The following is a 112,993-nucleotide window of genomic DNA, read 5'->3' on the forward strand; positions in this document are numbered from 1 at the left end:
ACGTCAACGGCAGGGCGCTGACCGAGCAGTGGGCGGCGCAGTTGCGCGAGGAACTGCCGGACCCGGTCTCGGACGTGACCAAGCTCCAGGCCCGCCGTGCGAAGCGGCAGGACGCGCCGCCGGCGGACCGCTCCTTCGAGCTGGGGGCTTGTACCGATCCGAACCGCCACGGAGTGCACTGCCCCCCGGCCCGCGCGGGGCCGGGGCGGTCAGCCCTGCGGCGCGAACCGCTCGAGGAGACGTTCTCTTTGCCGGATGCCCAGGCCGCGCACCCGGCGGCTGCCGGAGATCCCCATCTCGTCGAGGAGCTTCTGGGCCCGCACCTTGCCGATGTCGGGGAGCGATTCGAGCAGGGCGCGGACCGGCATCTTGCGGATGGCCTCGGAGTCACTGGCCAGCACCTCGCGCAGCGACAGCCTGCCGTGCTTGAGGGCCTCCTTGACCTCGGCTCGCTCCTTGCGCGCGGCGGCGGCCTTGTCGAGCGCGGCTCGGCGCTGCTCGGGGTTGAGTGGGGGCAGAGCCATGAGGGGTGGTCCTCTCGTCGTACGAAACGGAACGGGTCCATCATGACCCTGGCGGTGGGCCGGTGACCAGCAGGTTTGATGGGTCAGGCTGCCTGTAAGCGGCGCTGCATGGGGAGTTGGACGAGTTGGACGTCGCGGGGGTCGATGTCCGTGTCGGTGGTGGTTGCCAGGTTCGCGGTGGCGGTCAGCTCCGTCCCGGGCAGTTCGTCGCGGCCCGGGCCGGTGGCGGATATCAGCTCGTCGGTGGGTATGGGCACGGAGATGTGCCCGTGCACGGTTTCGAAGCACGGTGTCCTGGCAGCCCTGGACCAGCGGATCGCGATCAGCTACCAGATGCCGACCATGACGAAGGAGGAGACCGTCAGCTACATCAAGCACCATTTGACGATCGCCGGACGATCCGATCCCCTGTTCTCCGACGACGCCGTCGACCTGATCCACCTCACCAGCCGCGGCCTGCCCCGCTTGGTCAACAACATCGCCCTGCAGTCCCTGATCGCCGCGTTCGCCGATGAGAAGAGCATCGTGGACGAGTCCTCCACCCGCCGCGCCATCACCGAGACGCACGCGACAGAGTGACGACGAAAACGACACCACGTCCACGACGATCCCGGCGGCCTGACGGCCGCCGGGGTCGTTTCACCTTGTCCCGTCGACATCCAGCTCGTCGCCTTCATGCACATCTTCAGTGTCGCTCAACACCCTTCGGGCTGCTGTAGGCGATGCACGTATTGACGCTGCATGGTCGGTGCCTGCACCGGCCCCGTCGACGTGCCGCGCTGCCCGGCCCGCCGGCGAGGTGGCCGAGCTGGATGCCGCGCGCGCCCGGCGCCGTGAGCAGCGAGAGCGCCTGGAGCGGGGGCTGCAGCAGCGGGAAGGCGAGCTGGCCGTCCCGGGCAGGGACAGAGCCGGGGGGAGGAGGGCCAGGAGCAGGCCGAGCAGTGCGTGAGCGGGCTGTCCCGGCAGTTGCGGGACGCCGAGCGCGAGCAGTAGCGTGCGGTGCGTCAGCGACGCCGGGCGATGGTCACCCCGTCGCGCACCGGCAGCATCACCGAGTTCACCCGCCGTGATGCAGGTCGTTCAGCCGCCGCCAGAGCCCGGGCCATAGAGCGCAGCGATGTCTTTGGATGTCGCCCACCGGCTGTAGGTGGGCGACTGAGGCCAGCCCTCGGGCGAGTCCTGCCATTCCTCCTGCCGCGCGCCACCACGTCGGCCGTGCCGAAGGAGGCGGTCACCGTCTCGACGTCCACGTCGTCGATCCCGCCGAACACGAGAGAGTCCCAGAATGATGCGTCGGCCTGCATGACCAGCACCGTCACCGGCCGCCGCGGACCACGGCGGAGACCGTCACATACCTGACGGAGCGTCACCCTCGCCTGTTGGGTGGCAGGGCGTGCGCCGTCTCACGCGAACCCTCGCAATCGAACACGGTGGTGACCCTCCGCGACCACTCCCCAAGATCTGTGCCAGAACCTCTTAGAGTGCGGGATGTGACCTTCCGTCCGGCTTGTCATCGCTCGATGGTGTGACGTTGGGGCATCGCTGCCGGTCGGACGTTCGAGGTTCGCTTGGGTTGCGGCATGGACATGCGCAAGCCGTACCCGAGCGATCTCACCGATGAGCAGTGGGCGTTAGGGCGTGTATCGAGTTGTGATCATTGGCCGGTCCGGGTGAGGTCTTTGATCCAGATCATCGAGGCGCGCAGGTGGAGGCCGGCGAGGTAGCTGTCTGGGGTCTTGTCGTATCGGGTGGCGATGCCTCGCCAGGCCTTGAGCTTGTTGATCAGGCGCTCGACGGTGTTCCTCTCCTTGTAGAGGTCGGCGTCGTGGCTGACGGGACGGCCGCCCCTGGAGCCCTTCTTCTTCCGGTTGGCGGCCTGGTCCTTCTTCTCCGGGATGACTGCCTTGATGTGGCGCTTGCGCAGGTGGGCGCGGTTGCGGCGGGATGAGTAGGCCTTGTCCCCGGCGACGGCGTCCGGCCGGGTGCGGGGGCGGCCGACAGGCCCGCGGACCCGTATCTTCCCCAGCACGGGGATGAACTGCGGGCTGTCCGCGGCCTGGCCCGCAGTCAGAACGAACGCCAGCGGGCGACACTTCCGGTCGGCGGCGAGGTGGACCTTGCTGGTCTGCCCGCCCCTCGAGCGTCCCAGGAGGGCAGCCTTCAGACGGAGTTTCCGCCGGCGTCGGACGCGTCGTCGTTCTTCCTGCCCGGGATCGTCTCCGGTTCCCTGCCCGTTTTGTTCTTCGGAGCTGCCCCCTTTGACCTGGCCTTCTCCTCCTCGGCGGCGGCCTTCTCCAGGGCGGTGAACACGTCCTCGCTCAGGTGCATCCCGGCAGCGTCGTGGTGTGCCCGCGCGGTGGTGGAGTCGATGCTGACCAGGGACAGGTCCACCTCACCCCGCTTCGCGGCTTCCGCGATCATGCCCTCCAGCAGGGCCTCGAACACGCCGGCGTCACGCCACTGCCGGAAGCGGTTGGAGACGGTCGACCAGGCACCGAACTCCTGCGGCATCTCCCGCCACTGCCCGCCCGTCTTGAACCGCCAGATCACGCCCTCGAACTGCTGCCGCAGGCGCTCGGGGTACGGGCCGTACTCGCCGATCGGCAGATACGGCCCGATGAACTCCCACTCTTCGTCTGTCAGTTGCACTCGCGTCACACAAGACGATCTACCGGATCAGGCCTCGGAGCGAGGGCAAACCCCAAGATTGATCACGACTCGATACGCGCCCTAGCCGAGCCGGTGATCACGGCGTGGAAGGCCCGGCACCCCTCGGTCAGCGGTCACCAGGGCAAATACGCGATGCGGGAGATCGTGAACGCGATCCTGTACCAGAACCGCACCGGCTGCCAGTGGGAGTTCCTGCCCCACGACATGCCTCCGCCCGGCGCGGTGAAGTACTACTTCTACCTCTGGCGCGACGACGGCACCGACCAGACCGTGCACGACCTGCTGCGGTGGCAGCTGCGGGAGAAGAAGAAGCGATTAGCCGACCCGAGCCTTGTCATCCTGGACACGCAGAGTGTCCACGCTGCCGTCGGCGTGCCAGCCACCACGACCGGCAAGGACGCCTCGAAAAGGGTGCCGGGCCGGAAGAGATGCCTGGCCGTGGACACATTGGGTCTGGTCATCGAGGCCGTCGTCCTGCCGGCGTCCGCGCACGACAACGCCGCGGGCACCGCCCTGCTGGACGGCGTGGCCGCACAGACCGACACGGTCGAGAAGGCCCTGGTCGACCAGGGGTTCAAGAAGACCGTGGTCGCTCACGGCAAGCAGTACGGCATCGACGTGGAGATAGTCGAGCGCAACCCGGCCGACACCGGCTTCGTCCCGCAGGCCAAGCGGTCCTACCTTGTTCGTGGGTTGGACGGGCCGTCGTAAGGTCCAGAGACCCAGAGACACCGGGTATGGCTTCCAAGCGGTTGCCCTCGATGGTTCCATCCACCTGGCCGCCCGGTGTCTCACGACGACTCGGCCGCTGATTAGGAGCTGCGAACGCCTCCGAGCGGATCGCTGAGTAGGACCACGCCGGCGAGGTCGTCCGGGAGAACAGAGCGTCATCGAACGACCGGAGGAACAGGTGGCCCAGATCTGGGCGGGTACGGACATCGGCAAGACCCATCACCACTGCGTGGTCCTCAACGCGGAGGGAGCACGGTTGCTGTCGCGACGGGTCTTGAACGACGAGCCGGAGCTGCTGGCCCTGCTCGCCGATGTGCTGGCCCTCGACGAGGACGTGGTCTGGGCGGTCGACGTCGCCGACGGCATGGCCGCACTGTGGATCAGCCTCTTGCTCAACCACGGCCAGCACCTCGTCTACATACCCGGCCTGGCGGTTAACCGGGCTTCGGCCGGCTACCGGGGCATGGGCAAGACCGACGCGAAGGACGCCACCGTCATCGCCGACCAGGCCCGGATGCGCCGGGACCTGACCGTCCTGAAGCCGGACGACGAGCACGCCATCGAACTGCGGATCCTCACCAGTCGTCGGGCCGACCTGAACGCCGACCGCACCCGTCGGATCAACCGCCTGCGCGGCCAACTCACCAGCATCTTCCCGGCCTTGGAGCGAGTCCTCGACCTGGGCAACGTCGGGCCGCTGATTCTGCTGACCGGCTATCAGACGCCGGCCGCTCTGCGCCGAACCGGCCGCAGGCGCCTGGAGACCTGGCTGCGGAACCGCAACGCCCGCAGTCCCGAAGTCCTGGCCGAGGTCGCCCTGGAAGCGGCTGAGCGCCAGCACACCGCCGTCCCCGGGGAGAAGATCACGGCGCAGGTGATCCACACCCTAGCCAAGGAGGCGATGAGCCTCAACGAGCAGATCACCGAGATCGACAAGCTCATTGCGGCCCGGTTTCGCGACCACGAACTCGCCGAAGTGATCTCCAGCATGCCCGGCATCGGCCCGCTGTTGGGCGCCGAGTTCCTCGCCGCCACCGCCGGCGACATGAGCCGCTACGGCACCGCTGACCGCTTGGCCAGCCTTGCCGGAGTCGCTCCGGTCCCCCGGGACTCGGGCAACATCAGCGGCAACCTGCACCGGCCCAAGCGCTATCACCGTGGGCTGCAACGCGTCTTCTACACCTCCGCGCTGATCAGTATCCGCAGCTGCGACCAGTCGCGTCGTTTCTACGAACGCAAGCGCGCCGAAGGCAAGCGGCACACCCAGGCCGTCCTCGCCCTGGCCCGGCGACGCGTGAACGTCCTGTGGGCTCTCATCCGTGACGGACAGTGCTACCAAAGCAACCTCCCTGTCACTGCTGCGGCTTGACAACATCATTAGGAGGTGGAGGCGGCGACCTTCCATCCCAGGTGGAGCAGTTCGCCATGGATCCGGCGATACCCCCACCCGTCGTTCTCGCGGGCCAGGCGCAGCACCAGAGCGCGCAGCGCCTGGGGTTTGGTCGGGCGGCCCGGACGGCGGGGTGGATAGGTCCATGTCCGCTTCACCAGTCTGGCGTGCCAGCGCAGGACCGTGCGCGGGGTGACCAAGAGTTTCAGGCTGAGGCGCTGACGCTTGTTCAATAGACGAACAAGAGCGGCGATTACCGCCCGGTCGCCGAGAGTGAAAGCGGGCTTTGGCCTGCCGCGTTCCAGGACGCTCAGCTGATGGCGCAGTACCAGGATCTCGACGTCTTTCGCCGCGGAGGAGCGGGCCAGCAGCCGCAGCCAACCCAGGAGCAGGCAGCAGAACCGGTAGAGCAGACGTATCGCCACGAGACCCGAGCGTGCACCGAGGCGATCCCGGAGGCCCGCGATGTGATCACATCGTGACTCCAGAACTGCAGCTCAGCTAGAGCAGACGTATCGCCACGAGACCCGAGCGTGCACCGAGGCGATCCCGGAGGCCCGCGATGTGATCACATCGTGACTCCAGAACTGCAGCTCAGCATGGGTGACATGGGTTGTCGGCACGCACAGGCCGGGCCGACGCCCGCGTCCGGCAGACATCTCGGGGGAACGGCAGTCCCTGGTGGGACGCCAGTTATTTTGCGAGTCATGCCGGATCACGAGCGCCGAGCCTGGCAGCAACCCATCCCGGGCTGCAGAAGAACTCTCACAGTTATGTTCTTCGCGGTCCTGCAAGAGGGCCGTCGGCCTCCGGGCCTGGCATGACTGTTCCCCCCTGTCGATCGGATGACCTGGGGGGTGCCTCTATGTCCTTCGTCAAGGCCAGGCACGCAACCGGGCGCTCAGGGGTTCGCGCCCGCACCCAGATCCGCTCGCCTCCGTCGATCACATCCTCGACGGCCAGCGGGGACAGGCCCGAGAACACCGTAGCCACAAGCGCATTGACATCTCGCACGACTTGTCAACGAACACGTTTACTCTCCGCGACCACCGGATTTGAGCCAAATCCGTCAAGTTGACACACCCCTCACATGGTACGTCGCTGCGTTCTCGTACTTGGCAGCGCGGGTGCGAGGGCAGCCAGCAGTCTGCCCTCCGGCGTCGTGATGACGATGACGAAGTGGTTCGTGGGCGTCAGCACGACCGGTCCATGTACCTCGAGGGGGCCAAGCCAACAGCACGATGCTTAATGAAAGATGAAAGAAAAGCCATGCCCGAAACCTTGACCGCGCCTGGTATGGCGGGCAAGGTTCCGGAGAGCGCTCTCCCATCTATCCCGCATCAAGGAGTCTCTTCATGCCCACTGTCGGCATACCCCCGGCGGCGCCGGTGTCGCGCAGACCCGGCCGCCGCGGGCTCGTCGGCGTCCTGGTCACCGCACTGGCCGCCGCCCTTCTCGCCGTCGTCCCCGCCGCGCAGGCTCAGGCCGCTCCCGTGCTGCTGTCCCAGGGCAAGCCGGTCACCGCCTCCAGTCAGGAGCACTACGGCACCCCGGCGACCGCGGCCGTCGACGGCGACAACGGCACCCGCTGGTCCAGCGCCGCCGCCGACCCGCAGTGGATCCGCGTCGACCTCGGCGCCCTCGCTTCCCTCAGCCAGGTCGAGTTGCGCTGGGAGGCCGCCTACGCCAAGTCCTACCGCATCGAGACGTCCCAGAACGGCACGGACTGGTCGACGGCCTACTCCACCACCACAGGCACCGGGGGCACGGAGACTGTGAACGTCTCCGGCACCGCCCGGTATGTCCGCATGCTTGGTACCGCCCGCGCTACCGGATACGGCTACTCTCTGTGGGAGTTCAAGGTGTACGGCACCACCGGCGACGACCCCGGTCCAGTCATCCCGGGCGGCGGCGACCTCGGCCCGAACGTGCACGTCTTCGACCCGTCCACGCCCGGCATCCAGGCCAAGCTGGACCAGGTCTTCCAGCAGCAGGAGTCGGCGCAGTTCGGCTCCGGTCGGCACGCCTTCCTCTTCAAGCCGGGCACCTACGACAACCTCAACGCCCAGATCGGCTTCTACACCCAGATCGCCGGCCTCGGCCTGCGCCCCGACGACACGCTGATCAACGGTGACATCACCGTCGACGCCGGCTGGTTCAATGGCAATGCCACCCAGAACTTCTGGCGCGGCGCGGAGAACCTCGCGGTCAACCCGGTCAGCGGCACCAACCGGTGGGCAGTCTCGCAGGCCGCCTCGTTCCGCCGGATGCACGTCAAGGGCGGCCTCAACCTCGCGCCCAACGGCTACGGCTGGGCCAGCGGCGGCTACATCGCCGACAGCAAGGTCGACGGCCAGATCGGCAACTACTCGCAGCAGCAGTGGTACACGCGGGACAGCTCCATCGGCGGCTGGTCCAACAGCGTGTGGAACCAGGTCTTCTCCGGTGTCGAGGGCGCTCCCGCGACCAGCTTCCCCGAGCCCCGGTACACCACACTCGGCACAACGCCGATCTCCCGCGAAAAGCCCTTCCTCTACCTGGACGGCAACGAGTACAAGGTCTTCGCCCCCGCCAAGCGGACCAACGCCCGCGGCACCACCTGGGCAGGCGGCACCCCGCAGGGCGAGTCGATCCCGCTGAGCAAGTTCTACGTCGTCAAGCCCGGCGCCACCGCTGCCACCATCAACGCCGCCCTCGCCCAGGGCCTGCACCTGCTCTTCACCCCCGGCATCTACCACGTCGACCAGACGATCAACGTCAACCGGGCCAACACCATCGTGCTGGGCCTCGGCCTCGCCACGATCATCCCCGACAACGGGGTGACCGCCATGAAAGTCGCCGACGTCGACGGCGTGCGGCTCGCCGGCTTCCTCATCGACGCCGGACCGGTCAATTCCCCCACCCTGCTGGAGGTCGGCCCGCAGGGCGCATCCGCCGACCACGCGGCCAACCCCATCACCGTGCAGGACGTCTACATCCGTATCGGCGGCGCGGGCGCCGGCAAGGCGACCACCAGCATGGTGGTCAACAGCCACGACACGATCATCGACCACACCTGGGTGTGGCGGGCCGACCACGGCGAGGGCGTCGGCTGGGAGACCAATCGGGCCGACTACGGCGTCCGCGTCAACGGCGACGACGTCCTGGCCACCGGCCTGTTCGTGGAGCATTTCAACAAGTACGACGTCGAGTGGTACGGCGAACGCGGCCGGACGATCTTCTACCAGAACGAGAAAGCGTACGACGCCCCGAACCAGGCCGCCATCCAGAACGGTTCGACGAAGGGGTACGCCGCCTACCGGGTCGACGACTCGGTGGACACCCACGAGGCATGGGGCTTGGGCAGCTACTGCAACTACAACGTCGACCCGGGCATCCGCCAGGACCACGGCTTCAAGACCCCCATCAAACCGGGGATGAAGTTCCACAGCCTCCTCGTGGTCTCCCTCGGCGGCATGGGCCACTACAACCACGTCATCAACGACACCGGCGCCTCCACGGAGCCCGCCGGCACCTCGACCGTGCCGTCCACCGTCGTGTCCTACCCCTGATCGAACCGTCCGTGGGCCACAACTCCCCTCCGGGCCGGATGACATCCCCACGCCCAGGCCCGGAGGGGCCATCACGCGGTGCTCCTACAGCGCCCGCCACGTCGGCTCTCCCCAACCCACCAGGAGCAGATGTGTCCATAACCCCCTCGTATCAAAGACCAGCCGACCGCCGCGCCGTCCCCCTGCTCGCCCTCGGCGCACTGGTGGCGTCGTCGCTTGCCCTCACCGCTCCGCCCGCCCAGGCGGCGGAGACACTGCTCTCCCAGGGAAAGCCCGCCACCGCCTCATCCCAGGAAGGCGCCGGATATGCCCCCTCGGCGGCCGTCGACGGCAACCTCACCAGCACCCGCTGGGCCAGCCAGTGGAGCGACCCGCAGTGGATCCAGGTCGACCTCGGACAGCGGTCCGACCTCAGCCGCGTCGTGCTGACCTGGGAGGACGCGTACGGCAAGAGCTACCAGATCCAGGCCTCCGACAACGGCACGGACTGGCGGACCCTGAAGACCGTGACCGGCGGTGACGGCGGCACGGACGAGGTCGCCGTCTCCGGATCCGGCCGCTACGTCCGCATGCTGGGCACCGAGCGTTCCGGCGGCTACGGCTACTCCCTGTGGGAGTTCCAGGTGTACGGGACCACGGACGGCACACCTCCCGCCGACGGGGGAGCGGTCAAGGTCACCGGCTCGCAGGGGAACTGGCAACTGACCGTCGGTGGCCAGCCGTACACCGTCAAAGGCCTGACCTGGGGCCCCGCCATCACGGACGCCCCGAAGTACATGCCCGACGTCAAGTCCATGGGCGTCAACACGATCCGCACCTGGGGCACCGACGCCTCCACCAAGCCGCTGCTCGACACCGCCGCCGCGCACGGCATCCGCGTCGTCAACGGCTTCTGGCTGCAGCCCGGCGGCGGACCCGGCTCCGGCGGCTGCGTCAACTACGTCACCGACACCACGTACAAGAACAACATGCTCACCGAGTTCGCCAAGTGGGTGGAGGCCTACAAGAGCCACCCGGCGACCCTCATGTGGAACGTCGGCAACGAGTCGGTCCTCGGCCTGCAGAACTGCTACAGCGGGGCGGAGCTGGAGGCCCAGCGCAACGCCTACACCGGCTTCGTCAACGACGTCGCCAAGAAGATCCACAGCATCGACCCCGACCACCCCGTCACCTCGACCGACGCCTGGACGGGGGCCTGGCCGTACTACAAGCGCAACGCTCCCGACCTCGACCTGTACTCGATGAACTCCTACGGCGACATCTGCGGCGTCCAGGAGGACTGGGAGGAGGGCGGCTACACCAAGCCGTACATCATCACCGAGGGCGGACCGGCCGGCGAGTGGGAGGTGCCCGACGACGCCAACGGCGTCCCAGACGAGCCGACCGACGTGCAGAAGGCCGGGGGCTACACCAAGGCCTGGGACTGCGTCACTGGCCACCGGGGCGTCGCCCTCGGCGCCACCCTCTTCCACTACGGCCTCGAGCACGACTTCGGTGGCATCTGGTTCAACCTCGTGCCCGACGGGCTGAAGAGGCTGTCCTATTACGCTGTGAAGAAGGCGTACAGCGGATCGACCGGCGGCGACAATACCCCGCCCGTCATTACGAACATGGCCGTCGAGCCCGCCTCGTCCACCCCTGCGGGCGGCGAGTTCACCGTCCGCGCGGACGTGCGCGACCCCGACGGCGACCCGATCACGTACAAAGTCTTCCTCAGCGGCAACTACGCCAACGGCGACAAGCGCTTGATCGAGGCCAAGTGGCGGTCCACCGGCAACGGGACCTTCGCCGTGACGGCCCCCGAGAAGCTCGGCGTGTGGAAGGTGTACGTCCAGGCCGAGGACGGCCGCGGTAACGCCGGCATCGAGACGAAGTCGGTCAAGGTCGTCGCCCCGCCGGTGACCGGCACGAACGTAGCGCTGAACAAGCCCACCACCGCGTCCTCCTTCCAGCCCTCCTACGGCGACTGCCCGTGCGAGCCCGCCAAGGCGACGGACGGCAGGACCGACACGCGCTGGGCCAGCGACTGGAGCGACCCGCAGTGGATCCAGGTCGACCTCGGCGCTCCCACGCCCTTCCGCAAGCTCCAGCTAATGTGGGACCCCGCCTACGCCAAGTCCTACGAGGTCCAGGTCTCGGACAACGGCACCACCTGGCGCACGGTCCACACCATCACCGATGGCAACGGCGACATCGACACCATCGACGTCGCGGCGACCGCACGACACGTACGACTGCACCTGACGGCGCGTGGCACCGGCTGGGGCTGCTCGCTGCACGAGTTCGGCATCTACAGCTGACGACGAAGGGCGCCCGGCGACGCCCTTCGCACCACCCCCACTTGGAACCTCAGCGGGCAGGAGGCCCCATGAGACCGCGTTCGAAGCTCCCTGCGCTGCTGCTCGGCAGCGCACTGATCGCAAGCGTGCTCGGCGTCGGCACCGTCGCCACGGCGGCCGGCCCCGGCGACGCCCCGGCCGTCAGTCACACCGGGCACACGATGGCGGTGTCGACCCGGGCGTCCGCCGACGACCCCGACGGCGACGGATACATACCGGCCGTTCCCCTGGTCACCGGCGTGACCCCGTCCGAAGCCACCCCGCCGCCGCGCTACCACAAGGAGTTCCAGGCCAACTGCGCCGTCACGCACACCGCGCCGGACGACCCGATCGTGTACCCGGGGCAGCCGGGCAAGTCCCACGACCACACCTTCATGGGCAACACGACGACGAACGCCGGCAGCACGACGGCGAGCCTCTACGGCGGCAACACCACCTGTCTCGCACCGGCCGACGCCTCCGCGTACTGGATGCCGTCCCTGTACAAGGGGGACACGAAGATCCTCCCGGTCGGCCCGCAAGTCATCTACTACAAGTCCGGTGTCACCGACTACACCAGCGTGCGGCCCTTCCCCAGAAGACTGCGATACGTCGTCGGCGACCCGATGCAGAGCGCCCAGGAGTTCCGCGGCCACAAGGGCTTCGTCGAGGGCTGGGAATGCGGTGACAGCTTCTTCAACGTCGACTTCCCAGCGAGCTGTCCGAGCCGGCCCGACGTACAGCTCAACATCCGTATGCAGGCCCCCAGTTGCTGGGACGGCAAGCACCTCGACACCCCCGACCACAAGAGCCACATGGCCTACCCGGTCGTCAAACCCGGCACCAACGACAACATGTGCCCGGCCTCCCACCCGGTCGCCCTGCCGATGATCGAGTTCAAGATGGCCTTCCCGGTCAACGGCGACATGAGCGACGTCCGCCTGGCCAGCGGACGCGGGTACTCCTTCCACTACGACTTCTTCAACGCCTGGGAGGAGCGGACCCTCAAGGCGATGGTCGACCACTGCATCGTGGGCGGCCTCCAGTGCGACACGCGCGGCTACGACCAGAACCATCCGGAGCGCGGCGCGGTGCTGAACGCGGACCACCGGCTGCCCTGACCCGGCCCGTCCCCACGGGCCCGACGGCACCCGCTCGGCGCGGGTGCCGTCGGGCTCCTTCCGCTGCCCGCGCGCCTGCGCCCACCGCCGGCCGGAGGGGCTTGACGGGGAGGAGGACCTCGCCGAATGGTTGGGAGAGCGCTCTCCCAGCAGCGGAGGGGCAGAAAGTGGGGCGGGAATGGACGACGAGACACTCGACCGGCTCATCGGCAGGCTGAGCCTCGAACAGAAGGTGCGCCTGCTGACCGGCGCGACGACCTGGCGCACCGCCGGTGAGCCCGGGATCGGGCTGCGGGAGATGGTGACCTCGGACGGGCCCGCCGGGGTGCGCGGCGAGGCATGGGACGAGCGGCGCACCTCGATCCTGCTGCCCTCCGCCTCCGCCCTGGGCGCGATGTGGGACGAGGAATTGGTGGAGCGGCTCGGGGGCCTGCTCGCCACCGAAGCCGCCCGTAAGGGCATCGACGTGGTACTGGCGCCGATGCTCAACCTCCACCGGAGCCCGCTGGGCGGCCGGCACTTCGAGTGCTTCTCCGAGGACCCGGAACTGACCGGCCGTACCGGCGCCGCGCTGATCCGGGGCATCCAGGCCCTCGGGGTGGCGGCCACCGCCAAGCACTACGTCGCCAACGACTCCGAGACCGATCGGCTGACCGTCGACGTCCGGGTCTGCGAACGCACCCTGCGAGAGGTGTACCTCGCGCCCTTCCAGGCAGCCGTCGAGGCCGGGGTGTGGCTGGTCATGGCGGGCTACAACGCCGTCGGCGGCACGACCATGACGGCCAGCCCGCTCCTGGCGGAACCCCTCAAGGGAGAATGGGGGTTCGACGGGGTCGCCGTCTCCGACTGGGCGGCCGTGCGCACCACCGAGGAAACCGGTCGTGCCGCGCTCGACCTGGCGATGCCGGGCCCCGACAGTCCCTGGGGCGCGTCGCTGGTGCGGGCGGTGAAGGACGGCCTGGTCACCGAGGAGGCCATCGACGGGAAGGTGCGGCGGCTGCTCCGGCTCGCCGGCCGCGTGGGCGCACTGGACCCGCATCACCCGCGCCGGGCGTCGGCGACGGCGTCCCGCGACACCCGGGCTCTGCTGCGCCGCGCCGTCAGCGCCGGTTCGGTCCTGCTGCGCAACAGCGCCGTCCTGCCGCTCGACCCCACCGAGCTGTCCACCGTCGCCGTCGTCGGCGTGCACGCCGCCTCCCCGCGCGTCCAGGGCGGCGGCAGCGCGGGCGTCTTCTGCTCCGACGTGGTCACCCCGCTGGCCGGCGTCCGGGCCCGGCTGCGAGGGCAGGCCCGGGTGGTGTACGAGCCCGGGCCGGCGCCGGGGTCCCCGCCCGCCCCCCTCGACACCGACCGGTGCACCGACCCGCGCTCGGGTGCCCCCGGCGTGCTCCTCAGGGTGCTGGACGCGGCAGGGCGAGAACTGTACGCACAGCACCGGCTCTCGGGCCGCCAGCTGGAGCCGGACCTGCCGCCGGGCGCGCACACGGTGGAAATCAGCGCGGTGCTGCATCCCCGTCGGTCAGGAGAGTGGACGTTCGGCGTCGGGGGCTTCGGACGCATGACGCTCACCGTCGACGACCACATACTCATGGACGGGGAGTTTCCTGGTGGCACGGACGACCCGGCCGTCGTCCACGTCAACCCGCCCGTACACACGGCGCGGACGGCACTGACCGCCAACCGGCCCGTGCACGTGGTGGCACGGCGTGAACTGGTGCCCGGCTGCGGACGGGCCACCGTCGTCGCCACGGCGCCGCCGGAACCGGACCCGGCGACCGCGCTGGAGGACGCGGTGCGGGCAGCCCGGGACGCCGACGCCGCGATCGTGGTCGTCGGCACCACCGAGCACAGCGAGACCGAAGGATACGACCGCACCGGACTGGCGCTCGGGGAGCACCAGGACGAGCTGGTCCGCGCCGTGGCCGCCGCGAATCCGCGCACGGTCGTGGTCGTCAACAGCGGCGGCCCGGTCGAGCTGCCCTGGTACGAGAAAGCGGGCGCCGTACTGCTCACCTGGTTCCCGGGGCAGGAGGCCGGCGCCGGGCTGGCCGACGTCCTGTTCGGCCTCGCCGAACCCGGCGGCCGCCTCCCCACCACCTGGGCAGCGTCCCTGGCGGACGCACCCGTCACCCGCACCCGGCCGGTCAGCGGCCGGCTCGACTACGCCGAGGGCCTGCACATCGGCCACCGGGCGTGGCTGCGAGCCGGACGCGAGCCCGCCTACTGGTTCGGCCACGGACTCGGCTACACGACGTGGGAGTACGCGGCCGTGGAGGCTCCCGCGCATGTCGCGGCGGGCGAGCCGTTCACCGTCCGGGTGACGGTGCTCAACACCGGCACCCGCGCCGGGCGCGAGGTCGTACAGGTCTATCTGGCCCGCCCCGGTTCGGTGGTGGAGCGTCCGGTGCGCTGGTTCGCCGGGTACGCGGCTGTCCGGGCGGAAGCGGGCCGGACGGCGAGTGCCGAAGTGGTGGTGGGCCCGCGCGCCTTGCGGCACTGGTCGGAGGCGGACCACTGCTGGGCCACGGAGCCCGGCCCCTACCGGCTCATGGTGGGCAGATCGGCAGGCGACATGCGGTGGGAGGGGAAGGTCACGGTAAGCGGCCCCTGACGGGCGGGGCGGCCCAAGTGGCGCGTTCACAAGGACCGTAGAGGGGCGCCGCGCGGAACCCCGGGCGCCGCGTCTCCGGCTAAGCACGGGCATCACCTCTCGTGACCCAGGCCCGTGCCGGGCCCGTGACGCAGGGCTCCGAGTTCCTTTGCGTGCGCGGGATTCCTTCCATAGCGGCGGAGCTGTGGGCCGTGGCCGGTCCAACTGCCCCTCGAGCCCGCAGCCAGAGTCGGCGGGCGCCGCTCACTGCACCGAGCGCTCCTGCAGGGCCGTCCGCCACGCCGGGTCCGGTTCCACCGGTTCGGCTTCCTCCGGCCGTCCGCCACGCGCGAAGAAGTCGGCGAGTGGCAGGATCGCGGCGCCCACGGTGACGGCGTCCGGTCCCAGGGTGCCGAGGTCGATGCGGACGCGGGCGGCGGGGTAGGCCAGAGCGTACGAGGTGGCGTGGGCCGTCACCGAGTCCAGGAAGCGTCGGCCGAGCTGCAGTCCGGCCCAGCCACCGACCAGGATGCGTTCGGGCTGGAAGAGGTTGATCAGGTCGGAGAACCCCGCGCCGAGATACTCGGCGGTCTCCTCCAGGACGGCCAGGGCCGTGGCGTCGGGTTCCGGTCCGGCCCCTGTCGCGTCCGGATCCGGGTATGCGGCGGCGAGCATCGCGGTGAGCGCGGTCTCCTCGTCCGCGCCCGCGGGCGGCCGCCCGCCCGCCTCCGCCCAGCGCTGGAGCAGCGCCTCCGCGCCCGCGTACGCCTCCAGGCAGCCCTGGGCGCCGCAGCGGCACCGGCGGCCGCGCACCCGCACCGTCAGGTGTCCCCACTCCACGGCCCGGCCCGGTCCCATGTCGTCGCTGACCACGCAGGCGCCGACGCCGGACCCGAAGAGCACCACCGCCGCGCTCTGCGCGCCCCGGCCGGCACCGAACCACATCTCCGCCTGGCCCAGCGTCTTGGCACCGTTGTCGATGTAGTAGGGCACGGTCTCGGGCAGGATCCTTGACTGGCGCAGCAGCCGCTCCAGAGGGACGGCGTCCCATCCGATCGTCTGGCCGTGCACGACGGCGCCATCCGCGGGGGTCCTGGCGACGATGCCCGGCACTCCTATCCCGACGCCGAGCAGCCGCTCTCCCGCGATGCCGGCTTCCTGCAGCACCTCGCGGATGCCTTCACGTAGATGCGTCACGACGACGCCGACGTCGTAGCGGTCGAGACGGCTCGGGCCATCGGTTTCCAGCGGTTTCTCGGACCGGGCCAGCTCGGTGAGGGCGAGGTCGAAGAGTTCGATCCGCACCCGGGTTTCGCCGATGTCGACACCGATCATGTATCCGCTCGCTGCGCTGACGCGCAGCAGCGTGCGGGGCCGGCCGCCGGCCGAGTCGACGCTGCCGGCCTCCTCCACCAGTCCTTCGGCGACCAGCTCGGAGACCACGTTGCTCACCGAGCCCGAACTCAGCCCGGTGGCAGGCCCCAGAGAGAACCGGCTGAGCGGCCCGTCGAAATACAACCGTTGCAATACTGCGGTGCGGTTCTCCCGCCGCAGGTCACGCACTGTACGGCCACTGCGCACTTTCACCCTGTCCCCTCGTTCCGACGTCGTCACCGCAACTTACCTCGGGCCGAGCCCTTGACGCGCCCTTCACCTGAAGCTTAACTCACATTCTAAATTAAGCCGTGGCCGGGCCGGGGAGCGCGAGGCGCTGCTCCCGCCTGCCTCCACGAGCGATCTCGTCACTTCCCGGAAGGCCTCTGGAGTCATGCGCAGAATCAGAGTCGCAGCCGTCGGCGCCGTCACCCTCTCGTTCGCCCTCACCGTGGCGGCCTGCGGCGGGGGGTCCTCCGGCACGGAAGGTTCCAACGAGCAGCCGAAGACCCTCACCTACTGGGCCTCCAACCAGGGCGCGAACCTGGAGGTGGATAAGAAGGTCCTCCAGCCGGAACTCGACAAGTTCGAGAAGCAGACGGGCATCAAGGTGAAGCTGGAGGTGGTGCCCTGGGGGGACCTCCTCAACCGCATCCTCACCGCCACCACCTCCGGTCAGGGCCCGGACGTCCTCAACATCGGCAACACCTGGAGTGCTTCGCTCCAGGCCAGCGGTGCCCTGCTGCCCTGGGAAACGAAGAACTTCGAGGCGATCGGCGGCAAGGACCGCTTCGTGGAGTCCGCGCTCGGCTCCACCGGCGTCCAGGGCCAGGACCCGGCCGCCGTCCCCCTGTACTCCATGGCCTACGCGCTCTACTACAACAAGAAGATGTTCGCCGACGCTGGCATCGAGAAGCCGCCGATGACCTGGGAGGAGCTGGCCGAGACCGGCAAGAAGCTCTCCCAGAACGGCAAGTGGGGGCTCGGCGCCGAGGGCTCCAACCTCTCCAACAACATCCACCAGGTCTTCGTCCTCGGCAAGCAGCACGGCGCGGACTTCTTCAGCTCCGACGGCAAGGCCGACTTCACCTCCGACGGCGCCGTGGCGGCGGTCAAGCAGTACGTCGACCTGATGGCCAAAGACAAGATCATCGCGCCGGGCAACGCCGAGTACGCGCAGAACCAGTCCCTGAGCGACTTCGCCAAGGACAAGACGGCCATGGTGCTGTGGCAGACCGCGTCGGCCACCTTCAAGGCGCAGGGCATGAACGAGGACGAGTGGGGCGTCGCGCCCGCTCCCGTGCAGTCCGGCGAGCCCGGCCCGGGCAAGGCCACCAACTCGATGGTCGCCGGCATCAACATGGCCGTCTTCAAGAACACCAAGAACATCGACGGCGCCAAGAAGTTCGTGAAGTTCATGACCAGCGACGAGGAACAGGTCATCCTGAACAAGGCCTACGGCTCCATCCCGCCGGTCAAGGCCGCCCAGCAGGACCCGGCCTTCAACACCCCGGCACTCGCCGTCCTGCGCGAGACCCTGGCGACCAGCGCCACCGCCCTGCCGCAGGTCCCCGAGGAGTCGCAGTTCGAGACCGTCGTCGGCACCGCCGTCAAGGAACTCTTCGCCGACGCCGCCGCCGGCCGTGCGGTGACCACCGAGTCAGTGCGGGCCAAGCTCGAGAAGGCCCAGCAGCAGATGCCCAAGAAGTGAGCACGGACACCGCCATGACCACCACCGCTGCCCTGGGCACAGGCGAGCGGACGGCACGCAAGAACGTCCCCGGGGCGGCGCCGCGCAGGCGCCGCCCCGGGCGGCTGCGCCGCATCGGACTGCCGTACCTGCTGCTGTTCCCCGCTCTGCTCCTCGAACTACTGGTCCACCTGGTGCCGATGGTGATCGGCATCGTCGTCAGCTTCAAGGAGCTGACCCAGTTCTACATCCGCGACTGGGGCACCGCGCCCTGGGCCGGCCTCGGCAACTACTCCCTGGCAATCGACTTCGACGCCCCCGTCGGCGAGGCGCTACTGAAGTCCTTCCTCACCACCTGCTTGTTCACCGTCCTCTCGGTCGGCCTGTGCTGGCTGCTCGGAGTGGCCGCAGCGATCTTCATGCAGGAGACCTTCCGCGGCCGGGGCATCCTGCGCACGCTCTTCCTGGTGCCGTACGCTCTGCCCGTCTACGCCGCCGTCATCACCTGGGCGTTCATGTTCCAGCGGGACAACGGCCTGGTGAACCACGTGCTGCACGGCCAGCTCGGGCTCACCGACAGCCCTCCGTTCTGGCTGATCGGCGACAACAGCTTCATCGCCCTGCTCGTCGTCTCGGTGTGGAAGAGCTGGCCCTTCGCCTTCCTCATCATCATGGCCGGGCTCCAGAACATCCCGAAGGACATCTACGAGGCCGCCGCCCTCGACGGCGCAGGCATCTGGCAGCAGATCCGCCGCATCACCCTGCCCTCGCTGCGCCCCGTCAACCAGGTCCTCGTCCTGGTGCTGTTCCTGTGGACGTTCAACGACTTCAACACCCCCTTCGTCCTGTTCGGCGAGGCGGCGCCGGAAGCCGCAGACCTCATCTCCATCCACATCTACCAGTCCTCGTTCCAGACCTGGAACTTCGGGACGGGCTCCGCCATGTCGGTCCTACTCCTGCTGTTCCTGCTCGTGGTGACGGGCGTCTACCTCTGGCTCACCTCCCGAGGAAGGAAGACCACCGATGCCTAGGCGCGCCCACCGGCAGGCCCGTTCCCCGATGGCCGCCCCGCAGTCCTTCCTGTGGAGCCGGCGGATCTTCCTGACCCTCCTCACCGTCTTCGTGCTGCTGCCGGTGTACGTGATGATCTCCAGCTCACTGAAGCCGCTGGAGGACGTGTCGGGGAAGTTCGCGTGGATCCCCTCGGGCCTCACCGTCCGCCCGTACTTCGACATCTGGGACACGGTCCCGCTGGCCGACTACTTCATGAACTCGCTGATCGTGGCCGGCGCGGCGACCGTCTGCTCCGTCACCATCGCCGTGTTCGCGGCCTACGCGGTCAGTCGCTACTCCTTCCGCGGCAAGCGCGTCTTCACAGTGACGGTGCTGTCGACGCAGATGTTCCCGGGCATCCTGTTCCTGCTGCCGCTGTTCCTCATCTATGTCAACATCGGCAACGCCACCGGCATCGCCCTGTTCGGCTCCCGCGGCGGCCTGATCCTCACCTACCTCACCTTCTCGCTGCCCTTCTCCATCTGGATGCTGATCGGATACTTCGACTCGGTGCCCAGAGACCTCGACGAGGCGGCCAAGGTGGACGGCTGCGGACCGCTCGGCGCCCTCTTCCGGGTCATCGTGCCGGCAGCGATCCCCGGCATCGTCGCCGTCGCCGTCTACGCCTTCATGACCGCCTGGGGCGAGGTCCTCTTCGCCTCCGTCATGACCAACGACACCACCCGCACCCTCGCCGTCGGCCTGCAGGGCTACTCCACCCAGAACGACGTGTACTGGAACCAGATCATGGCCGCCTCACTCGTCGTCAGCCTGCCCGTCGTCGCCGGTTTCCTGCTCCTCCAGCGCTACCTCGTCACCGGCCTCACCGCCGGCGCCGTCAAGTAGCCGCCGGGGCACCACCACCGTCCCGCCCGACCATCCCTGAGAGGCTCTCTGTGTCCGATTCGCTTGACCTCGCCGCCTTCCCCGCCGGCTTCGCCTGGGGCACGGCCACCTCCGCCTACCAGATCGAGGGCGCCGTTGCCGAGGACGGTCGGGCACCGTCGATCTGGGACACCTTCTCCCACACCCCGGGCAAGATCGCGGGCGACGACCACGGCGACGTGGCCTGCGACCACTACCACCGATGGCCCGAGGACATCGCCCTGATGAAGCGGCTCGGCACCGACGCCTACCGCCTGTCCGTCGCCTGGCCCCGTGTGGTGCCCGCCGGTGACGGACTGGTCAACGCGGCCGGCCTTGACTTTTACGACCGTCTCGTCGACGCCCTCCTCGACGCCGGCATCACCCCCAACATCACCCTCTACCACTGGGACCTGCCCCAAGCCCTTCAGGACCGCGGCGGCTGGACCGTACGCGACACCGCCGAACACCTCGCCGCCTACGCCTCCGCCGTCGCCGCCCGGCTCGGCGACCGCGTCACACGGTGGGCCACCCTCAACGAACCCCTCTGCTCCGGCTGGATCGGCCACCTGGAGGGCCGCATGGCACCCGGCCTGACCGACCTGACCACCGCCGTGCACGCCTCGTACCACCTGCTGCTCGCCCACGGCCTCGCCACCCGGGCGATCCGCGCGGCGGCCCCCGGCGCACAGGTCGGCCTGGTCACCAACCACTCCACCGTCGAGGCCGCCTCGACCCGCCCGGAGGACATCGCGGCGGCCACCCGCATGGACGGCCACACCAACCGCTGGTGGCTCGACCCCGTCTACGGCCGCGGCTTCCCCACCGACATGCGCGAACTGTACGGCGTGGAACTGCCCGAGCGCCCCAGCGACCTGGACACGATCGCCGCGCCGCTCGACTGGCACGGCCTCAACTACTACTTCCCTACAACCGTCACCGACGACCCCCGGGGCCCCGTCCCGTACGCCCGTGAGGTCCGGCTGCCCGACGTACCGCGCACCGGCATGGACTGGCAGATCGACGCCGGGGGCCTGGAGGCCCTGCTGCTGCGCCTGACCGACGACTACGGGGTCCGCGAGCTGTACGTTACCGAGAACGGCTCAGCCTTCCCGGACACCGTCTCGCCCGACGGCGCCGTCCACGACCCCGACCGGGCCCGCTACCTGGAGCAGCACGTGAGCGCCTGCGCCCGGGCGGTCCGCAAGGGAGTGCCGCTGGCTGGCTACTACGCCTGGTCCCTCCTCGACAACTTCGAGTGGGCCTACGGCTACGACAAGCGCTTCGGCCTCGTCCATGTCGACTACGCGACACAAGCCCGGACCGTCAAAACGAGCGGCCTGCGGTACGCGGAGATCATCCGTGCCCACCGGGAGTTCCACGCCTGACCGCACTGATACCCGGTGCCCTGTCGTCGGCTGCCGCGAGAGCACGCGCGGCGGCAGGGCCGAGTGGTGTGCACCCGGCGAAGACACGCCGGATCAGGCGGACTCTCGTACGACCAGTTCCGGTTCGAAGACGAGGGTGCGAGGTTCGGTGCGGGTGCCCTGGACCTGCTCGTCCAGCATCCTGGCCATGGCCGCCGCCATCTCCTCCACCGGCTGGCGCACGGTGGTCAGCGGCGGCCGGCATGTCACGGCGATGCTCGAGTCGTCGAACCCGACGACAGCGACGTCCTCCGGTATGCGCCTGCCCAGTTCCCGCAGGACTTGGCAGGCGCCCTGGGCCATCAGGTCGTTGGCCGCGAACACTCCGTCCACCGCGGGGTGGTCCCGCAGCAGCGCGGCCATGGCCGTCGCCCCGCTGTCCAGAGTGAAGATGCCCTCGGCCGCGGGAGGGCTGCCGTGCCCGGCGCGGGCCAGGGCGTCGCGGAATCCGGCGAGGCGTTCCCGGCCGGCCCTGAGGTCCGGCGGAGCGCTGATCGCCGCGATACGGCGGCAGCCGCGGGCCAGGAGATGCTCTCCGGCCAGGCGTCCCCCCGCGTAGTGATCCAGGTCGACGCAACCGATCGGTGCCGTCCGGGCGGGACGTGCGAACAGCACCGTGGGGACGCGGGCGGAGAGGAGCATGTCCGGCAGAGGGTCGTCCGGTTGCACAGAGACCACCAGCGCGCCGTCCGCGCTGCCCTGCCGCACGTAGTCGACCACCTGCTTCCTGGCCGCCTCCGACTCGGCGAACAGCAGCACCGGTTGCATCATGCGTGCCCGGAGATACCCCACGACGCCGTTGACGACACGACCGAAGAACGGGTCGGCGAACACGCGGCCTGCGAAGGCGTCGCCCGCACCGGAGACGGTGAGGGCCACCGTTCCGGTGCGTCGGGTGACCAACGCCCTCGCCGCCCGGTTCGGCGTGTAGCCCGTCCGTTCGATCGCGCTGCGGACCAGGTCCTGGATGCTGGGATCGACGTTGCGCACGCCGTTCACGACCCGCGACACGGTGGCGCGGGACACCCCCGCCTCCCGCGCGACATCCTCCAGCGTCGGGGCCTGCCTGTTCATAGGGGGAACTCTAACGCCAGGCACTCCCACGCGCACAGGGCGGCAGACCGTCCTCCGGCGTGTGCGGCCGATGTCAGGCTACGTCCAGTGCGGCTCCGGCATGTAATCGAAGTTCATGCTGAAGGAGTGTGGGCATGCGCGGTCGCAGTGGTCGAAGCGTCCGCACTCCTGGAATTCGCCTCGAATTCGGCACGCACGGGGTGTGTCAATTTAACGGCTCTGTCACGGCAGCTGTAGTTCTGGTCATGGCTGGTCCTGGAGAGCGTGTCGGTGCTGGTGGCAGGCTTGTGCGATGGCTTGATGGTGGCGGCGCCAGGCCATCCAGTGCAGGATGTGTTCCGTGTCCCGGACGGGTGGTGTGAGGACGAACGCCCGAAGGAGTCGGACGAGTTCGGGGCAGGTCAACGGGACGAGACGGGCTGGTCCGGCGGGGCCGGCCGTAGTCGTGGCGGCCGCGGTCAGGGCGAGGACGGCGGATGCGACAAGGGAGAACAGCGACCAGCGCATCCAGGAGTTCCAGCAGGTCACCTGTCCTTCATCCAGGCCGGTGAAGGTCTTGCCGAGTTGGAAAGTCTCCTCGATCCGCCACCGTCGGCAGATCACTTCCACCAGCTGGGCGAGGGTGACATCTTCGGGCGACCAGCAGCGGAAGAAGGAGATCTCGCCGGTGTACCGGTGCCGGCGAGCGACCAGGACGCTGGTGCCGTCATCTTCGTGTCCGTTGGGGGTGTCGTCCGCACGGACATCGAGCCAGGCCCAGTCGTACTCGCGGGTGCCCTTCGTTCCGTGCCCGGTCTGCATGCGCATCCACTGGTGCGGCAGCACCTTGTTGATCACCTGGCGGGCCTTCCAGCTGCGGCCCGCTCCGTCCGTGACCGTGTATGTGTGGGACACGCCGACCGCGTAACCGAGCCCGAACCCCCGTATGATCTGGCGGAGTTCACGGCCCGAATACACATCGTCACCGGCGAACCAGCGTGCCCGGACACCCAGCTCGAGCGCGTTTTTGACCATGGCGGCGCTCTGCTGCAGCTTCGTCGCGAACATGATCTCCTCCGGGACGCCGGCTGCTTCGCGGCGCTCCTCGTCCCCAGCCCAGTCCCTCGGCAAGTACAGGGTCCGGTCGATCACCACCCGCACCGACTCGGTGACCGCGGCCAGGTGCACGGCGACCTGGCACAATCCGACGCCTTTGATCGCGCCGGAGTACTGGCGGCCGGCGCCGACGCAGTCGGTCGATGACTTCGCGTCCCCGGTCTCGTCCACAACCAGCACCACGTCCTGACCTGCGAGTTCCCGCACGACCAGGCGGGCGATCTCCTCCCGGGCCCGGTCATGGTCGAACCTCGCCCGTGACAGCAGATGCTGCAGCCGGTGCGGGCCTGGATGTCCCAGCGCCTGAGCCAGCGTCCAGCAGTTTCGCGTGTCCACTTCCGTGAGTAGCCCGGTGATCATCTCCGCGGCCGTCGCACGTGTCTCACGCCGCGCGAAGCAGCCCGCGATCGCATCCATCGCCGCCCCGAACAACCGGTCCCAGGCGGCCTGGGCTATCGTGACCTCCACGGCCACCGCTTCTTGAAACGTCGTCACAAACGTTCATGATCATGGTGGCCGTACCCATGTCCGGACCCAGCCCCCAAGCTGCTGAACAGCACAGATACCAGAACTACAGCTGCCGTGGCTGAGCGTCGGGGTGGTCGAGGTGAGCGAAGGCAGCGGTCTTCAGGCGCCGGATCTCGTGGCGGTGGTGGGCCCGGGCGCGGTCGTAGTGGTCGAGAACGATATCGCGCCAGGGCAGACGGCGGACCGTGTCGAACAGACCGGGGTGGTTGGCCTTGACCTGCGCGATGTAGTGGGCGCCGCGGCCTCGGAGGTAGGTGCCGTGGGCGTGCTGGGTGTGCAGGGCGTCGGCGGTGATGACAGTGCCGGTGAGGTCGATGCTGTCCAGCAGCGGGGCGAAGGCGGGGATCTCGTTGCTCTTGTCGGCGACCTGCCGTTGAGCGAGGACGCTTCCGGTGTGGTCCATCGCGGCGAGCAGGGCGACGGCCGGGATGGTGGCGGTGCGCGAGCCGCGCAACACTTTCCCGTCGACCGCGATGGCCCGCAGCCCGGAGCTGTCCGGCGCGGCGCGGGCGGTGAGGAAGGCGCCCATCGCTTGGTCCAGGGCATCACCGTCGAGTTGGACCAGCAGGCGGCGCAGGGTGTGGGGGTGCGGGACGGACACCGTGCCGGTCAGCGGGTCGACCGGGAAGCCGAGGGCTCGGCAGGCCCACGCGGGAGCGTCGGATATCCACTCGGTGATCGCGGTCAGCGACCGGGCACCGGCCAGCACACTCGCTGCGGCAGCGGCCACCAGCGCGGACAGCGGATAGCGACGGCCGCGGACACCTCGCGGATCAGGCACCAGGCCCAGAAATCCGGACAGACGGACCGCGTCCGCCAGCGGGGCCGGGGCGGAAGCCCGGGCCAGTTGGCCCAGGCCGGCGGGCATGAGGGAAGATGCAGGAGCAGGCACGGACTCGCCAAGTGTTCATGGGACTTCGACACTCACATGATCACCGAGACCGTGCCTGTACTGCGTTCACTCCCTGTCCGAACGGGGACACTCTGCCTGTTTCCATGCCACTCCGGCGAACCGGACGAAGCTCAATCTTGCAAGGGACCCTGGGACCTGCTCGGTGGTGCCGTCCGTCGATGCTCTCTTACGCCGGCATCAGGTCGGGTCCGACTCGTAGTCGGGCCGGATGGCGAGTTCTCCCGCTTCCCACATCTCGTGGACGCGCTTCTTGCATTCCTTGTCGGATTTCACTTCGTCCGCGAGGCGGAGGCCGATCTCGTTGTTCTTCTCGTCCGCTGCGTTGTCCGCGTCGGACCCGGGGCGGCCACGCTCGTGCGCCTCGCCCATCGCCCTGGCGAATTCCTCACCCAGCCTCTTCTTGAGCAGGCACTGCCAGAACACGTGGCGAATGGAGTTCTGCTCTTCCGGGTCCGTCATGTGCTCGACCAGCTGAAGCACCTCGACGTGCACCCCGGCCCACCTGATGATGTTCTGGGGGCGCTTGAGAAGCTCGTAGACCTCCGGGCCGGAAACGTTCTTGCCGATCAGCCAGACGTACTTGTCCAAGGCGGCAGGGCCTTCTTCCAGAAGGCTCTTCTCCAACTGCGACAGAACCCGCGAGTATGCCGCCATGTTCTCCGACGTGTCCGCCAGGTTGTCGGCGATCACCTTGGATGCGGTAAGCCCGATGCCGAAGATGAACATGCCCAAGGCGAGGAGCGGGAGCATCTCAGGAGCCAGGAACGCGATCGCGGCCACACCCGCGAGCGCCGTGGCACCGGTCTTGCCGAGATCCCGAGGGGCGAGGCCCTGCGCTGCGTCGAGTATCCGGCGGGTCTCAAGGAGGGTGTCGTAGACGTTCGCGCTCGGCACGGTGTTGCATTCGCACCGGAACTCGGCGTCCCTGGTCACGCTCATCGACATGGTCCAGTCGCCTGCCTGAGGATCCTTGACGATCAGGTACCGGACCGAGTCGCCGGACATCTTGACGAGTTTTCCGTCCTCCTCGACGTCTTCGTCATAGGTGTTCCCGCCGGGGTCCTTGATGGTCATGACGACGCCCTCGGGGAAATCGACCGAGCCGTCGCCCTTGGTGATGACCGAGTAGAGGAAGGGCGCGCTCTCACCGATGGTCATCGTGTTCGTCAGGTTGAACCGTTCCACGTTGCCCAGGCCGTCCAGGTCCTTGGCGGAAAGGGTGTCGACCTGGCAGTACATGCAGTCGTTCTCGCCCCTGGCCACCGTGGTGAACGCGGGGATGGGGCTCAGTTCGTTACTGACGTCGAAAATGCCCCAGAGTCCGCCGACTCCCTTGTCCTCGATCTCCGTCGGCTCGTCGAAGTACTGACCCGCGATGAGCGCCGGGGTCTGCTTCGCGGCCTCTTGCCAGTCGTCGCTGAGGGACAGGCCCCAGAGGCGCGAGGCGTACCGCGTGTACCCGTCGGGTGCCCCGCCCTTCTCCTCCACGTGCCCCCAGAACCAGTCCGGCACGTCGTCGTTGTCGAGGACGTCGAACTCACCCCAAAGTCCGAGGGCACCCTTGTCCACGATGCGGGTCGGCCGGTTGAAGTACTGCCTCTTGATCACCGCCGGGCAGTTCTGGGCGACGGACTTCCAGTCCGCGTCGTCGGGGATGTTCCACAGCCGCGCCGAGAACTGCCGCATGCCGTTGTCTTTGGTGCCGTCGTCCTGGAACTGAAGGAGATCGCTCGCGTGCCCCAGGAAGCCCGTGGAGTCCCACAGGTACGAATAGGCCACAGGGACCGGCGGATCCGTGATCGGCGAGGACTCAGGAACCGGGTTGCCGGAGGCGAGGTAAAGGGCCTTGATGATGCTCTTGCCGTCTTCCCAGACATCATTAGAGAGTTCCCAGATGATGACGCCCTTGGCGCCAACTCCCTTGAGGAACTTCAGCTTGGTGACGGCGGTGTCCGGGGTCTCGAAATAGATGTTGTGGGCGTACGGGTACTCACCCGGAGGCAGGGGCTCGGCGAGCTCGGGGCGGGGCGTGCTCCCGTCCACCTTGATGTTCGCGTCCTCGGCCTCAAGGGCGTCCGGGAACTCGTCCAGGATTTCCTTGTATCGAAGCACCTTGTACCCCGGGGGCACTTCACCGGTCAGGTCGTCCGGTTCCTTGGCCGCGGCGAAGTCGTAACCGTAGATGGGCACTCCGGCCGCGATCTTGCCGCGGTCCACACCTTGCCCCTTGCCCTGCCAGTTCATGAAGAGCGGATTCGTCCAGTACCAGAGGCAGTCCTCGACCGACAGGATCGGATTGTTCTCCACAGCGTCGCCACCCGGGGCGTCCGAACCAGCGCCCGCCCTGGCCCCCGGCCAGCCGCCCTGCTGTTCGCGGAGGTACGACTCCAGATAGACATCCGCCTCACGGATCTTCGCCGTGTCCTTCCCGCGGATCTTGTGCAGGGCGGAGTGCGGGCCGACCGGGGACTTGTCCCACGACCCGGTGAGGTCGTAGGTCATCACGCCGAGCCAGTCGAGGTGTTCGGCCATGTCCGGGTCGTAGTTGTTCCCGTACCACGAGGTACCGAAGACGGCCGCCGACACGATCTTGTCGGGCATGGCCTCCTTCAGTTTCCTGGCGAACAGGGTCAGACCCTGCCCCGCGGGGTGCGGCCCGTCACTCTTCATCCGGCCGCCCTGGTCCTGGTCGCCGGGCCGGCCCCACCAGCATTCCAGGTCGAGATCGACGCCGTCCAGGCCGTTGTGGGTGACGTAGTCCACGACGTTGCGGACCGTCTGGTCGAGCTTCGGGGAGGCCGGGTCGTTCCCGATCGCCGTCATCAGGTCCAGGAACGCGTAGTCGTTCGCGCCGCCCAGCGCGACCATGATCTTGGTCCTGTACGTGTTCGCGGCGATGAGCACGTCCGGGAGAATGGTGCTGATCTCCCTGACCGACGCGGGGTCGAACGCCCCGGAATCCTTGTCGCTGAACGTCAGGAACGCGATGATGCCGTGCGTGATGTACTGATACATCTCGCCCTTGCCGTAGTCGAATCCCTCCTTCTTCCGCCAGGTAGGGATGTAGGCGATGATGTTCGCCCGCTCGGTCGGCTTGTGCGGGGTCTGGTCGTACAGCTCGTCGAAGAATCGCCAGCCGTTCTTGTCGGGGTCTCCCACTCCCGGCTCCGAGGCCCAGAAAGCGGCACGGAAAATATTGCCCTTGTATTTGGCGACGGCTCCGGTCTTGTAACCGCTGGGATTTTCTTCCCACTTGGGGACGTCAGGATAATCCGACGAAAGGCTCATTGAAGGCCACTCCTAGTGTTGTGGATCACTGCGCCCCACTCAATCATGGGCGACCTTGTCGACCACAGATCGGAATGAGCCTTTCCGGTTGCGCCTGATCGCGCCAGAACGGGTCGATGGGAATGGCTTGGAATCGATGACCCGGAGAACATCTGGTCTACGTAGCCGGTGGTGAGGGGGTTTGTGTCGCCGTGGTGTCGGCGGTCATTAACCTCGGCATTTCATGACGCCTCGTCAGTGCAACTGGCGGGCCGTTTCGACGTGTTGGGCTGATGGTGGGCAGCGTGAGGGCCCGGCTGTCGCGTCGGGTGGACGCCGGGTTCCACGGCTCCGGCGGGGCAGGGTCATTGCATGATCGAAAAGTGTCCGGTTTTGTCAGGTGAGGCCGAGGGCTCGTAGCGGCCGCTGATGGTCGCGGCCAGTGCGGCGGAGGGCGGCGGCGATGTTGGTCTCGCCGTCCTGACGGAAGACGCTGATGGCGAGGTTGCGCAGGCTGGCCATGGTCCGGGGCAGGTGGCCGGTGCGGACCTTGGAGTCGTCCTCGCGGAAGGTCCGGTCACGGACGTGGTGCAGGAGGTTCTCGATACTCCAGTGGCCTCTGATCCAGGCGGCGAGCTCGGCCGGGGTGGCGTCGAAGACGTCCAGGCTGGTGATCAGGTAGACGCGCTCGATGGTGAGCTTTCCGGTCGCCAGGTCGCGCCGCCGGCGCACGACCTCGATGGCCTGCCGGGCGCCGGGGTAGTCGATGCTGGAGAACGCGGCGACCTTCAACCGCCGGATCTCGTCGCGGTGGTGGGCCTTGTCGCGGGTGCGGTGGTCGAGCGGGACGTCCCGCCAGGGCAGGTGCTTGACCTGGGCGTACAGGCCGGGGTGGTTCCGCTTGACGACGGCCAGGTAGTGGATGCCGCGGGTGTGCAGGTAGGCCCCGTGACTGTGCTGGGTGTGCAGCGCGTCGGTGGTGATCACGACGTGCTCCAGGTCGAGGCCGTCCAGCAGGGGCCGGAACGAGGGGATCTCGTTGCTCTTGGAGGAGACCTGCCGCTGGGCCAGGACGGTGCCGCCGTGCGTCATCGCGGCCAGGAGTTGGACAGCCGCGGTCTGGGCGGTGCGCGAGCCGCGGACCGTCTTGCCGTCCACCGCGACCGGCCGCAGCGGCGACCGCCTCGGGGCCGCCTCCCGCTGCGGGGCGGGCGGTTGACGGGCTTGCAGGTAGGCGCCGATCGCCACGTCCAGTGCGTCGCCGTCGACGCGTTCGAGCAGACGGCGGACGGTGGCGGGGTGCGGCACGGCCCGCTGCCCGGTGAGCGGGTCGGCCGCGAAGCCCAGGACGCCCACGACGGACTGCGGGACGTCCGCGATCCACTCGCCGACGGCGATGAGCGAGCGGGCGCCGGCCAGCACCGCCGCCGCTGCCGCGCACAGCAGGGCGAGCGCCGGGTAGCGCCGCCCCCGAACATCGCGCGGGTCGGGGACGGCGGCCAGGAATCGACGCAGGTCAGCGGCTGCCTCCAAGGTGAGCGGGGCGGTCTGGGCAGCCAACTGCTCCAACGCCGGGGGCATGGGGGATGATGTTCGGGCAGGCACGGTCTCGCTCGGTTCTCATGGGTCTCGACAACCACATGATCACCGACGCCGTGCCTGCACCGTTTTCCCGTCCGATCCGCCACAGAGCGGCTCATGACGTTCCATCACTCACGAGAACCGCGAACCGGACGTTTCTCGATCAAGCAATGACCCTGTCCGGCGGGGTGGTGTTGTTTGCAGGGAAGGGAACGTGCTGGTCAGCCGGGTTTCGGCAGGGCTTGGAGCCGGTCCAGGGCCTCGATGATCACATCGCTCCATGGCCAGTGGTGGGCGAGGCGGAGGATGCGGCGGCCGGTGGTGACCAGTTGGGCGGCGGTGGAGAACAGCCGCAGGCGGAGCCGGCGGGGTTCCCACAGACGGGGCTTGCCGGTCAGGGCGAGCATCGGCATCCAGGCGAGCAGGTCCAGGGCAATCTGGACGATCTCCAGCCAGATCTGGTTCTGCGCCATGTCATGGAGCGGAAGGTTGCGTAGGCCGGTGGCGCGGGCGGCGCGGATGCGGTCTTCGGCGCGGGCGCGCTGGCGGTGACCCAGTTCCAGCGCAGCGATCGGGGTGTTGATGGTGTTGGTGGCGAAGCAGGTCAAGCGCATGCCGTCGGCGTCGGTGAAGCGTAGCTGGGCGCCAGGGTGCGGGCGTTCCTTGCGGACGATCAGCCGCATTCCTTTGGGCCAGCCTTTCAGGCAGTCTCCGTTGAGTTCGGCCACCCAGGCGCCGTCGCGGATCTGGCCGCCGGGTTCGACGGCTACCGTCCAGGCCGAGGCGGGAACCTTCAAGACGGCCTGGTGGATGGCGTCGGTGATGGTCATGCCGACCGAGTAGGACAGCCGCCGGCCCCGCGTGGACAACCAGTTGACGAACTCGTGGGTGCCGCCGCCGGACTAGGGCGTGTATCGAGTTGTGATCATTGGCCGGTCCGGGTGAGGTCTTTGATCCAGATCATCGAGGCGCGCAGGTGGAGGCCGGCGAGGTAGCTGTCTGGGGTCTTGTCGTATCGGGTGGCGATGCCTCGCCAGGCCTTGAGCTTGTTGATCAGGCGCTCGACGGTGTTCCTCTCCTTGTAGAGGTCGGCGTCGTGGCTGACGGGACGGCCGCCCCTGGAGCCCTTCTTCTTCCGGTTGGCGGCCTGGTCCTTCTTCTCCGGGATGACTGCCTTGATGTGGCGCTTGCGCAGGTGGGCGCGGTTGCGGCGGGATGAGTAGGCCTTGTCCCCGGCGACGGCGTCCGGCCGGGTGCGGGGGCGGCCGACAGGCCCGCGGACCCGTATCTTCCCCAGCACGGGGATGAACTGCGGGCTGTCCGCGGCCTGGCCCGCAGTCAGAACGAACGCCAGCGGGCGACACTTCCGGTCGGCGGCGAGGTGGACCTTGCTGGTCTGCCCGCCCCTCGAGCGTCCCAGGAGGGCAGCCTTCAGACGGAGTTTCCGCCGGCGTCGGACGCGTCGTCGTTCTTCCTGCCCGGGATCGTCTCCGGTTCCCTGCCCGTTTTGTTCTTCGGAGCTGCCCCCTTTGACCTGGCCTTCTCCTCCTCGGCGGCGGCCTTCTCCAGGGCGGTGAACACGTCCTCGCTCAGGTGCATCCCGGCAGCGTCGTGGTGTGCCCGCGCGGTGGTGGAGTCGATGCTGACCAGGGACAGGTCCACCTCACCCCGCTTCGCGGCTTCCGCGATCATGCCCTCCAGCAGGGCCTCGAACACGCCGGCGTCACGCCACTGCCGGAAGCGGTTGGAGACGGTCGACCAGGCACCGAACTCCTGCGGCATCTCCCGCCACTGCCCGCCCGTCTTGAACCGCCAGATCACGCCCTCGAACTGCTGCCGCAGGCGCTCGGGGTACGGGCCGTACTCGCCGATCGGCAGATACGGCCCGATGAACTCCCACTCTTCGTCTGTCAGTTGCACTCGCGTCACACAAGACGATCTACCGGATCAGGCCTCGGAGCGAGGGCAAACCCCAAGATTGATCACGACTCGATACGCGCCCTAACAGAGTGCTCGGACGCGCCGGTACAGAATGAGGCAGACCGCCAACTGCAGGAAGGCGTCGTGGATGTCGTCCCGGCGCTCCCAACGGATCCTCAGGTGCCGGAAACCGTGCAGCCACGACAGGCCGCGTTCAACCACCCAGCGGTGGACGCCCAGGCCCGAGCCGTGGGGTTGCCCGCGGCGGGCGATAACCGGGGTGATGCCCAGGGTGCGGACCTTGCGGCGGTAGCGGTCGTGGTCGTAGCCGCGGTCCGCGTACAGCCGCCGCGGCCGGAACCGGGGGCGCCCGCGGCGCCCCCGCACCGCGGGGATCGCCTTGAGCAGCGGCATCAGCTGGGTGACGTCGTTGCGATTGCCGCCGATGAGCGAGACCGCGAGCGGAGTTCCGCGCGCATCGGTGATCAGGTGGTGTTTCGAGCCCGGCCGGGCGCGGTCGACCGGACTCGGCCCGGTTTTGGGCCACCCCGCAGGGCCCGCACGTGGGAGGCGTCGATGGCAGCGCGAGAGAAGTCCAGCTGGTCCGCGCCACGCAGCTTCGCCAGCAGGATCTCCTGCAGCCGGTGCCAGACACCGGCCTCGTTCCAGTCCCGCAGCCGACGCCAGCAGGTCATGCCCGAGCCGAAGCCCAGCTCCTGCGGCAGCCACTCCCACTGGATGTCGGTTGCCAGCACGAACAGGATGCCCTGCAGGGCCTTGCGGTCGTCCAGTCGCTTGCGGCCCGGATGGTCGGGGCGGCGCTCGACCACTGGCAGCAGCGGCTCGATCAGCGCCCACAGGTCGTCGTCGATTTCCCAGGGCTTGGGGCGGGACATCGTGCACCTCCCCGGCCAGGACGGATCCGGACCAGCACATCCAAGATAGCGCAAATACCCTATTTTGTTAGGACCTCTCAGGCGAGGTCGAACCGGTCGAGATTCATCACCTTGTTCCACGCTGCCACGAAGTCACGTACGAACTTCTCTCCCACATCCTGGGACGCGTAGACCTCCGAGACGGCTCGGAGCTGGGAGTGCGCACCGAAGATCAGGTCGACGGCGGTGGCGGTCCACTTGACCTCGCCGGTGGCGCGATCCCGGCCTTCGAACACGTTCTCCTCCGTAGCCGACGCCTTCCACTCCGTGCGCATGTCGAGCAGGTTGACGAAGAAGTCGTTGGTCAAGACTCCCGGCCGGTGGGTGAAGACCCCGTGGGGGGACCCCTTGAAACCGGTGTTCAGGGCCCGCATGCCGCCGATCAGCACCGCCATCTCGGGAGCGGTCAGGGTCAGCAGGTTGGCGCGGTCCAGCATGAGGGTCTCCGGCGACAGCTTCTCGCCAGCCGGAAGGTAGTTGCGGAAGGCATCCGCCTTGGGCTCCAGCACGGCGAACGACGCCGCGTCGGTCTGCTCCTGCGAGGCGTCCGTACGCCCCGGTGCGAACGGCACCGTGACGTCGTGCCCGGCGTTCCGCGCGGCCTGCTCGACGGCCGCGCACCCGCCGAGGACGATCAGGTCGGCGAGGGAGACCCGCGTTCCGCCGGTCTGAGAGACGTTGAAGTCCTGCTGGATCCGCTCGAGCGTGCGCACCACCTCGGTCACCTCGGGGAGGTCGTTGAGCTCCCAGTCCTTCTGCGGCGCCAGCCGGATCCGTGCCCCGTTCGCTCCGCCGCGCTTGTCGGTGCCGCGGAAGCTTGCCGCCGATGCCCAGGCGGTGGTGACCAGCTGGGCGATGGAGAGGCCCGAGGCAAGGATCCTGCTCTTGAGGGCAGCGATGTCCTCGTCCCCGACCAGTTCGTGATCGACGTCGGGAACGGGGTCCTGCCACAGCTGCGGCTCGGGAATCCACGGGCCTAGGTAACGCGAGAGGGGTCCCATGTCGCGGTGCAGCAGTTTGTACCACGCCTTGGCGAACGCCACCGCGAGCTCGTCCGGGTTTTCGTGGAACCTCTTCGTGATCGGGCCGTAGACCGGGTCCACCTTCAGCGCGAGGTCCGTCGTCAGCATCATGGGGGCGTGCCGCTTCGACGAATCATGGGCGTCGCGTACGGCGTTCCTGGCCGCGGGATCCGACGGAGTCCACTGGTGGGCGCCGGCAGGGCTGCTCGTCAGCTCCCACTCGTACCCGTAGAGATTGTCCAGGTACCCGTTGTCCCACTTGGCCGGCTCGGTGGTCCATGCGCCCTCCAGACCACTGGTGAGCGTGTGGGGGCCCGTGCCGCTGCCGTATGTGTTCCGCCAGCCGAGGCCCTGCTGCTCGATGGGGGCGGCCTCGGGTTCCGGGCCGATATAACTGGCTTCGACCGCACCATGACACTTGCCGAAGGTGTGGCCGCCGACGATGAGTGCGACTGTCTCCTCGTCATTCATCGCCATGCGCGCGAACGTCTCCCGAATGTCCCGGGCGGCGGCCATCGGGTCCGGGTTTCCATTGGGCCCCTCCGGATTGACGTAGATCAGTCCCATCTGCACGGCGGCGAAAGGACCGGTGAGTTCCCTGTCGCCGCTGTAGCGCTCATCTCCGAGCCATGTGTCCTCGGGACCCCAGAAGATCTCCTCGGGTTCCCAGATGTCCTCTCGCCCGAAACCGAACCCGAACGTCTTGAATCCCATGGATTCCATGGCACAGTTTCCGGCGAAGACCAGAAGATCGGCCCAGGAGATTTTCCGGCCGTACTTCTGTTTGACCGGCCAAAGCAGACGGCGCGCCTTGTCCAGGCTCGCGTTGTCCGGCCAGCTGTTGAGGGGGGCGAAGCGCTGTGCGCCGCTTCCGCCACCGCCGCGGCCGTCCGCGATGCGGTACGTTCCCGCGGCATGCCAGCTCATCCGGATGAAGAGCGGCCCGTAGTGACCGTAGTCCGCAGGCCACCAGTCCTGGGATGTCGTCATCACCTCGAAGACGTCACGCTTCAGTGCGTCGACGTCGAGGGTCGCGAATTCTTTCGCGTAGTCGAAGTCCTCGTCCATCGGGCTGGATCGTGGCGAGTGCTGGTGGAGAACCTGAAGGTCCAGCTGATTCGGCCACCAGTCCCGGTTCGTCCTGGGCCGCCGAGTCGGTGTGGGCGTCGGTGAAGGGATTGCCGGATTCTCGCTTTCACTGCCGGACATGTCCGTCCTTCTTCCTGCCTCGGTGTTCTGCCTGCCGGTTGCCGCTCTTGACGTCGTTGGCTTTGTTGGTGTCGAGCCCGTCGACCCACACAATCAGCGCGCCACGGCGCCCACCGGCTGGAAAATGTGCTGTGCCGCGTCCGTATGGTCGCGCACCGCAGACCACACCTCTATGAAACACGCAAAGCACCTCGCATGACAGACGTGAGAGCAGGGTCGTCCTTTCTGCTCCCGTGCCGATTTCCGACGCAAGCCGAATCGCGTACGACAGCTCCCGGACTTGCCGGAGGGGCCTGGCTGGTGGCGGCCGTAAGGCGTGGCACGCGGCGCCCGCCCTTGTAGAGTGACTGCACGCCTTTGACCTGCAGAGAGCAGGCAGGGAGCCACCTCTAGTGCTGCGTTCCTCAAAGCCGGTAGACGAACTTCCGGCGTAGTCGGCGGTGCGGTGGCGGGGAGCGTCCCCAAACCCATGGTTTGGCACGGGCGTTGAGCTGGGCGGTGGCCAGGGCCGTGGCCTGGTCGATCTCGTCGGGATCGGCGAAGGTCTGCCCGGCCAGCGCGGTCTTGCGGAAGATCCGCCACCACCCCTCGGCCAGGTTCAGCCAGCACGCGCCGACGGGGATGAAGACCTGATGGACCCTCGGATGCTTCCTCAGCCACCTGCGGACGGGGCCGCTGGTGTGGCTGGAGAGATTGTCGGCGACGACGTAGACCTGGCCCCGCGGGTTGGCCCGGGCGATCTCCTGCAGCAGGTGGAGCCAGCCGGCGGTGTTGCGCCGCGGCGCGCAGAAGGTCACCTCCTGGCCGTCGCGGATGCGCAGGCCCCCGTACACCCAGGTCTTCTCCCGGCCACGGGCGTACTCCAGCGGCGCCTTGATCCGGTGCCCGCCCACGGACCAGCCCGGCGCGGGGGCGAAGGTGCGCGGGATGACCGGACCGAGCTCGTCGGCGCAGATCACCGTGGAGCACGGCGGCGGGTCGGTGTAGAGCCCGACGACCGCCGTTCTTTTGGGGCGAAGTCGGGGTCCTTGCTGGTCGCCCAGGAGTGGGTACGGCGCCAGCGCACCTGCTCGGCCAGCAGGATCCTGCGCACCTGGCTGCGGTGCACGTCGATACCGCGCTCCCGGGCGGCCGCGGTGAGCGTATCCAGCGTCCAGGTCGGCGCCCCGGCCTCGTCGGCGGCCTGAAGGGCGCCGTCGGGGCCGGGCACCGGGCGCCCGGGCGGGTCGCCGCGGGCCAGGGCAATGATCGCCGAACGCTCGGCCTCGGTCAGCCGGCGCGGGCGCCCGCTGATCGGCCGGTCGCCGAGCCCGTCCAGGCCCTCGGCGTTGAACCGCGCCAGCCGTTCCCGCACCGTCTGCGGGTGGCAGCCCAGCTCGGCGGCGATCGCCGTGGTGTGCAGCCCCCGCCAGCTGGCCTCGATCATCCGGGCCCGCAGGATCCAGTCGCCCGGCGCATGCCGGGCCCCCGCCAGCTTGCGGACCTTCCGCTCCTCGACCGGATCGGCCGGCGGTCGCGCATACAGAAACTTCGGCATGGCGCCCTCCTGCCCACGCCCCCTACCGAACATACGCCCACCTTGAGGAACGCAGCACTAGCGCTGGTTGGTCAGGTTGGGGCGGCCAGCGGGCGAGAGTGGCCCACATGCTCAAGCAGCGCCGCCAGTTCCGGCGGGGGCGGAGCGGTGGACCAGCGGTGCCAGTACAGCTGCAGGCGGGCCCAGGGGCACAGCCAGCTGCGGACCTGCCGCAGTGTGTCCTGCCAGATGATCCGTCGCGGATTTTTCCCCCAGCGGCCCACTGTCCGTGCTGTCGGCGTTCCCTGTCGCACCGTCGGGAGAGGCCGCGGTCAGCAGGCTGAAGGTGAAGGCCAGCATCACCAGCTGCCAGTGCCGCACGATGGCCTCCTCGGAACGGACCTGGAAGTCCGCCCAGCCCAGCTCGTGTTTGACCGGCTTGTAGTAGTGCTCGATCCAGTCCCGCAGCCGGTAGATCCGGTAGACCTCGAGCGCATTGGCCTCGGTCACCGAGAGGTTGGTGGCCATGAACCAGGTCGAATCGGCCGTGAGAGCCGTCGGGTCGGCGCTCGCGGCGATCAGGCGCACCCCGCGGGTGGGGCCATAGGCGGTGCCCAGTTCCAGCTCGGCCACGTAGCGCACCAGCGGCCGGTGGTGGCTGTCGGTGAGCACCAGGCGCTGCCAGTCCTCCAGCGGCAGGCGGGCGGCGGCCTCGGCGGGGGTGAACGCCGGCGGATGAGCGGGGTCGTCCACGAACTGCCAGGTGCCGTGGCTGGGCCGCAGGGCCAGCACATAGCGGATCCTGGCGGCCCTCAAGTGCCCCTCGAGCTTCGGGTTTTCGCCGTAGACGCAGTCGGCGACCACCGCCCGGAAGGGCACGCCGGCCCCCCGGGCCTGCTCGATCAGCTGCCAGGCCAGCTCCGGCTTGGTGGCGAAGGCCGGATCGGCCTTGCCCTTCGGCAGCCGGGCGGCCGGCCGGTAGGGCCGCACCCCCAGCGGCACGTGGCGGGTGCCGTCGGCCCAGTGGCTGGTGACGGAGACGACGCCGTTGGCGGTGTGGCCGAGCTTGCCGAGGTACTGCTGGGCGGCCAGCACGATGCCTCGTCCCCGCTTGGGGTCCCCGGTCTCGTCGATGATGAGCACCCCGTTGGTGTGCGGCCCCAGGCCCGGGTGCTGCCGCCACAGCTCCAGTCGGCGCGCGCCCAGGGCGTCGGGATCCCAGGGGGCGTCGTGCAGGAAGTGGTGCAGCCGCTGGCGGTCGGCCCCGGGGACCAGCGCGGCCAGCTCGGTCAGGGTCTTGTTGCGCTCACGGGGCAGCAGCAGGCCGATGAGGTAGTGCCGCAGGGCGGTGCGCTCGGCCAAGCGGCAGAACAGGTCATCGAAGTGGCCGCAGAACCGGTCGATCGCCTCCGCCGTCGGCGCGGTCGGCTTGCGCGAGGTGGCCATCGGGCACCTCCACCGGAATGGCCCAGCCGGACACCTCAAGCGTACGTCTGCCTCCCTCGACCTGACCAACCAGCGACTAGGGTGCGTTTCAGAAGTGGATCTTGATGTGTCAAGATCCACTTCGTGGGGCGGCATGATCTGACGAATGCACAGTGGGCGAAGCTGGAGCCCTTGCTCCCGGTCGGCAAGAAGCCTGGACGGCCACCGGTGCACACCAAGCGGCAGTTGATAGACGGCATACGCTGGCGCACCCGTGCCGGCGCTCCCTGGCGGGACGTGCCCGAGCGGTACGGCCCGTGGGAGACGGTGTACGGCCTGTTCCGGCGCTGGCAGCGGGACGGCACCTGGCGCCGCATCTTCGAGCAACTGCAGGCCCAGGCCGATGCCGAGGGATTGATCACCTGGGACGTCTCGGTGGATTCGACCGTCGCCCGCGCCCACCAGCATGCCGCCGGGGCGCGTAAAAAGGGGCACTGCAGAAGGAGCCTCCCGGCGGCGTCGACACCGAACCCGACGACCACGGCCTCGGACGCTCGCGCGGCGGGCTGACCACCAAACTGCACCTGGCGGTCGAGCAGGGGCAAAAGCCGCTGTCGCTGCTTGTGACCGCCGGCCAGCGACACGACAGTCCGCAGTTCCAGCCGGTCCTGGAGGGCATCCGGGTGCCCCGCACCGGTCGGGGCCGGCCGCGAACCCGGCCGGACAAGGTCCGCGCCGACAAGGCGTACGGCCCCGAGGGAACCGCGCCTATCTGCGCAGACGCGGCATCGGCTGCACCATCCCGGAGAAGGCCGACCAGGTCCGCAACCGCAAGAAGCTCGGCTCCCGCGGCGGCCGTCCGCCGAAGTTCGACAAGGCCGATTACAAGGAGCGCCACGCCGTCGAGATGAGCAAGCCGCGGTGCTGTCATAGCTGCGGTTCGACGTCATCGCCTCGGGTTCCTTCCTCGTTCGGGATTATCGCCGCCTGCTGGTGGTCGAGCCAGGCCTGTCGTGGGCGGTGGCCGCGGGACTGCTGGTGGAGCCGGCGGAGCCATTCGACCTCTGCGGGGTCGGCGTGGACGACCCAGGACCGGCGGGCGTCGTGTTGCTGGTGGGCGGTGACCCAGCCGCGTGTGATCCACCCGAAGAGGGTCACGCGGGGCACGCCGATCTCGCGGGCGAGGTCGGTCAGCCACCACTGGTGCGGGCCGAGTGAGGGTGCTCCCCGGCGGAGGGTCTGTTCCTGCCGGCTGACGCAGCCCAGTTCCTGCAGCAGCCTGCGCACGCCCTGGGCGGCGAAGTGTTCGCGGCGTTTGGGCGGGCGGAAGCCCTCAGCGTTGAGGATCTTCGCGATGGCCCGGGCGGAGTGTCCGGCCGCGGCGAGTGCGCGGGCCCGGGCGGCCAGTTGGGGGCAGTAGCTGAGCTGGTCCAGGCGGGCGACCGGGCGGGCGAGTTCGCCCCTCGTGCGGTGCCCGCCAGCCCAGGTGACCTGGGCGGTGACGCGTTCACTGTCGCCGATGACGGTGAGGTGGACCTTCTCGACCAGGTGCCGGATCAGCTGTTTGCGGTCCGCGTCGGTGGTGGTGGGCGCCCGCCAGACGGCGGGGAGGTCGGCGGCCAGGGCCCGGATCCGCTCGCGCTCGGCGGCGGTGAGGAGGCGGGGCCGGGCCGCGGCGAAGCGGTCGTACTCCTCGGTGAGCCGCTGCCGCTCGGCCAGCGCACGCTCCCAGTCCTTCTCCAACTCCCGGACCACCAGGCGGTTCTCGGGCTCGGCCAGCTGATACTGGCGCCGGGCCCGGCCTGCGGCATAGTCCGCCCGCTCCAGGCGCTGGTGCCAGATCCGGTCCACCTCACCCCGGCGGGCCTGGGCCTGCTCGGCGGCCTGCAGCGAGACCTCCAGCGCGGCCGGTGCCATCGCCGCCAGCAGCAGGCCGGTGACATAGCGGTCGATGCAGGTCCCGGACAGCTGCTGGCACAGCTCGCCGCCGTAGTCGGTCTTGGCCCGGCTGCACTCGTAGGCCGGCCGCAGCCCTATGCCCTCACCGCGCTGGTAGCGCACGACCATGCGCTTGCCGCACCGGCCGCAGAAGACCAGCCCGACCAGCAGCGCCGGCCCGTCGCGCAGGGCTGCCCTTGCCGAAAACTCATCCGCCCTGGTGGGAGACGGTGTGCGGGGTGTCGACCGCGGCCGCTCGCGCCGGCACCCTCGCGCCACTGTCGATCACCCCCCGACCGCGTCGAGCTGCGGACGGGTACGGTGGGCGGGCCGGGCACGCCGCGGCGGCGCAGCTTCGCGCAGACCGCCGAGATCCTCGCCCTGTTCGTCGAACGCTGGCAACGCACGCCCGGCGCCCGGGAAGGGATCGAGGTCGACGGCGAACACGTCATGATCGGCCCCTGGCTCGCCAAGGCCCGCACGAAGAGGAACGCCGGTCAACTGCCGCAGCAGCAGGCGGCATTGCTGTCCCGGATCCTGCAGGAGGACTGGAGCACCCCCCAGACCGACTGGACCGGCACCCCCGCCCCGGCATCCGCGCAGCAGTAAACCCCCCATGGCCTGCGCGCGCGGCCAGGGTCCTTTTGCCCCCTGAGGGCGCGGGTGCCGCCAATCGGTGACAGCGCCTTGGTCGTCACGGTGATGCCGCGGTCCAACTCGGGGATCGGCCACGGCATCACCGTGCGGGGCACTCACCAGTGCACAGACTGGATGCCCTGTACCGATGCCGGATCACGAAGCCGAACGGGTGACGCCGCGACGGCCGGGCACAGCCGCTGTCAGCATCATCCCGTCGGTATCCCACCGCCTCGCTAGTGCTGTGACCGCATAGGTTCGCCGGGTTGGTGGTCGTGGCGGTTGGATGTGCGGTGACGTCCGTTCCGACCGCTGGAGGCGTGGTGGCCGAGCCTGTCCGTGTGCGCAGACTGACCGACCAGGAGGGACAGCGGCTGCAGCAAATCGTGCGCCGGGGCAGCACCAGCTCGGTGCGCTACCGGCGCGCGATGATGCTGCTGGCCTCGGCGGGCGGGAACCGGGTGCCGGTGATCGCGAAGCTGGTCCAGGCCGACGAGGACACCGTCCGTGATGTGATCCACCGGTTCAACGAGATCGGCCTGGCCTGTCTGGACCTTCAATGGGCGGGAGGCCGTCCCCGCCTGCTCACCCCTGACGACGAGGACTTCGTCATCCAGACGGCCACCACCCGCCCCACCAAGCTCGGCCAGCCCTTCACCCGCTGGTCACTGCGCAAGCTGGTCGCCTACCTGCGGAGAGTCCACGGCCGGATCATTCACATCGGCCGCGAGGCCTTACGCTGCCTGCTCGCCCGCCGCGGCATCACCTTCCAGCGCACCAAGACCTGGAAGGAGTCCCCCGACCCCAACCGCGAGGCGAAACTGGACCGGATCGAGGAGGTCCTGGACCGTTTCCCGGACCGGGTCTTCGCCTTCGACGAGTTCGGACCGCTGGGGATCCGGCCCACCGCAGGCTCCTGCTGGGCGAAGCAGGGCAAGCCCAACCGCCTGCCGGCGACCTACCGCCGCACCCACGGCGTCACCTACTTCCACGGCTGCTACTCCGTTGGCGACGACACCCTGTGGGGCGTCAACCGCCGCCGCAAGGGCACCGCCAACACCCTGGCCGCGCTGAAATCGATCCGCGCCGCCCGCCCCGACGGCGCCCCGATCTACATCATTTTGGACAATCTCTCCGCCCACACCGGAGCGGACATCCGCCGCTGGGCGCAGAAGAACAAGGTCGAGCTGTGCTTCACTCCGACCTACGCCTCCTGGGCCAACCCGATCGAGGCGCACTTCGGCCCGCTGCGGCAGTTCACCCTGGCCAACTCGAACCATCGCAGCCACCCCGCGCAGACCCGGGCCCTGCACCGCTACCTGCGTTGGCGCAATGCCAACGCCCGCCACCCAGACGTGCTCGCCGCCCAGCGCAAGGAACGCGCCCGCATCCGCCGCGAGAAAGGCATCCGCTGGGGCGGACGCCCCCTCAAAGCCGCAGCCTGACCACGTCGGCGAACCTGGCTGGGCACAGCACTAAATATGGACGAGCATCTGTCGTAGGGGATGTCCGAGCGCGTCCGTGAGGGAAGCCAGTTCCTCGTCGGTCAGCCATGCCCGGTTCGGGTACATGACCTCGATCCTGAATCGCGCGAACCCCATCGGCCAGTCGTACACCAGTTCGTTGAGTGACGTCTCGACGTCGCAACAGGGAACCGTCACCATGAGCGTCGAGAAGCCCTCGTGGTAGCGCTCCGAGACGGCCTCACCCCACCAGCCAGGTGCGAACTCCGCACCGCAGTGCGGGCAGGAGATTCTTTCCAGGTTGGAGCCGCAGATGACCACCTCGACGCTGTCGTGCCACTTGGCTTCCAGGCCACGGCGGGCGCCGTCGTCAGGAAGCATCCCGGACAGCATGGCCGCAGCACGATCCGCCGCATCCTTACTCGGCTGCCAGTACGGATCGGTCGGAATCACCGTCAGGTAGTTGTCACTCATCGCCCGCCTCCCCGCGCCCGCCGCGGTCCGCTCCTCGTCCACCGACTCGGCGAACCTATCCGGTCACAGCACTAGCCGTTGTCCCGCCCGCCTTCCTGCCGACGCCTACGAAGACAGGGGACGCTCGCAGCTCGCGGCGCGGGCCTGTACGGAGAGGGCGGGCTCGCCGCCTCGCAGGCGCTGCTTGACCCGCACGCCGTCCAGGACGACGTCCATCACCGACAGGGCGATGCCCGCCTGGCGGCAGTCCCGGGCGATGGCGGCACCGTCCACGCCGACGGCAGCGATCCATGCCTCCATCTCCTGCGGCCACAGTCCCGCCTGTGCCCAGGCCCGCGCCCGGGTGCGCAGCTCGGCCGGACGCAGGTGTACCGCCTGGCGGCTGAGCAGGGTGAACGCATGCGACTCAAGGGTCCGCCTGTCCTGGCGGCGGCGACCGGCACGTCCCGCGCGCCGCTGCGTGGCCGAGCCCCGGGCTGTTGGCCGCCGTACGGCGGCCAAGTCGTCCGCCAGGTCAAGGCCTTCGGCGGCGGCGACGGCCTCGGGGCTGGAGGACTGGGGCCCGCCGGCCGCCGGCGGGAGGAGGGAGGTGTAGATCGCCTGCAGTTCGGGGTCGGTGAAACGCGGCTCGGACATGACGGAGCTCCCTTGAACGGTGTGCGGGCATGACGAAGGCCCCGGCACCGGACAAGCGGCGACGGGGCCTTGCGGGGAGTGCACGGGTCAGCGGTCACCGGCAGCGCGTGGCCTCACCAGAAGGCGGGGCACTGCCGGGCCAGGCCGAACATGAAAAAGAGCGGGGCACACCCCGCACCTGAGCGGACAGCCTAGCGAAATATCGCGTCACAGCAGCCAGTTCACGCAAACATCCAGGTAAACGGCCTGACCCCGAACAACCGCCCTGCGCCTTCCCGCCACGTTGCGCCATGCCGTGCGGCGATGGCACGTTCGGCCGATCACCCGCATCTGCCACCACTCGTTGAGACAGGCGGCAACGGCCGTACCAGAACGCGGGTGAGGACGATGACACAGCCGGCACAGCCACAGGAGCCGTTGTGGCGGCGCTACCAGGAGCCGGACGACAGGGGCCTGATCGATGACGTGTGCGGGGGAGTGCGCCTGCTCACCGAACCCGGGCCCGACGATCCCGGGCAGACCATCGCTCTAGCGATCGCGGGGGCCGAGGCGACCGCTGGGCTCGCGGCCGCGCTGGAGGACGAATGGGCCCTGTACACACCGCAGCAGGTCGCGGTGACGGCCTCCGCCCTGTTCGCCCAGATCGCCGCGGCCGGCGCGGCGCTGGAGAAGCTCGATGGGTGCCTGGACGTCATGGCCGAGCGCGGGGAGATCACAGCCCCCGACTACGACGGAGTGGGGGAGGCCGAGCGCCTGTGCACCGCCCAGACTGCCCTCGGCGCGGCGGGGCAGAAAGCCTCCGGCGCCATCGATGCCCGGGCCTGTGACGCGGCGGTGGACATCCTGGCGTCGACGCCGTACGCAGGTGCCCTGCCCGCCAACGCCCACGACACGATCACCCAACTGGCCGGCCTGCTCGGCGACAGCGCCAAACTTCTGCCCGGCCACCTCCCGGACGGCACGGGCCGTGCCGAGCTGGACCACTACGGCTGTGGCTGCCGCATCGAACTGACCGACCGCGACGGCACCGTATGGGACTTCCACCGCGCGGACTCGGCCTGGGACCTCATCCCCCTGGCCGACACCAGCTCCGACGGCAGACGCCTTGAGGGCATGGAGCTCTCCATGACCGAGGCCTGCCCACACCCCCGGCATCTTGCTCTGCTGGTCCGGCAAGCACTGGAAGCCGCCCTCGGACAACGTGCCTGAGCATCCACGCCGCTGAGCGGCGTCCTGACTGGCTGGCCCCACCGGGGACCGAACTGTGCCCGCACGGCGGAGGTTGCCGCGCCCCGCAACGCACCGCCTTCCAGAACCGGTCCACGTCGGCTCTCCCGCCCGCCCCGGCCGCAGGACACGCTGGCGTACGGGAGCGCTCAGCTTCGGCTCCGGCAGTGCCCGCGTCAGCCGATGCCTTCGATCCGTTGCGTGACCCCGTCGCGTGGCCCGCGCGCAGACCGGTCGTCGCACCGGCCCGGGCGCTCGTCAGGCGTCGAGTCTTTGGCGCAGATCCACGTAGCAGCGCAGCCGTACGCCGGGCTGTCCCGGGTCCCGGGTGATGCGGTCCGCGGTTGCGGTCGCCCACCGGGCGGCGATCGTCCCCTGGAACGCCATGGCCGTCCGGTCGTCCGCGGCGGCGACATCCACGACGATCAGCCCCGGTTCCGACACGTGCGCTTCATTGATCGGCTCCACGTACGGCCAGACGGAGCGCCGACTGAGCCAGTTGCCCTGCCCGGCACCCGTCACCCGGACGAGCCCACACACAACGCCAGTTGTTGACGGTACAGCCCAAAAGCGAAGGGCGGCGGTCCCGTTGCCCAACCTTGTCTCAAAAACGCTGCGCCAATCCGTTTGCTGCTGGTGTACCAATGGGCATCGAAAGCGTTGTAGCCAACTACAGCACTACAGCAGGGAAGGAGAGCTCCTTGGTCAACGACATACGCCCGCTCGCCAACGGGCTGCGCACCGACCACCCGGTCCCCGGCCTGCCGTTCGTCGACGACTCGCACCTGCCGCTCGACGACGGACCCGACGCCATCGAGGCAGTCGGCCGCAACAAGGGCGAAGGCATGTGGGGCCGATGCGACACCTCCCGCGCAGGAGGCTGGCTGGCCTTCACCACCGACCCCATCGCCCACCACCTGGGATGGGCCGTTCGCTACCACCCCGAACACGGGCGCACCGTGCTCCTGCTGCACGACCAGGACACCGCCAGCCTGCACACCTACTGGTCGGGCGCCCCGCTGCTGTTCAGGGCCGGCGGCTACTGGTGGGACGGTAAGGCCTGGTACCGGCCCAACCGGATCTGGGACCCGGTCACCGAGGACTACGCGCACCGCACAGCACGCGCCACGGCCACCGTCCACGCCGACGACATGCTGGACGGCCGCGCCCACCCGGACCGCGCGCACGTGCACAAGGTGGCCACCTTCGACCCGGCCACCGCGGCGCCGGAGAACTGGCTCGATCACCTGACCCTGTGGGCGCAGCACCACCAGAAGCAGACAGACCCCCTCCCGCTCGCAAGGTGCGTCGTTGACCTGGCCAGTCCCGAACTCGCCGGGAACCAACTGCTCGGCGTGCCGGAGATGGCCGCGCTGGCCGGCATCACGGCCTCCACCCTGCGGGGCTACATCTCCCGAAGCGAGAACGACGTGCCGCCGCCTCAGGCGACCGTCGGCGGCCGCGCCCAGTGGTCGCGCCCGGTCGCCGAGGACTGGGTGGAAGCCCGGCGCCGCTCGTCCGAGGGCCTGCGGGAGGCCATGTCGGCCGGCGACCGGCACCGTCTCGCCCCGGGGGCAGCTCAGGTCCGCGACCGGTTCAGCGAGAACTTCTTCCGCTTCCTGTGGCAGCGGCCGGACATCCGCAAGCGGTGGGTCCTGCGGCACCGCAACGAGCCGACAGTCCGGGAGGTGGCCGACCAACTGGCCTTCGAGGTTGCCGACAGCCTCGACCGGATCATCCCCACCGACGCCCTCGGACCGACCATCCGCCATGCCGTCCTGGAGGACTTCGCCGCCTCGCTGCGCGTCAGCGAACGCCGGGGCGGCCAGCTCAAGGCCTTCGACCTGATCCTGTCGAGGCCGCTGGCGAAGATGCTCGACTGGTTCATCCGGCACTTCCCGACCTCGGCCCAGTGGTACATCGGCGAGATCATGGGCGAGGCGCAACAGCATCTCGACATCCCCGCCCACGTGACGGGCGAAGCACTGGAGCGGTCCGTGTCCCTGAACGGCGAACTCGACGCGCAGGCCCTGGAGGAGTTCTTCTCCCGCGTCGTGCTGCGGGAGCCGCAGGACTGAAACCCATCACCGACCGCGAGGGGGCGGAAGCCAACGGCAGTGGCTTCCGCCCCCTCGCGCAACAGGGAGCCGGTCGACCGCGCGACTCTTGCCCTGCGATTCGCCGGCCATCGGGGAGGCTGGTGGCCCGTCCGGGCAGCGTGCGAAGGGCCTCGGACGGGCTCCGCTTCGTATGGTGCCTGTCCGCGGACGTCCTCAGGCGACGACAAGCCGGGCGTGTGTCGCCCTGCCGCCGGAAGAAGGCGAAGGCTGAACGCGGTGGTGTGTCTTCACCCCTGCCGCGCCCGCCGCCGTCCTTGCACCGCGCCGTTCGTCGCGCTTACCGGCCGCCTTTGACGGTGTCGCGGCGCGGCCGGTTCGGCTCCCTGCCGATCTGCGCGGTGACCTGCCTGATCTCCTTTTCGCTGTAGGCGGTGCGCACCCCGGAGAAGCTGAATCCGGCAGCGCGGGCGAGTTCCTCCAGCCCATAGGGGCGGCTGCCGTGGAACTCGCGGCCGTAGGCCAGTAGCTGGCGGATCTGGGCGTCGACGGCCTCCTTCTGCGCCTTCAGATCCTCGAGCGCCAGCAGCAGCGGGTCGACCTGCTGGTTGTCGCTCGCGGCCTCCAGGTGAAGGGTGTCCCTCTTGCGCTGCTCGAGGGCCTGTTCGCAGGCGTCGTCGTAGCAGTCCTCGGGGGTGACGGCGCCCGGCTCGGGCAACGGGTTGCGCAGGGCGGCCAGTTCTTCAATCGGATGCATGTCTGCAATAATCGCAAAAGATTGCGCTGAGCGCAATGCTCGGGTGGGGGGTTGCGGGTGAGGCTGACCCGCACGCCCCCCGAAGGCGGCAAGGACCGCGCTGGGCAGACCACAGCACGGCAAAGGTGCACGCAAGGCCGGCGCCAAAGAAACGATTCTTGACCGAGCGGTCCATAAGTGCTCTACTGAAGGTGCTCGCTGATGCCCGGCATGAGATCATTTGCGCTCTTCCCGGCTCTTCAGGGCTGCGTACGGAGATCCGTGCGGCACATCATCATTCCGGGATGACGATCGCAGTCTTCCCCTATGGAAGGTTTTGAATATGACAACACGTGAGGTCGTGGAACGCTTCTTCGGGCTGCTGGCCGCCGGAGACCCGGACGCGGTTGCCTCCGCGTTCGCGGAAGACATCGACTGGTACGTCCCTGGTGCGTCATCTCTTCCCTGGACCGGGCATCGCTCCAAGGGCGGGGAGGTAGCCGACTACCTCAGGACCCTTACGGACAACATCGTCCCGGAGAAAAACGTGGACCAGGTGGATGCGCTGCTGATCGACGGTGAGCACGCAGTCATGCTGGGACGATTCACGCGCGTGGCCAAGAGCACTGGCCGGGCTTACGAGATGCCTGTCGCCATGCATTTCCGGGTCGAGGGCGACAAGATCGTCCGACTCTACCTCTATGAGGACACGCTCAAGGTCTTTCAGGCCTACGCTGACTGACAAGGTTCCGCTGTTCGCTTCTGAGTTTGGCTTCTCGGGGTGACGAATAGTGTATATGGGTGTATTCCGGAGGTATGCGGTACCCCGATGGTGGCGGCCTGACCGCGAAGCAACGTGCCCAGCGGGAGCGGCTGCGGTTCGAGGCCGCCGAGATGTTCGCCCAGGGGGTCCCGCCGCCCGAGGTGGCCAAGCGGTTGAGGGTCTCCCGGAAGTCGGCCTACGCCTGGCACGCACGCTGGCGCGAGAAAGGACCGGACAGCCTTGCCTCCAAGGGGCCCAGCGGCTTCCCCAGCCGGATGCGACCGCAGTGGCGGGCCTGGCTGGAAGCGGAGCTGGACCGCGGTCCCGCCGCTCACGGCTGGACCGAGGACCAGCGCTGGACCCTGGCCCGCGTGGCGACCGTGATCGCCCGCCGGTTCCACGTCCGGTTCAGCCTCAAGCATGTCTCGCGCATCCTGCACCAGATGGGCTGGACCGTGCAGAGCCCCGTGCACCGGGCCGCCGAACGCGACGAGCAGGCCGTAGCGACCTGGGTCAAGGAGGCCTGGCCCCGCGTGGGAAAACCGTGAGGAACCGGGATGCCTGGCTGTGCTTCGAGGACGAAGCAGGGCAGAGCATCAGGCCGCCCAAGGCGCGTACCTGGTCCCGACGCGGCCATCCGCCGGTGGTCAGGGTCAGCGGCAAGGGCTCCGGGCGGATCTCCCTGGCCTCGATGCTGTGCACCAAGCCCGGCACCCGCACCCGGCTGATCTACCGGATGCTGGTTCAGCACGCCGGGCGGAAAAAGGAGAAGAAGGGCTTCAAGGAGCCGGACCTCGCGGCGCTTCTGGACGCGGCGCACGCCGAGCTCGGTGCGGAAATCGTGCTGGTATGGGACAACTCCACGCAGCACACCGACCGCGCGATGCGTGACCTGCTCGCCGCACGGTCCTGGCTGACGGTGTTCCACTTCCCGCCGTACAGCCCGGAGTTGAATCCGGATGAGGGCGTGTGGGCGAACCTGAAGGGGAGTCTGGGCAACCTGGCAGCGTGCACCACCGACCAGCTCGCGGCCTTCGCCCGGACCCGGTTGAAGAAGATGCAGTACCGGCCCGAGCTCCTCGACGGGTTCATCGCCGAGACCGGACTGGCCCTCGCGCCGCCGTAGAGATCGATGTCACCCCGAGAAGCCAACCTCAGTTGCGAGACGCGCCGCCGCGCCGCCGCAGGACAGGGGCCGGCCGACCCGGTACTCGGCTCACTGTCGAAGCACGGTGAGAACCTGGGGACCGATCGCTGACCGAAAGTGGCCCGCCTGCGCTCGCACTCTTTTGGACCGCAAGGTCAAGAAAGGGTACAGTGTCTGCCATGGGGCGCCCTCGGAACTTCGACGAAGACCAGATCTTGAAGTCCGCGCGCGAGCAGTTCTGGAACCGGGGCTATGCAGCCACATCGCTACAGGACCTGATGGGCGCCACGGGGCTGGGCAAGGGCAGTCTCTACGGGGCGTTCGGTGACAAGCGTGAACTCTTCCTGCGCGTACTGGACGGCTACCGCGACGAGCAGTTGAACGGTGTCCGGACGATCCTCACCGGGCGGGGTACGGCCATCGAACGTCTGACCCGCCTCCTCGACGACGCGGCCCAAGGATTCGAAGAAGACCCGCAGCGGCGCGGTTGCTTCATGGTCAACAGCACATCGGAGCTGCACAGTCAGGAACCCGATGTTGCCTCGCGGGCCAGGGCAACGTACCAAGTCGTCGAAAACCTTCTGATCGCTTGCGTGAAGGAAGCGCAGCGCGAGGGAACTGTGAACGCGAGCGCAGATCCCCAGGAGCTCGGACGGCTGCTGCTCGCGGTCATGCAGGGCATCGAGTTTCTCGCCAAGACCCACATGGATGGTTCAGCGCTGCTACAGATCGGCCGCGCCGCCCTTGCCCAGTTGCCCCGCCCTTGAGAGGTTCGGCCTAATTAGCTGAGAGCCGTACCCGCTTGCGGGTGAGGCGGCGAGTCATCAGCGTGATCGACGCCCAGGTGATGAGTGACTCGCTGACCTGCGGCAGCCTCTCGTGGTCTCGGCAGTGAGCTTCCTCCAACTTCGAACCCGCAGGTCATCGGGGCTGGTGTGAGTCAGCGATCTCGTACTCGTACTGGTCGCGGGCGGTTGCCTGCTCCCAAGATCGTCTGTCAGCGTGCGACCTCGGTGTTGGTCAGCACGAGCAGCGCCCGCAGCAGCGTGGTCGCGTAACGGGCCGACAGCCGGAGCTTGGTGAGGATGCGCCAGTTCTTCAAGTGGGCGAAGGCGTGCTCGCAGACCGCACGGACGGACGCGATCAGCTTGTTGACCTGCTTCTTCGCCTTCGTGAGTGGCTTGGTGCGGGCGGCCTTGTAGCCGGTGATGACCACGGGGTTGTCCACATCGTCGTCCAGGCCGGTGAAGCCGAGGTCGCCGATGGCGCCCAGCTCGTGGGCCCGCAGCTGCTCGACGAGCCTGTTGTAGCGGGCGGTGGTGATCTCCGAGGAGCGTCCCGGGCGGGCCGCGGAGATCCACAGCAGGCGGCCCTTGTCGTCGGTGAGTACCAGGAAGAGCAGGCCGTGGGTCTTGTGTTTCCCGCTGTAGTTGCGCCGGTTGTCTTTCCCGGTGCGGCGCCGGGTGCGGATCAGGGTGCCGTCGACCAGGACCACGTGGCCACCCTTTCGGGTGACCTTCTGCAGCGCGCGGTCCAGCCGCTCGGCCCGCGCGGCGAGCAGTTCGATCACCTCCATCACCCAGCGGCGCACCGTGGTCGCGGAGATGCGGTTGCCGCCGGCCATGTCGGCAAGCCGCTGGTCATGGCGGAGAACGGCCAGCACGATCGTGGCGATTCTTCCGGGCGGCAGCTTGCGCCACCGCGAGCCGATCTTCTTCAGGTGGCCGCGCAGCAGGTCGCCGAGGAGGGTCAGGGTGGCCGTGGACAGCGTGAGGCTGGACTGGTAGACAACCGTTTCGGTGCCCCCGGCGGGGCTGGTCTTGTTTCGCATACGACACCAACTGCCGTCGGGGGCCCTTGGGTTACGGTCCTGGGCGGACGCTCACAGCGTGGTGGTGAACTTCCCGTCGGCCGGCTTGCGCAGCCAGCCCCGCTCGGCCAGCCGGTTCAGCTTCGCGCGCATTGCCTCCGAGCGGGCCGGCTCGGAGGACATCCCCAGCCCGGCGCAGACCTGCTTGACCATGACCGGCCCTTCCGCCCGCCGCACCACGTCCATGATCCGCTGGTAGTCCGCGGGCAGCACCGCCTCGTCCATGCCCCGCTCGCGCGGCGGCACCAGCAGCACCGCACGGCCCGCGACCTGCCCGGCAGCCGGTGCCGGCACCGCTTCCCGCTCCACGCGCAGCTGCTCGGCCAGCCGACGCGCAACCCGCTCGGCCACGGCGAGCTCCTCCAGCTCCTCGCGTACTTCCTGAAGCTGCTGACTCAACTTCTCCGCCTGCAACTCCAGTTCCGCTCTGCGGGCCGTGATCAGCTCGCGAAGGTCCGGTTCCGCTTCCTGGGCCACCCGATGCACCTCCCGCCCGGATCGTACGGACAGGCGCCCCGCGCACGCCGGGAAACCCGTGGATCCGTGATCGCCGAAACGGCAGACGATCTTGAGCTCCGACAACCGCCCCCGACCAGCGCGAGAGCACGATCAACGACTCACACCAGCCCCGTGACCAGCAACTTCAAGATGGTGGATCTTCACTGGCCACCACCCAGCTCAACTCCCGTGCCAGACCCTGGATCTGGGGACGCCCCGCACCACCGACCCGCACACCGCGCCGCCGCTTTGTTTACCATCTTTGAGGAACGCAGCAGTAGCACGTCGCCCACGGCCTTCAACCGGAGCAGAAGCTGCGGCAAACATCCGATGCCGAACGCCCCATAGCGCCTGTAGCAGCATGGGTCCAGGCCTGACGGTCTCGGGCCGGGTGTGATCTGCGCCCATGAGTCGGCATCCGGGGTCGAGAGCGTCATCCGCCTCCTCCCTGGCACGTCCGACTATGCCCGGGGCGGCACCCGTACCTGCCGGGCTGCCCGGTTGAACCGGATGCCCCAGTTGTTGATCTGGTCGAGCAGTTCGGGCGGGTCGAGAACGCGGAAGTCAGCGCCGAGCACGCCGAGCGCCATGGTGGGCCAGTCCAGTGAGTCGGCGGTCATGTGCACCCGGCACTGGCCGGCATCAACTTCCTCGACCGTGCTCCACCGGCCGATCCGTTCACGAACGGTTGCGGCTGGGGCGTCCACCAGGACTTCGACTTGGTACGGGCGGGGCACGCTGTCGAGTCCGGCCCGGACGAATTCGGCGGCGTCGGCGGCGGGCAGGGCGCGAGGCCTGAACCGGACACCGCTGCCCTGTGGCGCGGTGAGCCGGTCGAGCCGAAAGCTGCGCCAATCGTGCCTGGTGAGGTCGTACGCGACCAGGTACCAGCGGCGCCCGAGACAGACCAGCCGATGCGGTTCGACGTGCCGTTCGGAGTGCCGGCCGTCGGCAGCGGTGTAGGAGAAGCGAAGCCCTTCGCTGTCGCGGCAAGCCAGCGCCACCACAGTGAGCTCGCCCGGGTTCACGCCCGCGCCGGCCAGGCCACGCCGATCGGCGGGCACGGTCATGGCGCGCAGCGCCTCGACCCGGCACCGCAGCCGGGCCGGCATCACCTGCACCACCTTGGCCAGCACCCGGACCGAGGCCTCGGCGATGCCCTCCATCGCGTCCTCCGCGGCAGCTTGCAAGCCCACGGTCAGAGCGACCGCCTCCTCGTCGTCGATCACTAGTGGCGGCAACGCCGCGCCGGCGGCGAGCTGATAGCCGCCATCGACGCCGCGCTGTGCCTGGACTGGATAGCCCAGCTCGCGCAGCCGGTCGATGTCCCGGCGCAGGGTGCGGATCGAGACTCCCAGCCGATCGGCCAGTTCGTTGCCAGGCCAGTACCGGTGGGTCTGGAGCAGGGAGAGCAACCGCAGCGTCCGGGTGCTGGTGTTCGCCATGTCCCCGATTCTTCCGGGATTCAGGTCAGAAAGTGACCTCTGTGGCCCATACCGTGGTCCTTGACCGACGAGCAAAAACAACGGAGGGCGAAGACCATGAGCGGGACCCTGACCGTCAACGAGCCGACCGCCACTGGCGAGCGCGCCGACCTGCTGGTGGCGCTGGCCAAGCAGCGGCACTTCCTGCGCTTGACCACCCGCGACCTCACCGACGAGCAGGCCGGGCAGCGGAGCACCGTCAGCGAGCTGTGCCTGGGCGGCTTGATCAAGCACGTTGCCGCGGTCGAGCGGATCTGGATGAACTTCATCCTGGACGGACCGTCCGCGATGCCCGACTTCACCGCCTGGACCGAGGCCGACTACGCCCGGCGGGCCGAGGAGTTCCGGCTGCTGCCCGGCGAGACGCTCGCCGGTGTGCTGGCCGACTACGACGAGGTGGCCCGCCGGACTGACGAGCTGGTCTCCGCCCTGCCCGACCTGGACGCCGCCCAGGCGCTGCCGAAGGCTCCTTGGTTCGAGGCCGATGCGGAATGGTCGGCCCGCCGGGTGCTGATGCACATCATCGCCGAGACAGCCCAGCACGCTGGCCACGCCGACATCATCCGCGAGTCCCTGGACGGCGCCAAAAGCATGGGGTAACCAGTCAAGGGTGGGGTGTTTGGCTTTGGGTGCAGATCCAATGAGGGTGCTGTCGATCAGGAGGTGGGTATGAGCTGGTCGCGGTAGCGCGTCTGGTGGTTGCGGGTGCATTCCTGCTGCTGGTGCCAGGCCCAGTAGGCGTCGAAGTCGCCGTTGGCGCGGACGGCACGCAGCTTGAGTACGGCTTCAGCTCCGGACAGGCCCCAGCGGGCGCCGGTGATGTCCAGGCGGTCTTTGACCAGGTGCCGGCAGGCTCCCTCGATGATCCCGGTGGCGATCGGCCAGCCGCGTTCCAGGGCGGTGTCGTAACGCAGGTACTCGGCCTTGCCGGTCAGGTGGTTCACGGCCTCGTCGATGCCCTTGCGCCGGGCGCCGCGCAATCCGGCGGCGCGGGCGGCTTCCTCGAGTGCGGTCGCGGTCTGCTGCACGCCGCCGCCGAGCAGGACGCGGGCATGGCGGGCGACCCAGTTTTCGGCACAGGCATCACCGCTGTCGTGCAGGCACCATGCCGCTCGCCACAGATATTCGAGCACGTGGATCAGGTCGACGATGATGTGGACCTTCACACCGCGTTGCCGTGCTTCGGCCTTGATGAGGTCGATCTGGTGGCGGGCCCCGTCGACCAGGACGACCCACGGGCGGTGGTGGCCGGGGTCGCGGTGCTCCGCCTGATCGAACACGGCACCGACCACCTGCGCGGCGGTGTCGTTCACCGAGCCGCACAGCCATTTTGAGCGGGCCTTCGGCCCAGGGCGGCGCTCGGGCGCCGCGCCGTGGACGGCGTCGTCCTGCCGGTCCGGGTCGGCGATGACGTCGTCGACCGTGCGCAGGGCGGGTTCGGCGTCGTAGACGGCTCCCAGGGTGGCCATCCGTTTCCGGCCGTGTTTCTCCCCGGCCGACAGCCTGGTCTTCATCGCGTTGCCGCCCTTGGCCGCCGCGGCCTTCGCGGTGTCCTCGCGCAGGGCTTCGGGTCTTATGACCACGCCCTTGCCGTCGACCGACAAGATGAGTGGCGTGGTGTCGGTGCAGGGAGCCGGCACGAGGGCGTCGTAGAACGCGTCGATGTCCGCCGCGGCGCCGATGGCGAGTTCCTGGACCTGCCGGTGCCCGATACCGGCGCCGGTGTGGGCGTTGATCCGCTCGCAGGCGTCGGCGAAGCTGCCGCGGGCGGACTCGATGGCGGCGAGCCTGGCCAGCCCGTGCGAGTGCATTCCGTCCGGCAGGTTCAGCACCGCATCGGCCGGGTGCAGGTCCGCCACGCCGGTGCCGCGGTAGGCGATCCGGACCACGGTGACCTTGCCGAACACCGTGGCCAATGTCCGGCGCCGGCCACGCTCGATGCGATGGTGTCCCGCCGAGTGGTGTAACAGCGATCTCTGCATAGCCCCTGGTCATGGGGCGGCCATCGCGCAACTCTCCGAGTAGAGAAGCTCGTTGAGAGAGGTGACACGATGGCCTTGTCCCAGCATGACTTACTCCGGCTGATGGAGTCACTGCGTACGGCGGACGGAATCGAGTTGATCAGGGTCCTGGCCCAGCGGATCCTGCAGGAACTCATCGAGGCCGAGGCCACCGCGCACATCGGCGCGGAGCGCGGCGAGCACACCGAGACCCGCACGACGATGCGCAACGGGCACCGGGGGAAGGTGCTCACCACGCAGGCCGGCGATTTGGACCTGGCGATCCCCAAGGTCCGCACCGGCAGCTTTTTCCCCAGCCTGCTGGAGCGCCGGCGCCGCATCGACCAGGCCCTCTACGCCGTCATCATGGAGGCATACGTCCAAGGCGTCTCGACCCGCAGCGTGGACGACCTGGTCAAGGCCCTGGGCAGCGACACCGGGATCTCCAAGTCCGAGGTCTCCCGGATCTGCGGCGCCCTGGACGCCGAGCTGAGCGTGTTCCGCACCCGGCCCCTGGACCACATCCGCTTCCCCTACATCTATCTCGACGCGACGTACTGCAAGGCGAGGGTGAACCACCAGATCGTCTCCCAGGCCGTGGTCATCGCCACTGGCATCACCGAGGACGGCGGTCGCGAGGTCCTCGGGCTGATGGTCGGCGACAGCGAGACCGAGGTGTTCTGGAGCGAGTTCCTGCGCTCGCTGCGCGAACGCGGCCTGACCGGCGTCCGCCTGGTCATCGCCGACCACCACTTGGGCCTGGTCAAGGCCGTCCGCAAGGTCATGCTCGGCGCCGCCTACCAGCGGTGTCGCGTTCATTTCCTGCGCAATGTCTTCGCGGTGATCCCGAAGGACTCCGGCGAGATGGTGGCTGCGACGATCCGCACGATCTTCGCCCAGCCCACCGCCGAAGCCGTCCGTTCCCAGCTCGACACCGTCGCCGACATGCTCGGACGACAGTTCCCCAAGGTCAAAGCCATGCTCCTGGAGGCCAAGACGGACCTGACCGCGTTCGCGGACTTCCCCGAGCGACATTGGAAGAAGATCCAGTCGACCAACCCCCTGGAGCGGGTCAACCGGGAGATCAAGCGCCGCGTCGACGTCGTCCAGATCTTCCCCAATCCCGACGCCCTCGAACGCCTCGCCACCGCCGTCCTCGTCGAGATGCACGACGAATGGATCGCCTTCCCCCGCCGCTACCTCCCCGAAGGAAGCATGGACAGGATCTACCTCAACGAAGATCAACCCGACGCCGTTACACCACTACAAGGTACATGACCCTCGATGCGGGTGCGCTCGACACCGGCGGCGTCCACGACCTCCTCGCGACGCGCCTCGTCCCTGGCCCGCAGGGTCAGGTGGTCCTGGAACAACTGCCGGGTGACCTCGCGCATCCGCGCCCCCAGCAGGGCCTCCAACTGCGCGTGCGTCATCACCGCGGCCTGAGGGGCCGCCAACTCCGCACATACCGCGGCGAACAGACCCGCCGAGGCGGCGAAGGCGTTCTCACACTCCGCGAGTACACCGTCAGCAGGCCCCGCCACGCTCACCACCCCTGCTTCCTGCCGTCGACCTTGAACAGCCCGGACGAAGGCTCGGCCAGGATCCCGCGCTCCACCAGCCGCTTCAGCTTTGAGCGCATCCCCTCGACGTGCCGCGACTCGATCCCCAGACCCAGTTGCTGGCAGACCTCTTTGCAGCGCATCGCCGCCCCCGAGGTTGCGAACAAGGCGATGATCTCCCGGTACTCCGGCGACATCACCGTCACGTCCAGCTCGGCCTCCGCCTTCACCAACGCCACCGCGACCCCGCCCGCATCCCCGCCCGCGGCGTCCGGACCCGGCACCGGGGAAGACGGCGCGGCCAGCACCTCCTCCACCGTCTCCCGCGCGATCTGCAACCGCGCCAGTTGTTCCTCTGCCCGCGACAACTCCTCGGACAGGCCGGCGATCTGTTCACGCAGCCGCTCGGCCTGGCCCAGTACCTCAGCCCGCCGGGCCTCCAACGCCTCCATCAACGACGGCACACCACACCCACCCTCGCTCAGCACCCGCACCCTTCACGGCGGGCTCGACCCCGGCGACGGTAGAAGTCGGCACGACCGGCCACATCCCGAACCCCTGCGAATCACCCCAACGAGGCACCCTCAGAAGATCTGCACCCTTTGGCTTTGTTCACGAGAACTGAGGTTCCCCCGGGCCCACCTGGTCCCGTTCCCCGATGTCCCCTCGCTGGAGAAACTGAACGCCCGCATCGCCACGATCGACGAGGAGGAGAACGAGCGGATCCTGCGCGGGAAACTGACCTCGATCGGCTTCAACTTCCGCATCGAGGCCGAGGAACTGGCGCCGCTTCCGACCGAGGACTTCGAGTGCGGCATCACGCTGACTCCCAAGGTCGACCGGACCAGCCGGATCACCGTCCGCCAGAGCCACTACTCGGTGCCCGCCTACTTCATCGGAGAACGCGTACGCGTTCTGCTGCGGGGCAACGAACTGCTGATCATCGAGCTTCGGCGCGGGCGTTGTCAGCCGTCGAATGCGCGGTCTCACAATCCGGCGTCCGCCGCGCGCCGCCTATACCAGGCCCGTTTGCGGCAGGCGGGAGAGCAGTACGTTACCGAGGCAGGATGTTCGACCCTGACCGTCCACGGGCCTTGTCCCAAGGCCAGGTAGTTAGCGTTTTCGCAGATCACGCAAGGGGCGTTCAAGGACTTCCGACGTAGAACAACGGAGCTCGTTGGTACAGGCAGTCGACCAAGACAGCTTGTCTCCAAGGAGCTCCGTTGCCGTCTCATCATCTCCTGCATGCGCCGATGATGGCCATCACCCGTCCGGTCACCGTGGCCGCGGGGAGGTTCGCACCCGGTCATCTGGGCGAGCTGACGGCCATCGTGCCGTTCGAGTTGGTCGACGCTGTCCTTCACGAGACCCGTCGCCTCCAGAGACGACTGCGTGATCTCCCGTCCCGTGTCGGCATCTACTTTCTGCTGGCGATGTGTCTCTTTCCCGAAGTCGGTTACCGGCTCGTCTGGGACAAGCTGACGGCAGGGCTGGCCGACGTGCCGGTCGCTTCCCCGACTCCGAAGGCGCTGCGGGACCTGCGGCGCAGGCTGGGAGCCACACCGGTGCGGGCGTTGTTCGACGTACTGGCCGGGCCGCTGGCGCGGCCGACGCCCCCCGGAGTGAGCTTCGGCCCGTACCGGACGGTGTCGTTCGACGGCTGCAGTTCGCAGAAGGGCCCCGACACGGAGCGCAACCGGGCATGGCTCGGCCGGACCTCCCATCACGGCTATCCCACGCTTGAGTTGATGACACTCGTCGAGACCGGGACACGGGCCCTCCTCGGTGTGGTCTTCGGCCCCACCGACGAGGGCGAGACCAGCTATGCCTCCCGCCTTCTGCACCTGCTGCGGCCGGACATGCTGGTGCTGTGGGACAAGGGTTTCGACGGCAATGCCTTCCTCGCCGCAGTGAGTGCCACCCGTGCCCAGTTCCTGGGCCGGCTCCGCAGCAACCGGCGTACCCCCAGGGCCCCGGCGTTTGCCTCGGATGTCCGGTTGATCATGTGATGCCGTAGAGGGCGAGGACGCGGTGGCGTTCGGTGTGGGCTCGGCGTCCGGCGGCGGTGTTGACGTACCCGGCGAGCTTGAGTACGCCGCGGATCAGGTCGCGGACGGCGGCGAGCACGGCGGGCGTATTGCGGGTCCTGACCTGGGACTTGTCCTCGCCGAAGACGACATCACGCACCCAGTGGACGGTGTTCTCCACGGTCCAGTGCCCGCGGGCCCAGGCGGCGATCTCGGCCGCATCGGCCTGCTCGGCAGACAGGTCGGTGATGGCGTAGACGGTCTCCCTGGACCACTTCTTCGCCCCGTACAGGCGGCGTCTGCGCTGGATGCGCAGGACCTGGCGGGCGTGCGGGAAGAGCAGGCCGTCCACGGTGACGACCTGCACCAGGCGCTGCTCGCGGCGGCCGTGGCCGCGGGCGTCGTCACGGTGGATCACGGGGACTTCTTTCCAGGGCAGCCGGTGGAGTTGGCGCGCCTGACCGCGCTGGTTGTTCTTGATCGTGAGGAGGTAGTGGGCGCCGCGTTCGCGCAGGTAGGTGGCGTGGGCGTGCTGGGCGTGGAGGGCATCGGCGGTGATGACCGCCCCGGCGAGGTCGGCATCGTCGATCTGGTCGAGCAGGGGCGCGAACTCGGGGATTTCGTTCGTCTTCGCGCCGATCTCACGCGAGGCGAGGGTGATGCCGTCGTTGTGGCGGACCGCGGAGAGCACGAACACCCGGCTGCCGTCAGGGCGTCTTGCGCCGCGCAGGCACTTGCCGTCCACTGCGATCGCCTGGCGCCTGCGGCGCACCGGATCGGTCTGGGTGGCAGCCTGGTGAGCCCGGCGCTGTTCGCGTTCTTGGCCGCCGTCGGGCATCAGCGGTGCGGGAGTTGCGGGCTCGTTGGGGAGCAGGGACTTCAGGTAGGCGAACCCGGCCGCGCTGAGCTCGGCCGGATCGAGGCGTCCCAGCACGCCGCGCAGGGTCTTCTCGCTCGGCACCCGGTAGCGGCCCAGGAGCGGGTGGTAGGGCAGGCCGAAGGCGGCCAGTTCCTCGGGGGCCGCACGCCGGCACCACTCCGCTGCCGCGGTGATGGAGTCGTGGCCCGCGGGTGTCATCGCGCAGACCACCAGGGCCAGCAGGGAGGAGAGCCGGTAGCGCACCCCGCTGGCTCCGCGTGGATCGGTGAGTGACTCGAACTCGGCGACCAGGCTACGGACTTGATCCCGTGCGACACCCTCGCCCAGCGCTTCCAGACGGGGCGCGGGGCAAGCAGGAGCAGCGATGAGGGATGATGGTGGGACGAACACGGCACCTTCGTGGATCTTGAAGCGTAGAGAACTCCATGATCCACAGGGGCCGTGTTCGCCTGCTTCTGGGGCCCGCCGCCAACCTCAACCGACTCAACTTCGGACGAGCCGGGCAAACGCCGGGGCCCTGGGCGTACCCCGGTCCTCACACGTCTGGCCGACGGCTCGTACCTGTCGGTGATCGGCACCGTGAGGGTGCGGGTCATCGACGCGCAGATCACCGTGACGTGCGCCGACGGCACGTGCTTCACCGGTTCCTACCGCCTGGCCACCAGCCTGACCGACTCCCGACGCTACCCCGCCGCCTCGCTGACGCGCCTCTACCACCAGCGGTGGGAACACGAATCGGCGTATTACGCGCTCCGACACACGATCATGGCCGGACGCGTCCTGCGTTCCGGCGACCCCGTCGGCCTCGAACAGGAGATGTGGGCGCTGCTGACGCTCTACCAGGCCCTGCGGACGGTCATGGTCGATGCCGCCGAGTCCGTCCCGGGCACCGACCCGGACCGCTGCGGCTTCACCATCGCCTTCCAGGCAGCTCGCGACCAGGTCGTCCAGGCCGCCGGCGTCGGCACAGCAAACTACGCCGCGGCCGGCCGCATCGGACAGAAGCTTCTCGCTGGCCTGCTCCCGGCCAGGCGGCAGCGGGTGAGCACCCACAAGGTCAAATCACCGATGTCCCGCTACAGCGAGCGTCATGACGACGGACGGCCTGACGTCACCCTTGCCGTCACCAGCCTCGACATCTCCATCCACGAACCCCCGGAAACGCAGCCGGCCCTGCCCACCCGCTCCCGTGACGACCGGTATGTCCTCCCCACCCGGCGCCGCAGGCACAGAATCCTGGCCCTGCTCCAGGAGAACCCCACCCGCCTCTGGCGCCCCCGCGAGATCGCCGCGCACTTCGGGGACATCACACTGCACACCATGTACAGACAGCTCTCCCGATGGGCCGACGACGGACTCATCCACAAGATCGGCCCTGGCCTCTACGCAGCGACTGCATGGACGTCAACACCCCTTGCGTGACCTGCGAGAACGCTAACTACCTGGCCTTGGGCCTTGGGACAGGTCCCCACCACGCGCACCACACTCCGGGCAACTGGACGTCACGCCGGCCTGCACCGTCTCGGTCCTCACCCGCGTCCGCCGCATCCGCCGCCAATGCCGCCCTGCCCATGCCGCCAGGGTATATCCGGCATCGGCTCTCATCGTGCCAACGGCCGACTGGCAAGGCTTGCCCCATCGCCGCAGCTCGCGACAATGGGGCAAGCCTCCCGACGGAGAGAGGACCTATTTCCGACGGGGGCGGAAGCTCAGGCGGCCCTCCTGATGGCCGTTCCCGTACCAGGCTTCACCCGCCAACCCGCCCCCAGTGAGCTGCAGTAGGCGTAGGACCAGCGGTTGTTGTTGGTCTGCACGCCCGTCGTAGTCATTGTCTGTCCGTTTTTCACGCAGGTGACCTTGGCGTAGTAGGCGTCTGTGACGTCGCAGCGGATACCGAAGGTGTATCCGTCCACATCCCACTGCTCCCCTCCGTAACACCATGAAGGGATGACGCCCATCACGTTCTGTTGGGACAGCTCAGCGGCCTGAGCAGGGGCGGTCATGGTGCCAAGTACGAGTGCGGCGCCCACGGCAGAGGTCGCGAGGGCATGGCGAATACGCATGGTTCTCCTTCTCACGGTAGTGACGCCGTTCCCGCGCAATGCGCGGTCGTGGCCTGGTTTGAGCTGTCCTTGCTTCGGAGCAGTCCCCCTCGCCGCTCGCATCACCGAGTTCAGCGGCTGTCGCATTGTTCGGCGGGGGTGTTCTGGCGTCCGAACAATGGCCGGGCGCGATCTTTCTCGGGGTGGCGGGGGTGCGTAGGTTGACTGCTCGGTCTGGTACGAGGGCGGCTGAGGGGGTGGAGGTGTGGCGGGACGTCGTGAGGTGCCGGTGGATCCGGGGGCGGGTCCGCTGCAGCGCGTCGCCCGGTTCTGGACACGTCGCCAACGATGTACGGCCGACCTTGCGAGAAACCTTGCGAGAAACCTTGCGCGGCAGGTCACAGTGGTGCCTGCCGGGTCGGTACCGGCGTGAAGGGGGGGAGCACGGCATGCTGGAGTTCCGGTTACTGGGCACGCTCGAGGCACGGGCCGGGGAGCGGACGGTGACCCTGGGGCATGCGCGGCAGCAGAGTGTTCTCGCGGCCCTGCTGGTCGACGTCGGCCGCTCGGTGTCGGCCGACCGGCTGCTCCACCGGGTGTGGGACGACCGTGTGCCCCACCGGGGGCGGGACACGCTCTACGCGTACCTGTCTCGCCTGCGCCGCGGGCTGGAGCCGCATGGCGTCCGGCTGGTCCGCCGGTCCGGCGGCTACGTGATCGACCTCGGCGAGGCCGCGGTGGACCTGCACCGTTTCCGGGACCTGTCGGACCGGGCCCGACGGGCGGCTGCGGACGAGCAGGCGGAGGCACTGTGGCGGGAGGCACTGGGGCTGTGGCGGGGCACCGCGTTCGCCGGAGTGGATGCCCCATGGTTCAACGCGCAGCGCCAGCTCCTCGACGGCGAGCGGTTGGCCGCCCAACTGGATTTGGCCGACGTCCGGTTACGTCGGGGGCAGCATGATCGGATGCTGAGCGAGCTGGTGGCCCGGGCCGAGGCGCATCCGCTCGACGAGCGGGTGATCGGGCAGCTGGTCCTCGCCCTGTGCCGGTGCGGGCGGCAGGCGGAGGCGCTGGAGGAGTACGAGCGCGCCCGGCGGCGACTCGCCGACGAGCTGGGGGTCGACCCCGGCGCGGCGTTGCGGCGGCTGTACGGGCGGATCCTGGCCGGGGATCCGGATCTGTCCGGCGATCCCGGTCCGGCCGCCGCCCGCGTCGACGTGCTGTCCGCCGACGAGGAAGCGGAAGACGACAGCGGCGCTGTGGTGAACCCCGTGACGGGCCGGCAGCTCGTCCCCCGGCTCCTGCCGGCGGACCTCTCCCTGTTCGTCGGCCGCGACGCCGAGGTGGACAAGGCCTGCCGGCTGCTCGGCGCGGACGGCCCGGGGCCGCTCACCCTGCTGGTCACCGGCCCCGCCGGGGTGGGCAAGACAGCCTTCGCCGTACGCACGGGCCACCGGCTTGCCTCCCGCTTCCCGGACGGTCAGCTGCATGCGGACCTGCGCGGCTTCGGCGACGAGCCGGCCGATCCGTTCACGATCCTGGGCGCCTTCCTCCGCGCGCTCGGCGTCCGCGGCGGGACGGTGCCCGCAGAACTGACCGGACGCATCCATCTCTACCGCTCCCTGCTGGCCGGGCGGCAGGTACTCGTCGTCCTGGACAACGCGGCCGGCTCCCAGCAGGTGCGCGACCTGCTGCCGAGCGGCGCGCGGTGCGCCGCCGTCGTCACCAGCCGCACGACAATGGCGGAGCTGGGCTGCCGTCGGCTCCCCCTGGACGTGCTGGACTCCGCGACCGGGCTCACCCTGCTGCGCGAGATGCTGGGCCCGGACCGGACCGACGCAGAACCCGCCTCGGCCCGCTCCATCGTGGAGACCTGCGGTGGCCTTCCGCTCGCAGTGTGGGTGGCCGGCGCGCGACTGGCCGCACGACCGCACTGGCCCCTGGCCCACGTGGCCCGCGCCCTCGCCGACGAGGAACGCAAGCTCGACGAGCTGGCCGTCGGCCACATCGCAGTACGGGCCAGCCTCGAACTCACCTACCAGGGGATGGCCGCGCCGACCCAGCACGCGCTGCGGATGCTCGCCCTGCTGCCCGGCCCCGACTTCGCCGCCTGGGCGCTGGCCGCGCTGCTGGACGTGGACCTGTCCGAGGCGGAGGCCGTTCTCGATGATCTGGTCGAGGTGCACCTGGTGCAGATCGGATTGGTCGGCGCCACCGGAATCCGCTATCAATTGCACGACTTGGTAAGGCTGTTTGGCCGGGAGCGCTCGAATCGTGACGTCCACCACCAGGACCGCACGGCCGCACTCACCCGGCTGCTCGGGGCCAGCCTCTACCTCGCCGACCTCGCCGCGGACACCCTCAGCGTCGACTTCCAGGGCATCTCCCAGACGGAACTGGCCTCCTGGCGACTCTCCCCGGCGGACACCAGTCATCTGCTCGCCGACCCGCTGGCCTGGTTCACCGACGAGCGTCAGTTCCTCATCGAAGTGGCGGAGCAGGCACTGGAGGGGACGGAAGCCGCACCCGCCTCCGGGCTGGCCACCGCCCTCACGACCCTGTTCCAGGTCGGCGGCCACTTCGACGACTGGGAGCGGCTGCAGAACCGGGCACTCAAGGCGGCGTTGAACAGCGGCGACCGGCACAGCGCCGCGAAGCTCCACCGCTGCCTCGGCGAACTCACCACCATCCTCGACCGGTATCCGGAGGCGCTGAACCACTTCGAGCAGGCGCTGCTGCTCGCCGAGGGACAGGGGCCGGCCTACCAGGCGGGAGCGACCGCCGGGCTGGCCTACGTGCACCGGCTCCTCGGCCAGTACTCCACGGCCGTGCTCCACTTCGAGAAGGCCACCGAGCTGGCCAGGCAGGCGGGCAACGTCAACTGTCTCGTCTACGCCACCAACGGCCTCGGCGTCATCGACCTCGAGCAAGGCCGCGTCGAGGCCGCCGTGGAACGGTTCACGGAGTGCCTGCGGGCCAGCCGGGCCGCCGGCTACCGGCCCGGGGAGGCTCAGGCCCTGCGCTGTCTGGGACAGAGCCACCGCGCGCTCGGCGCCTACCCGGCCGCCGCCGACGCCTACCGGCAGGCGGTCGCGATCAGTACGAACCTCGGCGACCGCCTCACCGCCACTCACGCCACCTGCTGGCTCGGGGACATCCTGGTCCGCCAGGGCGAGCATCGGAAAGGGCGCCGTCTGCTCGCGCAGAGTCTGTGGACGTACCGGGAGTTCGGCAACCTCTGGGGCGAAGCGGCCACGCTGTACGCCCTCGCGGAGGCACAACTCGCGGCCGGCCGCCCGGCGCTCGCCCGCAGACGCGCCGAAGCCGCGGTCAGGCTCTGGCGACAGATCGGCTCCCACACCTGGCTCACTGTCGCCCTCGACACCCTGGCCACCGCGCACACCCAGGCCGGCGACCACCCGGCCGCGACCCGGGCCCGCGACGAGGCCGCGGAACTGCGGAGGCTCTGAGCGCGCCTCGGGAGTCCAGGAAGCGGGCCAGTCCGGCTGCAATCTCTCGGCTTCATGCCGGCAGACCACCCGGGGAGCTATCACCTCATGACAGTGAAATCCGATGCCCGTGTCATCCCCGTGTCAGCGGCGGACCCTCACGTGCCCCCACGGTAACCAACGGGAAGACGGCCGACAGCGGCCGACGGTGACCGCTGGCCACCTGCACTGACACGAAGCCGACACATCGCACCGCCGTTGGCCCCTCGTGCCCAACCCGCTGCCGGACGCTGCCTCACGCACCTGTCACGAACCGTAGCGGCGAGACGCCGGCAAAACCCCTGGACCACCCCTGCCGGAGTCCGGTCAAGGGGGTGGTCCAGGGGTTCTACCCGCGCCTCGCGCCGCTGCACCACTACCATCCGTGACTACCCGTGCGAAACGCAGGGGCGCCGGGAGCGCGCAGCGCGGGGGCGGCGGTGAGGGCGCCCGACACGGCGCTCTCCAGGGCGCCCCACAAGGTATTTTGCAGGGCGCCTCACTGATCCGGTCCTGACGGGCAAACCCGCACGTCACAGGCTTGGTCAAGGGGGGGGGCCGGGCGCGCCGACTACTTCTATGAGAACCCTGCGGGTGCCGATTAATCATCCGGCCTGTTCAGGCGGCATGTTGGTACTCGTGCAGGGTTCCACCGAGCCGGTCTTGTCGGTGGACCTCCAGGTGCGTGATCTGTCCTGGTTCGGTGGTCGGTTCAGGTAGCGGGCGGAGTGGGGCGGCTTGGCCGAGGGCTCGGTGCGGCCGATGCCCGTTGCAGAACGATTCGAACTCTTGGAGCGCGTGCAGGAGGTGGCTTTGGTTCCAGATCAAGGTGCGGTCCAGCAGCTCCCTGCGGCAGGTCTGTATCCAGCGCTCCATGAGGGAGTTCATCCGGGGCATCCGGACACCGCCGGTGACGACCTCCAGCCCGGCGTCGGCGAGCACGGCGTCGAAGGCCTGCGTGAACTTCGCGTCCCGGTCGCGGATCAGGAACCTGGCCCTGCTGCCTGCGCCCTGCAGGCCCATGACGAGGTTGCGGCCCAGCCGCACGATCCACTGCGCGCTGGGGTGCGCGGTGGCGCCCAGGATCCGGACGCGCCTGGTGGCGTGCTCGATGACGGCGAAGACGTACAGGTGCGCGCCGGTCAGGGGGCGGGTCTCGAACAGGTCGCAGGCGAGCAGCGCGTCGGCCTGGCTGCGCAGGAAGTCGGCCCGGGTCGTGCTCTGCCGTTCGGGCGCGGGCGGGATGCCGTCCTCGCGGAGGATCCCCCAGACCGGGCAGGCGGCGACCTTGATGCCGAGCGCCGCGAGCTCGCCGGGGATGCGGCGATACCCCCACGAGCTGTTCTCGTGGGCCAGGCGCAGCACGAGGGCGCGGATCGAGCGGGCGGTGGGCGGGCGCCCGCGGCGCTTGGGCAGGTCGCGGCGTGGCGTCGCGTGAGCAGGCCCGCGGTGCCGGCGCACGATCGTGTCCGGGCGTGCCAGCAACAGGAGGTGGCGCAGCTTGCCCATGGGGAGGTGGTGGAGCAGGCCGGCGAGGACCGCGCGGTCGGTGTCGGTGGACCTGGGCCGGCCGGCCTGGCGCTGTAGGACCAGCAGTTGGTGCCGCAGCGCGAGGATCTCGATGTCTTTGTCCCGATCGCTCATCGGCAGCAGGCACAGGAGCGCGAAGGTGTTGGTCACGGCGAGGTAGGCCAGGCGCAGCAGCACGACAGATCATGATGCCGCCCGGCCCCTGTCCCGTGAAGATCGCGGGGCGAGCAGCGGCCCCGGCCAGAGATCGGCACTCAAGGCTGCCACCTGCACGGATGATTTATCGGCACCCACAGTGGAGATATTCCACCGCATAATCAGGCAGAAGCGGGCACCCCGTCGGCAGGGGTGCCTGGGTACCGCCGGGATTCCGGGCGCGTCAGCGCAGGTCGCAGAGCCGTCAGGAGCCGGTGGGCACACGGGGTGCGGGGTCGTTTTCGCTGCTCAACGGCACTGGCTCGGCGTGTGTGCCTACCAACTGTCGAACTCGGGGTGCGCTCCGCGCATGCCGAGAGGAACGACCCGTTCGAGAAGGTCCCCCTACACGATCCCAAACGCAAGGGTGAGTGACTCTCGAACAACCGAGTCAGGCAGACCTACACTGTGCTACACGCCGTCACGGGTAGCGTCGGTGACGCCTGAGTTCCGCAGTTGGTGGGCATGCAGATGCGTCGAATACAGGGGTTGAGCTGCGGAAACGGCGAGAGCGCGGCCGCGGAGGCGTGTGCCCACGCGGCCGCGTTGCGGCTGGTCAGGCGGGGTCTGCGGCAGTGATCCGGGGCGGCGGCTTGATGCCGCAGTCGCGGTAGAGGGCGGCCTGCTCACTGCCCAGCGGGGTGGTCTGGGTGATCTGTCCGGCGTCGCCGGTGAGGGTGACCTCGTGGACGCGGCCGAGCTGGGTGCTGATGCGGTTCCAGGTCTGGCCGGTGCGGCGTTCGGCGACGCGGATCAGCAGCAGGGCGAGCCAGCACAGCAGTACGTGGGCGCGGATGCGGTGCTCGAGGCGGTGGAAGACCGGCCGCAGCTCCAGCACGGTTTTCAGATCGCGAAATCCGCGCTCGGCTTCCAGGAGTGCCTTGTAGCCGATCGCTATCTCCTCGGCGGTCAGGTGCGGGTCGGAGCCGGTCAGCAGGTACTTGCCGTCCAACCGCTCCTCCGCCTTGATCTTGGCGCGGTCGATGGCCAGTCGTCCGTTCTTCGACGTCCTCAACCATCGCTTCAAGGTGGGGTGTTCGATCAGCACGCACTCGGCGCGCACGTGGGCGGCCTCCGCCCGCTCCCGCGCTTTCGGGGTGGCCGCGCGCTTGGCGTCGCGCTCGCGCCTGGAACGGATCCGCTCGAGTTCGGCCTCGATCCGCCTGATGGCCTCTTCGCGGTGGTGGCGGTCGCGCTCTTCCTGGGCGGGGTTGTGGCAGATGACGAAGCGCCGCCCGGGGGCCTGGTCGAGCTTGACTTCCTTGACGCGCAGGTTGTCGCGGATCTGCTGGTAGCGGCCCTGCCGGGCGAGCGCGGCCTCGACCAGGTCGCCGCCGTCGCGCATGCGCATCCCGGCGATGTAGTGGCCACCGGCGCGAGTGAGGTAGGCCAGGTTGTCCGCGGAGGAGAAACCGCGGTCGACCACGGTGATCACCCGGCCCAGCTTCCAGTCGCGCATGTCGTCCTTGACCTGCGGCAGGATCGCCTGGTCGCTGGTCCCGCCGGGCCATACCCAGCACCGGACCGGGACACCCTCCTTGGTGACGGCCAGCCCGATGGTGATCTGCGGCAGGTCGTCGCGGTGGTCCTTGCTCTTGCCGTAGGCGCGGAACGGCGCCTCGCCCGCATCGGGCTCGTCGCGTTCGAAGCAGGTATTGGTGGTGTCGAAGAACAGCAGGTCGACCTCGAGGTTGAGGAGGTTGGCGACCGCGAAGAACACCGCTTCTTGCACTTCGGCCTGGGCATCGGCCTCCACCAGCAGGTCCATGGCCCGGTATGCCTGGTCCTCGTCCATCGCCTGCAGACCGGGTATCACCGCATCGCGGCCGGCCCACTCGGCCGCCGACAGCTTGGAGGCCGGGGCGATGGCGCGGTTGGCGACCAGCGCGAACAGCACCCGCTCGACGTCGGTGCGGAACCGGCGCGCGCCGAGGATCTTCTTCAGCGCGGCGTCGATCTCCAACTGCCGCCACAGGCCCTGAAGAAGCCAGACCGCTCCCAGCGGGCGCGAGCCGGTCACCTCCAGGCCACCGCCGGCTACTGGAGCGGTTGCATCGGCGCCGTCCTCGCCGAGGTAGCGGTTGATCGAGGCGACCAGGCGGCGCAAGCCGTCCGTGTCGAGCCGGTCCTCGCGGCCGAAGTTGTGCACCACCTCGGCCTGCGTAGTGCCGTTGACCCGCCGGTTGTGCGCGAGCTGGACATAGCGGACCGTCGTGCCGTTCTTGTTCTTCCGCTGGGTGGTCCGCAGATACATGCCCACAGCATCAACGATCGCAGCAGGAACATCAATACTCTACGGAGAACGCGTGTGCCCACGCCTTTCGCGGGACGCGCGCACCCCGCAATACGGTGACCTGCACAGACACCGCTCAACGGTCCCGTACATGCCTACGAACTGCGGAACTCAGGTGACGGGTAGAAGGACAATGGTGGCCCCCCTCAATGTGTCTGAGGGGGGCCACCATGCTGTTTGTGTCAGGCCTTGGTAGAGCTCAGGTCAGGCGTGCGCGTCCGGGGCGAACTCGCCGGCGTTCACGCCTGCGACGAAGGAGCTCCAGGAGCTGCGCGGGAAGACCAGCGCGGGCCCCTGCTTGTCCTTGGAGTCGCGGACGGCGATCGTGGCCGGGAGGTTGGCGGCCTCCACGCAGTTGCCGGTGCCGTCGCTGCTGTGCGAGGACTTGTACCAGGCGTCTTCCGGGGCGATCTCGGTCGAGGGCTGGTGGCTTCGGTGAGTGTTGATGGCTCCGCTACTTTCCGGTGAGTGCTTCCAGGAATTCGATGGTCTCCTCGAGGCCGAGGGCGGCCCCGACCATCGCGTTGAACCGGCGTGTGAACCGGTCGACTTCGCGGGGCTTGTCCGAGGTGGACACGGCCCCCCACGCATTGTCGGTCTGAATCCGAGACGGGAGCTCACCGAGGTCCAGGATGGCGAAGTCGTTGGTAGTTCGGTAGCCGCGTTTGAAGGGCAGTACCTGGACCTGGATGTGGTCCTCCCGGGCCAGCTTGACGATTTCGCGGTACTGCTCGCGCATCGTGTCCTCGTCACCGACGGGGATGCGGAGCGCAGCCTCGCCGAGGATCACGCGGAGACGGACGTCGTCGCGCTCGAGGACCCTGCGCTTGCGCTCCATCCGAAGGTCTACGTTGCGCTGTATGAACTCGCTGGTGGTGTCCTCGACGGGTCGCTGCACCTCGAACAGGGCTCGCGCGTAGTCCTCCGTCTGCAGGAGGCCGTACACGACGGTCGGGTGGTAGGCCAGGATCTCCGAGGCCTCTGTCTCCAGGCCGACGTAGTGCGGCATCCCCGCCGGCATGAACGCGCGGTACTGGGTCAGCCAGTCGTCGTTCGGGGCCTCGCGGTTCAGCTCGACCAGTTGCTCGATCAGCTCGTCATCGGCGACGGCGTAGCGCTTCAACAGCGTGCGCAGGTCTCCGACGTTGCGCCGGAAATTGAGCTCGCCGTTCTCGATCCGCGCGAGGGATGCCTCCGACAGCGCCTTGAGACCACGCACGGCATCCTTGCGGGTCATACCGCGCGCCCTGCCGTCCTCGATGGGCGGACAGTTTTCGCGCAACTGTCTGAGCTGGATGCCGAGCTCCAAGCGCCGCCCGGTTGCCCCTCGCTTCGCCGCCACCTGTGCACCACCCCCATGCGTCTGCGCTGGTTGAGTATGACCCTGCGCAGAGTGTGACATCCGCTGTGCGCTTACCGCAGCCCCCTGTGCAGGTTCTGGCATAGTCCATTTACGTCTCCGCTGAATTTTCAGCGGCGATCCAGTTGCTTCTCAATGCGTCCTGCCGCCACGGTGGTTGAGCCAACGCAAGCCGTGACAGGCAAGTGGGGAAATCTCGCATTCCAGTGCGATGCCGCTTCGCCCTGCCACATCGCCACGCACTGGACGCGTCCGGAGGTCTCGGCATGACACCTGCGTTTGCAACGCAGAGGGACGGCGTCCGGCAGGCCCTCGAGCTCTCCATCGAGCGGCGCCCGGATCCCGATTCCGACGGGCTGTCTCAGGCTGACGCAGCCTGGCCGCAGCGGCTCCGCCGGACCGTCCGGGCCGGCCTCACCCACTGGGGCCGGCCCGACCTCATCGATACCGCGGAGCTGCTGCTCACCGAGCTCGTCACCAACGCTCTCCGCCACGGCCAAGCCCGTGACATCGGCGTCCGCGTCTACCTCGAGAACGACCGCTGCGTGATCGAGGTGAACGACGGCTCCCCCCTCCCTCCCGTGCCGCGCTGCGCCGGCCCCGACGACGAGAGCGGCCGCGGGCTCCTCCTCGTCGAGTCCCTGGCCGAGGCCTGGGGCGTCAGCGAGGACGGCACGACGACCTGGTGTTCCCTGCCCCTGAGCAAAGGACCATCCGACATGGAACCCGCCGCGGTGACCGCGCCGGTCTTACGCGAGATGCCGCTGGAACTCCCCGCCGACTCCAGCGCGGTGACGATCGCCCGCAGCTCGGGCCGCAGCATGCTCACGATGCTGAACTGGCCCGGGAACGTGCACGCCGCGATCGACGTACTGCACTGCCTCGTCGACAACGCCGTGCAGTACGGCCTCACCCCCGGGAAGGCGGGGCAGAGCCTCGACGCTCGCCTCTGCGTCACCGAGGCCCACGAACTCCTCATCGACGTCACGGACCCGAACCCGAAGTTCCCCAACTTCCACGAGGCCGTCGACGGCACCGAGGGCCGCGGCCTGTGGGGCGCCCGGCAACTCGGGGCGCGGCTCTCCTGGTTCGTCGCCTCCGACTTCGAGGGCAAGACCGTGCGCGCCACCATGAACCCGGGCCGGGTGGACCTGTGACCGCCCCGGCCGCGCCGATGCCGACCGGCGCCGAGGTGATGCAGCACCTGGTCGAGTCCGCCGGCCCGGCGCGGGAGCCGGCCGCCGACATGGCCGACCTCGCAGAGGCGATCCGCACCCTCTTGGCGGTCGAGGCCCGCAGCGACGCCCGCGTACGCCTCGGCGGCAACCTCTTCGACGTCGTCATCACCAGCTCCGGCATCCAGGCACGTTCCGCCGTCGCCCTGATGGACGAGATCCAAGGCGGCTGCGGGCCCGTGATCGAGGACCCCGAGAGCGGTTGGTTCTACTGGATCGTCCCGCCCGGATCCTCCCGCCGGTGGGCGCCGCACACCCACGCCGTGTGCCTCGGCGCGCCCCACACGATCACTCTGCCGTCCCTGAACCGGACTGTGCCCCCGGGCCCGTACTGGTTCCGGCCTTCGGCAAGCGACCGGCTGGTCCCGACCGGACCGCTCCGCGAAGCCCTCGCGCAGCTTAGGCCCGAGCCGACACCGCACGCCCCTCTTGCGGCCCGGCTCGGAATCGCCCCGCAGCCGGCAGACGGGGGGACACCGTGAAGAGACCGACAGCGCCGTACGTGACGCCGTGGACGGGGGAGAGCACACCGCCCGCGCCCGTGACGGTCACCGCGGCCTGCGTCGCGTACGCCGACCTCGTGCGGGACGCCCTCGCGCGCGACCTGGACGGCGTGCTGTGGACGCTGTGCGGCGGCACGACCACCGGCCGGCCCGAGTACGCGGCCGAGCTCCACCCCGAGCGGCAGAGGACCGCGATGGACGACCTGCTCTGCGCGGGCTGCAAGAAGCCGGCCGCCCGCGACGAGCGCGGAATGCTGTGGGTCCTCGCCCTCCTCGACGACGTCGCGGCAGCGAGCTGGGAAGGGGTGCGCTCCGCGATCCCGCCCATGTGCGAGGCCTGCGCCGAGCAGGCGCCGCGCCTGTGCCCGAGGCTGCGCGAGGGCCACGCAAAGCTTCGCGTGAGGGAGGCCGAGCCAATAGGTGTGCGTGGAACGCTCTACCCCCGCCCCGGCGGGCAGGGCGCGCCCGACCTGGACGCCCTGGTCCTCTACGACTCCCCGGACCTGCCGTTCGTCGTCGCCCGCCAGGCCGTGCGCGAACTGCGCCGCATCACCGTGGTCGCCTTCGCCGCGGCCATCCCCTGACTCCTGTCCGGTGGCCCGGTGCCGTACGACCTGGGCCATCGGACAGGGCAAGACCCCGGCGCGGATCGAGCACCCGACTCGTGCTCCCTCACGACCAGGTCCTGCCCGCGCCGGGCAACCCGCTCCACCCGACCGATCACGGAGGAATAATGACCAACCTCGGGATGCCTGCCGTTCCCAAGCAGACGCACAGGGACCTCGGCGGGGGTATCGGGTACGCGTTCAACGGACAGCACTTCGACGCCCCGGCGGATCTCAACATCAAGGACATCGCGGATGCGCTCACCGCTCCGCTATCCGTAATCGTGCAGGTCACCAAGCGGTGTGACTTCGACTGCTCGTTCTGCTCCGAGATCCTGCAGATGCCGGACCCCACCCTCGACCAGCTCGACACCATCCGCCAGAACCTGGCGGGCGTCGGCCGGGTCTTCCTGTCCGGCGGCGAGCCGCTGATGCGCAAGGACTTCAGCGAGGTCGTCGACATCTTCCACGGGCACCACATCGTGGCCGTGCCCACGAACGCCACGCACGCCCTGGACCACGCGCGGAACATCGCCGGGAAAATCTCGTACGCCAACGTCGGGTTCGAGGGGCCCCGCGCCGCCTTCAAGCGTGTCCGTGGCGACTACGACAAGACGATGGCCGGCGTCCGGGTCCTGCAGGAGCAGGGCATCCCCCTCGCCCTGTCGGCGGTGGTGTACCGCTCCACCCTGTCGGTGCTGCCCTTCACCGTGCAGATCGCCGACGTCCTGGACGCCACGAAAGTGAAGCTGATCCTGCCCCTGCGGAAGGGCAACGCCCTGAACCTCGCCGACCACGAGTTCATCACCACCGACGAGGCCGAGACCACATTCAGGCGACTCACAGAGCAGCGCGCCGAGATGCAGTGGTCCCCGGCGCTGCGGCTGACGGCGTGGACTCCAGAGAACGAGGGTCACATGATCGTCGTGGAGCCGAACGGCGTCGCGCGGGCGTGGCCGGTCTACGACGCGCCGGACCTGTGGGAGAACCTGGGCAACGTCCTCAAGGAGCCCATCACCGCCATCTGGAAGCGGTACCGCTTCAAGGAGAACCACATCTCCAAGTACGTCGGACGCTCGATCCACGCTGTCACCCAGGGGGTGTGACGTGCAGGAGCGCACCAACCTGGGATGGCCAGAGACGCCGTTCGGCTCGGTCACCAGGCCCGTGCAGAAGCCGGCGACGTGGCTGACCGGTCTCTCCCTGCTCTGGGGCGAGGCCGGTGACGAGCCGATCCTCATGGGCGCTGGCGCGGTGCTGATGAAGATCCGCCGCACCCAAGCGCTGCCCGTCTCCGTCCCCCTCGTGCACTTCGGCTACCGCATCCTCCTCCCGGAGGCCATGGGCGAGACGGCGACGATCGTCCGGCAGCTCGACACCCTGCTCGTACAGGCCCGCCGCAAGTCGCAGATCATCGCCTGGCACAACGCCGCCGACGACCTGCACGTCCTCTGCCAGCTCCCGCGCGCCGAAGGCGAGCCGCGCCACCCGGGCGTAACCGCCATCGCTGACGCCTGGAAGGACCGCACGACTCGCGAACGGGGCACCGCCCTGTGCGTGGACACCAGTCACGACCTTGGCCCTGCTGGACTCATCAGCGACACCGCGACCGCGCACGGCCTGGAGCCGCTCAAGTCGTTCGCCGGCCAGCAGCAGCAGAACAGCGCGCAGGAAGCGTGCGAGGCCCTCGCGGAGGAGCGGGCCGCAGCCTTCTCACCGGACGCTCTCGCCGGCAGCGTCCTGTCCTCAGCTCTCACCACCGCGCTGCTCGGCGGCAAGCACACCGGCCGGCTGCACTGGCAGGAGCCGCTGAGCATCTTCGACGCACTGTCCGAAGCCACATGGGAGGCAGCCCCGTCCCTCTTGGACGGCGTGGCGTCAGCGCGCAGCCAGTAGCGTCCGACGGGGCCGTACGCACCGGGCGTACGGCCCCGTCCTACGGCAGGAACACCCATACATGATCATCACGAGCAGCTTGCCCAATGCCCGCTCCCCACAGCCGCCGCCGATGCGCACGGGAGCCGTGCGCATCGCGTCCATCGACGTCGAGTGGACGAAGAACTACCGGATCAAGAACGGGCAACGCCCCTTCTGCTACAGCGTCACGTGGCTTGACCTGCCCGCCGGCAGCACGCCGGACCTGGCAGACGTGCCGTTCGAGTGGACCAGTGTGTACGTCGAGGAACCCGGCGAGATGGACGAGCTCGTCCGGCACGCCGCGGCGACCGTCTCCGCAGCCGCGGAAACGTCCACGATCATCACCGGGCACCAGTTCTGCGCCGACCTGGCCGTCCTGGAGGCGAACGCCCCCGCGGACGCGGTCTGTCACCTGCAGGCGGCCCGCGCGCAGTGGAGGGAACGCCGCAACACCAACCCGGACGAGAGGCACTACGTCGACACCCGGTATGACGCCGGCCATCTCCTCACCGGGACATCGCGCCGCCTGGTCGACGTCTGCACCGAGCTCGGCCTGGACGTCACCCAGCCCGAGCTCCGCAAGGTGACCATGCCCGCCTGGCACCGTCGGTGGATCGAGGACGGCCAGGAGGAGGGCCGGGAGCGCGTGAGCGTCCTGAACCTCCGGCACTCCCTTTCCACCGCCTACGTCGCCGCACGCACGGCCGGACTCGCCGGGTGGTCCGACGAAGGCCTGAACGTGAACCGAGTCATCGCCGAGGGCGCGAAAGGCGCCTGGGCCTGGCTGGAGAACCCCATCTTCACCGAACTCCTGGAGGACCCGTGCCCATCCGCCAGTGCCGCGTTATCGCCGTCGAAGGCACCCAGGCCGCCGGCAAAACGACGTTCGTCCACGCGCTGACCGCGCACCTGCGAGAACAGAGCATCGGCGTCACCTGCACCGGCGAGCCCGCGCGGACCAGCCCGTTCATGGAGGACATCGTCCTTCACAGGGAGGGCAACTTCGACCTGGTCGCCGAGCTGGACCTATTCGCCCAGCACTTCACCGTGCCGCTGCGCGCCGCCCGGCACCACCAGGTCCTCATCACCGACAAGACCCCCGCGAACGTCCTGGCCCTGGCCGGTCTGGTCCTCGACCCCACCGAGCCGGGCACCGCGTCCGTCCTCGCCGCGGCCAAGGCGATGTGCCGAGCCTGGATGCCCATCGCCTACGACGCGGTCGTGTACTGCCGGGACCGCTACGACCAGAAGGCCGGCGGCGACCGCATGCGGCAGAAGGTCCTCAACATCCAGGACGAGTCCGACACCGCCATCTACGAGGCGTGCCATGCCACGGGCGTGCCGATGCTCGAGATGCCCACGGGCCTGACGGCCGCCGAGCGTGTCCAGTGGACCGTGGAGCGCGTTGGAGACATGGGGCTGATCGCGGTCTGATCCCAGCTAGAGTCCCCTACCGGCAAGCGCCCCACTGGTCGGAGGACGAAGCACAGTGCCCCAGAAGCCCGTCAACGACGTGATGCTCATCCTCGAGCGCGACGGAACCGTGTGCCTTGCCGAGCGGCAGGGCACCGGCTACGCCGACGGACTGCTGAACCTGCCTTCCGGGAAGCTCGACGAGGACGAGGACGTGTTCGACGCCGTGATCCGTGAGGCGCGGGAGGAAACCGGCGTCGTCGTCGAGCGGGAGGCCCTGCGGATCGTGCACGTCATGCACTACCGCAACCCAGAGGGGGAGCCCCGGATCGGCTGGTTCTTCGCCGCCCGGCACTGGAAGGGCGAGCCCCGCAACATGGAGCCCCACAAGTGCGCGGGCCTGTCCTGGCACCCCAGTGACCAGCTCCCCGACAACACCGTCCCGTACAACGCGCTCGGCATCGCGCACTACCTCAAGGGCGAGCCGTTCTCCGTGCACGGCTGGGAGAAGCCTGCGTAGAGCACGGGGGCAACGGAACACGGCCGTTGACGTTCCGGCAGTGAAGGGGGTTGCGTTGTACGTCAACCCCGCAGTGGCCCGGAGGAACGGTGACGACCGCGACAGCCGCCCTCTTGTCCGAGACAGGCCGCTCCCACCTGCAGGAGAGCCTGTTCTCCTGGCGCGAGCCCGAAACAGCCCCCAAGCCGATCGTGGCCCCGGCCGAGACGCCCGAGCCCGAGCAGAAGACCACGGCGGCGCGTCGCCACCGAGATCGCCGGTCCACCGTCCGGCTGCGGACCAAGGTCACCAAGGGTGCCGGCCCCCGCACCGCAGCCTGGCCATGGTCTTCAAACTCGCCGAGTCCGCCCAACAGCGGTGGCGGGCCGTGAACGCACCCCACCTCGTCGCCCTCGTGCGCGCCGGGGCCCGATTCGAACGCGGAGTCCTGGTCGAGGGCACCGAAACTCTGGCTGCCTGAGGAGGACGACCGCGATGACCCCGGACGCGCGGCCTGCGGCGGGCCTGGTCGCCGCAGGGATGTCAGTGACATGGGGTTGACTGTCGGCCGTGGGAACCAAGGCATTCGTCGACAGCGTCTGGCGCCTCATCAACGGGAATCCCCCCAATCTGGATGAACCCATCATCCTGGAGGCCCCGCAGGGAACGAACCTGCATGAACTCGTCGCGGAAATCGGCCGGTGGGCGGGGCAGCACCGGAATTTGGCAGCGGGCGGGTTCGTCGATCCGTCGCTCAGCGAACGCACCGGCCTGCCGCTGGCCGAGCCCTTCGGGGCTGGGAACTTGCTGGAGATGCGGGGCTGGGGCTACCGGAACCGCTGGGTCGGGTGCGGCCTGGTCGCGTCCCCGGACGGCCCACGGGTTGTCGCCGTGATCACCCACCGCGAGGACCCGGCGGCTGCCGGTTTCCCGCAAGGCGCGTCCTGGGCCGAGAAGCTGCGCATCGTCACCGGCTGGGAACCGATACCCAAGCCGCGCGTGGACTGGCCCGCCATCGAGGCCGACCTCGGCACACGGCTACCCAGCGACTACAAGGAGGTCGTCGACCTGTTCGGCGCGGGCAGCTTCGACGAGTACTTCGAGCTCGCCGTGCCCGGCAGCCCCGGCGCCGACCGCAACCCGTGGAAACCTTACCTCCCCGACCTGGCATCCGGCGGACTGCTGCCTTGGGGGTGGGGGTGCTCGGAACACAAGCTCGGACTCTTCTGGTGGACGGGCGCGACCGATCCTGACGAGTGGATTGTGATCACGCAGTCGGAAGCCGACGACGACAAGCGATCCGATTGCGGAGCTGGTGAGTTCACCTTGCGCATGCTCACGGACGTGCAGTTGGGATACCCCATGAGCCACGCCTCCGGGCACTTCTTCGTGAGCTATGGCCCGCTGCACTCCTGACAGCGATCGCCGAGCCAGGCGTTGTTCCGGAATCGGCGGGGCGAACTATCCACAAGATTTGACTATTGAGCCGTGTGCATCGTGAAGTTGCAGGTCGCGGGTCTGGTGTGCGTGAGCTTCGGGGTGCTCGTGCTGGTCGTGGGCGGATGACTTCCGTCAAGATCGTCTGACCGTTCAGCCGTGGGTGTTCTCGGGATCTGCTGCGCTGGCCGCAGCCCCGCTCTTACGATCCGTCACCGGACCGGTACGCCGGGAGGGTGCGGGGATGCAGGAGCTGGAGCGGATCGCGGCTCGCCGGAGCGAACTGGACACGCTCGCCGAGGAGTTGGCCAAGCAGTTGCAGGAGGTCCGGGCCGAGCGGGAGGAGCTGGTGATCGCCGAGCGGGTCCTGATGCGGCTGGCCGAGCAGGACCGGGCCGCGGAGGAGGAGGCCGCGGCCGTCGCCCCGACTCCCGCCCGGGGGCGGGGCGGGCGGTCCTGCTGATCCCGCACCGCAGCGAGAATCCCGACGAGGCCGCCCTGCCCGCCGACTACCGCAGGATCCTGGCGATCGTGCGGTCCGCCGACGGCCCGTCCAGGTCAGGGGTGTCGGCGAGGAGCTGGGCCTTCAGGTGACGGTGCGCGGCAAGCTGGAACCGCTGCGCGCGAAGATGACCAAGCTCGCCGACCGCGGCTGGCTGCACAAACGACCCGACGGGCGGTTCACCGCACGCCCGTAGCCGCGCGGGAGACGGGCACCGGAACGGCGTAATCGACGGGCCCCCGGCGGCAGTTGAGTTTGGTGTGAAGAAAAACAACCTCGCCGTCGAGGGCCCTGACGGCCTTGTCTGCACCGCCCGCCTGCCGCTGTCGAGTGCCACCCTGAACTGGCTCGCCGACCTGATCCGCGGCCACCTCAAGAAGATCGGCTCGCGGTGGCGGGCCCTGCCCGCGGGGAGGATCGCCACCATCGTGCTGGCAGTGCTGCGCTGTGACCAGCGGCCCGGCGGCCTGGCCGGCGGCAACGGAATACACCGCACCACCGTGACCCGATGGGTCCGGGAGGCCGTCGGTCTGCTGGCCGCCCGCGCCCCGCGTCTGGAGCGGGCCCTGAAGAAGATCGCCCGAACGGGTGGCGGAGTCGTGCTGCTGGACGGATCGGTGATCCGTACCCGGCGCAGGACCGGGAAGGAGAACCGGAGGAACTACTCCGGCAAGAACAAATGCCATGGCCTGCTGGTGATCGCGCTCACCGACGACCGGGGCCGGCTGCTGTGGATCTCGGCGGCCCGCCCCGGACGCACCTCGGAGATCACCGCCTGCCGCCACGACCGGCTCACCGCCAGGCTGCGGGCGGCCGGGCTCGGAGCCATCGCCGACCTGGGATTCGTCGGCCTCGACGATGCCGGTCCGGACGCCGACCCGGCGGTGATCACCGGCTACAAGGCCGCCCGCAACCGGCCCCTGACCCGTGGTCAGAAGCTGTCCAACAAGGCGTTGGCCGCGGTGCGGGCCCCGGTCGAGCACGGCTTCGCCCATCTCAAGAACTGGCGCGTCCTTGGCAAGGTCCGCACGGACCCGAGGTGGGCGACTGCGCTGGTTCGGGCCCTGCTGGTGCTGACGAACCGGAAAGTCGCCCGCTGACGGACGACCTTGTCGGTGGACTACCGCTCCGGACCTGCCCGAGCCTCCCGACGCCTACGCACACCAGGCCATCTGACGTGCAGTTTTCACGATGCGCCGTGCTCAGTGAGCACCCGCGGCACGCGGTCTCCGTGCCAGAAGGCAAAGATCTGAACGGCGTCATCGCCGCACAGGAACCGGCTGCGCAAGCCCCCGGCCACCTCTCCCTGTGACAGCCCAAGGAACGGCTCCTGGCGGTCAGTGAGCGACTCTGACGCGTAAATAACTGCAGGTGGGTGTTCTCTCGGGCAAGGTGTCGGCCCGGCTGGAATCATCTCTGCTGGGCGTCGGCCGCGCCGGTTCATCCAGCGGCGTCCATCGGGTCGAGGGTGACGCGGTAGCCGAGTTCGTTCAGCCGGGACACGGCCCGGCGCGCGGCCCGCTCGGGATCCCGTTGGGTGAAGTAGTCGCCGCCGAGCTCGTGGTAGGGCACGTTGTCGTTGAGCATGTGCCAGATCGCGGTGATGATCGAGTGCTCGACAGCGACCAGCGCCTTGATCGGGCCGCGGCGGGCAGTCAACCGCTTGTAGCGTGCCTGCAGGAAGGAGTCCTTGGTCCGCGCCGCTCCGAACGCGGCCATCCCCAATGCACCTTTCAGGTAGGGGTTGCCGGGCCGGACCCGGGTGCTGCGGACCCGGCCCGCCGATTCGTGGTGCCCCGGACACAGCCCGGCCCAGGAGGCCAGGTGCTTGGCCGAGGGGAACCGGGCCATGTCACCCCCGGGTCTCGGCCACGATCACCTCCGCCACCGCCTGGTTCACCCCCGGGATCGTGTCCAGCAGGTCCAGCGCCGGGCGAAAAGGGGTCATCGCCTCCTTGATGCGGGCCGTCAGCTGGTTGATCGCACCGGACAACTGGTCGTACTGGTCGAGGTAGAGGCGGGTCAAAAAGGCGTGGTGTTCCCGGAAGCGGCCGGTCAGCGCCTGGCTCAGTTCGGGAATCTTGCTCCGCGTGCGGCGCTTGGCGAGGTCGGCGAGGACCTGCGGATCGCGCTGTCCGTCGATCAGGGCCTGGAGCATGGCTCGGCCGGATACGCCCATCAGGTCGGAGACGACGGCGGAGAGCTTGATGCCGGCGTCTTCCAGCAGTTTCTCCAGGCGCTGTACGACCTGGGCGCGTTCGCGGGTGAGCTGGGTGCGGGCCCGGGTCAGGTCCCTCAGCTCGCGTACCGGCTGCGGAGGAACGAAGGAGGCCCGCACCAGGCTGTGAGAGCCGAGCTGGGCCAGCCAGGCGGCGTCGGAGACGTCGGTCTTGCGACCGGGCAGGTTCTTCACCTGACGGGCGTTGACCAGGATGACGTTCAGTTCCTCGGCCAGCAGGTAGTAGAAGGGTTTCCAGTAGTCGCCGGTTGCCTCCATCACCACCAGGGTGACGCCCGCGCCGAGGAGGTGTTCACGCAGGTCGAGGATGGCGTTGGTGGTGGCGCCGAAGGTCGTGGTCTGCTGGGTGAACGTCCCTTTGCGCCTGGGGCTGGGGGTGCGCACGCATACCTTGGCGTCCCGCTTGCTGATGTCGATGCCGGCACAGCGTTCGTGAAGGACATCCATGGCCACGGCTCCGCTTCTTTTTCTGTTCTCACCTCGCGTGCCGTTCCGGGAGGGCCAAGGCAGTACGCGGAATCTGACGCGCGTGCTCATGGCAACACTCCACGGTTCCCGTGGACGGCCCTCAGTACCATGCTGTCGTGCGAGCTCGGAGGCATCACAGAGTCATCGGTCTCGCCCGGAACGGACCATTCCACTGTTCCGGCACACCTGGCCCCGCAACAGGGCGGTCAGGACCGCGCGCGGCGCACGCCGACCCATTTACTGTGCCCCCGGCGCACGGCGAAGCCGCGCTGAGTTGCTGTCGGGGAGTGTGTGACTTGTCGGCAGAGGTCAGCGGCGCATCCGGGGACGCTCCGCGTTCGTGACGGCCCGCAGTACCCATTCGGCCGGGCCGTACCGGTACCGCGCGAGCCAGCGTCGGCTCAGCTCCAGTTGGACCGCGAAGATGCCGACGGCGACGACCGGCACGACCGTCGGCGGCGTGTCTCCGGTCAGCCCGAGCCCTACGCCGGTGAAGATCAGCACGCCCAGCAGAGACTGACCGAGATAGTTCGACAGCGCCATCCGGCCGGCTGGCGCGAGCACCCGTGCCAGCCGGCCGCCGCGCGGGGTGGCGAACACCCGTAGCAGGGTCGCCACGTAGGCGCTGACCAGCAACGGCGCGGTCAGGATGCTCGCCGCCAGCCCGGCCGGGCTGGCGGTGCCGCCGCCGATCGCGAACACCAGCGCGCCGGCGAGCCCGATCGGGTACCCGACCAGCTCCAGTCGGCGCAGCGCGACCGTGTGCCTGCCGATCCCGTCGGCGAGCAACTTCCGCCGGCCGGCGGCCAGCCCGACGAGGAACGCGGCAAGCGCGAGCGGGCCCTGCACAGCAAGACTTCCGGCCATCGTCGGCAGCGAGCGCAGGTGCTCGCCGATCACCGAACCCAGGCCGCCGGCAAGCGCATCGGTCGACGCGCGACCGCCGGCGAGCGCGGCGTCCTGGTCGGTAACCAATTCGACGCCGGCCAGCGCAGCCACGGCCATCCCGACCGCCATGACACCGACGATCGCCCCCGCGGCGATGACCGCGGTCCTCGGCTGGATCCGGTGCACGGCAAGCAGAACAAGGCCAAGCAGCGCGTAAGTGGTCAGGATGTCGCCCTGGAACAGCAGCACCGCATGCAGGCCGCCGAGCACGAAAAGCCCGCCGAGCCGGCGGACGAACCGCGCGGTGAAGTTCGCACCGGCACTGCCCGCGGCGGCCAGCTGCAAGGTAAAGCTGTAGCCGAACAGGAACGAGAACAGTAGGTAGAACTTCATCTCGAACAGCAACCGGACCCCGAACTCGACGGAGTCGTCCAGCCAGGAGCCGTGCGCCGGATCGGCGACGAGGTGGAACGGGTAGCCGGAGGCGAAGTACGCAAGGTTCACGACAAGGATGCCGAACAGCGCGAACCCGCGCAGCGCGTCGACATCAAGTAACCGGGTTGGGGTGCGCGGTCGCAGCGTTTCCGTCATGCAAAAACGCTAGGAACGGTGGGGGCGTGGCACGAGCCGGTGCGCCCGAGAATCCGTGGTGGGGCCGGCCCTACCGGTCGGGGCGGGGCCAGCCCTACCGGTCGCCAGTCGACCCGCCGCGACCGACTCGCGTGTCCAACGTTCCCGACTCCCCACGCAGCGGCCGGTTACAAGGCGGCCCGCAACCGGCCGCTGACCCGCAGCCAGAAATTGTCCAACAAGGCGCTGGCCGCCGTCCGGGCGCCGGTCGAGCACAGCTTCGCGCACCTGAAGAACTGGCGCGTGCTCGGCAAGGTCCGCACCGACCCGAAATGGGCGACCGCCCTGGTCAGGGCCATGCTGGTCCTCACCAACCACGAAGTAGCCCGATGACCGACGATCTTCACCGAAGTCATCAACCCACGACCAGCACGAGCACCCCGAACCCCGCGCACACCAGACCCGTGACCAGCAACTTCACGATGCACACTGCTCATTGCTCCCAGCGGAGCGCGCAAGGCTTACGGTGCGCCGTACCGGCGGCCTCGATCAGCTCGTCACCGGTAGCGAGGATGCACCGGACGCGGTGGCCCTTCCGGCGGCGGCTACCTCATCCACGAAGACGGCTGCCCGGCCCTCGAGAAATCCAGAGAGCGACGGCCTGTGAGACGGAGCTCGAAGCTTCACCCGTAGCCGCGGTGGAGAGGGCGTCCTGATGCCCTCGCCGTGACAGCGGTCATGACCACCACCATGAGAAGCCGTTCCCGAACTTCGCCTGCCATCAAGACGAACCGGCCGCCGGTGCGGTGACGCGCGGTAGCGGTGGGCACGAGCAGTTTCGCCGTGCGCGCAAAGTTCTCACAGCGCCGGCCGACGGCCGTAGTCTCCTGACATGGAGTCACCGATCCTCTCCGTCCAGGCCCAGCCCCGGGACGCCGCTTCCTGGATCGCTTTGGCCCGGCGCTTGGAAGCCGGCGGATACGATGCGCTGCTGGCGGCCGACCATCCGGGCACCACGGCCTCCCCCTTCGTCGCGCTGGCCGCCGCTGCGGCGGTCACCGAGCGCATCGGCGTCGGCTCCTACGTTTCCCAGGCGGGCGTCCGTGAGCCGCTGCTGCTCGCGTCGGATGTCGCCACCCTCGATCTGGTGTCCAACGGACGTGCGCGTTTGGCATTGGGTGCCGGCCACACCCCGGCCGAGTGGGACATGCTGGGGGAGAAACGCCCCGACGTCGCGGGGCGCGTCCGACGTTTCCAGGCTGTGGCCGAGGCTTGCCGCGCGCTCCTCGCAGGCGAGACGGTCACTCTCGATGGCCCCGAGGTGCGGACCTACCAGGCGCGGCTCACTACCCTCCGCCCAATCCAGCACCGGGTGCCCTTCACCTTCGGGGGCGGCAACACGGCCCTGTTGCGCTGGGCCGGGGCTCATGCGGACGTCGTGGGGCTGAGCGGGCTGGGACGCACCCTGCCGGACGGGCACATGCATGAGGCGCGCTGGGATGGCGCGGACATCGACCGTCAGGTCGATCTCATCGAGCAGGGAGCCGCGGGCCGGGTCAACGCCCCGGCCCGCGAAGCACTTGTCCAAATGGTGGAAGTCACTGATGACGCCGAGGGCGCGGCACACGAAATCGCCCGGCGACTTCACTGCGAAACGGCCGCGGTGCTCGCCTCTCCCTACGCGTGGATCGGCACGGTGGAGGAGATCAGAGCCGCAATGGCCGACCATGAGCGTCGCTGGGGCATTACCCGCTATGTCGTCCGCGAGGCGCACTTGGAGGCGGTCGACCAAGTACGCGCGCACTTGTCGCACGCCGCCCGGTGAGGTCGTGTCCCGGAGCGGAGTGAAGACCCGGCGCGGGTGAGCCGACGTCCTCTGAGCCGTGATCGTGAGGGAGCGTGCTACCCGTCTGCATCAGGCAGGGCAGCCCTGTGGGGGCCACGCCTGCCGGCGGCGGCAGGCGTGGCCCGGAGCGGCGGGGCGTGAGGCCGTGTGGTTGGTCACGCGGCGGCGTGCTGGGTGCGCAGCGGTGCGGGGTTGGGCTGTGGGACGGCGCGGTGGGCGCGTCGGCGGGTGACGCGCCTGGTCATGAGGGTGATGACGGCCCCTCACCACGGCTGGTCAGCCGGTCACCGGATCTGGGCTCTCCTCCGCCTGGTGCTCCAAGTCGAGTTCCTGGCGCAGATCCAGGAAGCAACGCGGCCGCACTCCGGGTGCGCCGGCTTCCCGGGTCGTACGGTCCGCCGCCGCGGTCACCCACCGCGCGGCGAGCGCCTCCTGGAACGCGAACGCCGTCTCGTCATCGGCGGCCGCGACCTCCACGACGACCAGCCCCGGCTCCGCCACGTGCACTTCGTTGATCGGCCTCACGCTTGGCACTACGCGCAGACCCCGGCAGAGGTTCTCCGATCGCGGCGTCTTCACCCGACCGAGTGCGCCCCGCGCCGGGCGGACGACTGGCCAACGGATGGCCCGGCTGTCCGAGCCGCGCCCGGTGGGACTTTCACAGACAGATGTCGCCGGTGACGTCGTCTGTCCTGGGTGCTCTGCCGAGTTTTCAGCGCCATCTGTCACCGGACGCCGGCCGCGCGCTGGCAGCCGGGTCACTGTGTGTGCCATGACGTGCTGACCGCACCTCCTCTGGCCCCTTGAGCGATGGGCCGGATTCTCTGCTGGGGCCCGGCCCGAGGGCTACTCGGCAGGCAGGGCCTCCCGCATCGCTTTCGCGGTGGCGGCCGGGTCGTAGTCCTCGGGGACGCCCGGGACCAGGATGATGTCGCCCTCGATGTGCCGCGAGCGCAGCGGTGCGATCTCCTGGTATGCGGGCGAGTCCCACCAGGCCCGCGCCTCGGCGATGCCGGGGAAGGAGATCACCACGACATGCCCGGGCCAGCTGCCCTCCTTCACCTCGTGCTGCGTGGCGTGCACGAGGAAACGGCCACCATACGGCGCGAAGGTGGCGGCGATGCGCTCGATGTACTCAGCGATCTCCGGGTGCGCAGCGGCCTCCCGCAGATGCGCTATGGCGTAGGCGGGCATGGCGTCCTTCCGGTCGATCGGGCTCCGTACGCCGACGATCGTGGCATGCGGGCGTGCTGCGGTCGATGACCTGACAGGTAAGCGCCCCGGCACGCGGCGCGGACCCGCCGCCTCGGAGCGCGCCGGAGCCCTGCGGCCGGACCAGGGCGCTTTCACGCGTCGCTTCGCGATGGACCTGCGGTCACCCCGGGCAGGCTGCGCCTCTCCCGAGAGACGGTTTCAGCAGCCGGCCATGGACCGTGGCCGGTAGCCTCCCCGTTGGGTGCGGGCCTCCTTATGCAGGCCCGCCGCCTGTACGATGATCGACGTGACCGTCCGCCGCACCCTTGGCGCCGGCCCCGAGGCCCCCGCGCACAGCATCCGCGCCGCCCAGGCCGACCTTCTCGACGAACTCCCCGGGGTCCGTCTCCCCGACCTTGACGAGCTACGGGCCCGTGGAGTGCTCGGAGCCCACCCGGCGATGTCCGCGAGCCCGCGGCGGACCCTTGGAGCCGGCGGCCGTGCCGACGAGGAACCGCCCCACCTCTCTGCCTGACTCGCCCTCAGCACAAGTCGCTGAGGGCCCGATAGGGTCTCTGCGGTGTCACAGTTATGCCGGTAATAGTGACAGTCGCTTCCTCATCAGGAGCTGGCCGGATACCAGGCGGGAGGCAGGCTCAGCCCGTTGGGCAGGGGCTGCCCCGGCGCTGGCACAAGACCCGATGGCGGTCGCCCCCTCGCAGTCGACAGGTCGACGGTGCCGCCGGAGAACGTCGCGCCGCCGAAGTCGACCGTGCCGCCGGAGAACGTTGCTCCGCGGAAGTAAACCGTGTCGCCGGGGAACGTCGCGTTGCTGAAGTCGACCGTGCCGCCGAAAAACCTCGCGCCACGGAAGTAGACCGTGCCGTCGAAGAACTTCGCGAAGTGGAAGAGGACCTTGGCCGCAACGGAGAACGTCGCGCCGCTGAAGTGGACCGTGCCGCCGAAAAACTTCGCGCCGCGCAAGTCGACGGTGCCGCCGGAGAACGTTGCGCCGCGGAAGATGACCGTAGCGCCGGAGAACGTCGCGCCGCGGAAGGTGACCGTAGCGCCGGAGAACGTTGCGCCGCGGAAGATGACCGTGCCGCCGGAGAACGTTGCGCCGCGGAAGATGACCGTGCCGCCGGAGAACGTTGCGCCGCGGAAGGTGACCGTAGCGCCGGAGAACGTCGCGCCGCTGAAGTCGCCGCCGTCGAAGGTGGCACCGGTGAAGTCGAACCTGCGCCCTTGCCAGGAGTGCAGGTGCTCGCGGGGTAACCGGAGGTGATCGCGGATGAGGCGGATGATCAACACCGTTGCGTTATGCCGACTGGCGCTTTGTCAAGTCGATGAACGAGAGGACGGGGCCCCTGGTAGATCCCTGTGGTGTCGAGCCCAGAGATCGTCGCACCGGAGGCCCCGTTGCCGCGCAATTCTGCCAGCTGTGTGTCCACCGCGTCAGATACGTCTGCCCATGTCCCCGGCCGCTTGGGGGAGTTGACCCAGATCATCGATCCGCAGCTGGTGGACTCGGTACTCGAGGAGACCGGCGCGCGCGAGCGCCGTGTGCGGCTGCTCCCGGCACGGGTCGTGGTGTACTTCGTGCTCGCCCTGGCCTTCTTCGAGAACTCGTCCTATCAGGCGGTGTGGGGCAAACTCACCGCCGGTCTCGACGGGATCAGCACTGCCCGGCCTGCCGCCTCCTCGCTGTCGCGGGCCCGCTGCCGGCTGGGCAGCGCCCCGCTGCGCCGCCTGTTCGAGATCCTGGCCGGCCCGGTCGCCACGCGCGCACAGAGGGGATCCTTCTTCCACGGTCTGCGGGTGGCCGCGGTGGACGGCACCACCTTGAGCATTCCCGATGAGAAGGCTGTGACCTGGCACTACCCCAAGCACGGCGGAGAACGGCTCGAGTTCGGCTACCCCCTGCTGCGCCTGGTCGCCCTGGTCGAGTGCGGCACCCGGGCCCTGATCGGCGCGTCCTTCGGACCGGATACCACCGGCGAACTCGGCTACGCACACCGGCTGCTGGACCACCTGAACGCCTCGATGCTGCTGCTGGCCGACGCCTACTACGACGCCTTCGACTTCCTGGACGCGGTCACGGACACCGGTGCCGCCTTCCTGCTGCGCTCGACCCGCAAACGGCGGCCGACGGTGCGCCACCCGCTGCCGGACGGCTCCTACCTGACCACCATCTGCGCCGGAAAGTACCAGGCGGGACGCGGTTACGGGCGGCTGGAGGTACGGATCGTCGAGGCCCGGATGACCGTCACGCTGGCCGACGGCACCCGCCGCACCGAGCTGTGGCGGCTGATGACCAGCCTCCTGGATGCTGACCGCTACCCCGCCCAGGAACTGATCGCGCTGTATCACCGCAGGTGGCAGGCGGAAACCTGTTACTTCTCGCTGAAGTCGACCATCCTCGACGGGCGGGTGCTGCGCTCCCGCACGCTGTCCGGGCTCGAGCAGGAGGTCTACGCGCTGCTGACCGCCTACCAGGCACTTGTTCACGTCGCGAACGACCTGGTCACCGTCCGACCGGGCCTGTCGGTACAGCGCGTGAGTTTTGTTGTGCTGCTGCACGCCGCCGCCGACCAGATCGTGGCCGCCCGCGGCATCCTCGCGGCCGACCCGGTGACCCTCGTCGGAGCGATCGGCCGTGCCGCCCTGGCCGACCTCTTGCCGAAGACACCGCGCTGGCGGCTGAAGGCCCGCGTCCGCAAGCGCAACAGCAAGTACACGTTCACCGCCGGAAAGCACCCAAGGACATCCCAGGCGTACACCCTCCGCTACGAGATGATCAAGGAGAACGGCCTTGACAAGACCAACGTGGGCTAAAAGCAACGGTGTTGCACGACAAGGGACGCCATCACCAATCGTGTGAGCTTCCTCCAACTTCGAACCCGCAGGTCATCGGGGCTGGTGTGAGTCAGCGATCTCGTACTCGTACTGGTCGCGGGCGGTTGCCTGCTCCCAAGATCGTCTGTCAGCGTGCGACCTCGGTGTTGGTCAGCACGAGCAGCGCCCGCAGCAGCGTGGTCGCGTAACGGGCCGACAGCCGGAGCTTGGTGAGGATGCGCCAGTTCTTCAAGTGGGCGAAGGCGTGCTCGCAGACCGCACGGACGGACGCGATCAGCTTGTTGACCTGCTTCTTCGCCTTCGTGAGTGGCTTGGTGCGGGCGGCCTTGTAGCCGGTGATGACCACGGGGTTGTCCACATCGTCGTCCAGGCCGGTGAAGCCGAGGTCGCCGATGGCGCCCAGCTCGTGGGCCCGCAGCTGCTCGACAAGCTTGTTGTAGCGGGCGGTGGTGATCTCCGAGGAGCGGCCCGGGCGGGCGGCGGAGATCCACAGCAGGCGGCCCTTGTCGTCGGTGAGTACCAGGAAGAGCAGGCCGTGGGTCTTGTGTTTCCCGCTGTAGTTGCGCCGGTTGTCTTTCCCGGTGCGGCGCCGGGTGCGGATCAGGGTGGGTCATGTCCCTTGTAGTGGTGTAACGGCGTCGGGTTGATCTTCGTTGAGGTAGATCCTGTCCATGCTGCCTTCGGGGAGGTAGCGGCGGGGGAAGGCGATCCATTCGTCGTGCATCTCGACGAGGACGGCGGTGGCGAGGCGTTCGAGGGCGTCGGGATTGGGGAAGATCTGGACGACGTCGACGCGGCGCTTGATCTCCCGGTTGACCCGCTCCAGGGGGTTGGTCGACTGGATCTTCTTCCAATGTCGCTCGGGGAAGTCCGCGAACGCGGTCAGGTCCGTCTTGGCCTCCAGGAGCATGGCTTTGACCTTGGGGAACTGTCGTCCGAGCATGTCGGCGACGGTGTCGAGCTGGGAACGGACGGCTTCGGCGGTGGGCTGGGCGAAGATCGTGCGGATCGTCGCAGCCACCATCTCGCCGGAGTCCTTCGGGATCACCGCGAAGACATTGCGCAGGAAATGAACGCGACACCGCTGGTAGGCGGCGCCGAGCATGACCTTGCGGACGGCCTTGACCAGGCCCAAGTGGTGGTCGGCGATGACCAGGCGGACGCCGGTCAGGCCGCGTTCGCGCAGCGAGCGCAGGAACTCGCTCCAGAACACCTCGGTCTCGCTGTCGCCGACCATGAGTCCGAGGACCTCGCGACCGCCGTCCTCGGTGATGCCAGTGGCGATGACCACGGCCTGGGAGACGATCTGGTGGTTCACCCTCGCCTTGCAGTACGTCGCGTCGAGATAGATGTAGGGGAAGCGGATGTGGTCCAGGGGCCGGGTGCGGAACACGCTCAGCTCGGCGTCCAGGGCGCCGCAGATCCGGGAGACCTCGGACTTGGAGATCCCGGTGTCGCCGCCCAGGGCCTTGACCAGGTCGTCCACGCTGCGGGTGGACACGCCCTGCACGTATGCCTCCATGATGACCGCGTAGAGGGCCTGATCGATGCGGCGCCGGCGTTCCAGCAGGCTGGGGAAAAAGCTGCCGGTGCGGACCTTGGGGATCGCCAGGTCCAGGTCCCCGGCCTGCGTGGTCAGCACCTTCGCCCGGTGCCCGTTGCGCATCGTCGTGCGTGTTTCGGAGTGTTCCCCGGGCTCCGCGCCGATGTGGGCGGTGGCTTCGGCCTCGATGAGTTCCTGCAGGATCCGCTGGGCCAGGACCCTGACCAATTCGATTCCGTCCGCCGTACGCAGTGACTCCATCAGGCGGAGTAAGTCATGCTGGGACAAGGCCATCGCGTGTCCTCTCGTTTCAACGAGCTTCGCTACTCGGAGAGTTGCGCGATGGCCGCCCCATGACCAGGGGCTATGCAGAGATCGCTGTTACACCACTCGGCGGGACACCATCTCAGGGTGCCGTCGACCAGGACGACGTGGCCACCCTTTCGGGTGACCTTCTGCAGCGCGCGGTCCAGCCGCTCGGCCCGCGCGGCGAGCAGTTCGATCACCTCCATCACCCAGCGGCGCACCGTGGTCGCGGAGATGCGGTTGCCGCCGGCCATGTCGGCAAGCCGCTGGTCATGGCGGAGAACGGCCAGCACGATCGTGGCGATTCTTCCGGGCGGCAGCTTGCGCCACCGCGAGCCGATCTTCTTCAGGTGGCCGCGCAGCAGGTCGCCGAGGAGGGTCAGGGTGGCCGTGGACAGCGTGAGGCTGGACTGGTAGACAACCGTTTCGGTGCCCCCGGCGGGGCTGGTCTTGTTTCGCATACGACACCAACTGCCGTCGGGGGCCCTTGGGTTACGGTCCTGGGCGGACGCTCACAGCGTGGTGGTGAACTTCCCGTCGGCCGGCTTGCGCAGCCAGCCCCGCTCGGCCAGCCGGTTCAGCTTCGCGCGCATTGCCTCCGAGCGGGCCGGCTCGGAGGACATCCCCAGCCCGGCGCAGACCTGCTTGACCATGACCGGCCCTTCCGCCCGCCGCACCACGTCCATGATCCGCTGGTAGTCCGCGGGCAGCACCGCCTCGTCCATGCCCCGCTCGCGCGGCGGCACCAGCAGCACCGCACGGCCCGCGACCTGCCCGGCAGCCGGTGCCGGCACCGCTTCCCGCTCCACGCGCAGCTGCTCGGCCAGCCGACGCGCAACCCGCTCGGCCACGGCGAGCTCCTCCAGCTCCTCGCGTACTTCCTGAAGCTGCTGACTCAACTTCTCCGCCTGCAACTCCAGTTCCGCTCTGCGGGCCGTGATCAGCTCGCGAAGGTCCGGTTCCGCTTCCTGGGCCACCCGATGCACCTCCCGCCCGGATCGTACGGACAGGCGCCCCGCGCACGCCGGGAAACCCGTGGATCCGTGATCGCCGAAACGGCAGACGATCTTGAGCTCCGACAACCGCCCCCGACCAGCGCGAGAGCACGATCAACGACTCACACCAGCCCCGTGACCAGCAACTTCAAGATGGTGGATCTTCTGTGGTCGGGTAGCCGGATCACATCCGGGCTCGCGGGCTGTTCGGGGTGCGGCTGCTACAGGTCGAACTCGAGGTGCTCGATGTCGGTGAAGCGGACCTCCTCCAGTTGGCCGGCGCGGCGGCCGTTGTCCTGGAAGTACACCTCCTTGAGCCCTTCGGCCGCGATCTCCCGCAGACGCTGCTCGGTGGCGCCCTGCTCCTGGGCGTCGAAGAGGCGGGCGGCGTACTGCGGCGGGAGGGCCACGGTCAGGTGCCGGAGGCGGTCCTCGTCGGTGGAGCCGATCGGCGCGGTGTAGCCGATCCGGGCGCGGGTGTCGATGACGATGCCGCCGGTGGTCGCCGCCTGCTGCCGGGCCCTGGCGCGGATCTGCGGCTGCCACCGCTTAGAGGTCGCGCAGATAGACGGCCGCTGGGGCGGCGTTGAAGGCGTGTACGCCAGCTAGGCTCAGAAGATCACCGGTTACAGACCGCTATGAGGGAGCCATGGCCGTCACCTACTTGATGCTCGCGCGGCTACCTGAAGGCGGCTTGGGCACCTTCGACGCTTATGAGAGCGCTGTCCTGCCCCTCCTTGCCGAGTATGGAGGGCGTCTTGAGCGCCGACTGCGCACTCTGGACGATCAGGTCGAGGCCCACCTCATAGCCTTTCCCACCAGCGAGGATCTCGCTGCCTACCGGGCGGATCCCCGGCGTTCTGCCGCTGCACCACTGCTGGAGTCGTCTGGGGCAGCGGTCGAACTGCTCGCGGTGCGCGACGTTTAGATGCGGCGCGGATGAGGGTGCTGTCATGGTCGGCGGTTTGGGCGTTCGTCCCAGCGGTGAGTCGCCCATGCCTGCCGGATCAGGCTGCGCACGGTGATAACCGCGTCGGCGAGGTCGAAGAAGGCGTCGACGACGGTGGCGCGCCGCTCGTAGCAGCGGGCGAGCCGGTGGAAGGCGTTCTGCCAGGCGTGGGTACGTTCCACGTGCCACCGCCGACTGGCCTGGATGGGTGCCTTCTCGCCTTTGTGCGCGATACGGCCGTGGAAGCCGCGATCGTCGAGCACAGCGCGGGTCTTGTCCGAGTCGTAGCCGGCGTCCAGATGGACGGTGATGTCGTCGGGCAGCGGTCCGAGGTCGTCCAGGCGGTCCAGGGTCGGGGCGAGCAGCGGGGAGTCGTGGCGGTTGGCGCCGGCCAGGACCCGGCCCAGCGGAATGCCGTATCCGTCCGTCATGCCCGAGCGTTTCAAGCCCTGTTTGCCGCGGTCGACCGGGGAACGCCCGGCCACCTCGCCGCCTCCGGGAGCCTTGGTGATAGAGCCGTCCACGGCGATCTGGTCGAGGACGAGTCCCACGATCCGGTCGTAGGACTCCAGCGCGATCTGCTTGAGCCGGGTGAAGACGCCCAGTTGTATCCACTCGTCGCGGCGGTTGCGGATCGTGGTGGCCGAGCAGGTTGTGTCGGCGATCGCCTGGTAGGAGCAGCCGAAGCGCAGGAGCTGCAGCATCTTGTCGAAGACGATCCGGTCGCTGATACGTCGGCGGTGGCAGCCAAGTGGATGGTCCGGGTGGTACTCCGGCCGCTCGGGCAGCAGGGCCGCGAATTGGTCCCAGAGCGGTTCGGTGAGCCATGATGGCAGCGCGGGCACAGGTCTCCTCAGTGATCACAGAGCGTCGCAACTCCATGATCACCAGAACCTGTGCCCGTCCTGTTGCCGGTGTCCCCAACCGCACCTATCCGCGCGACCTCTTACCGAGAGCCAGAAGGTGTCCGCAGAGATCTGCGTTGACACCCGGCCCACCGTGGCAGAGGGTGGGCGGGCACACGACAAGGGGGCGGCGCGGCGAGAACCGACTACCAGCGCATACCCGCACGCGTCGTCCGGGCGGGCAACGACACCGCCCACCTGTCCCTCGCGGCCTGGTGCGGGGGGCAGATCACCGTCCCCGTCCCCACCCTCGGCCTCACCGCCGCCACCGGTCTGGCACGCCACGAGCTGCCCGGAACCGTCCTGACCGTCACCGCGAACCTGGCCGCCGCCGCTGACTCCGACGTCGACCCGCACGACTGGCAACTCGCCCCCGCCGGCGACCGGATGGCAGCCTTCGCCGCCCTCCAGGCGGGCGAACTCCCCGCCCCACGCACGGCGGGGCAGGCGGAGCCCGCCCGGTGACCACGTACCTCGCCGTCCTCCAGTTCGAGGAGGGCGAACCGGCCGTCACCGGTCAGTGGGCCGACGACGCCGCCGCCCTGCGGACCTACCGCGGGTGGGTCGGGCTGTACGGCAGCCAGCAGAGCGTGGTCATCCGCCTCATCGAGGAGGCAGGCGGCCGCGCGCACGTGCTCAAGACGTGGACCGCGCACGGCGAAGTCGGCACCCCCCGCGTGGCTCAGCCGTAGGAGACGTAGCAGTTGACGCCGTCGGATTCCCGGTAACAATGGGCGTTCTCGTTGTCGTGGATGCGGGTGTAGTCGTTGGCGCTGACGTAGCGCCAGGCGCCGTGCATGTTCACCCAGTAGTTCTCGTACTGCATGGTAAAGGCGTCGGTGTCGTTCCAGACGGTCCAGCTGTAAGTGCGGCCGTTCATGCTGGCTGTAGTGCAGTTGTTATGCGCGTTAACGTACTTATAGGTGTTGCCGCCGTCGCGGTTCCAGATGTGGCACGTGCTGCCCTTGGTGCCGTTGGTGAACTGGATGTCCTTGGCGATGACGAGGTTCTGGATGCTGTCGTGGCGGATGACATCTCCGCCGACGACAGCGTACGCAGGGCTCGCGACGCCGACCACGACTGCGGCCGCAGCAGCTCCCAGCACAAAGGCGGCAGACCGCCATCTAGTGCGGTGTTCCACTGTTCCCTCCCCTAGGACGAGAGCCGCCCGGCGGACGGCTCGCCGTCCACACAGTGGTCGGGCCCGGGGCCGGGGGCAACGGAAGGGGCGTCCCGGGATGATTCACACGGGCCTGGCTGGGGATCCTTCCACAGGTTGGGACGCTATGGGATGCTGCGCTGGTACTGGGGTTCTGGTCGGGGGGCGGGGCGGACGTGATAGTACGGGCAACGACGCTGGCGGAAGCTTTCACCCGCCTGAAGGAGCGCAGCGGGCTCAGCTACGCGGCGATCTCACGCAAGTGCTACCTCAGTACCTCAAGCCTGCACCGCTATTTCACGGGCCAGGGAACGCCCTCGGGCCCGGATCTCGTGATCAGAATCGCCGAGGCGTGCGGTGCCGACGCAGCAGAGGTGCGTTCCGTACTCAGATGCTGGCTTGGGCAGACGTCCGGCGGCCAGCCTCCTGCCGCGGCCACCGCGACACCCGATGCTCCAGCCGAGGCGGGCAAGACCCCGGCCAGCTCCTTCCCCGACGTGCGTTCCGGAACGGTGACAACAACCCCGCCCCTTCCCTTCGGGCGGGGGCGTTCCCGGACGTTAGTCGTCATCCTCGTACTGGACACCGGCTGACCGCTGCCGCTACTGGTCTTCCTCGTCAGTCCCAAGGACCTTGTTCCCCGGATTTGCAGGTAGCCATGGGTGATCAAGGCTGCGCGCGTGACCGTATCCTCCGCACCGATGTTCGAGGTTCACCCCGACCCCGCCGAGATGTAGGGCGCGGCTACACCGGGGTCGCGGTGCGCTGTTCGGCGTGCTGCTTGGCGAGGGCCTCACAGGCCGCGCGGACTGCGTCGACGGCGATCCGTATTCGTTCAGCGCGCTGACGGAGACGCCTGCGCGCCGGGCGATCTCACGACCGCCGCCCTGTGGCCGGGACGGCGCCGGCACCACCCGCTGGAACAACTCCCACAGCTCATCCGGGACCAGGACCCGACTGGAGTCACCGGCCATCAAAGCCCCCCGGATCGACGGCCGGCGGAAAGCCGAGTCTGTCGAGCAGAGTGAAGAAGAGATCTTCAGCGAACGTCTCATGGCCCCGGAAGATCTGTTCGACGACGGACGGGTCGACACCCTGGCCGAAACCAGCGGCGCGAGCCCATATCACGGCCTTGAGAGCGTCATTGGAAACGGACGCTTCCATCTCGGCTCGCTTGCAGGTGACCGCCGCTTGGAAGGCGGGGTCCTCGGGGAGAGACTCCTCGGCATCCTCGGGCATCTCCGTCAGCTCCCCGGCAGCGGTGTCCAGGTTGAGCCACCCCTGCCAGAAGCTGCCGTCGGGTGCTGCGCCCATGACAACACCGAAGTCACTGTCGCAGATCGTGGCGACACAGGCCGGAGCCCCGGTCCATTGAACAACGGAGAGCAGGGCATCCTCGGCGTCGCCCGGAAGTCCGTGATGGACCTGCACCGTCTGCCACCCTCCATCCCGAGGCCAGCACATCGACACGCAGCGCTCGTGTCCCTCGCTGCATGTAGGCGATCCCGAGAACACTGGTGCACGTGACGGCGGCTCCTTGCTGCGGAAGACGATGAAATCGCCCCAAAATCCCACTTCGTCCCCATTAGGTTCGCCCGTCAGAACAGGTGGCAGCGTAGATACAGGCACTGACAAGCACACGCCGGCCTCGAGCGGCGTCTCATCCCAGGAACCCGGCTCGTCGCACTCATCAGAGAACAGTCAGCCCAAATGAAACTCCCATTCCTTACGAGCGCCGGATCCACCAGACCGGGACGTCCCTTCCACGACATCGATGCGTTATACGCATGAAATATGAGCATTAAGTGGTAGCGTCGTCCTCATGGGTATGAGTCTCGATGAGCGGGTTCGGTCCGCGGTGGCCGCGCTCCTGCACGCGACCGGCGAGGCGCAGACCGATCTCGCCGCCGCATTGGGGGTGAGTCAGGCCCAGGTGAGCCGCCGTCAGTCCGGCGCCGCCGCATGGAGCCTGGCCGACTGCGACGCGGTCGCCGCGCACTACGGCATCGACGTCCTGGAACTCCTGGCGGGGCCCACCCGGGCCACGGAGTCGCTGCCCGCGGAACGCCGCCGCGTTCCCGGCCGCCACGTGGGCACCGTACGCCCCGCGGCCGTACGGGACGGGGGAGCCCGATGACCAATTTCGACGCGATCGATGCTCTGCTCGCCGGAGCCAGGAAAGAGGTCCCGCTGCCGCCCGCCGGGGAGCGGCGCGCCCTGCGCGAAGGGCTGAGCCTGTCGCGCGCCCAGCTCGCGCAGGCCTTGAACGTCAGTCCGTCCACGGTCGGGGGCTGGGAGTCCGGACGGGACCCGAGTGGTGAAGTACGGGAGAAGTACGCGTACTTCCTTCAGGGCGCCCGAACGAAGCTGGCTGCCGCCGCGGGTGAGGAGGCCCCGGCCGGGGAACCCGTGGACGCCGTCGCGGCGGAAGCTGCGCAAGAAACGGGAACGGGTCAGGACGACGTTGACGACGTTGGGGTCCTGTCCGCGTCGCAGCCCTGTGTGCTGTGCGGGCAGCCCGCCTCCCACGAGGTCGCGGGGTTTCCGCAGCACCTGGACCCCGCCGAGTGCGGCACGGCCGAGCACACGCAGACGGTCGAGCCCTCGCGGCCGGAGAAACCCGCTGGGCAGAAGGAACCCCGCCGGACGACGTCCTCCGGGCAGGGCCGGGCGGCGGGCGGGGTCAAGGTCGTACCCGTCGGCCGTCGTCTGAAGACCGCCGACACCCCGGACCTGATCGGCTCCGCCGTCGCAGCCGCGCTCGCCCAGCACGCCGGCGACGTCGAGGCGGCGACCGAGGCGCTGGTGAAGCGGGCCATCCCGGACGCGATGGCGCTGCTGGACGAGACCCGCAAGGGCGGCCGGTACGACATCGTCGCCCACCCGTGGCTGCCCGACATCCTGCGCAAGCAGACGGCACGCGGCGCCGACCAGATCTGGGAGGCCCGCCCGAAGTGGAGCAGGCCCGAACTGCCGCCGGGCGTACACGAGGTGACCGCGCTCGACATCAACGGCGCCTACCTGTCCGCGCTCAAGACGCACCTGCCGATCGGCCAGCTGGAGCACACGGTCGGCAACCACCACGAACGCCGCCGCGCCGGCGTCCACCTGATCACCCCGCCCGTCTGGGAGCACGACGCCTACCTGCCCAACCCGCTCGGCAGTCGGGACGAGCCGGGCCCGCTGTGGGTGACCGAGCCGACCCTGCGCCTGCTGCTGCGTCTGGCGGGCCCGACGCACGGGCTGTGCGACCCGCCGGAGATCCACGAGTCCTGGACGTCGGGGGCCACGGAGAACCTGCTGGAGAAGTTCCGTATCGTGCTGAAGGACGCCCGGGACCGGGCGATCGCCGAGGACGACGGGGTGACGCTGGAGTACGTCAAGGCCATGTACGCGAAGTTCGTCTCCACGATGGGGGAGTCGAACTACAACCGGGAGCTGTACCGCACCGACTGGATGCACCTCATCCGCTCCCAGGCCTTCGTGAACCTGTGGTGGAAGGCGCACCGGGCGTACGACGAGGGCCTGATGGTCGTCCGCGCGATGGGCACCGACGAGCTGCACGTGATCGGCGACTGGCGTGCGGTGTTCCCCGAGGGACGCGGCGTCACCGAGGTGAAGGTCAAGGACGTCTACACCGTCGGGAGCGACACGGCCGGCACGAGCGGATAGCGAAAGCCTGCCTCGCACTCCACGAGGGCCGGCACGGGAATTGCTGTACTCTGCTCCCAGTTGATCAGAGTCGCGTACGACGGCGAAAGAGAAAGCCGGTGCCTGAGCGCAACATCGAGTTCGGGAAACACGGGGCTCGCGGCATCAAGGGACACGAAGCCGTAGCCCGCCAACTCGATGCGCTCGCCGGCTACATCGCCACCCCCATCACCGCCCGGCGCGGCCTGCTCGCCCGCCTGCACTACCTCACCCGCACCGACCACGCCCGCCACAGGGCGCGCGAGGCCGGCCTGACCGTCACCGACCGCACCCTGCGCGCCTGGCTGGACGGCAAGCGGGCGCCGTCGAAGGCGAACCTGGAGCGCATCGAGCAGGCCTACCGCACGGTGCGGCGCGAGAACGTCGCCCGCTACCTGCTCGCCCGCCTCAACCGGGAGGGCCGCGGCACCCGCGTGGAGATCCACCCGCTCAACCAGTCCCAGGTCGACCGGCCCCGCCAGCGCGTCATCGAGTACCGCACGCTGAACGTCCGCCGCTGGGACCGCATCGTGCGGGCCTGGGCGGCCGGCGACGACCAGGAGCTGGACGACGCCTGGGTCGACCAGATCGTCGACCTCGGCTCCCAGTGGGGCCAGTACGAGTACGTCACCAACATCGGCTTCGCCGCGTGAAGCAGCTGGGGTGACCACCGGCCCGGCAACTTCACCTCGTAGGTTCTGAGCAGCCGACGGGGCGACCAGTTCGGCCGGGCCTCGCCAGTGGGACACGGCGGCGGCCGAGAGGGAGTTCGCCCGGAACAAGGCCGCGGTGGAGTCCGGCCCCACGTTCCGCGGACCAGTCGTCGGGGTGGAAGCTGGGCGGGCCGCCGCCCAGCACGCGCGAGAGCAGCCGGTAGCTCATCCTGCCGGGCCGGGGCATGCTCCCGTTTTCGTTGTCGGCCTCTGCCCAGACGGCTACGCTTCTGGGCATGAAGGAGATCAGGGTTCAGGTCGACGACGGCACCTTCGAGGGGATAGAGGAGCGAGCCGCGGCCGCCGGCATGGAGGTCTCCGAGTTCGCCGGCCAGGTACTCGCCGAGGCCGAGCAGAAGCGCCGATTCCTCGCGGCCGCGCAGCATTTCACGGCCCTGCTCACCCCCGCTTTCACGGAGGCGTTCGGCTACCCGGAGGCCGACCGCGGGGCAGCGGCCGCGTGATCCTCCGCGTTGACCGCGGGTGGCTACTGGAGATCGCCCGCCAGACCCTGCCCGGCGACCCCGACGTCACCGACTACGGCACCCTCGCCGCCGCGGCCGCCCGACACACCGACGAGGTGATGGACACCCTCGTCTACACCCAGCCGCACCACCGCGCCGCGGCACTCATGCACCAACTGATCCGCGTGCCCGGGCTGGAGACCTTCAACGAACTGTTCGGCGTGGTCGCGGCCACCTCGTACCTGGCGGCGAGCGGGCTCACGGTGATCCCCACTATTATTGGAATTGTTCGGGGAGCGGTGGCCCCGCTCCCCGACCCACACTCCATCAAGAAGGGGAAACACCGCATGACTCAGCAGTTCGCCGAGCGCGCCACGAACGTCGCCCCCACCGGCGCCCGTAACGCCGACCTGTCCGACCTGGTGCGCATCCTGGAGGACCAGCAGCGCCGGAAGCTGGACGTGATCGCGCCCGCCTCCGCCCTGCGGTTTGGCGAAGGCAACGTGCACGTGCAGGGCGTGGAGTCCCTGATCACTGAGGACGGCGTGACGGACGTCGACGGCATTTACCGGCCCACCACCGTGGCCGATGAGGGGATCGCCGACAAGCTGCGCATCCCGCTCGCGTACCTGCGCCGTATGCGCGCCGAGAACGTCCCGCTGCTGGACGAGAACGTGAACGCGTGGCTGCGCCAGGAGCCGGAGCGCCGTTTCATGCTGCGCGCATTCCGGGGCGAGGGCGGCCTCGGCATGCAGCCGGCCGAGGGCGTGGCCCGCGCGCTGCTGTCCGACAGCTACAAGCTCATGGACAACTTCGACATGCTGCTGGCCGCCCTGGACGGGGTGCAGCAGTCCGGCCACCCGACGAAGGTGACCGGCTGCGACCTGACGGACCGGCGCATGTACGTGCGGGTGGAGTCCGAGGCGGTGGCGATCCAGGCCCGTGCGCTGCTGCGCGGGTACCGCTCCCCGTTCGACGGTCGCAGCGGTGACGAGCTGCCGATGATCTCTGCCGGTTTCGTCATCACTAACAGTGAGGTCGGCGCCGGGGCGTACACCATCACCCCGCGCGCGGTCATCCAGGTCTGCCGCAACGGCCTGACCATGTCCCAGGACGTCATGCGTGCCGTGCACCTGGGGGGCAAGCAGGACGAGGGTGTCGTGTCGTGGTCGGGGCAGACGCAGCGCAAGACGCTGGAGCTGATCACGTCGAAGACCGCCGACGCTGTACGTACGTTCCTGTCGCGGGAGTACGTGCAGGCGAAGGTGTCGGAGATGGAGGTCGCCGCCGGTAAGGAGTTGGCCGAGCCGACGAAGACGATCGAGCACGTCACCAAGACGCTCAGCATCGGTGCCGAGGCCAAGGACATGATCCTTGCCCACTTCGTCCGGGGCGGTCAGATAACGGCCGGGGGCGTGATGAACGCCATCACGTCGACCGCGCAGGCGCTCACGGACGCCGACCAGGCCGCCGCCCTGGAGGCGCTCGCGGTGCCCGCGCTCACGGCCGCCGCCGCGCACGGCTAGCCACCAAGCCCCCGTGCGGGCCGGGCACCTCCCCGAGCCCGGCCTGCACGGGTCCCACGGCTCAGAGCGCGGAGCGCTCCCCCCACCCGCGCAATGAGCCCCCGTGCGGACCGGCCATCCCCCCGGCTGGTCCGCACGGGCCCCACCCCACAGCCAGAGCGCGGAGCGCTCCCCCCACCGCAGAGGGAGCGCGGAGCGCGCCCGCCCCGCCCCCTGCCGCGTAGCGGCAGCGCGACGCGTCTGCGGAGCAGACCGCGCGCCAAAACCATCCCTGCGGCGCGCCCACCACCCCGTCAGCCATCAAGGAGTCATGCGCCATGTCCGTACGCCCGGAGCTCATCCGCCCGAGCGACGCCGCAATCGCGGCCGCCATGAGCCGCACCGTGACCGCGCTCGCCGCCCTGCTCACGGTGCTCGGAACCGGGGAGCACACGCTCACCCTCGCAGTCGAGCGCACCGACGACGCGTTCGTCACCGGCCAGGCCGACCTGTCCGTCGGCCGCGCCCCGCTGCGCCTTGCGGTGCTGGACGAGGACGACTACGCCGCGCTGCGCACGCTGCTGGTGTTCGCGCTGGAGGGCAGCACCGTCCGGCACGCCGTCCTGGTGGCGACCACGGCCGCCGAGCCCCACTCCCGGGCGTGCGGCTGGACTGTACACAGCGGGTGGCTGCACCCCATGGACACGGCCGAGCTCCGGCAGGCCGTCGTCCCGTGCCCCAAAGTCTCCGCCGTACGGCGCGAGGTCTACGGCGCGCCGGTCCTGCCCCAGATCCCCGACACCGACGAGGAGAGCCCCCGTGCCTGACACGCCCGCCGTCACCGCTACTGGCTACTGCGCCAACACCACCCCGGTCCCTGGCACCATCCGCACGGTCAACGCCAAGAACACCGGGCCGAAGTTCTTCCACCTGCACGGCCGCCGCTACGCCCAATGCCCGTGCGGCCGCGAGGTGTCCCTGACCGAGCGGGGCAACCTCCGCCGCCACAAGCCGCCGCAGGAGTAGCCCACAGACGCCATTCCCGCCTCCCCCAGCCCCGGGGGGAGGCGGACGGCCAACCCGGCCAGCGCGCCACTGGCCGAAGGCCTGCCGCCTCGACGCCCGCGCCCTCCCCTTCGGCGGGCGCCGGGCGGCAGGCCCCGCTCACCGAGCCGACCCCCAAGGAGCCCGGCCCATGACCAGCCCGAGCCTGACCATCGACACCCCCGCCGGCACCGTGCGCGCCACCGCTGGCCCCCGCCAGGACGACGCCGTCGTCTTCGAGCTGTACGGGGCGATGCGCGGCAGCGTGCACCTCACCGGCACCCACCACCCCCACCACTGGGACCAGTTCACCGCCGTACGCGCCTGCCTCGGCCCCGTCAACGCCTTCCAGACCACCGCCCCCGACGACGCCCTGCCGCGGCTCGCCCGCAGCCGCACCGGCTACCGGGGCAGCCTGACCCTCTACCGCGACAACACCAACCGCCCCGAAGTGACGGTGTACCCGATGGAGTCCGCCGCCGGACACGAGCCGTCGGAGAGGACGGCGGCGACGCTCACCGCCGTCCTGCGCGCCTGCGCCGCCCATGTGGCGCAGCGCGACGACCTGCCCGCGATCCTGAATCTCTCCCGGCAGCGGGACACTCCCGCCCTGCTGCGTTTCCTCACCTGGTCGACCGCCTACCACCAGGCCGAGGCCGCCCGCCTTGAGGACGAGGCGCGTGCCGCCGACCCCGCGCGGCGCGCCGCTGTGGCCGCCTGGTGGACCGTCGCGCGGTGGTTCACGACCTGCCCGCACCCGGTGCTGTTGCTGATGCTGGCCGACTTCCCCGGCTCGCTATCCCGCACCGTCGACGTCAAGCAGTGGTGGGCCCCCTACTGCCTCACCGAGGCCGCCGAAGAGCACGAACGCGCCCGCCGCGCCCAACCCGAAGCCACCTCGTTGCGTACCCAGCAGAGGTCACGGCGCACCGCCCGCCGCCCGAAAGCCCCGGCACAGGGCGCCCCGCACACGGGGCGCCCGGAAATGGAGATGTCGTGACCATGCGCTGGTTGATGACCCTCGGAGAGCGCAGCCGCCCCGAGGCGCCCACCTACGCCGAGTGCCCCGGGCCGAACGAGGCCCGCGCGGTCGCCCTGGTGGACGACTGCGGCCAGCTCTTCCCCATCCTGCGGGAATGGCGGCGGATCCTCGGCGGCGAGCTGACCGGCTGGGCCGGGCAGGTCGAGGCGGACAACATCGAGAACCTTCCCCGAGACGTGACCGACGACTGGGGACCCGACCTGCGGCTCGACACGATGCCGGGCGGATACGTGCAGGTCTCGGACTACCGCGACCACCAGCCGCCCGCCGCCCTCACCGCCACCCCCAACGTACTCATGCGCTGACGTCGCGCCGCCGGAAAGCCGCAGGTCAGGGCGGGTTCACACCACCCAAAGTCAAACTATTATGAATGCTGTGGGAGGGGCCTCCCCCGCACCGCCCCTCCCGCACCCAGGACCGGCCGAAAGGGCCGCGATGCCCAAGAAGTTCACGTTCACCGCCAACACCGGATCGCGCGGCTACCGGGTCCTTGACCGCGAAGACCGCAGCACCAGTTACGGCGTCGTCTGGCGCGACGCCGGCGTGTGCAAGTGGGTTGCCGAGTACCCCGGCAACCGCCCGGGTAGCGGCGGCGGAATGCCCGGCTTCGCCAGCCGCATGTGGGCTGCGCACTTCCTGTACCGCTACCGCAAACCCCAACCGTCCGAGAAGACGACAGCGACGCTCACCGCCGGGCTGGGAGGATGGGTGGGAGCGCGCCGGCACCACGCGGAACTGACTTGTGTTGTGACTGGTCAGCCGCTCCAGGGGGCGCGGGCGAGGACCAGGCCGCGGACTTCAGTGGCGCCGGACGCCCGCAACCGTAGCGCTACCTGCTGCAGTTGGGAGCCGCTGGTCAGTACGTCGTCGACGAGAAGGATGGTGGCACCCGCGATCGCTGCCGGGTCACCTGTCCATCGGAGGGCTCGGGCGTGGGCGGCGGCAGCTGCACGTTTTGCGTCCAGGGTCTGGTTGGCCGATCGCGGGGTCTCGGTGGTCTTCGTCAGCAGCGGGGCGCCGGGCGGGCTCAGGGGGAACCTGTGGCTGACGTCCTCGGTATAGGCGGCGTCCAGGATGGCCTCGATGTGCCGTACGGGCGCTCGATGGGGGTCGGTGGGGTTGCCGACGACGTAGTCGACGTCGCTCATGAGGCGGGGGTGGGTCTCCATCCAGCCGACGAGGAGTCGCCCGAAAATGAGCGCCCAGCCTGTCTTTCCGTGGTATTTCAGGCGGTGGATCTTGTCTCGGAGCGCTCCGGAGTACATGGCGACTGCGTCCACCCGGGTGAAGCCGCGCTGGGCCACGGGCACGTTGCATAAGGCGTTGGTGCACCTTTGGCCTTCGGCAACGGTTTGGGAGCAGACCGGGCAGTGCGAGGCGGCGACCGGCTGCACGGTCCGTCCGGCGCAGTCGGAACACAGCCGGGCGGCGCCGGTGAGCCGATACGCGCACGTGGCGCAGTTGGGGAAGCCTGCCGGGTCGGGGAGGATCGTGGTCACAGGCCGGCCAGGGCGAGCTGCTGCCGCTGCTGGCTGGCTCGTTGGATGCTGGCCGCGGTGCCCAGGCGGTCGGTGATGGTGCTGGACTGAGAGACCTCGATAGCTCGGCCGTCGGTGATCATCTTGGCGGCCCAGGGTTCGCTGGTCGTCAGGGACTTAATGAGGAAGACCAGCTTGCCGTGCTCGGCTGCGATCCTGGCCTGCATCTTCGCGCCGGACGTACTGGAGGCCTCGATGACGACGCTGCCCAGGCTGATACCGCTGGTGACGACGTTGCGGCGCGGGAAGGTCCACTTCGCCGGGCGGCTGGTGGGCCAGAACTGGCTGATCAAGGCGCCGCCCTGGTCGAGGATCTTCCGCGCCAGGGGACGGTTCGCGGCCGGGTAGACGGGCACGGCGATGCCGGTGCCCATCACGGCCACCGTGCGGCCGCCCGCGGTCAGGGTGGCCTCGTGGGCAGCGGCGTCCACGCCCTTGGCGAGGCCGCTGGCGATGACGACGTCATGCTCAACGAGTTCGCGGGCCATCCGCGCGGCGCGGCGTAGGCCTTCCAGGGAGGCCTGCCGGGTGCCGACAACGGCGATGGAGCGGGCGTCGCGCTGCTGCAGTTCTCCCTTGTAGAACAGGAACGGCGGCAGGTTGGGGACCATGCGCAGGTTGGCCGGATAGTCGGCATCCAGCACCGTGACGAGACGGGCGCCTTCCTTGGCGGCTGCGGCCAGCTCGGTGTCCACCCGTCGCCGGGCGCCGTCGAGGTCGGCCAGAGCCTGCTTCAGGACGGGAAGGTTCTTGCGGGCCACGGGCGAGTCCTCCCTCAGCTGCCCCGCCAGCAGGGCCGCAATGTCTTCGGGAGTCTGGCCGCTGCGGGCGATCAGACTCCAGTCGAGGGTGGCATCGCCGGCGCGCAGCGCGCACAGGGCCAGCAGGTCATGCTGGTCGGCGGTGAGATCCAGATCAGTCATCAAGGTGTCCTTCTACTCGCGGCCCCGGGATGTTCGAAGGATGGTGCGGGTTCTTGGGCCGCCTCCATCATGGCGCACGGCCCTCTGCAGTGGCGAGAAGGGGGCCGCGCAGTCCTTGCGACGTGGTGCCTGCTACTCGTCGGCGTGCTGAGCGTCCTCGATGAACCGATCGATCAAGGCCTGCAGCGCAGCAGCCAGCCCGTCCTGGACACCCGACTTTCCCCGTGTTGCCGTAAAGTCACTCAGGGTGAAGGCGTTCACCTCGTAGGGCTTGACCGTCCTGCCGGGCCGCAGCCTGTAGGCGGTGTGGGCCTTGGGATACTTGCCGATGGTCAAGGCGATCACCTCGGCTGCGCCGACCGCCGTCAAGAGCATCCGTGCCCATTCCAGGGACTTGCCCTCGGTGGTGAAGCCGTCGAACACCACCACGGTCTCGCCCTTGCGCTTGCCCCGGTAACGGGGCTCGACGCGGACAGTGCGTGCTTGGGCAGCGATCGAGATGTCCGCGGTAGTGGCCTTCCCTCGGCCGGCCTTGAAGCGCTCCAGGCTGGTGCCGGGGACCCGGTGCACGCGTTGGAGCAAGTTCTCCTTGCAGGAGGACCCGACCAGAACCTTCGCCTGGGCCAGAAACTGGGCGAGCTGGTCACTCACCCCGCCAGGAGCGCTGCTGGGGTAGACGCAGAAGATGCTGCGGCCGAGCAGGCAACCGTCGAGGTACGCCGAGCAGGCAAGGCGCAGCACGAGCACGTCGCCGCGGCCGTGGCAGCCCGAGGACTTCGACGAACGGTGCGAGACGTGCGGCGCACCTCCGGGCCAGCTGTGCACGGCGTGATGTGGCACCGGCTACACCGCCGAAGACGCCCGACGCAACGCCGAACGCCGCGACCAGACCGCGGCCACACCACCCAGCCCCGGGCGCCCCACCAACCGTCCCAAGTGAACCGGACGGTAGCCCCTGCCCGGACGATGGCCCCGGGCTCAGCGGGTGGCGCCCTCGGTGTGCTGCACCCTCAGCTGGGCGTGGCGGTCCGTCTTGCAGGCCCGGGCGAGGCGGCTGTTGAAGCGGGCGAGGATGTCTCCCCCGAGCCAGCGCGGCACGATGTGGTCGACGGTGCGGCCCCACGGGTGGGTGGCGCCTTCAAGACTCTGGTCGACCTCCCGGCCGCACCAGTGGCAGTCGGTCTCTTCGGCGTACACCTGCTCTTCGATACAGAGCGCGGCGAGTTCGGTACGGGACGGGCGGGGGTTGTAGCCGAAGACCTGCGCTTCGATCACGTTCGCCCCCCTGCACATGCCGGAGCCCGGCCGCGGGGCCGGGCTCGAGGATGCCGTGCGATGGTGGACCGGGCGTGCAGACCATCCCGACAGCGCTGCCACCGTCTCACGGAATGAGTGCGCGCTGATCACCTGTCAAGTCATCGCTGGTCACCCACCTTGATAGGTGCGGCCTTTGGTGTCCGCGCTGCGGGATCGCATCGGTGATGTCGGCCAAGTCCCACAGCGCGAGCGCCTGCCCACGGGACGGGTTCGGGTGGGAGCCGGCCGGGGTGAGGGCACGGCGGCGCGCCCAGTCGCGGAACTGCGCGGGGGCCATGCCCAGGCTGTAAGCGGCCGGGCGCTCGCGACGAGGGGGCGGCCGTCACGCCCCGTGCCGGTGCTGCTCACGTGTCCAGTGTGCCCGCGACCGCAAACCTCCCCATGCCCACGCATCTTTACTAGTCCCAGGTTGATTCAACGTCCGCTATTTACCCGGTAGTTGAGAACTGTCACACTGCACGACGCCGGTACACAGCTGACCGACAACGAGGGGGGCACGGGCCTTACCAGCGTACCCAAGGGGAGGGAACAACGTGCTAATCCAGGACAGAGAGGGATATTCCATGCGCACGCGCCTGTTCGCTGCAATCACCGCAACGGCGGTTGCCACTCTGCTTAACACCGGAGTCTCTGCCGCGGCCGAAACCGCGGACCGCGCCGTTCCGAGGCCCCAGGCTTTCGCGGGCCAGGCCAAAGCCGCCAAGCTGACACGGCAGCTGTAGTTCCGGTGTCTGTGCTGTTCAGCAGCTTGAGGGCTGGGTTCGGGCATGGGTACGGCCACCGTGATCATGAACGTTTGTGACGACGTTTCAAGAAGCGGTGGCCGCGGAGGTCACGATAGCCCAGGCCGCCTGGGGCCGGTTGTTCGGGGCGGCGATGGACGCGATCGCGGGCTGCTTCGCGCGGCGTGAGACACGTGCGACGGCCGCGGAGATGATCACCGGGCTGCTCACGGAGGTGGACACGCGAAACTGCTGGACGCTGGCTCAGGCGCTGGGGCATCCAGGCCCGCACCGGCTGCAGCACCTGCTGTCTCGGGCGAGGTTCGACCATGACCGGGCCCGGGAGGAGATCGCCCGCCTGGTCATCCATGAACTCGCGGGTCAGGACGTGGTGCTGGTCGCGGACGAGACCGGGGACGCGAAGTCCTCGACCGACTGCGTCGGCGCCGGCCGCCAGTATTCCGGCGCGATCAAAGGCGTCGGACTGTGCCAGGTCGCCGTGCACCTGGCCGCGGTCACCGAGTCGGTGCGGGTGGTGATCGACCGCACCCTGTACTTGCCGAGGGACTGGGCCGCGGACGAGGAACGCCGGGAGGCGGCCGGCGTCCCGGAGGAGATCATGTTCGCGACGAAGCTGCAGCAGACCGCCGCCATGGTCAAAAACGCGCTCGAGCTGGGCGTCCGGGCACGCTGGTTCGCCGGCGACGACGTGTACTCCGGCCGTGAACTCCGCCAGATCATACGAGGGTTCGGGCTCGGCTACGCGGTCGGCGTGTCCCACACCTACACGGTCACGGACGGAGCGGGCCGCAGCTGGAAGGCCCGCCAGATGATCAACAAGGTGCTGCCGCACCAGTGGATGCGCATGCAGACCGGACACGGAACGAAGGGCACCCGCGAGTACGACTGGGCCTGGCTCGATGTCCGTGCGGACGACACCCCCAACGGACACCAGGATGACGGCACCAGCGTCCTGGTCGCTCGCCGGCACCGGTACACCGGCGAGATCTCCTTCTTCCGCTGCTGGTCGCCCGAAGATGTCACCCTCGCCCAGCTGGTGGAGGTGATCTGCCGACGGTGGCGGATCGAGGAGACCTTCCAACTCGGCAAGACCTTCACCGGCCTGGATGAAGGACAGGTGACCTGCTGGAACTCCTGGATGCGCTGGTCGCTGTTCTCCCTTGTCGCATCCGCCGTCCTCGCCCTGACCGCCGCCACGACCACGGCCGACCCCGCCGGACCGGTCCGTCTCGTCCCGTTGACCTGTCCCGAACTCGTCCGACTCCTCCGGGCGTTTGTCCTCACACCACCAGTGCGGGACGCGGAACACGTCCTGCACTGGATGGCCTGGCGCCGCCACCATCAAGCCATCACACAAGCCTGCCACCAGCGCCGACACGCTCTCCAGGACCAGCCATGACCAGAACTACAGCTGCCGTGGCTGACCAACAGCCAGGCGGCCGCACTCCGCTCGAAAGTCGACGCCTATTTGAAGAAGACCGGCGGGAAGCAAGTAGCACTCAACGAGATTGACCTCAATGGCCGGGGCCGGGTGCTCGTCACTCTCCCTGGAGAGGACTACCCAAGGGACTTCACCTCGAGCACCGGAACGCTGGCGGCAGCCGACCCCTGCAAGGGAACAAAATTCAACGGATATTTCTGCGCCTATAAATACGAAAGCTACACTGGCGACAGGATCGACATGTTCTACTGCCAGAAATACTCCATCCCTTGGATCAGCCAGGGATCCTATATAAACAACCAGCTTTACAACAACGGGGCGGGAGCGAAGGCGCGCTTCCTCAACAGCAGCGGATCCGTGATCTACACGACTGCGCAGCCGTACACCGGCGACCCCAGCTACAGCTGGGTGGGCGTGTATTGGGTCAAGCCGTGCTGAACCCCGCTTGAACATGCCGGGCAGAGCGCCTCCCGCAGGGCAACGGGCAGCAGCTTTGCCGAGCATGTCCGGGGTCCCGGTAAGAACCGTGCCACCAGTCGCAAACGACGTTGATCAGTCCTTTGACCTGGAGGACCGGGGCAGCTCTGCCGTGTTGGTTGTCTCGGCGAGCGCGAGACAACCGCCCTTCACCCGGGTTCACGTAATTCTGGGGCGTGGCGGCTACGAATGTCCTCAACGGTACAAAGTTCCACCTTGAGTTCTCGGGCTACAGCGAGGGGCAGGTCGCCTACTGACCCGACATGCGGTCAGGCTGCGGGCTCCGGCGCATCACTCGTGCCGGAGCCTTGCGCCTCACTGCGGAACTGCGCGGGGGTCATGCCCAGGCTGTAGGCGGCCTGGGCGGTCGTGACGAGGCGGCGCCCATCGCGCCCCACTGGTGTGCTCATGCCTTCATGCTGCCCGGCGACCTTGGAATCGAAAGGCTGTGCGCGCCCGGGCGTCTGCGGTCTGCAGGCGTTCGGGCCCTGCACCGCGAGTGCCGCAATCGGGCGGGCGTGCCGCGCCGAACGGGCGCAGGCTGGCGCCATGGCTGGCCACATGATCGTCTCCCCGCCCACGGAGCATGGTGGGCGCAAGGTGCTGGTCGACGATCTGTATCTCGGTACCGCGTTCTCGTTGCAGGACCTCACGGTGTTCCTGGAGCGGGCCGGACTGGAGGGCTTCGACGAACTGGACATCGCCGGGTCGGACCTCATCGAGTGGCGGGGCGGCGGGCCGGACGACTGGGAGCCGTGAGCGCCGTCAGGGCCGGCCTACAGGTCTCCGAGGACCTCACGGCGGGCGGCCGTCGACGGTGAGCGGCCAGCCTTCACAGATGTGGCGATCTCGAAACCATCAGCCGTCACCCGTGACACTCCGATCTCATGTCTCGGTGTACGTAGTGCGGGTCAGGCGCCTGCACTCCGGGGAGACGCTCGCAGGCGCCAACGTGCAGGGGCAGACTCGTTAACCCCCCGTGTCGGGTCTGCCCCTGCTCGAAAGGCCGGCCTGGGCACCCAACACGTTGGCAGGGCGCCCAGGCCTCTTCGGCGAGCGGGGCGACAGGGGCCGCTCTCAGGCTTGAGGCACGCATGCTGCCGGTTCGTAGCCTGCGCCGCGCCGACGGAGTGACATGCGGTAGGTGCCGGCCTGCGCCGGGCCCGCGTCCGTAGTGCGGGCGGCGGGAAGCATGTGGGGCGGGATCTCGTTGCGGTACCTGCGCATGACCTGCCGCAGGGCACGGCCACGGGCCGGGTAAGGACGGTGAGCCATGATCCGCATCATGGCAGAGGTTCACGGCTCGGTCGGCCAGGCCGTCAACGTAGCGCCGGTCTGGTCGTCGGTGAGGGTGACGCGGGCGCCGGGCAGGCCGCCGTACTCGCCGACCCAGCGGCTGAACTTGCGGCGGGCGGTTGCCTCACTCCCCCACCAGCCGCGCATGGCTGGGCGGCCGTCGGCGGTGACGGTGAGGCGGAAGCGCTGCAAGGCGGCCCCGGTGGATTGCGGTCTCACCTCACGATCACGGAATCGAACACTTGAACGATCTACCGCCGAACCGCCCCGCTGTCCGAGTACGCGCGCGGCCTGGCACGGCTCATCGTCGACGGCGAAGACCGCACCCTGCGCCTGTGCCAGCCCGACGACCAACAGCCCGGCCGACTGAAGATCTACGCGGCACTCCCGGACGAGACCCAGATGCAGGCCCCGTCGATCGGGGTCACCGCCAGCAGCGCCCGCCATGTGGCACGCGAGATCACCCGGCGGCTCTACCCACTGCACGCCCAGGCCGTGGACCAGGCCGCCGAACTCACCGCCCGGCAGCAGGCGAAGGCCAGCGGCGCCGCGCCGTCGCCGAGGCCCTGGCCGACGCACTTCCCGGCGCCCCATCGAGGAGGAGCACCAACGCACCCGGATCGTCTGGCAGCACACGTCCCGCCTGTCCGGACAGAGCAGCCCGTCCAGGTCGACAGCGTCTGCGCAGTCGTCGACTCCTCCGGCGAGCGGGTCACGGTCGAAACGTCCGGCCGCCCCGGCTCCGCAATCCCCATGCTGGCCACAGTCGCCCAGACACGGCAGGAGTGAACGATCAGATCAGGGGTGGGTTCCCCGACGCCCTGGTCGCGCACGCCCCGCAGTTGTGACCACCGCGCGCGGAGCCGTCCCGGCACCCCTCTCGTCTCCACTTCTGTACGGCCGCAGAGCGGCGTTTGCGCAGGTCATGGGTGGGTTCACACAACACAGAATCATACTATTATAAATAGTGCGTGCAGGCCGTCGCCCCTCCGGCGCCCTGCACGCCGGGTTGACCGCCCCCTTCCCCTTATCTGCTTCCAGTTTCAGGAGTTGCCATGCTGCGAACGCTGCGCCGTGCCCTGCGACCGGCCCGCCTCCGCATTCGCGCCCGTCGTTTCACCGCCGGAATCGCGGCACTGCCGCCCACCGCCCGTGAAGCGTTCGGCACCGACGTCAGCGCCGAGGAAGCCATCGCCTACAACCGCAGCCGCGTCGCCACGGCGACCGCCGTCGCCCTCTACCGCAGCGGGTACGCGCTGCCGATACCCGACGACCACCTGGACGACGCCGTGCACGCCCTGGACTTCCCCTACTCGGCGCCGAGCCCGGAGACCCGGGCCGCCATCCGTGCCGCCCTCGCCGTCCTGGAAGCCGACTACACCGTCACCCACTGACCACCCGTCCGCTACCCGCGGGCCGCCCCGGGCCGGGGCGGCCCGCGACGGAAGGAGACCCGGTGTTCCTGGTCGTACCCGACCCCGCTCACGGACTCGTCGCCGCCCCCAGATCCCCCGCCGACCTCACACCTGGAACTAAGGAGACCCTCACCTCCCAGGGGTTCACCTGGAACAGCGAGATCAAGGCGTACAACCGTCCGGCCGACAGCAGCCCCGAAGCCGTGGAGCGCACCGCCGGCGCCCTGCGCGAACTGGGCCACTACGTCCTCTCCTCCTACACGCCACTGCCCACCCGCTGACCACCGCACCTCCCCCGCCAGGCCGCTGCTCCCGCCCTTCCGCCCCCTTGCGCAGATGGAGTTCCGTCATGCCCCGACGCCACCCCCGGCCGCCCGTCCGCTACGCCGTCGCCGAGCAGGAGGGAGCGCACCAGGTCGTGGACCAGCTCCACGGGTACGCGCTCAGCAGCCACACCACCTCCCCGGACGCCGAGGCCGCAGCGCGCGAACTGGCCTCGAACCCGGCCGCCGCCGTCGCGGCCGTGGAGGCACTCGACGCGGCCCAGAGCGGCCCGGCGGCCGCCGAGCGCCGGATCCTGCGCCGCTACGGGTACGCCTGGAGCCTGCGCCAGGACGAAATGCTCTCCCTCCTACGGGAGTTCAGCCACCACCGCCTGGAGGCCCTGATCTCCGACGGACATCTGGCCATGGTCTTCAGCCCCGCCGGCCAGCCGTTCTACACCACGCCCGAGCGGTTCGAGCAGCTGTCACCGCGCTGGATACGCGACGGCGAGGAATCGTTCCCGGCCGCCGACCTCGCCCGCCTTCAGCGCCCCCGCCCCGCCCTTGAAACCCTGCCCGAACGCAAGCGCTGGGAGCCGTGCGAGCTGCACGGGATCACGCTGGGGCGCTGCCTGATCTGCGGGCCACGCGAGCGCTTCGAGTGCCAGTGGGGCGAGTGCACCGCCAACGCCGTGACCGCCTACTGCGAGCGGTGCGTACGGATGGACCCCCGGCGCACCTTCCCACTGCCACCCCTCCGAGACCGCGACTGAGGGCGAATACGCAAGTCAGGAGGTTCACATCACTCACATAGTCACTATTATGGGTGTTGTTGGTTCTGTGGCGCCCCTGGTCACGACCGGGGGCGCGGCTCGCCTTGCGTCACCCAAGCACGGACGGACACCTGCGGTGACCCCGGCGAAGTGACCGCACTGCTGGCCGAGTCAGCTTCGCCCCTCATGCGGGCTGCACTTCGCCGCCTCCCGCCCAAGGACCTG

107 protein-coding genes and 9 pseudogenes (1 of these 116 only partly in view) are annotated in these 112,993 nt (G+C 69.0%); 62 read left to right on the forward strand and 54 right to left on the reverse strand.

Annotated features, from left to right (window positions below; genetic code table 11):
• Positions 1-209 precede the first annotated feature (209 nt).
• On the reverse strand, positions 210-524 hold the full coding sequence (gene mihF, locus ACX25U_RS39320) for an integration host factor, actinobacterial type (RefSeq protein ID WP_454387221.1): 315 nt from the start codon (positions 522-524) through the stop codon (positions 210-212).
• Between the two features lie 83 nt (positions 525-607).
• Positions 608-781, reverse strand: coding sequence for a hypothetical protein (locus ACX25U_RS39325; protein ID WP_454387223.1), 174 nt, complete (start codon positions 779-781; stop codon positions 608-610).
• On the opposite strand from ACX25U_RS39325, the gene ACX25U_RS39330 reads away from it, so the two are divergent.
• Positions 774-1,103 (forward strand): hypothetical protein, encoded by a 330-nt coding sequence (locus ACX25U_RS39330; RefSeq protein ID WP_454387225.1) that lies wholly within the window; start codon positions 774-776, stop codon positions 1,101-1,103. The two genes, ACX25U_RS39325 and ACX25U_RS39330, sit on opposite strands and share 8 nt — an antisense overlap.
• A gap of 501 nt (positions 1,104-1,604) precedes the next feature.
• Here ACX25U_RS39330 and ACX25U_RS39335 read toward each other — a convergent pair.
• Together ACX25U_RS39335 and ACX25U_RS39340 are read right to left on the reverse strand one after the other, a co-directional pair.
• Positions 1,605-1,721, reverse strand: a pseudogene (locus tag ACX25U_RS39335) (DUF899 domain-containing protein); the annotation flags it as partial.
• A 457-nt stretch (positions 1,722-2,178) separates the two neighbouring features.
• Positions 2,179-3,182, reverse strand: a pseudogene (locus ACX25U_RS39340) (IS5 family transposase).
• A gap of 48 nt (positions 3,183-3,230) precedes the next feature.
• Between ACX25U_RS39340 and ACX25U_RS39345 the strand changes: the two are divergent.
• Together ACX25U_RS39345 and ACX25U_RS39350 are read left to right on the forward strand one after the other, a co-directional pair.
• Positions 3,231-3,869: pseudogene (locus ACX25U_RS39345) on the forward strand (transposase); the annotation flags it as partial.
• 235 nt (positions 3,870-4,104) lie between these two features.
• Positions 4,105-5,295, forward strand: a complete 1,191-nt coding sequence (locus ACX25U_RS39350) for an IS110 family RNA-guided transposase (RefSeq protein WP_454386071.1) — start codon at positions 4,105-4,107, stop codon at positions 5,293-5,295.
• 8 nt (positions 5,296-5,303) lie between these two features.
• Here the strand turns inward: ACX25U_RS39350 and ACX25U_RS39355 are convergent, their stop codons facing one another.
• The gene (locus ACX25U_RS39355) at positions 5,304-5,741 is read right to left on the reverse strand and encodes a helix-turn-helix domain-containing protein (protein ID WP_454387226.1); all 438 of its coding nucleotides are present in this window, start codon (positions 5,739-5,741) and stop codon (positions 5,304-5,306) included.
• Positions 5,742-6,671: 930 nt separating this feature from the next.
• On the opposite strand from ACX25U_RS39355, the gene ACX25U_RS39360 reads away from it, so the two are divergent.
• The 4 genes from ACX25U_RS39360 (at position 6,672) to ACX25U_RS39375 (ending at position 14,917) form a co-directional block, all read left to right on the forward strand.
• Positions 6,672-8,867 carry a discoidin domain-containing protein gene (locus tag ACX25U_RS39360; protein WP_454387228.1) on the forward strand — a complete coding sequence of 732 codons (2,196 nt, stop codon included), beginning with the start codon at positions 6,672-6,674 and terminating at the stop codon, positions 8,865-8,867.
• A 131-nt stretch (positions 8,868-8,998) separates the two neighbouring features.
• Positions 8,999-11,167 carry a discoidin domain-containing protein gene (locus ACX25U_RS39365; RefSeq protein ID WP_454387230.1) on the forward strand — a complete coding sequence of 723 codons (2,169 nt, stop codon included), beginning with the start codon at positions 8,999-9,001 and terminating at the stop codon, positions 11,165-11,167.
• Between the two features lie 68 nt (positions 11,168-11,235).
• Positions 11,236-12,306, forward strand: coding sequence for a DUF1996 domain-containing protein (locus tag ACX25U_RS39370; RefSeq protein ID WP_454387232.1), 1,071 nt, complete (start codon positions 11,236-11,238; stop codon positions 12,304-12,306).
• Positions 12,307-12,484: 178 nt separating this feature from the next.
• Positions 12,485-14,917, forward strand: a complete 2,433-nt coding sequence (locus ACX25U_RS39375) for a beta-glucosidase (RefSeq protein WP_454387234.1) — start codon at positions 12,485-12,487, stop codon at positions 14,915-14,917.
• Positions 14,918-15,160: 243 nt separating this feature from the next.
• Here ACX25U_RS39375 and ACX25U_RS39380 read toward each other — a convergent pair whose 3' ends face one another.
• Positions 15,161-16,483 carry an ROK family protein gene (locus ACX25U_RS39380; protein ID WP_454387236.1) on the reverse strand — a complete coding sequence of 441 codons (1,323 nt, stop codon included), beginning with the start codon at positions 16,481-16,483 and terminating at the stop codon, positions 15,161-15,163.
• 181 nt (positions 16,484-16,664) lie between these two features.
• On the opposite strand from ACX25U_RS39380, the gene ACX25U_RS39385 reads away from it, so the two are divergent.
• From ACX25U_RS39385 to ACX25U_RS39400, 4 genes are read left to right on the forward strand one after another with little or no spacing between them, the layout of a single operon-like run.
• Positions 16,665-17,981: an ABC transporter substrate-binding protein gene (locus ACX25U_RS39385; RefSeq protein WP_454387238.1), complete on the forward strand. Its 1,317-nt coding sequence runs from the start codon at positions 16,665-16,667 to the stop codon at positions 17,979-17,981.
• Between the two features lie 14 nt (positions 17,982-17,995).
• On the forward strand, positions 17,996-18,991 hold the full coding sequence (locus tag ACX25U_RS39390) for a carbohydrate ABC transporter permease (RefSeq protein ID WP_454387240.1): 996 nt from the start codon (positions 17,996-17,998) through the stop codon (positions 18,989-18,991).
• Between the two features lie 28 nt (positions 18,992-19,019).
• Positions 19,020-19,859 carry a carbohydrate ABC transporter permease gene (locus ACX25U_RS39395; protein WP_454394710.1) on the forward strand — a complete coding sequence of 280 codons (840 nt, stop codon included), beginning with the start codon at positions 19,020-19,022 and terminating at the stop codon, positions 19,857-19,859.
• A gap of 50 nt (positions 19,860-19,909) precedes the next feature.
• Positions 19,910-21,265, forward strand: a complete 1,356-nt coding sequence (locus tag ACX25U_RS39400) for a GH1 family beta-glucosidase (RefSeq protein ID WP_454387242.1) — start codon at positions 19,910-19,912, stop codon at positions 21,263-21,265.
• Between the two features lie 93 nt (positions 21,266-21,358).
• Here ACX25U_RS39400 and ACX25U_RS39405 read toward each other — a convergent pair whose 3' ends face one another.
• From ACX25U_RS39405 to ACX25U_RS39460, 12 genes and pseudogenes are all read right to left on the reverse strand, one after another.
• On the reverse strand, positions 21,359-22,378 hold the full coding sequence (locus ACX25U_RS39405; RefSeq protein ID WP_454387244.1) for a LacI family DNA-binding transcriptional regulator: 1,020 nt from the start codon (positions 22,376-22,378) through the stop codon (positions 21,359-21,361).
• A 243-nt stretch (positions 22,379-22,621) separates the two neighbouring features.
• Positions 22,622-23,968 carry an IS701 family transposase gene (locus ACX25U_RS39410; protein WP_454387246.1) on the reverse strand — a complete coding sequence of 449 codons (1,347 nt, stop codon included), beginning with the start codon at positions 23,966-23,968 and terminating at the stop codon, positions 22,622-22,624.
• Positions 23,969-24,044: 76 nt separating this feature from the next.
• The gene (locus tag ACX25U_RS39415; RefSeq protein ID WP_454387248.1) at positions 24,045-24,869 is read right to left on the reverse strand and encodes an ISAs1 family transposase; all 825 of its coding nucleotides are present in this window, start codon (positions 24,867-24,869) and stop codon (positions 24,045-24,047) included.
• 222 nt (positions 24,870-25,091) lie between these two features.
• The gene (locus ACX25U_RS39420; protein WP_454387250.1) at positions 25,092-28,202 is read right to left on the reverse strand and encodes a glycoside hydrolase family 18 protein; all 3,111 of its coding nucleotides are present in this window, start codon (positions 28,200-28,202) and stop codon (positions 25,092-25,094) included.
• A gap of 375 nt (positions 28,203-28,577) precedes the next feature.
• On the reverse strand, positions 28,578-29,762 hold the full coding sequence (locus ACX25U_RS39425) for an ISAs1 family transposase (RefSeq protein WP_454387252.1): 1,185 nt from the start codon (positions 29,760-29,762) through the stop codon (positions 28,578-28,580).
• Between the two features lie 221 nt (positions 29,763-29,983).
• A pseudogene (locus ACX25U_RS39430) lies at positions 29,984-30,664 on the reverse strand (transposase); the annotation flags it as partial.
• Positions 30,665-30,687: 23 nt separating this feature from the next.
• A pseudogene (locus ACX25U_RS39435) lies at positions 30,688-31,691 on the reverse strand (IS5 family transposase).
• 72 nt (positions 31,692-31,763) lie between these two features.
• Positions 31,764-32,578, reverse strand: a protein-coding gene (locus ACX25U_RS39440; protein WP_454387254.1) for an IS5 family transposase whose coding sequence is annotated in 2 segments (ribosomal slippage) — positions 31,764-32,221 and positions 32,221-32,578 — 816 coding nt in all. Because the reading frame shifts where the segments join, the coding sequence is not laid out codon by codon here.
• 77 nt (positions 32,579-32,655) lie between these two features.
• A complete protein-coding gene (gene katG / locus ACX25U_RS39445) occupies positions 32,656-34,848 on the reverse strand; it encodes a catalase/peroxidase HPI (protein ID WP_390832668.1) in 2,193 nt (730 codons plus the stop codon).
• Positions 34,849-35,252: 404 nt separating this feature from the next.
• Positions 35,253-35,807, reverse strand: coding sequence for a transposase (locus tag ACX25U_RS39450; RefSeq protein ID WP_454387069.1), 555 nt, complete (start codon positions 35,805-35,807; stop codon positions 35,253-35,255).
• The gene (locus ACX25U_RS39455) at positions 35,804-36,385 is read right to left on the reverse strand and encodes a helix-turn-helix domain-containing protein (protein WP_454387067.1); all 582 of its coding nucleotides are present in this window, start codon (positions 36,383-36,385) and stop codon (positions 35,804-35,806) included. The genes ACX25U_RS39450 and ACX25U_RS39455 overlap by 4 nt, the downstream gene beginning before the upstream one ends.
• Positions 36,386-36,496: 111 nt before the next feature.
• A complete protein-coding gene (locus ACX25U_RS39460; RefSeq protein ID WP_454387256.1) occupies positions 36,497-37,810 on the reverse strand; it encodes an IS701 family transposase in 1,314 nt (437 codons plus the stop codon).
• Positions 37,811-37,933: 123 nt separating this feature from the next.
• On the opposite strand from ACX25U_RS39460, the gene ACX25U_RS39465 reads away from it, so the two are divergent.
• The gene (locus ACX25U_RS39465) at positions 37,934-38,359 is read left to right on the forward strand and encodes an IS5 family transposase (RefSeq protein ID WP_454387257.1); all 426 of its coding nucleotides are present in this window, start codon (positions 37,934-37,936) and stop codon (positions 38,357-38,359) included.
• A gap of 14 nt (positions 38,360-38,373) precedes the next feature.
• Entirely contained in the window at positions 38,374-38,700 is a 327-nt protein-coding gene (locus ACX25U_RS39470) for a transposase (RefSeq protein WP_454394712.1), read from the forward strand.
• 16 nt (positions 38,701-38,716) lie between these two features.
• On the opposite strand, the gene ACX25U_RS39475 is transcribed toward ACX25U_RS39470, so the two are convergent.
• Entirely contained in the window at positions 38,717-40,006 is a 1,290-nt protein-coding gene (locus ACX25U_RS39475; RefSeq protein ID WP_454387258.1) for a zinc ribbon domain-containing protein, read from the reverse strand.
• Between the two features lie 42 nt (positions 40,007-40,048).
• Here ACX25U_RS39475 and ACX25U_RS39480 point away from each other — a divergent pair, with 42 nt between their 5' ends.
• On the forward strand, positions 40,049-40,336 hold the full coding sequence (locus ACX25U_RS39480; protein WP_454387259.1) for a hypothetical protein: 288 nt from the start codon (positions 40,049-40,051) through the stop codon (positions 40,334-40,336).
• A 350-nt stretch (positions 40,337-40,686) separates the two neighbouring features.
• Entirely contained in the window at positions 40,687-41,808 is a 1,122-nt protein-coding gene (locus ACX25U_RS39485) for an IS630 family transposase (protein ID WP_454387260.1), read from the forward strand.
• A 30-nt stretch (positions 41,809-41,838) separates the two neighbouring features.
• On the opposite strand, the gene ACX25U_RS39490 is transcribed toward ACX25U_RS39485, so the two are convergent.
• Together ACX25U_RS39490 and ACX25U_RS39495 are read right to left on the reverse strand one after the other, a co-directional pair.
• Positions 41,839-42,300 carry a hypothetical protein gene (locus ACX25U_RS39490; protein ID WP_454387261.1) on the reverse strand — a complete coding sequence of 154 codons (462 nt, stop codon included), beginning with the start codon at positions 42,298-42,300 and terminating at the stop codon, positions 41,839-41,841.
• A gap of 105 nt (positions 42,301-42,405) precedes the next feature.
• A complete protein-coding gene (locus tag ACX25U_RS39495; protein WP_454387262.1) occupies positions 42,406-42,936 on the reverse strand; it encodes a hypothetical protein in 531 nt (176 codons plus the stop codon).
• 387 nt (positions 42,937-43,323) lie between these two features.
• Between ACX25U_RS39495 and ACX25U_RS39500 the strand changes: the two genes are divergently transcribed.
• Positions 43,324-44,145: a hypothetical protein gene (locus tag ACX25U_RS39500; RefSeq protein ID WP_454387263.1), complete on the forward strand. Its 822-nt coding sequence runs from the start codon at positions 43,324-43,326 to the stop codon at positions 44,143-44,145.
• Between the two features lie 276 nt (positions 44,146-44,421).
• Here ACX25U_RS39500 and ACX25U_RS39505 read toward each other — a convergent pair whose 3' ends face one another.
• Positions 44,422-44,631, reverse strand: a complete 210-nt coding sequence (locus ACX25U_RS39505; protein ID WP_454394714.1) for a DUF6207 family protein — start codon at positions 44,629-44,631, stop codon at positions 44,422-44,424.
• A gap of 233 nt (positions 44,632-44,864) precedes the next feature.
• Here ACX25U_RS39505 and ACX25U_RS39510 point away from each other — a divergent pair, with 233 nt between their 5' ends.
• A complete protein-coding gene (locus ACX25U_RS39510) occupies positions 44,865-46,241 on the forward strand; it encodes a hypothetical protein (protein WP_454387265.1) in 1,377 nt (458 codons plus the stop codon).
• Positions 46,242-46,560: 319 nt separating this feature from the next.
• Here ACX25U_RS39510 and ACX25U_RS39515 read toward each other — a convergent pair whose 3' ends face one another.
• Complete coding sequence (locus ACX25U_RS39515) at positions 46,561-46,977, reverse strand: hypothetical protein (protein WP_454387266.1); 417 nt, start codon at positions 46,975-46,977, stop codon at positions 46,561-46,563.
• A gap of 322 nt (positions 46,978-47,299) precedes the next feature.
• Between ACX25U_RS39515 and ACX25U_RS39520 the strand changes: the two genes are divergently transcribed.
• The 3 genes from ACX25U_RS39520 to ACX25U_RS39530 all read left to right on the forward strand — a co-directional run bounded on the left by ACX25U_RS39520 (position 47,300) and on the right by ACX25U_RS39530 (position 49,633).
• The gene (locus ACX25U_RS39520; protein ID WP_454387268.1) at positions 47,300-47,698 is read left to right on the forward strand and encodes a nuclear transport factor 2 family protein; all 399 of its coding nucleotides are present in this window, start codon (positions 47,300-47,302) and stop codon (positions 47,696-47,698) included.
• A gap of 74 nt (positions 47,699-47,772) precedes the next feature.
• Positions 47,773-48,845 (forward strand): IS630 family transposase gene (locus ACX25U_RS39525; protein ID WP_454385098.1). Its coding sequence is split into 2 segments (ribosomal slippage): positions 47,773-48,256 and positions 48,256-48,845, totalling 1,074 coding nucleotides; the frame shifts between segments, so codons are not numbered across the junction.
• Between the two features lie 200 nt (positions 48,846-49,045).
• On the forward strand, positions 49,046-49,633 hold the full coding sequence (locus ACX25U_RS39530; RefSeq protein WP_454387270.1) for a TetR/AcrR family transcriptional regulator: 588 nt from the start codon (positions 49,046-49,048) through the stop codon (positions 49,631-49,633).
• Between the two features lie 230 nt (positions 49,634-49,863).
• Here ACX25U_RS39530 and ACX25U_RS39535 read toward each other — a convergent pair whose 3' ends face one another.
• From ACX25U_RS39535 to ACX25U_RS39545, 3 genes are all read right to left on the reverse strand, one after another.
• Positions 49,864-50,697 carry a transposase family protein gene (locus tag ACX25U_RS39535; RefSeq protein ID WP_454387272.1) on the reverse strand — a complete coding sequence of 278 codons (834 nt, stop codon included), beginning with the start codon at positions 50,695-50,697 and terminating at the stop codon, positions 49,864-49,866.
• Between the two features lie 51 nt (positions 50,698-50,748).
• Positions 50,749-51,213: a hypothetical protein gene (locus ACX25U_RS39540; protein ID WP_454387274.1), complete on the reverse strand. Its 465-nt coding sequence runs from the start codon at positions 51,211-51,213 to the stop codon at positions 50,749-50,751.
• A 482-nt stretch (positions 51,214-51,695) separates the two neighbouring features.
• Complete coding sequence (locus tag ACX25U_RS39545; RefSeq protein WP_454387276.1) at positions 51,696-52,679, reverse strand: helix-turn-helix transcriptional regulator; 984 nt, start codon at positions 52,677-52,679, stop codon at positions 51,696-51,698.
• 96 nt (positions 52,680-52,775) lie between these two features.
• Between ACX25U_RS39545 and ACX25U_RS39550 the strand changes: the two genes are divergently transcribed.
• Positions 52,776-53,318 (forward strand): DinB family protein, encoded by a 543-nt coding sequence (locus ACX25U_RS39550; protein WP_454387277.1) that lies wholly within the window; start codon positions 52,776-52,778, stop codon positions 53,316-53,318.
• 56 nt (positions 53,319-53,374) lie between these two features.
• Here ACX25U_RS39550 and ACX25U_RS39555 read toward each other — a convergent pair whose 3' ends face one another.
• Positions 53,375-54,700, reverse strand: a complete 1,326-nt coding sequence (locus ACX25U_RS39555) for an ISKra4 family transposase (RefSeq protein WP_454387279.1) — start codon at positions 54,698-54,700, stop codon at positions 53,375-53,377.
• Positions 54,701-54,769: 69 nt separating this feature from the next.
• Between ACX25U_RS39555 and ACX25U_RS39560 the strand changes: the two genes are divergently transcribed.
• Positions 54,770-55,996 (forward strand): IS256 family transposase, encoded by a 1,227-nt coding sequence (locus ACX25U_RS39560; protein WP_454387281.1) that lies wholly within the window; start codon positions 54,770-54,772, stop codon positions 55,994-55,996.
• Here ACX25U_RS39560 and ACX25U_RS39565 read toward each other — a convergent pair.
• Complete coding sequence (locus ACX25U_RS39565; protein WP_454387282.1) at positions 55,960-56,262, reverse strand: hypothetical protein; 303 nt, start codon at positions 56,260-56,262, stop codon at positions 55,960-55,962. The genes ACX25U_RS39560 and ACX25U_RS39565 overlap by 37 nt on opposite strands.
• A 2-nt stretch (positions 56,263-56,264) precedes the next feature.
• Positions 56,265-56,732 (reverse strand): hypothetical protein, encoded by a 468-nt coding sequence (locus tag ACX25U_RS39570; RefSeq protein WP_454387283.1) that lies wholly within the window; start codon positions 56,730-56,732, stop codon positions 56,265-56,267.
• A gap of 328 nt (positions 56,733-57,060) precedes the next feature.
• On the opposite strand from ACX25U_RS39570, the gene ACX25U_RS39575 reads away from it, so the two are divergent.
• Both ACX25U_RS39575 and ACX25U_RS39580 read left to right on the forward strand, forming a co-directional pair.
• Positions 57,061-57,393 (forward strand): Mu transposase domain-containing protein, encoded by a 333-nt coding sequence (locus ACX25U_RS39575; RefSeq protein WP_454394716.1) that lies wholly within the window; start codon positions 57,061-57,063, stop codon positions 57,391-57,393.
• Between the two features lie 110 nt (positions 57,394-57,503).
• Positions 57,504-58,289 (forward strand): transposase domain-containing protein, encoded by a 786-nt coding sequence (locus ACX25U_RS39580; protein ID WP_454387285.1) that lies wholly within the window; start codon positions 57,504-57,506, stop codon positions 58,287-58,289.
• On the opposite strand, the gene ACX25U_RS39585 is transcribed toward ACX25U_RS39580, so the two are convergent.
• Positions 58,282-59,577, reverse strand: a complete 1,296-nt coding sequence (locus ACX25U_RS39585; protein WP_454387287.1) for an ISAs1 family transposase — start codon at positions 59,575-59,577, stop codon at positions 58,282-58,284. The genes ACX25U_RS39580 and ACX25U_RS39585 overlap by 8 nt on opposite strands.
• Before the next feature lie 177 nt (positions 59,578-59,754).
• Between ACX25U_RS39585 and ACX25U_RS39590 the strand changes: the two genes are divergently transcribed.
• Positions 59,755-60,609: a hypothetical protein gene (locus tag ACX25U_RS39590; RefSeq protein WP_454387289.1), complete on the forward strand. Its 855-nt coding sequence runs from the start codon at positions 59,755-59,757 to the stop codon at positions 60,607-60,609.
• Positions 60,610-60,896: 287 nt separating this feature from the next.
• Here ACX25U_RS39590 and ACX25U_RS39595 read toward each other — a convergent pair whose 3' ends face one another.
• A complete protein-coding gene (locus ACX25U_RS39595) occupies positions 60,897-61,250 on the reverse strand; it encodes a hypothetical protein (protein WP_454387291.1) in 354 nt (117 codons plus the stop codon).
• A 428-nt stretch (positions 61,251-61,678) separates the two neighbouring features.
• On the opposite strand from ACX25U_RS39595, the gene ACX25U_RS39600 reads away from it, so the two are divergent.
• Entirely contained in the window at positions 61,679-64,699 is a 3,021-nt protein-coding gene (locus tag ACX25U_RS39600) for an AfsR/SARP family transcriptional regulator (protein WP_454387293.1), read from the forward strand.
• Between the two features lie 636 nt (positions 64,700-65,335).
• Here ACX25U_RS39600 and ACX25U_RS39605 read toward each other — a convergent pair.
• From ACX25U_RS39605 to ACX25U_RS39620, 4 genes are all read right to left on the reverse strand, one after another.
• Positions 65,336-66,424, reverse strand: coding sequence for an integrase core domain-containing protein (locus tag ACX25U_RS39605; protein WP_454387295.1), 1,089 nt, complete (start codon positions 66,422-66,424; stop codon positions 65,336-65,338).
• A gap of 574 nt (positions 66,425-66,998) precedes the next feature.
• Positions 66,999-68,696: an IS1634 family transposase gene (locus ACX25U_RS39610; protein ID WP_454387297.1), complete on the reverse strand. Its 1,698-nt coding sequence runs from the start codon at positions 68,694-68,696 to the stop codon at positions 66,999-67,001.
• 243 nt (positions 68,697-68,939) lie between these two features.
• On the reverse strand, positions 68,940-69,182 hold the full coding sequence (locus tag ACX25U_RS39615; RefSeq protein WP_454394718.1) for a DUF397 domain-containing protein: 243 nt from the start codon (positions 69,180-69,182) through the stop codon (positions 68,940-68,942).
• A 7-nt stretch (positions 69,183-69,189) separates the two neighbouring features.
• Positions 69,190-70,137, reverse strand: a complete 948-nt coding sequence (locus ACX25U_RS39620; protein ID WP_454394720.1) for a helix-turn-helix domain-containing protein — start codon at positions 70,135-70,137, stop codon at positions 69,190-69,192.
• Between the two features lie 224 nt (positions 70,138-70,361).
• On the opposite strand from ACX25U_RS39620, the gene ACX25U_RS39625 reads away from it, so the two are divergent.
• The 12 genes and pseudogenes from ACX25U_RS39625 to ACX25U_RS39680 all read left to right on the forward strand — a co-directional run bounded on the left by ACX25U_RS39625 (position 70,362) and on the right by ACX25U_RS39680 (position 79,306).
• A complete protein-coding gene (locus tag ACX25U_RS39625; RefSeq protein WP_454387299.1) occupies positions 70,362-71,252 on the forward strand; it encodes an ATP-binding protein in 891 nt (296 codons plus the stop codon).
• Positions 71,249-71,812 (forward strand): hypothetical protein, encoded by a 564-nt coding sequence (locus ACX25U_RS39630; RefSeq protein ID WP_454387301.1) that lies wholly within the window; start codon positions 71,249-71,251, stop codon positions 71,810-71,812. Before ACX25U_RS39625 ends, ACX25U_RS39630 begins: the two co-directional genes overlap by 4 nt.
• Positions 71,809-72,417, forward strand: a complete 609-nt coding sequence (locus ACX25U_RS39635) for a hypothetical protein (protein WP_454387303.1) — start codon at positions 71,809-71,811, stop codon at positions 72,415-72,417. Before ACX25U_RS39630 ends, ACX25U_RS39635 begins: the two co-directional genes overlap by 4 nt.
• 149 nt (positions 72,418-72,566) lie before the next feature.
• The gene (locus ACX25U_RS39640; protein WP_454387305.1) at positions 72,567-73,544 is read left to right on the forward strand and encodes a radical SAM protein; all 978 of its coding nucleotides are present in this window, start codon (positions 72,567-72,569) and stop codon (positions 73,542-73,544) included.
• A gap of 1 nt (position 73,545) precedes the next feature.
• Positions 73,546-74,334, forward strand: coding sequence for a hypothetical protein (locus tag ACX25U_RS39645; RefSeq protein WP_454387307.1), 789 nt, complete (start codon positions 73,546-73,548; stop codon positions 74,332-74,334).
• Positions 74,335-74,395: 61 nt separating this feature from the next.
• Complete coding sequence (locus ACX25U_RS39650) at positions 74,396-75,256, forward strand: hypothetical protein (RefSeq protein WP_454387309.1); 861 nt, start codon at positions 74,396-74,398, stop codon at positions 75,254-75,256.
• Positions 75,178-75,789 carry an AAA family ATPase gene (locus ACX25U_RS39655; protein ID WP_454387311.1) on the forward strand — a complete coding sequence of 204 codons (612 nt, stop codon included), beginning with the start codon at positions 75,178-75,180 and terminating at the stop codon, positions 75,787-75,789. Before ACX25U_RS39650 ends, ACX25U_RS39655 begins: the two co-directional genes overlap by 79 nt.
• 55 nt (positions 75,790-75,844) lie before the next feature.
• Positions 75,845-76,288, forward strand: coding sequence for an NUDIX hydrolase (locus tag ACX25U_RS39660; RefSeq protein ID WP_454387313.1), 444 nt, complete (start codon positions 75,845-75,847; stop codon positions 76,286-76,288).
• A gap of 260 nt (positions 76,289-76,548) precedes the next feature.
• Positions 76,549-76,748 (forward strand): annotated as a pseudogene (locus tag ACX25U_RS39665) (IS256 family transposase); the annotation flags it as partial.
• 89 nt (positions 76,749-76,837) lie between these two features.
• A complete protein-coding gene (locus ACX25U_RS39670) occupies positions 76,838-77,683 on the forward strand; it encodes a hypothetical protein (protein WP_454387315.1) in 846 nt (281 codons plus the stop codon).
• 265 nt (positions 77,684-77,948) lie between these two features.
• Positions 77,949-78,167, forward strand: a complete 219-nt coding sequence (locus ACX25U_RS39675; protein ID WP_454387317.1) for a hypothetical protein — start codon at positions 77,949-77,951, stop codon at positions 78,165-78,167.
• A 299-nt stretch (positions 78,168-78,466) separates the two neighbouring features.
• On the forward strand, positions 78,467-79,306 hold the full coding sequence (locus tag ACX25U_RS39680) for a transposase family protein (protein WP_454387319.1): 840 nt from the start codon (positions 78,467-78,469) through the stop codon (positions 79,304-79,306).
• Positions 79,307-79,646: 340 nt separating this feature from the next.
• Here ACX25U_RS39680 and ACX25U_RS39685 read toward each other — a convergent pair.
• Both ACX25U_RS39685 and ACX25U_RS39690 read right to left on the reverse strand, forming a co-directional pair.
• Positions 79,647-80,892 (reverse strand): annotated as a pseudogene (locus ACX25U_RS39685) (IS110 family RNA-guided transposase).
• A gap of 330 nt (positions 80,893-81,222) precedes the next feature.
• Positions 81,223-82,392 carry a DUF418 domain-containing protein gene (locus ACX25U_RS39690; RefSeq protein ID WP_454387321.1) on the reverse strand — a complete coding sequence of 390 codons (1,170 nt, stop codon included), beginning with the start codon at positions 82,390-82,392 and terminating at the stop codon, positions 81,223-81,225.
• A 150-nt stretch (positions 82,393-82,542) separates the two neighbouring features.
• Here ACX25U_RS39690 and ACX25U_RS39695 point away from each other — a divergent pair.
• Positions 82,543-82,764: pseudogene (locus ACX25U_RS39695) on the forward strand (transposase family protein); the annotation flags it as partial.
• A 499-nt stretch (positions 82,765-83,263) separates the two neighbouring features.
• On the forward strand, positions 83,264-84,196 hold the full coding sequence (locus tag ACX25U_RS39700; protein WP_454387323.1) for an LLM class flavin-dependent oxidoreductase: 933 nt from the start codon (positions 83,264-83,266) through the stop codon (positions 84,194-84,196).
• 297 nt (positions 84,197-84,493) lie between these two features.
• On the opposite strand, the gene ACX25U_RS39705 is transcribed toward ACX25U_RS39700, so the two are convergent.
• On the reverse strand, positions 84,494-84,742 hold the full coding sequence (locus ACX25U_RS39705; protein WP_454387325.1) for a DUF6207 family protein: 249 nt from the start codon (positions 84,740-84,742) through the stop codon (positions 84,494-84,496).
• 321 nt (positions 84,743-85,063) lie between these two features.
• Complete coding sequence (locus ACX25U_RS39710) at positions 85,064-85,411, reverse strand: DUF1330 domain-containing protein (protein WP_454387326.1); 348 nt, start codon at positions 85,409-85,411, stop codon at positions 85,064-85,066.
• Between the two features lie 307 nt (positions 85,412-85,718).
• On the opposite strand from ACX25U_RS39710, the gene ACX25U_RS39715 reads away from it, so the two are divergent.
• Positions 85,719-85,946, forward strand: a complete 228-nt coding sequence (locus tag ACX25U_RS39715) for a hypothetical protein (protein WP_454387328.1) — start codon at positions 85,719-85,721, stop codon at positions 85,944-85,946.
• A gap of 86 nt (positions 85,947-86,032) precedes the next feature.
• Here the strand turns inward: ACX25U_RS39715 and ACX25U_RS39720 are convergent, their stop codons facing one another.
• The gene (locus ACX25U_RS39720; protein ID WP_454387330.1) at positions 86,033-86,722 is read right to left on the reverse strand and encodes a pentapeptide repeat-containing protein; all 690 of its coding nucleotides are present in this window, start codon (positions 86,720-86,722) and stop codon (positions 86,033-86,035) included.
• 132 nt (positions 86,723-86,854) lie between these two features.
• On the opposite strand from ACX25U_RS39720, the gene ACX25U_RS39725 reads away from it, so the two are divergent.
• The gene (locus ACX25U_RS39725) at positions 86,855-88,246 is read left to right on the forward strand and encodes an IS4 family transposase (protein ID WP_454387332.1); all 1,392 of its coding nucleotides are present in this window, start codon (positions 86,855-86,857) and stop codon (positions 88,244-88,246) included.
• A 148-nt stretch (positions 88,247-88,394) separates the two neighbouring features.
• Here ACX25U_RS39725 and ACX25U_RS39730 read toward each other — a convergent pair whose 3' ends face one another.
• The 5 genes and pseudogenes from ACX25U_RS39730 to tpg all read right to left on the reverse strand — a co-directional run.
• Positions 88,395-88,871: a transposase family protein gene (locus tag ACX25U_RS39730; protein WP_454394722.1), complete on the reverse strand. Its 477-nt coding sequence runs from the start codon at positions 88,869-88,871 to the stop codon at positions 88,395-88,397.
• Positions 88,872-88,877: 6 nt separating this feature from the next.
• The gene (locus ACX25U_RS39735) at positions 88,878-90,104 is read right to left on the reverse strand and encodes an IS256 family transposase (protein WP_454387334.1); all 1,227 of its coding nucleotides are present in this window, start codon (positions 90,102-90,104) and stop codon (positions 88,878-88,880) included.
• A 29-nt stretch (positions 90,105-90,133) separates the two neighbouring features.
• A complete protein-coding gene (locus ACX25U_RS39740) occupies positions 90,134-90,577 on the reverse strand; it encodes a hypothetical protein (RefSeq protein WP_454387336.1) in 444 nt (147 codons plus the stop codon).
• Between the two features lie 51 nt (positions 90,578-90,628).
• The gene (locus ACX25U_RS39745) at positions 90,629-91,093 is read right to left on the reverse strand and encodes a hypothetical protein (protein ID WP_454387274.1); all 465 of its coding nucleotides are present in this window, start codon (positions 91,091-91,093) and stop codon (positions 90,629-90,631) included.
• Between the two features lie 239 nt (positions 91,094-91,332).
• Positions 91,333-91,665: pseudogene (tpg, locus tag ACX25U_RS39750) on the reverse strand (telomere-protecting terminal protein Tpg); the annotation flags it as partial.
• A 95-nt stretch (positions 91,666-91,760) separates the two neighbouring features.
• Here tpg and ACX25U_RS39755 point away from each other — a divergent pair.
• Positions 91,761-92,039 carry a hypothetical protein gene (locus ACX25U_RS39755; protein ID WP_454387120.1) on the forward strand — a complete coding sequence of 93 codons (279 nt, stop codon included), beginning with the start codon at positions 91,761-91,763 and terminating at the stop codon, positions 92,037-92,039.
• Positions 92,040-92,062: 23 nt separating this feature from the next.
• Here the strand turns inward: ACX25U_RS39755 and ACX25U_RS39760 are convergent, their stop codons facing one another.
• Complete coding sequence (locus tag ACX25U_RS39760; protein ID WP_454387119.1) at positions 92,063-92,905, reverse strand: IS5 family transposase; 843 nt, start codon at positions 92,903-92,905, stop codon at positions 92,063-92,065.
• A 521-nt stretch (positions 92,906-93,426) separates the two neighbouring features.
• Here ACX25U_RS39760 and ACX25U_RS39765 point away from each other — a divergent pair.
• On the forward strand, positions 93,427-93,657 hold the full coding sequence (locus tag ACX25U_RS39765) for a hypothetical protein (protein WP_454387337.1): 231 nt from the start codon (positions 93,427-93,429) through the stop codon (positions 93,655-93,657).
• Here ACX25U_RS39765 and ACX25U_RS39770 read toward each other — a convergent pair.
• Positions 93,648-94,106, reverse strand: a complete 459-nt coding sequence (locus ACX25U_RS39770; protein WP_454387339.1) for a hypothetical protein — start codon at positions 94,104-94,106, stop codon at positions 93,648-93,650. The two genes, ACX25U_RS39765 and ACX25U_RS39770, sit on opposite strands and share 10 nt — an antisense overlap.
• A gap of 194 nt (positions 94,107-94,300) precedes the next feature.
• Here ACX25U_RS39770 and ACX25U_RS39775 point away from each other — a divergent pair, with 194 nt between their 5' ends.
• Positions 94,301-94,717, forward strand: a complete 417-nt coding sequence (locus ACX25U_RS39775) for a helix-turn-helix domain-containing protein (RefSeq protein ID WP_454387340.1) — start codon at positions 94,301-94,303, stop codon at positions 94,715-94,717.
• A 370-nt stretch (positions 94,718-95,087) separates the two neighbouring features.
• On the opposite strand, the gene ACX25U_RS39780 is transcribed toward ACX25U_RS39775, so the two are convergent.
• Positions 95,088-95,555, reverse strand: a complete 468-nt coding sequence (locus ACX25U_RS39780; protein WP_454387341.1) for a hypothetical protein — start codon at positions 95,553-95,555, stop codon at positions 95,088-95,090.
• Positions 95,556-95,946: 391 nt separating this feature from the next.
• Between ACX25U_RS39780 and ACX25U_RS39785 the strand changes: the two genes are divergently transcribed.
• From ACX25U_RS39785 to ACX25U_RS39825, 9 genes are all read left to right on the forward strand, one after another.
• Positions 95,947-96,261 (forward strand): helix-turn-helix domain-containing protein, encoded by a 315-nt coding sequence (locus ACX25U_RS39785; RefSeq protein ID WP_454387343.1) that lies wholly within the window; start codon positions 95,947-95,949, stop codon positions 96,259-96,261.
• Positions 96,258-97,796 carry a helix-turn-helix domain-containing protein gene (locus ACX25U_RS39790; protein WP_454387345.1) on the forward strand — a complete coding sequence of 513 codons (1,539 nt, stop codon included), beginning with the start codon at positions 96,258-96,260 and terminating at the stop codon, positions 97,794-97,796. Before ACX25U_RS39785 ends, ACX25U_RS39790 begins: the two co-directional genes overlap by 4 nt.
• Positions 97,797-97,894: 98 nt before the next feature.
• Positions 97,895-98,467, forward strand: a complete 573-nt coding sequence (locus ACX25U_RS39795) for a transcriptional regulator (RefSeq protein ID WP_454387347.1) — start codon at positions 97,895-97,897, stop codon at positions 98,465-98,467.
• Positions 98,468-98,763: 296 nt separating this feature from the next.
• Positions 98,764-98,991 carry a hypothetical protein gene (locus tag ACX25U_RS39800; RefSeq protein WP_454387349.1) on the forward strand — a complete coding sequence of 76 codons (228 nt, stop codon included), beginning with the start codon at positions 98,764-98,766 and terminating at the stop codon, positions 98,989-98,991.
• Entirely contained in the window at positions 98,988-100,517 is a 1,530-nt protein-coding gene (locus tag ACX25U_RS39805; protein WP_454387350.1) for a DUF932 domain-containing protein, read from the forward strand. The genes ACX25U_RS39800 and ACX25U_RS39805 overlap by 4 nt, the downstream gene beginning before the upstream one ends.
• Positions 100,518-100,834: 317 nt before the next feature.
• Positions 100,835-101,323, forward strand: a complete 489-nt coding sequence (locus tag ACX25U_RS39810) for a hypothetical protein (protein ID WP_454387352.1) — start codon at positions 100,835-100,837, stop codon at positions 101,321-101,323.
• On the forward strand, positions 101,316-101,522 hold the full coding sequence (locus ACX25U_RS39815; RefSeq protein WP_454387354.1) for a hypothetical protein: 207 nt from the start codon (positions 101,316-101,318) through the stop codon (positions 101,520-101,522). Before ACX25U_RS39810 ends, ACX25U_RS39815 begins: the two co-directional genes overlap by 8 nt.
• A 169-nt stretch (positions 101,523-101,691) precedes the next feature.
• On the forward strand, positions 101,692-102,540 hold the full coding sequence (locus tag ACX25U_RS39820; protein WP_454387356.1) for a hypothetical protein: 849 nt from the start codon (positions 101,692-101,694) through the stop codon (positions 102,538-102,540).
• Positions 102,541-102,542: 2 nt separating this feature from the next.
• Entirely contained in the window at positions 102,543-102,887 is a 345-nt protein-coding gene (locus tag ACX25U_RS39825; protein WP_454394724.1) for a hypothetical protein, read from the forward strand.
• Positions 102,888-103,337: 450 nt separating this feature from the next.
• Here the strand turns inward: ACX25U_RS39825 and ACX25U_RS39830 are convergent, their stop codons facing one another.
• The 4 genes from ACX25U_RS39830 to ACX25U_RS39845 all read right to left on the reverse strand — a co-directional run bounded on the left by ACX25U_RS39830 (position 103,338) and on the right by ACX25U_RS39845 (position 106,318).
• Positions 103,338-103,892 carry a ComF family protein gene (locus ACX25U_RS39830; protein WP_458633795.1) on the reverse strand — a complete coding sequence of 185 codons (555 nt, stop codon included), beginning with the start codon at positions 103,890-103,892 and terminating at the stop codon, positions 103,338-103,340.
• 185 nt (positions 103,893-104,077) lie between these two features.
• Complete coding sequence (locus ACX25U_RS39835; RefSeq protein ID WP_454387360.1) at positions 104,078-105,043, reverse strand: DNA-processing protein DprA; 966 nt, start codon at positions 105,041-105,043, stop codon at positions 104,078-104,080.
• Positions 105,044-105,175: 132 nt separating this feature from the next.
• A complete protein-coding gene (locus tag ACX25U_RS39840) occupies positions 105,176-105,790 on the reverse strand; it encodes a hypothetical protein (RefSeq protein WP_454387362.1) in 615 nt (204 codons plus the stop codon).
• Positions 105,791-106,021: 231 nt separating this feature from the next.
• Positions 106,022-106,318, reverse strand: a complete 297-nt coding sequence (locus tag ACX25U_RS39845; RefSeq protein WP_454387364.1) for a hypothetical protein — start codon at positions 106,316-106,318, stop codon at positions 106,022-106,024.
• Between the two features lie 840 nt (positions 106,319-107,158).
• Here ACX25U_RS39845 and ACX25U_RS39850 point away from each other — a divergent pair.
• Together ACX25U_RS39850 and ACX25U_RS39855 are read left to right on the forward strand one after the other, a co-directional pair.
• Positions 107,159-108,502: an IS701 family transposase gene (locus ACX25U_RS39850; RefSeq protein ID WP_454387366.1), complete on the forward strand. Its 1,344-nt coding sequence runs from the start codon at positions 107,159-107,161 to the stop codon at positions 108,500-108,502.
• Between the two features lie 69 nt (positions 108,503-108,571).
• A complete protein-coding gene (locus tag ACX25U_RS39855) occupies positions 108,572-108,982 on the forward strand; it encodes a hypothetical protein (RefSeq protein WP_454387367.1) in 411 nt (136 codons plus the stop codon).
• Between the two features lie 308 nt (positions 108,983-109,290).
• Here ACX25U_RS39855 and ACX25U_RS39860 read toward each other — a convergent pair whose 3' ends face one another.
• On the reverse strand, positions 109,291-109,431 hold the full coding sequence (locus tag ACX25U_RS39860; protein ID WP_454387369.1) for a hypothetical protein: 141 nt from the start codon (positions 109,429-109,431) through the stop codon (positions 109,291-109,293).
• Positions 109,432-109,570: 139 nt separating this feature from the next.
• Here ACX25U_RS39860 and ACX25U_RS39865 point away from each other — a divergent pair, with 139 nt between their 5' ends.
• Positions 109,571-109,780: a hypothetical protein gene (locus ACX25U_RS39865; RefSeq protein WP_454387371.1), complete on the forward strand. Its 210-nt coding sequence runs from the start codon at positions 109,571-109,573 to the stop codon at positions 109,778-109,780.
• A 537-nt stretch (positions 109,781-110,317) separates the two neighbouring features.
• Here ACX25U_RS39865 and ACX25U_RS39870 read toward each other — a convergent pair.
• Positions 110,318-110,536: a hypothetical protein gene (locus tag ACX25U_RS39870; RefSeq protein WP_454387373.1), complete on the reverse strand. Its 219-nt coding sequence runs from the start codon at positions 110,534-110,536 to the stop codon at positions 110,318-110,320.
• A 183-nt stretch (positions 110,537-110,719) separates the two neighbouring features.
• Between ACX25U_RS39870 and ACX25U_RS39875 the strand changes: the two genes are divergently transcribed.
• The 5 genes from ACX25U_RS39875 to ACX25U_RS39895 all read left to right on the forward strand — a co-directional run.
• Positions 110,720-111,106, forward strand: a complete 387-nt coding sequence (locus tag ACX25U_RS39875; protein WP_454387375.1) for a hypothetical protein — start codon at positions 110,720-110,722, stop codon at positions 111,104-111,106.
• Between the two features lie 266 nt (positions 111,107-111,372).
• Positions 111,373-111,711, forward strand: coding sequence for a hypothetical protein (locus tag ACX25U_RS39880; protein WP_454387377.1), 339 nt, complete (start codon positions 111,373-111,375; stop codon positions 111,709-111,711).
• A 62-nt stretch (positions 111,712-111,773) separates the two neighbouring features.
• Positions 111,774-112,013, forward strand: coding sequence for a hypothetical protein (locus tag ACX25U_RS39885; protein ID WP_454387379.1), 240 nt, complete (start codon positions 111,774-111,776; stop codon positions 112,011-112,013).
• A gap of 68 nt (positions 112,014-112,081) precedes the next feature.
• A complete protein-coding gene (locus tag ACX25U_RS39890; RefSeq protein WP_454387381.1) occupies positions 112,082-112,768 on the forward strand; it encodes a hypothetical protein in 687 nt (228 codons plus the stop codon).
• A gap of 186 nt (positions 112,769-112,954) precedes the next feature.
• A protein-coding gene (locus ACX25U_RS39895) for a hypothetical protein (protein WP_454387383.1) crosses the window boundary here: on the forward strand, positions 112,955-112,993 show its 5' portion. It continues 423 nt past the right edge of the window; only the first 39 of its 462 coding nucleotides appear in the window; it begins with the start codon at positions 112,955-112,957; its stop codon lies off the right edge, out of view.

This window comes from Streptomyces sp. JNUCC 63 (assembly GCF_054366325.1).

What these genes read in the sequence shown, in the direction of transcription:
- ACX25U_RS39835 (WP_454387360.1), bottom strand. Translation starts at nt 105,043, where the DNA reads ATGACTGATCTGGATCTCACCGCCGACCAGCATGACCTGCTGGCCCTG.
- ACX25U_RS39535 (WP_454387272.1), bottom strand. Translation starts at nt 50,697, where the DNA reads ATGCGAAACAAGACCAGCCCCGCCGGGGGCACCGAAACGGTTGTCTAC.
- ACX25U_RS39495 (WP_454387262.1), bottom strand. Translation starts at nt 42,936, where the DNA reads ATGTCCGAGCCGCGTTTCACCGACCCCGAACTGCAGGCGATCTACACC.
- ACX25U_RS39420 (WP_454387250.1), bottom strand. Translation starts at nt 28,202, where the DNA reads ATGAGCCTTTCGTCGGATTATCCTGACGTCCCCAAGTGGGAAGAAAAT.
- ACX25U_RS39500 (WP_454387263.1), top strand. Translation starts at nt 43,324, where the DNA reads ATGACACAGCCGGCACAGCCACAGGAGCCGTTGTGGCGGCGCTACCAG.
- ACX25U_RS39875 (WP_454387375.1), top strand. Translation starts at nt 110,720, where the DNA reads ATGCAGGCCCCGTCGATCGGGGTCACCGCCAGCAGCGCCCGCCATGTG.
- ACX25U_RS39425 (WP_454387252.1), bottom strand. Translation starts at nt 29,762, where the DNA reads ATGCCCCCGGCGTTGGAGCAGTTGGCTGCCCAGACCGCCCCGCTCACC.
- ACX25U_RS39610 (WP_454387297.1), bottom strand. Translation starts at nt 68,696, where the DNA reads ATGTATCTGCGGACCACCCAGCGGAAGAACAAGAACGGCACGACGGTC.
- ACX25U_RS39880 (WP_454387377.1), top strand. Translation starts at nt 111,373, where the DNA reads ATGCTGCGAACGCTGCGCCGTGCCCTGCGACCGGCCCGCCTCCGCATT.
- mihF (WP_454387221.1), bottom strand. Translation starts at nt 524, where the DNA reads ATGGCTCTGCCCCCACTCAACCCCGAGCAGCGCCGAGCCGCGCTCGAC.
- ACX25U_RS39790 (WP_454387345.1), top strand. Translation starts at nt 96,258, where the DNA reads ATGACCAATTTCGACGCGATCGATGCTCTGCTCGCCGGAGCCAGGAAA.
- katG (WP_390832668.1), bottom strand. Translation starts at nt 34,848, where the DNA reads ATGTCCGGCAGTGAAAGCGAGAATCCGGCAATCCCTTCACCGACGCCC.
- ACX25U_RS39530 (WP_454387270.1), top strand. Translation starts at nt 49,046, where the DNA reads ATGGGGCGCCCTCGGAACTTCGACGAAGACCAGATCTTGAAGTCCGCG.
- ACX25U_RS39375 (WP_454387234.1), top strand. Translation starts at nt 12,485, where the DNA reads ATGGACGACGAGACACTCGACCGGCTCATCGGCAGGCTGAGCCTCGAA.
- ACX25U_RS39390 (WP_454387240.1), top strand. Translation starts at nt 17,996, where the DNA reads ATGACCACCACCGCTGCCCTGGGCACAGGCGAGCGGACGGCACGCAAG.
- ACX25U_RS39570 (WP_454387283.1), bottom strand. Translation starts at nt 56,732, where the DNA reads ATGGAGGCGTTGGAGGCCCGGCGGGCTGAGGTACTGGGCCAGGCCGAG.
- ACX25U_RS39735 (WP_454387334.1), bottom strand. Translation starts at nt 90,104, where the DNA reads ATGGCCTTGTCCCAGCATGACTTACTCCGCCTGATGGAGTCACTGCGT.
- ACX25U_RS39640 (WP_454387305.1), top strand. Translation starts at nt 72,567, where the DNA reads ATGACCAACCTCGGGATGCCTGCCGTTCCCAAGCAGACGCACAGGGAC.
- ACX25U_RS39395 (WP_454394710.1), top strand. Translation starts at nt 19,020, where the DNA reads ATGGCCGCCCCGCAGTCCTTCCTGTGGAGCCGGCGGATCTTCCTGACC.
- ACX25U_RS39455 (WP_454387067.1), bottom strand. Translation starts at nt 36,385, where the DNA reads ATGCCGAAGTTTCTGTATGCGCGACCGCCGGCCGATCCGGTCGAGGAG.
- ACX25U_RS39545 (WP_454387276.1), bottom strand. Translation starts at nt 52,679, where the DNA reads ATGGCGAACACCAGCACCCGGACGCTGCGGTTGCTCTCCCTGCTCCAG.
- ACX25U_RS39490 (WP_454387261.1), bottom strand. Translation starts at nt 42,300, where the DNA reads ATGAGTGACAACTACCTGACGGTGATTCCGACCGATCCGTACTGGCAG.
- ACX25U_RS39370 (WP_454387232.1), top strand. Translation starts at nt 11,236, where the DNA reads ATGAGACCGCGTTCGAAGCTCCCTGCGCTGCTGCTCGGCAGCGCACTG.
- ACX25U_RS39405 (WP_454387244.1), bottom strand. Translation starts at nt 22,378, where the DNA reads ATGAACAGGCAGGCCCCGACGCTGGAGGATGTCGCGCGGGAGGCGGGG.
- ACX25U_RS39860 (WP_454387369.1), bottom strand. Translation starts at nt 109,431, where the DNA reads ATGAGCACACCAGTGGGGCGCGATGGGCGCCGCCTCGTCACGACCGCC.
- ACX25U_RS39825 (WP_454394724.1), top strand. Translation starts at nt 102,543, where the DNA reads ATGCGCTGGTTGATGACCCTCGGAGAGCGCAGCCGCCCCGAGGCGCCC.
- ACX25U_RS39820 (WP_454387356.1), top strand. Translation starts at nt 101,692, where the DNA reads ATGACCAGCCCGAGCCTGACCATCGACACCCCCGCCGGCACCGTGCGC.
- ACX25U_RS39520 (WP_454387268.1), top strand. Translation starts at nt 47,300, where the DNA reads ATGACAACACGTGAGGTCGTGGAACGCTTCTTCGGGCTGCTGGCCGCC.
- ACX25U_RS39550 (WP_454387277.1), top strand. Translation starts at nt 52,776, where the DNA reads ATGAGCGGGACCCTGACCGTCAACGAGCCGACCGCCACTGGCGAGCGC.
- ACX25U_RS39330 (WP_454387225.1), top strand. Translation starts at nt 774, where the DNA reads ATGGGCACGGAGATGTGCCCGTGCACGGTTTCGAAGCACGGTGTCCTG.
- ACX25U_RS39555 (WP_454387279.1), bottom strand. Translation starts at nt 54,700, where the DNA reads ATGCAGAGATCGCTGTTACACCACTCGGCGGGACACCATCGCATCGAG.
- ACX25U_RS39700 (WP_454387323.1), top strand. Translation starts at nt 83,264, where the DNA reads ATGGAGTCACCGATCCTCTCCGTCCAGGCCCAGCCCCGGGACGCCGCT.
- ACX25U_RS39675 (WP_454387317.1), top strand. Translation starts at nt 77,949, where the DNA reads ATGCAGGAGCTGGAGCGGATCGCGGCTCGCCGGAGCGAACTGGACACG.
- ACX25U_RS39650 (WP_454387309.1), top strand. Translation starts at nt 74,396, where the DNA reads ATGATCATCACGAGCAGCTTGCCCAATGCCCGCTCCCCACAGCCGCCG.
- ACX25U_RS39385 (WP_454387238.1), top strand. Translation starts at nt 16,665, where the DNA reads ATGCGCAGAATCAGAGTCGCAGCCGTCGGCGCCGTCACCCTCTCGTTC.
- ACX25U_RS39515 (WP_454387266.1), bottom strand. Translation starts at nt 46,977, where the DNA reads ATGCATCCGATTGAAGAACTGGCCGCCCTGCGCAACCCGTTGCCCGAG.
- ACX25U_RS39595 (WP_454387291.1), bottom strand. Translation starts at nt 61,250, where the DNA reads ATGCGTATTCGCCATGCCCTCGCGACCTCTGCCGTGGGCGCCGCACTC.
- ACX25U_RS39625 (WP_454387299.1), top strand. Translation starts at nt 70,362, where the DNA reads ATGACACCTGCGTTTGCAACGCAGAGGGACGGCGTCCGGCAGGCCCTC.
- ACX25U_RS39865 (WP_454387371.1), top strand. Translation starts at nt 109,571, where the DNA reads ATGGCTGGCCACATGATCGTCTCCCCGCCCACGGAGCATGGTGGGCGC.
- ACX25U_RS39415 (WP_454387248.1), bottom strand. Translation starts at nt 24,869, where the DNA reads ATGCCCGCCGGCCTGGGCCAACTGGCCCGGGCTTCCGCCCCGGCCCCG.
- ACX25U_RS39755 (WP_454387120.1), top strand. Translation starts at nt 91,761, where the DNA reads ATGGCCGTCACCTACTTGATGCTCGCGCGGCTACCTGAAGGCGGCTTG.
- ACX25U_RS39890 (WP_454387381.1), top strand. Translation starts at nt 112,082, where the DNA reads ATGCCCCGACGCCACCCCCGGCCGCCCGTCCGCTACGCCGTCGCCGAG.
- ACX25U_RS39560 (WP_454387281.1), top strand. Translation starts at nt 54,770, where the DNA reads ATGGCCTTGTCCCAGCATGACTTACTCCGGCTGATGGAGTCACTGCGT.
- ACX25U_RS39620 (WP_454394720.1), bottom strand. Translation starts at nt 70,137, where the DNA reads ATGTCACACTCTGCGCAGGGTCATACTCAACCAGCGCAGACGCATGGG.
- ACX25U_RS39600 (WP_454387293.1), top strand. Translation starts at nt 61,679, where the DNA reads ATGCTGGAGTTCCGGTTACTGGGCACGCTCGAGGCACGGGCCGGGGAG.
- ACX25U_RS39740 (WP_454387336.1), bottom strand. Translation starts at nt 90,577, where the DNA reads ATGCGAAACAAGACCAGCCCCGCCGGGGGCACCGAAACGGTTGTCTAC.
- ACX25U_RS39460 (WP_454387256.1), bottom strand. Translation starts at nt 37,810, where the DNA reads ATGGCCACCTCGCGCAAGCCGACCGCGCCGACGGCGGAGGCGATCGAC.
- ACX25U_RS39785 (WP_454387343.1), top strand. Translation starts at nt 95,947, where the DNA reads ATGGGTATGAGTCTCGATGAGCGGGTTCGGTCCGCGGTGGCCGCGCTC.
- ACX25U_RS39360 (WP_454387228.1), top strand. Translation starts at nt 6,672, where the DNA reads ATGCCCACTGTCGGCATACCCCCGGCGGCGCCGGTGTCGCGCAGACCC.
- ACX25U_RS39810 (WP_454387352.1), top strand. Translation starts at nt 100,835, where the DNA reads ATGTCCGTACGCCCGGAGCTCATCCGCCCGAGCGACGCCGCAATCGCG.
- ACX25U_RS39710 (WP_454387326.1), bottom strand. Translation starts at nt 85,411, where the DNA reads ATGCCCGCCTACGCCATAGCGCATCTGCGGGAGGCCGCTGCGCACCCG.
- ACX25U_RS39800 (WP_454387349.1), top strand. Translation starts at nt 98,764, where the DNA reads ATGAAGGAGATCAGGGTTCAGGTCGACGACGGCACCTTCGAGGGGATA.
- ACX25U_RS39690 (WP_454387321.1), bottom strand. Translation starts at nt 82,392, where the DNA reads ATGACGGAAACGCTGCGACCGCGCACCCCAACCCGGTTACTTGATGTC.